The 114727-nt window shown below is 74.4% G+C and carries 99 protein-coding genes, 6 tRNA genes and 2 riboswitches (1 of these 107 cut by a window edge); of the genes, 20 read left to right on the top strand and 85 right to left on the bottom strand.

The genetic code is table 11. The features are described from left to right. The 12 genes from NR073_RS00005 to coaD form a co-directional block, all read right to left on the bottom strand. The coding region (locus NR073_RS00005; protein WP_256748517.1) for a glycosyltransferase at window positions 1–2180 on the bottom strand (2180 nt) is incomplete at its 3' end. After that, the gene (locus NR073_RS00010; RefSeq protein ID WP_144081946.1) at window positions 2173–2808 is read right to left on the bottom strand and encodes a hypothetical protein; all 636 of its coding nucleotides are present in this window, start codon (window positions 2806–2808) and stop codon (window positions 2173–2175) included. The genes NR073_RS00010 and NR073_RS00005, both read right to left, overlap by 8 nt. Window positions 2809–2983: 175 nt before the next feature. Next, window positions 2984–5317, bottom strand: coding sequence for a glycosyltransferase (locus NR073_RS00015; RefSeq protein WP_233569904.1), 2334 nt, complete (start codon window positions 5315–5317; stop codon window positions 2984–2986). Further along, window positions 5314–6084 carry a hypothetical protein gene (locus NR073_RS00020; protein WP_148042375.1) on the bottom strand — a complete coding sequence of 257 codons (771 nt, stop codon included), beginning with the start codon at window positions 6082–6084 and terminating at the stop codon, window positions 5314–5316. Before NR073_RS00020 ends, NR073_RS00015 begins: the two co-directional genes overlap by 4 nt. 82 nt (window positions 6085–6166) lie before the next feature. After that, a complete protein-coding gene (locus NR073_RS00025) occupies window positions 6167–7339 on the bottom strand; it encodes a glycosyltransferase family 4 protein (protein ID WP_123243955.1) in 1173 nt (390 codons plus the stop codon). Further along, window positions 7329–8474: an LCP family protein gene (locus NR073_RS00030; RefSeq protein ID WP_123243954.1), complete on the bottom strand. Its 1146-nt coding sequence runs from the start codon at window positions 8472–8474 to the stop codon at window positions 7329–7331. Before NR073_RS00030 ends, NR073_RS00025 begins: the two co-directional genes overlap by 11 nt. 50 nt (window positions 8475–8524) lie before the next feature. Continuing rightward, the gene (mutM, locus tag NR073_RS00035; RefSeq protein WP_036381198.1) at window positions 8525–9442 is read right to left on the bottom strand and encodes a bifunctional DNA-formamidopyrimidine glycosylase/DNA-(apurinic or apyrimidinic site) lyase; all 918 of its coding nucleotides are present in this window, start codon (window positions 9440–9442) and stop codon (window positions 8525–8527) included. Window positions 9443–9446: 4 nt separating this feature from the next. Next, window positions 9447–10109 (bottom strand): ribonuclease III, encoded by a 663-nt coding sequence (rnc, locus tag NR073_RS00040; RefSeq protein WP_012750822.1) that lies wholly within the window; start codon window positions 10107–10109, stop codon window positions 9447–9449. A gap of 73 nt (window positions 10110–10182) precedes the next feature. Beyond that, window positions 10183–10386: a 50S ribosomal protein L32 gene (gene rpmF / locus NR073_RS00045; RefSeq protein ID WP_002856390.1), complete on the bottom strand. Its 204-nt coding sequence runs from the start codon at window positions 10384–10386 to the stop codon at window positions 10183–10185. A 2-nt stretch (window positions 10387–10388) separates the two neighbouring features. Then, window positions 10389–10961: a DUF177 domain-containing protein gene (locus tag NR073_RS00050; RefSeq protein ID WP_002856392.1), complete on the bottom strand. Its 573-nt coding sequence runs from the start codon at window positions 10959–10961 to the stop codon at window positions 10389–10391. 174 nt (window positions 10962–11135) lie between these two features. After that, window positions 11136–12050: a UTP--glucose-1-phosphate uridylyltransferase GalU gene (gene galU / locus NR073_RS00055; protein WP_256748518.1), complete on the bottom strand. Its 915-nt coding sequence runs from the start codon at window positions 12048–12050 to the stop codon at window positions 11136–11138. A gap of 68 nt (window positions 12051–12118) precedes the next feature. Further along, on the bottom strand, window positions 12119–12592 hold the full coding sequence (gene coaD, locus NR073_RS00060; RefSeq protein WP_036338106.1) for a pantetheine-phosphate adenylyltransferase: 474 nt from the start codon (window positions 12590–12592) through the stop codon (window positions 12119–12121). Window positions 12593–12724: 132 nt separating this feature from the next. Here coaD and NR073_RS00065 point away from each other — a divergent pair, with 132 nt between their 5' ends. Next, window positions 12725–13978, top strand: coding sequence for an aminotransferase class I/II-fold pyridoxal phosphate-dependent enzyme (locus NR073_RS00065; protein WP_127445916.1), 1254 nt, complete (start codon window positions 12725–12727; stop codon window positions 13976–13978). A gap of 237 nt (window positions 13979–14215) precedes the next feature. Here the strand turns inward: NR073_RS00065 and rsmD are convergent, their stop codons facing one another. Genes rsmD through NR073_RS00085 form a run of 4 tightly spaced genes read right to left on the bottom strand, consistent with a single transcriptional unit; the run spans window position 14216 to window position 19126 of the window. Beyond that, window positions 14216–14779, bottom strand: coding sequence for a 16S rRNA (guanine(966)-N(2))-methyltransferase RsmD (gene rsmD / locus NR073_RS00070; RefSeq protein ID WP_002856399.1), 564 nt, complete (start codon window positions 14777–14779; stop codon window positions 14216–14218). Between the two features lie 3 nt (window positions 14780–14782). Next, a complete protein-coding gene (locus NR073_RS00075; RefSeq protein WP_123243951.1) occupies window positions 14783–16975 on the bottom strand; it encodes an ATP-dependent DNA helicase RecG in 2193 nt (730 codons plus the stop codon). Continuing rightward, window positions 16965–18005, bottom strand: a complete 1041-nt coding sequence (locus NR073_RS00080; protein WP_123243950.1) for a DAK2 domain-containing protein — start codon at window positions 18003–18005, stop codon at window positions 16965–16967. The genes NR073_RS00075 and NR073_RS00080 overlap by 11 nt, the downstream gene beginning before the upstream one ends. Beyond that, window positions 18002–19126 (bottom strand): LCP family protein, encoded by a 1125-nt coding sequence (locus tag NR073_RS00085; protein ID WP_095347298.1) that lies wholly within the window; start codon window positions 19124–19126, stop codon window positions 18002–18004. The genes NR073_RS00080 and NR073_RS00085 overlap by 4 nt, the downstream gene beginning before the upstream one ends. A gap of 89 nt (window positions 19127–19215) precedes the next feature. On the opposite strand from NR073_RS00085, the gene NR073_RS00090 reads away from it, so the two are divergent. Continuing rightward, window positions 19216–19695, top strand: a complete 480-nt coding sequence (locus NR073_RS00090; protein ID WP_036312910.1) for a DUF3515 family protein — start codon at window positions 19216–19218, stop codon at window positions 19693–19695. A gap of 17 nt (window positions 19696–19712) precedes the next feature. On the opposite strand, the gene NR073_RS00095 is transcribed toward NR073_RS00090, so the two are convergent. The 6 genes from NR073_RS00095 to leuC all read right to left on the bottom strand — a co-directional run bounded on the left by NR073_RS00095 (window position 19713) and on the right by leuC (window position 26202). Then, window positions 19713–20852 carry a D-alanine--D-alanine ligase family protein gene (locus tag NR073_RS00095; protein WP_252411475.1) on the bottom strand — a complete coding sequence of 380 codons (1140 nt, stop codon included), beginning with the start codon at window positions 20850–20852 and terminating at the stop codon, window positions 19713–19715. After that, entirely contained in the window at window positions 20849–21886 is a 1038-nt protein-coding gene (locus tag NR073_RS00100; RefSeq protein ID WP_095347299.1) for an NAD(P)H-dependent glycerol-3-phosphate dehydrogenase, read from the bottom strand. The genes NR073_RS00095 and NR073_RS00100 overlap by 4 nt, the downstream gene beginning before the upstream one ends. Further along, on the bottom strand, window positions 21883–22557 hold the full coding sequence (locus tag NR073_RS00105) for a 1-acyl-sn-glycerol-3-phosphate acyltransferase (RefSeq protein ID WP_036334718.1): 675 nt from the start codon (window positions 22555–22557) through the stop codon (window positions 21883–21885). The genes NR073_RS00100 and NR073_RS00105 overlap by 4 nt, the downstream gene beginning before the upstream one ends. A gap of 80 nt (window positions 22558–22637) precedes the next feature. Next, window positions 22638–23966 carry a UDP-N-acetylglucosamine 1-carboxyvinyltransferase gene (gene murA / locus NR073_RS00110; protein ID WP_002856412.1) on the bottom strand — a complete coding sequence of 443 codons (1329 nt, stop codon included), beginning with the start codon at window positions 23964–23966 and terminating at the stop codon, window positions 22638–22640. Window positions 23967–24138: 172 nt separating this feature from the next. After that, window positions 24139–24744 carry a 3-isopropylmalate dehydratase small subunit gene (gene leuD, locus NR073_RS00115; protein ID WP_144786190.1) on the bottom strand — a complete coding sequence of 202 codons (606 nt, stop codon included), beginning with the start codon at window positions 24742–24744 and terminating at the stop codon, window positions 24139–24141. A 3-nt stretch (window positions 24745–24747) separates the two neighbouring features. Next, complete coding sequence (leuC, locus tag NR073_RS00120; protein ID WP_144786189.1) at window positions 24748–26202, bottom strand: 3-isopropylmalate dehydratase large subunit; 1455 nt, start codon at window positions 26200–26202, stop codon at window positions 24748–24750. Window positions 26203–26431: 229 nt separating this feature from the next. Between leuC and NR073_RS00125 the strand changes: the two genes are divergently transcribed. After that, the gene (locus tag NR073_RS00125) at window positions 26432–27208 is read left to right on the top strand and encodes an IclR family transcriptional regulator (RefSeq protein WP_002856418.1); all 777 of its coding nucleotides are present in this window, start codon (window positions 26432–26434) and stop codon (window positions 27206–27208) included. A 123-nt stretch (window positions 27209–27331) separates the two neighbouring features. Further along, complete coding sequence (locus NR073_RS00130; protein ID WP_095353814.1) at window positions 27332–28798, top strand: UDP-glucose/GDP-mannose dehydrogenase family protein; 1467 nt, start codon at window positions 27332–27334, stop codon at window positions 28796–28798. Between the two features lie 27 nt (window positions 28799–28825). Here the strand turns inward: NR073_RS00130 and NR073_RS00135 are convergent, their stop codons facing one another. From NR073_RS00135 to ilvD, 22 genes are all read right to left on the bottom strand, one after another. After that, window positions 28826–29974 (bottom strand): thiamine-monophosphate kinase, encoded by a 1149-nt coding sequence (locus tag NR073_RS00135; RefSeq protein WP_144786188.1) that lies wholly within the window; start codon window positions 29972–29974, stop codon window positions 28826–28828. After that, the gene (locus NR073_RS00140; RefSeq protein ID WP_230259824.1) at window positions 29971–31731 is read right to left on the bottom strand and encodes a GTPase; all 1761 of its coding nucleotides are present in this window, start codon (window positions 31729–31731) and stop codon (window positions 29971–29973) included. The genes NR073_RS00135 and NR073_RS00140 overlap by 4 nt, the downstream gene beginning before the upstream one ends. Next, window positions 31728–33536 (bottom strand): dynamin family protein, encoded by a 1809-nt coding sequence (locus NR073_RS00145; RefSeq protein WP_060973410.1) that lies wholly within the window; start codon window positions 33534–33536, stop codon window positions 31728–31730. Before NR073_RS00145 ends, NR073_RS00140 begins: the two co-directional genes overlap by 4 nt. Before the next feature lie 106 nt (window positions 33537–33642). After that, window positions 33643–33715: transfer RNA gene (locus NR073_RS00150), tRNA-Glu, on the bottom strand. A 129-nt stretch (window positions 33716–33844) separates the two neighbouring features. Further along, window positions 33845–33917: transfer RNA gene (locus NR073_RS00155), tRNA-Glu, on the bottom strand. A gap of 55 nt (window positions 33918–33972) precedes the next feature. Continuing rightward, window positions 33973–34044, bottom strand: a tRNA-Gln gene (locus NR073_RS00160). Between the two features lie 119 nt (window positions 34045–34163). Further along, window positions 34164–34961, bottom strand: coding sequence for an HAD family hydrolase (locus NR073_RS00165; protein WP_060974012.1), 798 nt, complete (start codon window positions 34959–34961; stop codon window positions 34164–34166). Next, window positions 34958–36535 carry a glutamate--tRNA ligase gene (gene gltX / locus NR073_RS00170; protein WP_036382085.1) on the bottom strand — a complete coding sequence of 526 codons (1578 nt, stop codon included), beginning with the start codon at window positions 36533–36535 and terminating at the stop codon, window positions 34958–34960. Before gltX ends, NR073_RS00165 begins: the two co-directional genes overlap by 4 nt. 50 nt (window positions 36536–36585) lie before the next feature. After that, window positions 36586–37380 carry a fumarylacetoacetate hydrolase family protein gene (locus NR073_RS00175; protein WP_044659174.1) on the bottom strand — a complete coding sequence of 265 codons (795 nt, stop codon included), beginning with the start codon at window positions 37378–37380 and terminating at the stop codon, window positions 36586–36588. Between the two features lie 189 nt (window positions 37381–37569). Continuing rightward, window positions 37570–37815: a YbdD/YjiX family protein gene (locus NR073_RS00180; protein ID WP_049145181.1), complete on the bottom strand. Its 246-nt coding sequence runs from the start codon at window positions 37813–37815 to the stop codon at window positions 37570–37572. Between the two features lies 1 nt (window position 37816). Then, on the bottom strand, window positions 37817–40078 hold the full coding sequence (locus tag NR073_RS00185) for a carbon starvation CstA family protein (protein WP_144786186.1): 2262 nt from the start codon (window positions 40076–40078) through the stop codon (window positions 37817–37819). Between the two features lie 25 nt (window positions 40079–40103). Further along, window positions 40104–41195, bottom strand: a complete 1092-nt coding sequence (locus NR073_RS00190; RefSeq protein WP_256748519.1) for a branched-chain amino acid aminotransferase — start codon at window positions 41193–41195, stop codon at window positions 40104–40106. A 144-nt stretch (window positions 41196–41339) separates the two neighbouring features. Next, window positions 41340–42416, bottom strand: coding sequence for a 3-isopropylmalate dehydrogenase (locus NR073_RS00195; protein WP_256748520.1), 1077 nt, complete (start codon window positions 42414–42416; stop codon window positions 41340–41342). Window positions 42417–42487: 71 nt separating this feature from the next. Further along, complete coding sequence (gene metG, locus NR073_RS00200; protein ID WP_036382100.1) at window positions 42488–44113, bottom strand: methionine--tRNA ligase; 1626 nt, start codon at window positions 44111–44113, stop codon at window positions 42488–42490. Then, on the bottom strand, window positions 44106–44795 hold the full coding sequence (locus NR073_RS00205; protein ID WP_230594450.1) for a hypothetical protein: 690 nt from the start codon (window positions 44793–44795) through the stop codon (window positions 44106–44108). The genes metG and NR073_RS00205 overlap by 8 nt, the downstream gene beginning before the upstream one ends. Before the next feature lie 100 nt (window positions 44796–44895). Further along, window positions 44896–46491 (bottom strand): phosphoglycerate dehydrogenase, encoded by a 1596-nt coding sequence (serA, locus tag NR073_RS00210; RefSeq protein ID WP_044659180.1) that lies wholly within the window; start codon window positions 46489–46491, stop codon window positions 44896–44898. Between the two features lie 149 nt (window positions 46492–46640). Next, the gene (gene ilvC, locus NR073_RS00215; RefSeq protein ID WP_144825309.1) at window positions 46641–47672 is read right to left on the bottom strand and encodes a ketol-acid reductoisomerase; all 1032 of its coding nucleotides are present in this window, start codon (window positions 47670–47672) and stop codon (window positions 46641–46643) included. Window positions 47673–47708: 36 nt separating this feature from the next. Continuing rightward, a complete protein-coding gene (gene ilvN, locus NR073_RS00220; protein ID WP_010078980.1) occupies window positions 47709–48218 on the bottom strand; it encodes an acetolactate synthase small subunit in 510 nt (169 codons plus the stop codon). Between the two features lie 12 nt (window positions 48219–48230). Then, entirely contained in the window at window positions 48231–50132 is a 1902-nt protein-coding gene (locus NR073_RS00225) for an acetolactate synthase large subunit (RefSeq protein ID WP_250203127.1), read from the bottom strand. Between the two features lie 291 nt (window positions 50133–50423). Then, the gene (locus NR073_RS00230) at window positions 50424–51644 is read right to left on the bottom strand and encodes an N-acetylglucosamine-6-phosphate deacetylase (protein ID WP_081097741.1); all 1221 of its coding nucleotides are present in this window, start codon (window positions 51642–51644) and stop codon (window positions 50424–50426) included. A gap of 43 nt (window positions 51645–51687) precedes the next feature. After that, a complete protein-coding gene (gene nagB, locus NR073_RS00235; RefSeq protein WP_060973921.1) occupies window positions 51688–52473 on the bottom strand; it encodes a glucosamine-6-phosphate deaminase in 786 nt (261 codons plus the stop codon). Between the two features lie 103 nt (window positions 52474–52576). Further along, on the bottom strand, window positions 52577–54304 hold the full coding sequence (ilvD, locus tag NR073_RS00240) for a dihydroxy-acid dehydratase (RefSeq protein ID WP_060973922.1): 1728 nt from the start codon (window positions 54302–54304) through the stop codon (window positions 52577–52579). A 104-nt stretch (window positions 54305–54408) separates the two neighbouring features. Here ilvD and NR073_RS00245 point away from each other — a divergent pair, with 104 nt between their 5' ends. The 7 genes from NR073_RS00245 to NR073_RS00275 all read left to right on the top strand — a co-directional run bounded on the left by NR073_RS00245 (window position 54409) and on the right by NR073_RS00275 (window position 62373). Then, window positions 54409–54957, top strand: a complete 549-nt coding sequence (locus NR073_RS00245; protein WP_135019509.1) for a hypothetical protein — start codon at window positions 54409–54411, stop codon at window positions 54955–54957. Between the two features lie 67 nt (window positions 54958–55024). Continuing rightward, window positions 55025–55097 (top strand) — tRNA-Lys (locus NR073_RS00250). Between the two features lie 86 nt (window positions 55098–55183). Next, on the top strand, window positions 55184–55672 hold the full coding sequence (bcp, locus tag NR073_RS00255; protein WP_036382122.1) for a thioredoxin-dependent thiol peroxidase: 489 nt from the start codon (window positions 55184–55186) through the stop codon (window positions 55670–55672). Between the two features lie 58 nt (window positions 55673–55730). Beyond that, a tRNA-Leu gene (locus NR073_RS00260) sits at window positions 55731–55811 on the top strand. 48 nt (window positions 55812–55859) lie between these two features. Then, complete coding sequence (locus tag NR073_RS00265) at window positions 55860–57524, top strand: ABC transporter substrate-binding protein (RefSeq protein ID WP_250203125.1); 1665 nt, start codon at window positions 55860–55862, stop codon at window positions 57522–57524. 99 nt (window positions 57525–57623) lie between these two features. Then, a complete protein-coding gene (locus NR073_RS00270) occupies window positions 57624–59114 on the top strand; it encodes a malate:quinone oxidoreductase (RefSeq protein WP_256748521.1) in 1491 nt (496 codons plus the stop codon). 7 nt (window positions 59115–59121) lie between these two features. Next, the gene (locus tag NR073_RS00275) at window positions 59122–62373 is read left to right on the top strand and encodes an efflux RND transporter permease subunit (RefSeq protein ID WP_256748522.1); all 3252 of its coding nucleotides are present in this window, start codon (window positions 59122–59124) and stop codon (window positions 62371–62373) included. A 46-nt stretch (window positions 62374–62419) separates the two neighbouring features. Here the strand turns inward: NR073_RS00275 and NR073_RS00280 are convergent, their stop codons facing one another. Together NR073_RS00280 and NR073_RS00285 are read right to left on the bottom strand one after the other, a co-directional pair. Continuing rightward, on the bottom strand, window positions 62420–65464 hold the full coding sequence (locus NR073_RS00280) for an AAA family ATPase (RefSeq protein WP_256748523.1): 3045 nt from the start codon (window positions 65462–65464) through the stop codon (window positions 62420–62422). After that, the gene (locus NR073_RS00285) at window positions 65461–66684 is read right to left on the bottom strand and encodes an exonuclease SbcCD subunit D (protein ID WP_069941941.1); all 1224 of its coding nucleotides are present in this window, start codon (window positions 66682–66684) and stop codon (window positions 65461–65463) included. Before NR073_RS00285 ends, NR073_RS00280 begins: the two co-directional genes overlap by 4 nt. A 66-nt stretch (window positions 66685–66750) precedes the next feature. Between NR073_RS00285 and NR073_RS00290 the strand changes: the two genes are divergently transcribed. Then, the gene (locus NR073_RS00290; RefSeq protein ID WP_036312992.1) at window positions 66751–67905 is read left to right on the top strand and encodes an ADP-ribosylglycohydrolase family protein; all 1155 of its coding nucleotides are present in this window, start codon (window positions 66751–66753) and stop codon (window positions 67903–67905) included. 5 nt (window positions 67906–67910) lie between these two features. On the opposite strand, the gene NR073_RS00295 is transcribed toward NR073_RS00290, so the two are convergent. The 7 genes from NR073_RS00295 to clpS are packed head-to-tail and all read right to left on the bottom strand — an operon-like array spanning window position 67911 to window position 73402. Beyond that, the gene (locus NR073_RS00295; RefSeq protein ID WP_036312995.1) at window positions 67911–69056 is read right to left on the bottom strand and encodes an exonuclease domain-containing protein; all 1146 of its coding nucleotides are present in this window, start codon (window positions 69054–69056) and stop codon (window positions 67911–67913) included. Further along, window positions 69053–69742: a non-canonical purine NTP pyrophosphatase gene (locus tag NR073_RS00300; RefSeq protein ID WP_036312997.1), complete on the bottom strand. Its 690-nt coding sequence runs from the start codon at window positions 69740–69742 to the stop codon at window positions 69053–69055. Before NR073_RS00300 ends, NR073_RS00295 begins: the two co-directional genes overlap by 4 nt. Next, window positions 69739–70503: a ribonuclease PH gene (gene rph / locus NR073_RS00305; RefSeq protein ID WP_256748524.1), complete on the bottom strand. Its 765-nt coding sequence runs from the start codon at window positions 70501–70503 to the stop codon at window positions 69739–69741. Before rph ends, NR073_RS00300 begins: the two co-directional genes overlap by 4 nt. Window positions 70504–70525: 22 nt before the next feature. Next, window positions 70526–71338, bottom strand: coding sequence for an MBL fold metallo-hydrolase (locus NR073_RS00310; RefSeq protein WP_256748525.1), 813 nt, complete (start codon window positions 71336–71338; stop codon window positions 70526–70528). Further along, entirely contained in the window at window positions 71335–72267 is a 933-nt protein-coding gene (gene murI / locus NR073_RS00315; RefSeq protein ID WP_206396132.1) for a glutamate racemase, read from the bottom strand. The genes NR073_RS00310 and murI overlap by 4 nt, the downstream gene beginning before the upstream one ends. Next, complete coding sequence (locus tag NR073_RS00320) at window positions 72264–73031, bottom strand: DUF2017 family protein (protein WP_256748526.1); 768 nt, start codon at window positions 73029–73031, stop codon at window positions 72264–72266. The genes murI and NR073_RS00320 overlap by 4 nt, the downstream gene beginning before the upstream one ends. A gap of 8 nt (window positions 73032–73039) precedes the next feature. After that, window positions 73040–73402: an ATP-dependent Clp protease adapter ClpS gene (gene clpS, locus NR073_RS00325; RefSeq protein WP_002857236.1), complete on the bottom strand. Its 363-nt coding sequence runs from the start codon at window positions 73400–73402 to the stop codon at window positions 73040–73042. Between the two features lie 64 nt (window positions 73403–73466). Between clpS and NR073_RS00330 the strand changes: the two genes are divergently transcribed. The 3 genes from NR073_RS00330 (at window position 73467) to NR073_RS00340 (ending at window position 76117) form a co-directional block, all read left to right on the top strand. Beyond that, window positions 73467–74819, top strand: a complete 1353-nt coding sequence (locus NR073_RS00330) for a nicotinate phosphoribosyltransferase (protein WP_095695556.1) — start codon at window positions 73467–73469, stop codon at window positions 74817–74819. A gap of 3 nt (window positions 74820–74822) precedes the next feature. Continuing rightward, complete coding sequence (locus tag NR073_RS00335) at window positions 74823–75506, top strand: isochorismatase family protein (RefSeq protein ID WP_049145233.1); 684 nt, start codon at window positions 74823–74825, stop codon at window positions 75504–75506. Between the two features lie 149 nt (window positions 75507–75655). After that, a complete protein-coding gene (locus NR073_RS00340) occupies window positions 75656–76117 on the top strand; it encodes a GNAT family N-acetyltransferase (protein ID WP_216886702.1) in 462 nt (153 codons plus the stop codon). Window positions 76118–76126: 9 nt separating this feature from the next. On the opposite strand, the gene NR073_RS00345 is transcribed toward NR073_RS00340, so the two are convergent. The 6 genes from NR073_RS00345 to NR073_RS00370 form a co-directional block, all read right to left on the bottom strand. Further along, window positions 76127–78070: a heavy metal translocating P-type ATPase gene (locus NR073_RS00345; protein WP_095695554.1), complete on the bottom strand. Its 1944-nt coding sequence runs from the start codon at window positions 78068–78070 to the stop codon at window positions 76127–76129. A 105-nt stretch (window positions 78071–78175) separates the two neighbouring features. After that, on the bottom strand, window positions 78176–79996 hold the full coding sequence (locus NR073_RS00350) for a DEAD/DEAH box helicase (protein WP_166437379.1): 1821 nt from the start codon (window positions 79994–79996) through the stop codon (window positions 78176–78178). Beyond that, window positions 79989–80327, bottom strand: a complete 339-nt coding sequence (locus NR073_RS00355) for a DUF3039 domain-containing protein (RefSeq protein ID WP_041103218.1) — start codon at window positions 80325–80327, stop codon at window positions 79989–79991. Before NR073_RS00355 ends, NR073_RS00350 begins: the two co-directional genes overlap by 8 nt. A gap of 23 nt (window positions 80328–80350) precedes the next feature. Beyond that, window positions 80351–81952 carry a Tat (twin-arginine translocation) pathway signal sequence gene (locus NR073_RS00360; RefSeq protein WP_256748527.1) on the bottom strand — a complete coding sequence of 534 codons (1602 nt, stop codon included), beginning with the start codon at window positions 81950–81952 and terminating at the stop codon, window positions 80351–80353. Further along, window positions 81943–82767, bottom strand: coding sequence for an ABC transporter ATP-binding protein (locus NR073_RS00365; RefSeq protein ID WP_256748528.1), 825 nt, complete (start codon window positions 82765–82767; stop codon window positions 81943–81945). The genes NR073_RS00360 and NR073_RS00365 overlap by 10 nt, the downstream gene beginning before the upstream one ends. Before the next feature lie 64 nt (window positions 82768–82831). After that, window positions 82832–83788, bottom strand: coding sequence for a tetratricopeptide repeat protein (locus NR073_RS00370; protein ID WP_256748529.1), 957 nt, complete (start codon window positions 83786–83788; stop codon window positions 82832–82834). Between the two features lie 125 nt (window positions 83789–83913). Here NR073_RS00370 and NR073_RS00375 point away from each other — a divergent pair, with 125 nt between their 5' ends. Further along, window positions 83914–85236, top strand: a complete 1323-nt coding sequence (locus tag NR073_RS00375; protein ID WP_256748530.1) for an AI-2E family transporter — start codon at window positions 83914–83916, stop codon at window positions 85234–85236. A gap of 34 nt (window positions 85237–85270) precedes the next feature. Here NR073_RS00375 and NR073_RS00380 read toward each other — a convergent pair whose 3' ends face one another. Beyond that, complete coding sequence (locus tag NR073_RS00380) at window positions 85271–85630, bottom strand: hypothetical protein (protein ID WP_221844893.1); 360 nt, start codon at window positions 85628–85630, stop codon at window positions 85271–85273. A 52-nt stretch (window positions 85631–85682) separates the two neighbouring features. On the opposite strand from NR073_RS00380, the gene nucS reads away from it, so the two are divergent. Further along, window positions 85683–86378, top strand: coding sequence for an endonuclease NucS (nucS, locus tag NR073_RS00385; RefSeq protein ID WP_061867881.1), 696 nt, complete (start codon window positions 85683–85685; stop codon window positions 86376–86378). Between the two features lie 14 nt (window positions 86379–86392). On the opposite strand, the gene NR073_RS00390 is transcribed toward nucS, so the two are convergent. The 24 genes from NR073_RS00390 to NR073_RS00505 form a co-directional block, all read right to left on the bottom strand. Beyond that, window positions 86393–86782, bottom strand: a complete 390-nt coding sequence (locus NR073_RS00390; RefSeq protein ID WP_256748531.1) for a DUF2550 family protein — start codon at window positions 86780–86782, stop codon at window positions 86393–86395. 34 nt (window positions 86783–86816) lie between these two features. After that, window positions 86817–87092, bottom strand: coding sequence for a F0F1 ATP synthase subunit epsilon (locus NR073_RS00395; RefSeq protein WP_036313044.1), 276 nt, complete (start codon window positions 87090–87092; stop codon window positions 86817–86819). Window positions 87093–87098: 6 nt separating this feature from the next. After that, on the bottom strand, window positions 87099–88556 hold the full coding sequence (atpD, locus tag NR073_RS00400; RefSeq protein WP_237069194.1) for a F0F1 ATP synthase subunit beta: 1458 nt from the start codon (window positions 88554–88556) through the stop codon (window positions 87099–87101). Window positions 88557–88609: 53 nt separating this feature from the next. After that, window positions 88610–89503: a F0F1 ATP synthase subunit gamma gene (locus tag NR073_RS00405; RefSeq protein ID WP_044659203.1), complete on the bottom strand. Its 894-nt coding sequence runs from the start codon at window positions 89501–89503 to the stop codon at window positions 88610–88612. 83 nt (window positions 89504–89586) lie between these two features. Then, the gene (gene atpA / locus NR073_RS00410) at window positions 89587–91221 is read right to left on the bottom strand and encodes a F0F1 ATP synthase subunit alpha (protein ID WP_036334989.1); all 1635 of its coding nucleotides are present in this window, start codon (window positions 91219–91221) and stop codon (window positions 89587–89589) included. Between the two features lie 90 nt (window positions 91222–91311). Then, entirely contained in the window at window positions 91312–92127 is an 816-nt protein-coding gene (locus tag NR073_RS00415; protein ID WP_052833434.1) for a F0F1 ATP synthase subunit delta, read from the bottom strand. Next, window positions 92124–92678 (bottom strand): F0F1 ATP synthase subunit B, encoded by a 555-nt coding sequence (locus NR073_RS00420; RefSeq protein ID WP_002857262.1) that lies wholly within the window; start codon window positions 92676–92678, stop codon window positions 92124–92126. Before NR073_RS00420 ends, NR073_RS00415 begins: the two co-directional genes overlap by 4 nt. Window positions 92679–92762: 84 nt before the next feature. Continuing rightward, on the bottom strand, window positions 92763–92978 hold the full coding sequence (locus NR073_RS00425) for an ATP synthase subunit C (protein ID WP_002857264.1): 216 nt from the start codon (window positions 92976–92978) through the stop codon (window positions 92763–92765). Between the two features lie 150 nt (window positions 92979–93128). After that, a complete protein-coding gene (gene atpB / locus NR073_RS00430) occupies window positions 93129–93929 on the bottom strand; it encodes a F0F1 ATP synthase subunit A (protein ID WP_256748532.1) in 801 nt (266 codons plus the stop codon). Between the two features lie 231 nt (window positions 93930–94160). Continuing rightward, window positions 94161–94595 carry a hypothetical protein gene (locus NR073_RS00435; RefSeq protein ID WP_256748533.1) on the bottom strand — a complete coding sequence of 145 codons (435 nt, stop codon included), beginning with the start codon at window positions 94593–94595 and terminating at the stop codon, window positions 94161–94163. Next, window positions 94592–95731 carry an MraY family glycosyltransferase gene (locus tag NR073_RS00440; protein ID WP_256748534.1) on the bottom strand — a complete coding sequence of 380 codons (1140 nt, stop codon included), beginning with the start codon at window positions 95729–95731 and terminating at the stop codon, window positions 94592–94594. Before NR073_RS00440 ends, NR073_RS00435 begins: the two co-directional genes overlap by 4 nt. 9 nt (window positions 95732–95740) lie before the next feature. Then, a complete protein-coding gene (locus tag NR073_RS00445; protein WP_135039730.1) occupies window positions 95741–96475 on the bottom strand; it encodes an L-threonylcarbamoyladenylate synthase in 735 nt (244 codons plus the stop codon). Beyond that, window positions 96472–97374: a peptide chain release factor N(5)-glutamine methyltransferase gene (prmC, locus tag NR073_RS00450; protein ID WP_256748535.1), complete on the bottom strand. Its 903-nt coding sequence runs from the start codon at window positions 97372–97374 to the stop codon at window positions 96472–96474. Before prmC ends, NR073_RS00445 begins: the two co-directional genes overlap by 4 nt. Then, a complete protein-coding gene (gene prfA / locus NR073_RS00455) occupies window positions 97371–98480 on the bottom strand; it encodes a peptide chain release factor 1 (protein WP_230282171.1) in 1110 nt (369 codons plus the stop codon). Before prfA ends, prmC begins: the two co-directional genes overlap by 4 nt. Window positions 98481–98595: 115 nt before the next feature. Next, on the bottom strand, window positions 98596–100674 hold the full coding sequence (gene rho, locus NR073_RS00460; RefSeq protein ID WP_256748536.1) for a transcription termination factor Rho: 2079 nt from the start codon (window positions 100672–100674) through the stop codon (window positions 98596–98598). Window positions 100675–100994: 320 nt separating this feature from the next. Continuing rightward, entirely contained in the window at window positions 100995–101948 is a 954-nt protein-coding gene (gene thrB / locus NR073_RS00465) for a homoserine kinase (RefSeq protein WP_256748537.1), read from the bottom strand. 3 nt (window positions 101949–101951) lie between these two features. Further along, window positions 101952–103064, bottom strand: a complete 1113-nt coding sequence (gene thrC, locus NR073_RS00470) for a threonine synthase (RefSeq protein WP_036313078.1) — start codon at window positions 103062–103064, stop codon at window positions 101952–101954. A gap of 3 nt (window positions 103065–103067) precedes the next feature. Beyond that, on the bottom strand, window positions 103068–104390 hold the full coding sequence (locus NR073_RS00475) for a homoserine dehydrogenase (RefSeq protein WP_049147165.1): 1323 nt from the start codon (window positions 104388–104390) through the stop codon (window positions 103068–103070). Between the two features lie 170 nt (window positions 104391–104560). Beyond that, window positions 104561–106033 carry a diaminopimelate decarboxylase gene (lysA, locus tag NR073_RS00480; protein WP_134416587.1) on the bottom strand — a complete coding sequence of 491 codons (1473 nt, stop codon included), beginning with the start codon at window positions 106031–106033 and terminating at the stop codon, window positions 104561–104563. Window positions 106034–106041: 8 nt separating this feature from the next. Beyond that, a complete protein-coding gene (argS, locus tag NR073_RS00485) occupies window positions 106042–107712 on the bottom strand; it encodes an arginine--tRNA ligase (protein ID WP_041103245.1) in 1671 nt (556 codons plus the stop codon). 116 nt (window positions 107713–107828) lie between these two features. Continuing rightward, the gene (gene moeB / locus NR073_RS00490; RefSeq protein ID WP_195081852.1) at window positions 107829–109025 is read right to left on the bottom strand and encodes a HesA/MoeB/ThiF family protein; all 1197 of its coding nucleotides are present in this window, start codon (window positions 109023–109025) and stop codon (window positions 107829–107831) included. Beyond that, window positions 109022–109840 carry a thiazole synthase gene (locus NR073_RS00495; RefSeq protein ID WP_036316581.1) on the bottom strand — a complete coding sequence of 273 codons (819 nt, stop codon included), beginning with the start codon at window positions 109838–109840 and terminating at the stop codon, window positions 109022–109024. The genes moeB and NR073_RS00495 overlap by 4 nt, the downstream gene beginning before the upstream one ends. 3 nt (window positions 109841–109843) lie before the next feature. Beyond that, entirely contained in the window at window positions 109844–110086 is a 243-nt protein-coding gene (gene thiS / locus NR073_RS00500; RefSeq protein WP_041105270.1) for a sulfur carrier protein ThiS, read from the bottom strand. Beyond that, window positions 110083–111252, bottom strand: coding sequence for an FAD-dependent oxidoreductase (locus NR073_RS00505; protein ID WP_036316589.1), 1170 nt, complete (start codon window positions 111250–111252; stop codon window positions 110083–110085). Before NR073_RS00505 ends, thiS begins: the two co-directional genes overlap by 4 nt. Next, window positions 111246–111376, bottom strand: a riboswitch (TPP riboswitch). It overlaps the preceding gene by 7 nt. Before the next feature lie 21 nt (window positions 111377–111397). Between NR073_RS00505 and thiE the strand changes: the two genes are divergently transcribed. Continuing rightward, window positions 111398–112141, top strand: a complete 744-nt coding sequence (thiE, locus tag NR073_RS00510) for a thiamine phosphate synthase (RefSeq protein ID WP_036316591.1) — start codon at window positions 111398–111400, stop codon at window positions 112139–112141. Window positions 112142–112227: 86 nt separating this feature from the next. Next, a tRNA-Arg gene (locus NR073_RS00515) sits at window positions 112228–112300 on the top strand. A 196-nt stretch (window positions 112301–112496) separates the two neighbouring features. On the opposite strand, the gene thiD is transcribed toward NR073_RS00515, so the two are convergent. After that, a complete protein-coding gene (gene thiD / locus NR073_RS00520) occupies window positions 112497–113351 on the bottom strand; it encodes a bifunctional hydroxymethylpyrimidine kinase/phosphomethylpyrimidine kinase (RefSeq protein WP_256748538.1) in 855 nt (284 codons plus the stop codon). A gap of 73 nt (window positions 113352–113424) precedes the next feature. Here thiD and NR073_RS00525 point away from each other — a divergent pair, with 73 nt between their 5' ends. Then, window positions 113425–114582 carry a hypothetical protein gene (locus tag NR073_RS00525; protein WP_144786182.1) on the top strand — a complete coding sequence of 386 codons (1158 nt, stop codon included), beginning with the start codon at window positions 113425–113427 and terminating at the stop codon, window positions 114580–114582. A gap of 62 nt (window positions 114583–114644) precedes the next feature. Then, a riboswitch (TPP riboswitch) is annotated at window positions 114645–114727 on the top strand (it continues 32 nt past the right edge of the window).

Raw genomic sequence — 114727 nt, forward strand, 5'->3', positions numbered from 1 at the left:
AGCGCCTCGCGCCACAGGCCGGCCACGACGCGCTCATCGTACGAGCGCACCCGGTCCCGCGCCAGGGCCGAGAGCGCGTCCCACCGCGCGTCGACGGCCGTCGCCTCCAGCACCCGCCGCGCCGCGGCGTCGGTGTCGTCGAGCACGAACTCCTCGCCGAACACGCCCCTTGCGCCGGGCCGGTCCCACACGATCGGAACTGCCCCGGAGGCCATCCCTTCCACCGGGGCCAGGTGGAAACTCTCCGTCGCACTCGGCGACAGCATCCAGCCGACCTTGGTGTACCAGGTCCCCATGTCCGCACCGAACGGTTCGAATGCGACAGCATCACGCAGATCCGAGGCTCCGAGTCGGGCCAGGAGGCCCGCGTATCCCTCACGCTCGTACATCTTGCGCCAGATGTGCGGGTACTCCCACGGCATGCGGCCACGGATATGGAGCGTGAAGCGGCCGTCCTCGGCGCGCAGGCGCCGGAGCAGGTCGATCGCGCGGTCCGGTCTTTTGAGCATGGGCACGATCCCTACCAGCCCCAGTCGGAATTGGCGGTTCGCCCGCCCAGGGCGCTCCAGGTCTGCAATGGACACGGCGTTCGGGACAACGCGTACCGCGTCCGGGCGGATGTCCATCGCGTCCAGGACGTGCCCACGGTTCAACTCTGAGACCACGACGAGAGTGTCGACCGTGGCTGTGTCGATGTCCGGAAGCCACGCGCCGCGCAGCTCGAACATGTGCAGCCGCACCACGAGCCGCTGGCCAGGCCGTTTGCGGTGGGAATACCAGACAGCGTTGGGGCCAGCCCATTCACAGATGACGACGTCGGCCCACTCAAGATGGGCTTCGGACGCGTCCTCGTCGTGAGCGTGCAACGACGTCCAGTGATCAATGCGCAACTCCACGTCCGGATCCGCGCGGAGCATGTCCACGAGTTCACCCGCGAATTTCAGGTCATGACCGGCAAGCACAATCCGCCGTCGCTGGTCACGAGGGGCGGCGAGAGCGCGAGGGCGTTCCAACGCGCCCACGCGTTCAATCACGGCCCGCAATGCGTCGGCGCGCGCGGACATGCGATACGGCGCGGCGGCCCGGAATACGTGCTCGGACAGGGCGTCGAGCCGCGGTGCAGCGGCGACAAGCCGATCCGCGATGTCTGCCGGCGTGTCGTCCAGCGCATCGACGAACAATGGATAGTCCGCGCCAAGCAGGTCTTCGTGGATGGTAGTCCGGTTAACCAGGGGCGGCACACCGAGAGCACAACTCTCGAGCACCTTCGTCGAGATCTCGAGAGACAGGTCGAGATCGGAGGCGCGCCACCCGAGGGATACGTCGGCGTCCCCCATGACCTCCATACTCTCTTCGCGGCTCAGAGCTCCCACCCAGGAGAATCCCGGCTCGTCGGACTCGAGCACGGCACGCATGCTCGATGCCCACCCCGGGTGGCGCGGTTCCCGGTGCACTTTGTCGCCCACCATGGTCAACGAGCTCTCGACTCCACGGTCGCGGAGCTCAGTGAGGATTTCGGGCATGCGGTCCGTCCGCCAGTCGTGGGCAAACTTCCCGGTGTACACAAGCCTCAAAGATCTGCGCTCCCGCGAGTCACTGCCGTGGGGACGGACAGAGTCGGGGATCATCGGGGACAGTAACTCGGTGCGACCCGCAGCTGCGGGCACGAGAGCCTCAAGGACCGCCCGCGCGTGCTCCGTCTGGGCCAGCATGAGCCGACTTCCCGCAGCCACCCGATTGAGCCGACGGATGAGATCATCAGGGAATCCTCCGCCGATATACCCGTACTCGGTGACGTACGACCACAGCCGGCCTTCGAAGGTGCCGCGCTCAACGATTTCGAGGCACATTTCACTACCACGGACAAGCAAGACATCGAAGTCCAACGCCGCGTCCAGCGCCTCCAAGGCTTCCGCCGCCTGTCCTCTCTCCATGGCATCCTCTGCCTCAGCCACCGGCGCGTCGTGGACGGTGACGCCAGACAGACGGCGGAGGGGGCCGCTCAAGAGATCCCGGGTCTCGACGGCCTTGAGCTGCACATGCACTTGGGCGCCTGTCAGGGACAGGGTCTCAGCGAGGGACGGTAACCAGATCGCCGACCCGTCCATGACATTGAGATTGACGTCGCCGTAGAGGAGGATGCGGACGTCCGCGATGTTGCTCGTGGGCGTGTCATGCACGGCTGGTCTCCTCCATGTCTCGCAGTAGGTCTGCGATCTCGGTGGGGGCGTCCCCCGCGTCTTCGGTGTGATGTCCGGCTGGCCGGGGAGTGCCCGGCTGCACGGGCATCAGTGTGGACTGCCGACGTAGCAGGAGCGCCCCGATCTCTGACCGGCGAGGGCCACGGTCGATAAGCCAGCAGGTGGCCCCAGCGCGATGGGCTGCATGCACAGCGGCGAGCACCTCGAGCAGCAACGCGACGCCCGAAGTGCTCAGCGCGCCATCCCACACGCCGGTGAACCCTTCCAGGTCGAGCACGAGCACGTCCGTGCGCTCCGCCACCGCCACGCTGGTCCCCGGCGTCATCGGCACGACGCGATGCCCTGCCCCTTCCAGCAGGCGGCGTGCGTCGGCGCTCAGGAGACCCACGACGGCCCGGTTCCCGGCCACGTCGCGTCCCAGGTCAGGACGCCCCAGCATCCGCTCCAGCCGTGCACTCCTCGCCGGGTCCGCTGCCGGAGTCGCGGCGGCTCGGCCCGGTGCGACACGGCCTGAGTCGCGGTCCTGCGCGCCACGGCCGGCCAGCTGGTCCGGTTTTGAGCTGACGGTCCAGCGCACCCCGAAGACTCCCCGGATCTCCTGCGCCACGGGCTTCGGCAATCTTCGTAGGAGCGCACCACCGCCGCGCCGCACGGTGCGTCGGGCCTGCGGTGGAAGGAATGCCGCCACGCGGCGAACCCCTCGTTGGAAATCAGAATTCGGCATTTTCAGCGTGTTGCCTTCTATGGTGATGAACAAAGAACAGCCCGTGGAGGCGAAACTCTCAGAGAGTACCAGGGCGTTTTGTGGTGGATCGGCCCCAGCCGCGGGGCAGCCGCCTCAGCCATTGTGGGAGGCCGCGTGCTTGGTCCTGGGCCGACGCGTCAACCCCGGCCAGGCGCCTGGCTCGTGGCCTTGCAGTGTCAGCCAGTCCGAGCGCCTCGCGCCACAGGCCGGCCACGACGCGCTCATCGTACGAGCGCACCCGGTCCCGCGCCAGGGCCGAGAGCGCGTCCCACCGCGCGTCGACGGCCGTCGCCTCCAGCACCCGCCGCGCCGCGGCGTCGGTGTCGTCGAGCACGAACTCCTCGCCGAACACGCCCCTTGCGCCGGGCCGGTCCCACACGAGCGGGACTGCGCCCGAGACCATGCCCTCGGCGGGCGCGAGGTGGAAGCTCTCGGTGGTGGACGGCGAGAGCACCCAGCCGATCTTCGTCAGCCACGAGCCCATGTCCGCCCCGAAGGGCTCGAAGGCGACGGCCTCGCGCAGCGGGCCGGCGCCGAGGCGGGCGAACAGGTCGAGGTAGCCCTCGCGCTGGAGGGGCTTGCGCCACTCGTGCGGGTACTCCCACGGCATGCGGCCACGCACGTGCAGGGTGAACCGTTCGTCATGGGCGCGCAGGACCTCCAACAGGTCCACGGCCCGGTCCAGGCGCTTGCGCAACGGCACCACGCCGACGAGGCCGAGCCGGAACCGGCGACCAGGCAGGCCGGGACGGTCCAGGTCGGCCACGGACACGGCGTTGGGGATCACCGAGACCCGCGCGGGGTCGATGGGCAGGTGCTCGCGGACCAGATCCCGGTACAGATCGGAGACGGTCACGAGGCGGTCCACGGCGTCGGTCTCGAGCGCGGAGAGCCAGCCGCCGCGCAGCTCGAACATGTGCAGGCGGACCACGAGCCGCTGGCCGGGGCGCTTGTGGCGGGCGTACCAGACGGCGTTGGGGCCCGCCCACTCGCACACCACGACGTCGGCCCACTCGACGAGGCGGCGTGAGGCGGCCTCGTCGTGGCGGTGCAGGCCCTGCCAGTGGTCGATGCGCAGCTCGACGCCCGGGTCGTCCCGCAGCAGGTCGACGAGCTCCCCCGCGAACTTCAGGTCGTGGCCGGCCAGGACCACGCGGGTGCGTGACCCGCCGCGGGCGGGCCGTCGGTCGAGCAGGCCGAGCCGGTCCATGACGCCCGTCAGGGCACGTGCGCGCGCGGCCACGCGGTAGGGGGCGGCGGCCTCGACGACGCGCCGCGAGAGGGCCGGCAGGTCGTGGCGGACGGCCGCGATGCGGGCGGCCACATCGCGGGCCGAGTCCCTCACCCCGTCCACGAACAGGGGGTAGTCGGCCCCCAGCAGCTCCTCATGCGCCACGGTCCGGTTCAGGAGCGGCGGCACTCCGACCGCGCAGCTCTCCAGCACCTTCGTGGAGATCTCGAGCGAGAGGTCCAGGGCGGGGGCGCGCCAGCCCAGAGAGACGTCCGCGGCCGCGGTGCGGGCCATGGACTCCTCGCGGGAGAGCGCTCCGGTCCACTCGAAGTCGGGCCGGTCCGCCTCGAGGCGGGAGCGCATCGCCGCCGCCCAGCCGGGCCGGTCCCGCTCGGGGTGGACCTTGTCCCCCACCATCGTGAGCGTGGCCGGGACACCGGCCTCATGGAGGGCGGTCAGCACGTCCGGCATGAGGTCGGTGCGCCAGTCGTGGGCGAACTTGCCCGTGTACACGAGACGCACCGGGCCGTCGGCGGGCACCTCGGCCCGTTCGGCCGGAGCGAGCGCGTCCGGCACCATCGGCGAGAGCAGCTCGGTGCGCCCGGCGGCGGCCGGGACCATCGCCTCGAGCACGGCGCGGGCCTGGGGCGTCTGGGCCAGCATCAGACGGCTCGCCGCGGCAATGCGGCCGAGCTCCTCGACGCGCCCGGCCGGGAAGCCGTCCTCCACGTAGCCGTACTCGGTCACGTAGGACCACAGCCGCCCCGGGAAGGCACCGCGGTCGGCGAGCTCGAGGCAGGCGTGGATGCCGCGCACGAGCACCACGTCGTACCGGGACTCGTCGTCCCGGCGGGCCAGCACATCCGCGGCACGGGAGGGGGTCATCCCCCCCTGCCCGGCCGCCGGCTCGGCGGGGAGCACGCGCACCCCCGTCAGGGCGCGCAGCGGAGCGGTGAGCAGGTCCCGGCGTTCGACGGCCTTGAGCTGGACGTCCACGCTCGCACCCGTGCGGGCGAGGGTCTCCGCCAACGAGGGCAGCCACGTGGCGGAGCCGTCGATGACGTTCAGGTCGACGTCGCCGTAGAGCAGGACGCGCACGCCGGCGGCGTCGGTCAGGCGGTCGGGGTGCTGCGTGTTCATGCGCTCTCCTCCGGGCAGGCGGCGAGGACATCGGCGATCCCCTGGGGTGCGTCGCCCGGGTCCTCGGTGAAGTGCAACGGCGTCCGGCCCGCGCCGGCCTCGACCACGATGACGTCCTCGGCGTGCAGCAGGGCGAGGGCCCCGAGCCGGTGCCGGTGACGGCCCCGGGAGAGCACCCAGACGGTGACCCCCCGCGCGGCGGCCGCACTCACGGCACCCCGCAGCTCGAGATAGAGGGCCGCGCCGGCGGCGTCGAGGGCCCCGGCCCACGGCCCGTCCACGCCGTCCACGTCCACGACGACGGCCTCCACGCGTTCGGCCACCGCACCCGCGGTGCCCGGCACGAGCGGCACGACGCGGTGCCCGGCGGCCGCGAGAGCCGCGCGCACGTCCGGGGCGGCGACGACGCCGACGGCGCGCCCGCCCTGCTCGGTGCGGGACGTGTCGGCCAGGCCCAGGGCCCGCTCGAGACGGGCCGCGGCCTCCGGATCGGCGCCGACGGCGGCGGCACCGCGGCCGGTGAGGGAGGCATTGCCGGGGCGGGTGCGGGCCGGCCCGCCCGCCAGGCCCAGGGCGTCGGCCGGGCGGGCGTGCGCCGGAGGGGCACCCCAGCGGATGCCGAACACACCGCGGACCTCCTCGGCCACCTGCGGCGGCAGCCTGCGCAGCAGCGCGCCTCCGGTGCGGCGCACCCGATGGCGCTGTTCGGGCGGCAGCAGGCGAGCGCCCGCGCGCGCGACCCGAAGGATGGACTTCCCAGCTGGCATCAGAACCGTTCCTCGGTGTCCCGGTGGAGTGCACCCGGCCGGGTGCGGCGGCGTCAACCCTAGCAAGGGGCCGACGTCGGGCTCAGCGACCGGCGACGCGGCGCAGCAGTCGCTCGTAGCGCCGGGCCACGGCCGGCAGGTCGGCGTGGCGGCGCACCCAGTCGCGTCCGCCCGCGCCGACGTCGGTGCGGTGCGGGTCGTCCGCGAGCGCCGTCAGGTGCCGCACCAGGTCGTCCACGTCCGGGCCGATGACGTCGGCGCCGCCGGCCGCCTCGAGGGTGCGGGCGGCCTCCCCCGTCACCAGGCCCGTGACGTGCCGGCCGACGGCGAGCACCTCGTAGGTCTTGGAGGGCACGGTGTGCCGGAAGCTCGGCCAGTCGGGACGCAGGGCCACCACCAGCGTGTCCGCCCACGCGTACTGCTGGGCCACGGCCGCGCCGTGGACGGGTCCGAGGATCTCGGCCGGCGAGCCGAGCTCGGCGTTGCGGGCCTCCAGCGCCGGACGCCGGGTCCCCTCCCCGACCAGCCGGACGCGCACCCCCGGCCGGGTGCGACGCAGCGTCGCCGCGGCGTCGACGAGTCGCTCGAGCCCCTGGCTCTCGCCCATGTTGCCCAGGTACAGCACGTGGAGCTCACCGGCGGCCCGCTCGCGCCGGGGCGCCACCGCCAGGCGGGCCAGGTCCACGCCGTTGCCCAGGGTGCGGACCACCCGCACGCCGCGCCCGCGCAGCGTCTCCGCGAAGCCGTTCGTGACGGTCACCACGAGTCGGGCCGCGCGTTGGCCGCCGGTCACGACGCGTTCCATCGCGGCGCCCAGCAGGCCCTGGTGGACCCCGGCCTCGTGGGCGAGGTCCGGCCAGGCGTCGCGCATCTCCAGCACGAGGGGGCGGCGCCAGAGGCGGGAGAGCACGACGCCGGGCACCACCACGGGCAGGGCGGGCACGGTGGCCACCACCACGTCCGGGCGTCGGGTGGCCATCCCGCGGGGGATGGCGAGCAGGGCGTGCACCACCGCTTCGGCGAAGCGGCCGTTGCGGCCGGCCTCCCCCAGGGGCAGGCGAGGCGTGGGCAGGACGCGTTCGCCGTCGGGGCCGGCGAAGGGGCGCACACCCCCGGGCGCGACGACGTCGACGTCCCAGCCCGCCGACCGCAGCGCCGCCACGACCGCGCCCCAGCGACGCGCGGGCGGGGTGCGCTCGGGCCGGTAGGAGTGGGAGACCAGCAGGAGGCGGGGGCGGCGCGGCTCAGTCGTCACAGGGGTTCTCCCCGAGGGCGGGTGCGGGCGTGGTGCCGGTCAGCAGGGTCAGCACGGGGGCGGGCCCGCCGGCGGCCTGGGCCTTCTTCTCCTTCTCGGGCTCGTGCTCGTCGACGTAGCGCTGGACGTCGTCGTCGGCGAGGGCGGAGCGCAGGTCCGCCAGCTTGTCCTCGTCGAGCTCGACGATGGCGTCGCCGTTCGGCCCCTCGGCGAAGCCCTTGCGGGGCACCGTGAACATCTCGACGTCCTCGCCGCGCACGTCGCGCAGCTGCCACGCGAGCGAGGCGATCACTCCGGACGTGAGCCCCTCGTCCACACCGAGGTGGTCGGAGAACGTGGCGACGACCTCGGTGGTGCGGGCGGGATTGCCCAGGATCTGCGGGCTGAGGAAGCGGTCCATCGCCCCGGCCAGGTAGCGCTGCTGGTTCTTCACGCGGGTGACGTCGCCGTCGTCGAAGGCGTGCCGTTCGCGCACGTAGCGCAGGGCGGCGGTGTCCTGCAGAAGGATGTGTCCGCGCGGGTAGTACGAGGGGTTGGCCTGACCGGAGGAGAAGGCCTGCGGGTTGCAGACCTCGACGCCGCCCAGCGCGTTCGTCACGCCCCGGAAGCCCTGGAAGTCGACCTCGAGGACGTGGTGGATCGGCACTCCCAGCAGCAGCTCCACCGTGTCCACGGCGAGCGCGTAGCCGCCCCTGTCGAAGGCCGAGTTGATCTTCGCCTCGCCGTGGCCGGGCACGGTGACCCACGAATCCCGCAGCACGGACATGACGTAGACCTGGCGACGGTCCGCGGGGATGTGCACGAGCATCATGGTGTCCGAGCGCTGGCCCATGTCCTGCTCGCCCTCGCCCTCGCGGGAGTCGGAGCCCAGGACGAGCACGTTCAGCGGGCCGTTGCCGGCCGCCTGCTCGAGCGCCCCCACGTCCACCGTCTGCCGGTGGTCGTCGAAGGTGCGCCCGAGCGAGCTCGTGTACCAGGCGCCCAGGCCGAGCAGCGCCGCGAGCAGGACGGCGAGCAGGCCGACGACCCACGGCCAGCGCCGGCGGCGCCGCGCGACCGGCGGGGCGTCGTCGCGCGGGGGCTCGGGGCGCGGCAGGGGCTCGGGCGTCCAGGACGCGGCCGGGGGATGGCTCACTCGGGTCTCCTGCTCGAGGTCGGGGGTCAGCCCAGTCTACGGACGCCCCGTCAGGCGTCGGCCGCCGCGGCCCGGCGACGGCGCGGCCTGGGCTGGCAGCGCGGGCACAGGTGGCTCGCACGGTTCATGAACGGCTCGCGGACGATGCGGGAGTCGACCCCCTCGGCGGCGCAGCGGCGACACGGCTGCCCGGTGCGCCCGTAGGCCGCCAGGGAGCGGGCGAAGTAGCCCGATCGCCCGTCCACGTTGACGTAGAGCGCGTCGAAGCTCGTGCCCCCCACCTCCAGGGCCCGGCGCATCACGTCCTGGACGGCCGCCAGGAGGCGCAGCGTGTCCGCCCGGCGCATGCGCTCGGTCGGGCGCTCGGGGTGCAGGCGGGCGCCCCAGAGGGCCTCGTCCGCGTAGATGTTGCCGATCCCGGAGACCAGCGACTGGTCCAGCAACGCGCGCTTGAGGGTGGAGCGGCGCCGTGCCAGGCGCGCGTGCACGGCCGCGGGGTCGAACAGCGGGTGCAGCGGGTCCAGGGCGATGTGGGCGGCCGTGGTGGGGATCCGCTCGCCGCCGGCGGCGTCGTCGGGCCGCAGCGCGTCGAGCCACCAGCCGCCGAAGATCCGCTGGTCCACGAACCGCAGCTCGCGGGCGGAGCCGTCCACGGCGGTGACGGGCAGGCGCAGGCGCAGGTGACGCTGGTCGGCGGCCCCCGGTTCGTCCACGAGGATCTGCCCGCTCATCCCCAGGTGCACGACGACGGCGTCGTCGCCCTCGGCCAGGGGCAGCCAGAGGAACTTGCCGCGGCGAGCCGGCTCGGCCAGCCGGGCGCCGCGCAGCCGCTCCCGGAGGGCGTCCGCACCGCCGGGGCTGCGACGCAGCGAGCGGGGGTCGAGGACCTCGAGCTCCGCGGCGACGGCGTCCGTGGCCCACCGGGCCAGGCCGCGCCGGACGACCTCGGCCTCGGGCAGCTCCGGCACGGGCTCAGCGCCCCGCGGCCGGCAGATCCGCCTCGAGGGCGGGCCAGGAGGCGGCCGCGGCGTCCCGCTCGGCCTGCTTCTTGGAGCTGGCGACGGCGGAGCCGTACTCGCGCTCGCCGACGACGAGGGTGGCCCGGTAGCGGGGGTCGTGCGCGGGGCCCTGACCCTCGATCGCGTAGCGGACGGCGCCGAGACCGTGGCGGCTGGCGGCCTCGGCCACGACCGTCTTCCAGTCGGTGCTCTCGCGCAGCAGGTCCGGCTCGTCCAGCAGCGGCACCACGTGGCGGTGCACGAGTGCGGCCGCGGCCACGGCCCCGTGGTCCACGTAGACGGCGCCGATGAGCGCCTCGAGGGTGTCGGCGAGGATCGAGTCCTTGTCCGCCCCGCCGGTGCGGCGCTCCCCCGTGCCCAGGCGCACGAAAGGGCCGATGCCGATCCGGCGCGCCACCTTCGCCAGGGCACGCGTGGACACGACGGCGGCCCGGCGGCGCGCGAGGTCGCCCTCGGCCAGGTCCGGGTACACCGTGAAGATGTGGTCGGTGACCACGTAGCCCAGCACCGAGTCCCCGAGGAACTCGAGGCGCTCGTTGGTGGGCAGCCCGCCCTGCTCGTAGGCGAACGAGCGGTGCGTCAGAGCACGTTCGAGCGTCCCGGCGGTGATGTGCACGCCGAGACGCTCGAACAGCTCTTCTGGCTCGGGCGCGGGCTCAGGCCCGCGACGAGCCGATGGGGACGCCATCTCAGGCGTCGGCGACCTTGCGGCCCTTGTACTCGAAGAACAGGGGGGTGCCGGCGGCGTCGGTCTTCAGCTCGGCCTGGTGGGGCAGGCGGTACGAGACGCGACCGTTCTCGACGGACTTCACCAGGGCGGGCGCGGTGGCCTTCCACTGCGACCGGCGGGCACGGGTGTTGGCACGGGACATCTTCCGCTTCGGGACTGCCACGACTATCTCTCTTCTGTCTCGGTGATGGAGGTCTCTGAGGTGCCCGCGAGGTGGGCCAGGGCGGCCCAGCGCGGGTCCACGCGCTCGTGGGCGTGCCCCTCGGGCGCGTCCTCGAGGCGGATGCCGCAGTCGGCGCACAGGCCCTCGCAGTCCGGCCGGCACAGCGGCTGGAACGGGAGGGCGATGACCACGGCGTCCCGGAACACGGGTTCCAGGTCCACGGTCTCGCGCACCACGAGCGGCTGCTCGCCGGCGTCGTCCTCGGACGTGCCGGTGAGGTACAGCTCCTGCAGGTCCACGGTGATCCCCTCGTGCAGCGGGCGCAGGCAACGGCCGCACTCGCCCTTCAGGGTCGCGTCCGCGGTGCCGGTGACGAGGACGCCCTCGTGCACCGACTCCAGACGCAGGTCCAGTTCGACGGGGTCCCCCTCGGGGATCCCCAGCAGCGGCGTGGAGACGCCCGCGGGGGCGGGCCACTCGGCCGTCAGCTCGCGCTGGACTCCGGCCCCGCGCGTCAGATCGCGCACGGGGATCACCCACGGCGAGTCGGCGCCGTGGTGCTGGATGCTGTCCATGGTCGCTCCTCTCGGCGGGTGGGACGGCGGGGGTACACGGCCCGTCCGCACGCCCTCAGCGGGGGTGCGATGCGGCCTGGACACGGGTCCAGCCACGACGGACCGACAGCCCATCCTACCGGGTGGGTCCGCCTCGGCCAAAGCCGGCGGCGTCCTGCGCGTCGCCGGCCCGGCTCAGAGCCCGGCGGTGAACTCCCGGAGCCAGGCCCGCAGGTCGGCCCCGAGGTCCTCGTGCCGGGTGCCGAACTCGATGACCGCCTGCAGGTAGCCGAGCTTGTCCCCCGTGTCGTAGCGGCGGCCGTCGAAGACGACGGCGTGCACGCCGCGGCCCTCGCCGTCCTCCGTGGCCAGCCTCTGCAGCGCATCGGTGAGCTGGATCTCCCCGCCGCGGCCGGGCGGGGTCTCGTCCAGCACGTCGAACACCTGCGGGGCCAGCACGTAGCGGCCGATGATCGCGAGGGTGGAGGGGGCGTCCTCGCGGGCCGGCTTCTCCACGAGGTCGGTGACGCGGACGACGTCGTCGCCCTCCCCCGGCACGGCCTGCACCGCGGCCACGCCGTAGGCCGAGACGGCCTCCTCCGGGACCTCCATGAGGGCGATCACGGAGCCGCCGAGGCGCTGCTGCACGTCGATCATGCGCTCGAGCAGCGCCTCGCCGTCGCCGATGATGTCATCGCCCAGCAGGACCGCGAACGGCTCCTCGCCGACGTGGCGGCGAGCGCAGTTCACCGCGTGGCCGAGCCCGAGAGCCTCGCCCTGGCGGACGTAGTGGATGTCCCCCACCAGGTCCGACTCGTGGATCTGCGCGAGCCGCGTGGCGTCGCCCTTGCGCTCCAGCGCGGCCTCCAGCGCGGGATGGCGGTCGAAGTGGTCCTCGAGGGCCCGCTTGTTCCGGCCCGTGATCATCAGCACGTCGGCGAGGCCCGCACGCCGGGCCTCCGTCACCACGTACTCGATGGCCGGCCGGTCCACCACCGGCAGCATCTCCTTCGGCATGGCCTTGGTGGCCGGCAGGAAGCGGGTGCCCAGGCCGGCGGCCGGGATGACGGCCTTGCGGGTGCGGGGGCGGGAGGGGGGCGGGACGGTCATCGGCGGTTCTCCTGCGGTTGATGCGGTGGGACGAGCGGAAGGGTGGCCCGCGGGTGGGCCGGGCGGGGTCAGGCCCCGCCGTCGAGGCCGCGCAGGACCGCGGCCGGGACGAACTCGGCGACGTCGCCGCCGAGTCCGTGGACCTCCTTGATGAGCGAGGAGGACACGTGGGTGTACCGGGCGTCGGCCGGGAGGTAGACCGTCTCGACCCCGGTGAGATGGCGGTTCATCGCGGCCATCGGGGCCTCGAACTCGAGGTCGGCGCCGCCGCGCAGCCCCTTGACGATCGCGTCCGCGCCGATCTGCCGGCAGAACTCGGCCAACAGGCCCGGGCCCATGGGCCGGACCGCGACACCGGCGAGGGAGGACACCGTCGCCTCGATCATGGCGATGCGCTCGTCCACGCTGAAGCGGTACGTCTTGGCCGGGTTGGAGGACACGGCGACCACCACCTCCTCGAAGAGGTTCGCGGCTCGCGCGATCACCTCGACGTGCCCCTTGTGGAGGGGATCGAACGAACCAGGGCAGACGGCACGACGCATGGGTGCCAGCCTAGCGGGGGCCGCGCCGAGCGGCGACGGACGCCCGTCCGGTCCGGCTCCGGCGCGTCGCGGTGGTGACGGACGCGGCATGCGCCGCCGTGTGCGGTCCGCGGCGATGGGTACAGTGCGGCCATGGACGGAACCCAGCCCACCCCCGGAGCAGCACGGCACGACGTCGACGTGGACGCGCCGTGGCGTCGCACGGCGGCGGCCGCGGGCCTGCTCGGTGACGCCGGCCCCGTGCCCACCGTGTTCGAGACGATGACGGGCCTCGCCGTCGAGCACGGGGCCGTGAACCTCGGCCAGGGCTTCCCCGACGCCGACGGCCCCGACGCGCTGCTGCGGCTGGCGGCCGACGCCGTGCTGGCGGGCCCCAACCAGTACGCCCCCGGCACGGGCGACCCCGCGCTGCGGCGGGCCGTCGCAGAGCACCGCCGGCGCCACTGGGGCGTGACGGAGGACCCCGCCACGCAGGTCATGATCACCACGGGTGCCACCGAGGGCATCGCCGCGACGGTCCTGGCGTTCGTGCGCCCGGGCGACGAGGTCGTCACGGTCGAGCCGTTCTACGACTCGCACGCCGCCACGATCGCCCTGGCCGGCGGCCGGCACGTGAGCGTGCCGGTGGAGGCGCCGGACTTCCTGCCGGACCCGGCACGGGTGGCCGCGGCGATGACCGACCGCACGCGCCTGCTCATCGTGAACACGCCGCACAACCCCACGGGCGCGGTCTATCCGCGGGAGCTGCTCGAGGAGCTCGTGGCCCTGTGCCGGTCCCGGGGCGTGCTGATCCTCGCGGACGAGGTCTACGACCACCTCGTCTACGAGGGCGAGCATGTCGGCCTGCGCTCGGTCGCGGGCGCCGAGGACATCGCCCTGACGGTCTCCAGCGCGGGCAAGGCGTTCGCGGTCACCGGCTGGAAGGTCGGCTGGCTGACCGGCCCGGCCGAGCTCGTCGGGGCCGCGCGCGCCGTCAAGCAGTTCCTCACCTACTCCTCCGGCCCCGCCTTCCAGCGCGCGCTGGGTGCCTATCTGCCCACCGACGACGCCGAACGGCACCTCGCCGGCCAGCGCGAGCGGTACCGCGACGCCCGGGATCGGCTCGTGGCGGGCCTGCGGGAGGCGGGCCTGGACCCGGTCGTCCCGGCGGCGGGCTACTTCGTCGTCGTGGACCTGGCCCCGTGGGGTGTGACGGACGCGGCCGAGGCCGCGGTGCGGTGGACGCGTGAGGCCGGCGTCACGGGCATCCCCGTGGGCGCGCTCTGCCGCCCGGACGGAGGCCACCTGCGGTCGTGGCTGCGGCTGGCGTTCTGCAAGTCCCCGGATGCGATCGACGAGGCGATGCGCCGCCTGGCCGAGGCGGCCCCGCGGCTGCGCGCGGCCTGACCCCCGACGCTTTCGTTGACGAAACGGCGGCCCCCGGAGCACTTTCGTTCGGGAAACGGCGGCCCCCGGAGCATTTTCGTTCGGGAAACGGCGGCCGCCGTGCTCGCGGTTCCGTGCTGAGCCCAGTCCGTTCCGCCCTCCCGTCTCCCCGGTGAGAACGGGCCGAGACGCCGCCGTTTCCCGAACGAAAACGGGCCGACACGCCGCCGTTTCCCGAACGAAAGCGGGTGGGCGGGGTCAGCGCTCGTCCTGCCAGAGGTACAGGGCGGTCTCGCCGTAGACGCGCACCTCGACCTCCTCGAGGCCGCGCGGCCGGCGCGGCGCCGCGTCCCGGGCCGCCCGCTCGAGCACGAGCAGCCCGCCCGGGGCGAGCCGCTCGGCCGCCGCCTCCACCACGGCCTCGAGCGGCGGGCCGGCCACCGGGTACGGCGGGTCGGCCAGGATCAGGTCCACGGGCGCGGCCTCCGCCGCGAGCGCCTGCTCCACGCTCCCGGCGCGCACGCGCACGACGTCGGCCCCGCGCGCCCGGTTGACCAGCGCGGCATTCGCGCGGCACGCGGTCACGGCCTTCCGGTCCCGCTCGACCAGCAGCACCGATGCCGCTCCGCGGCTGGCGGCCTCGCACCCCAGGGCGCCGGAGCCGGCGTAGAGGTCGAGCACGGCCGTCCCGTCCAGCCAGTCGCGGGCCTCGAGCCAGGAGAACAGGGCCTCCTTGGTGCGGTCCGTGGTGGGGCGCGTGCCGGTGCCGGGGACGGCGGTCAGGGGCCGCCCGGCGGCCGCGCCGGCGATGATGCGGGACATGGCTCAGCCCTTCTCGAGGTAGTCGGCGGCGGTGAGGTGCTCGGCCTCCCAGCGGGCCACCTCGGCGGCGAGCGCCGGGTGGGCGGAGAGCCCCGGGCCGGCCGCCATGACCTGCGCGACGGCGTCGGCGGCCACGGCGATCAGCGGGGCGTCGGCGATGACGTCCACGTGGTGCAGCCCCGAGGCCAGCCCGGACTGGGCGGCGCCGAGCACGTCGCCGACACCGCGCTGGGCGAGGTCCTCCTGCGCGATGCGCATGCCGTCCTGCTCCTGGGCCAGGACCTCGAGCCGGCGCAGCGACGGGTGCCCGTCCGGCAGGCGCGTGGCCAGCAGGCAGACCGCCGCCCCGGGCCCGCGGCCCACGCGGCCGCGCAGCTGGTGCAGGGTGGACAGGCCGAAGTCGTCGGCGTCGAGGATCGCCATGACCGTCGCGTTGGGCACGTCCACACCCACCTCCACGACGGTGGTCGCCACGAGCACGTCCGTCTCCCCGCGCGCGAAGGCCTGCATCGCCGCGTCCTGCTCGGCCTGGTCCATGCGCCCGTGCACGGCGTCGATCCGCAGCCCCGCCAGCGCCGGGAGACTCCGCAGCCGGGGTGTCATCTCCTCCACGTTGGCGTGACCCGGGTCGGCGTCGTCGGGGTCGATGCGCGGGCACACCACGAACGCCTGGTGGCCGGCCGCCACGTGCTCGGCGATCAGCTCCCACACGCGCCCGATCACGCGCGGGCCGTGGGCCATCCGCGCCACGTGCGTGGTGACCGGCTGTCGCCCCGAGGGCAGCCCCTCGAGCACCGAGAGGTCCAGGTCGCCGAACACCGTCATCGCCACGGAGCGCGGGATGGGCGTGGCGGACATGACGAGCAGGTGCGTGCCGGGGTTGGCCCGCCGCAGGGCCTCGCGCTGGTCCACGCCGAAGCGGTGCTGCTCGTCGACGACGGCCAGGGCCAGCTCGGCGAAGCCCACCTTCTCGGAGAGCAGGGCGTGCGTCCCGACGGCGATCCCGGCCTCGCCGGAGGCCAGGGCCAGCAGGGCCTCGCGGCGTGCGGCGGTCTTGAGCGAGCCGGTGACCAGCGCGACCCTCGTGGCCGGGCCGTCGCCGGCCCCGAGGGTGCCGGCCTCGGCGAGGGGGCCCATCAGGCGCAGCAGGGCACGGTGGTGCTGGGCGGCGAGCACCTCGGTGGGCGCCATCAGGGCGGCCTGGCCGCCGGCGTCCACGACCTGCAGCATCGCCCGGAGGGCCACGAGCGTCTTGCCCGCGCCCACGTCCCCCTGCAGCAGCCGGCTCATCGGGGCGTCCCGGGCCAGCTCGGCGGACAGCTGCTCCCCCACCGCCACCTGGCCGGGCGTGAGCGCGAACGGCAGGCGGGCGTCCAGGGCCTCGAGCAGGCCGCCGGGCCGCGGCGGGCGGGGCACGGCGGGCACCGCCCGCTCCCGGTCCCGGCGCCAGGCGAGCGCGGCCTGGACGAGCAGCGCCTCACGCAGGGCGAGCGCGGTCCGCGCCGGGCCGGTGGCGGCGACGTCGTGCGGGGCGTGCAGGTCCCGGTATGCCTGGGCGGTGCCCGGCAGCGGCGCGTCCAGGTCGAGCGCCGCGGCGGCCTCCGCGCGGAGCCGCTCGGTGAGCAGTTCCGGGATGCGGCCCAGGTCGACGGTCTCGAGCACCCGGGCGACGGCGGAGCGGACCGTCCACGACGGCAGCTTCCCCGTGGCCCGGTAGAGCGGGACCGGTCGCACGTCCACCTCCCCCGGGGCGACGTCGTCGTCCAGGAGGGCGAAGTCCGGGTTGTTCAGCGTGATCCGGCCGCGGTACTCGGTCGTGCGGCCCTGGAACATGGCGGTCATCCCGGGGGCGAGGCGGCGGCGGGCGTCGTGGCCGTTGAAGAAGGCCATGGACAGGCTCGCCCCCGGCACGCCGGCCACGGACGGGTCCGCGACGGTGACGTCCACGATGAACCCGGGCCGGCTGTGCATGCGCCGCGTGGTCACCGACTCCACGACGGCGACGACGGTCACCTCGGCGTCGTAGGGCAGCGCGGCGATGGGGGTGAGCTCGCCGCGCTCGATCCAGCGGCGCGGCACGTGGTCCAGCAGGTCCCCGACCGTGGTCAGCCCGAGCTCCTTCTCGAGGCGGGCGGGCAGCTTCCCGCCCAGCACCTCGGACAGGGGCAGGTCGGTGACGGGGGCCTCAGCGGCCATGGCACCCGTCCGGTGCGGCGTCGTCGCCGTGCGACGGCTCGGCCAGGTCGGTGACGGCCAGGCCCTCGACGTCGCCGGCGGCCCGCAGGGGGCCGATCGCGTCCTCGGCGCGGGGCACGTGCACGTGGACCCGCCACGGCACCCGGCCCTGCGCGTCACGGGCGGTCCCGACGGGGGCGAGGATCACGGCGTCCCCCACGTCGGTCAGCCGTCGGCGCAGCTCGGCCGCGGCGAGCGGGGTGAGGGCCAGGGTGCCCATCACCTCGACGGCCCCCGCGATCGGCGCCTCCGCCGCGGCGGCGGGCTCGCCCTCCGCGGCGTGGGCGCCCTCGACGTAGCCGGGGAGCGCGGTGGCCAGCTCCTCGTCCACGGGCGTGCCCGTGACGACGGAGCGCAGCGCCTCGAACACCCAGAGCAGCCCGACGGCGCCGGCGTCCACGACGTGCGCCCGGGTCAGCGGGGCGAGCAGCGACTCGGTCTCCTCCACGGCCTGCACGCAGTCGGCCAGCATGAGGGTCACGGCCGGGCCGAGCCGCACGGCCGGGTCCGCGTCCCCGGCCACCGCAGGCGTGTCGGGGGCCTGGGTGGACGAGCGCGCGAGGCTGCGGGCGGCCGCGGAGAGCACCGTGAGGATCGTCCCCTCGCGCGGATCCGACAGGGCCTGTCGGGCGGCCCGGTCGGCGGCCCCGAACGCCGCCGCCAGGGCGAACGCGTCGACGCGCGCCCGGCCGCGCAGGGGCTCGGCCATCCCCGCCAGGCTGACCGCGAGCAGCATGCCCGAGTTGCCCCGGGCGGAGTCCAGCGCGGCCGCGCCCGCGTGCGCGAGCACGGCGCCGGCGTCGTCCTGTGCGGGGCAGGCGTCGGCCGCGGTGCGGGCCGCCGTCAGCGTGGCCAGCATGTTCGTGCCCGTGTCCGCGTCCGGGACCGGGAAGAGGTTCAGGGCGTCGAGCCGCGGCGCGGCCCGGCCCACGAGCTCCTCCGCGAGCGCGAGCCAGTGCGGCACCAGCGACGGCCGGGACGGCGTGCTCACTGCGCGACGGCCTCCCCCAGGGTGCCGGTGCGGATGCCCTCGCCCAGGCGGGCGATCGCCGCCCAGTCCGGCCACACGACGTCCTCGCCGGTGTCCGTGTACCCCACGCCCACGGACGGCACCGTGCTGGTCACGATCGGAGCGTCGCGCGCATCGCGCAGGGACCACGCCAGGTTCGCGAGGGTGCTCGAGTCGAGCTCGTCGTCGAGGGTCAGGAAGGGGGCGAACTCCTCGACGGCGGCCTGCACGCGGCTCGGGTCCGAGAGGGTGTCGCGGGAGAGGAACGCGGCCACGATGGCCTTGACCAGGCGCTGCTGGTTCTCCACGCGGTCGAAGTCGCTGCGCGGCAGGTTGTACCGCTCCCGCGCGTAGGCCAGGGCCTTGTCCCCGTCCATCTGCACGGTGCCCGCGGGGAAGTCGATGCCGCCGGTCGAGACGAAGGCGCTGGGGTTGTCCACGCTGACGCCGCCCAGGGCGTCCACGAGGCCCTTGAAGCCGGCGAGGTCCACGGCGATCACGTGGTCCACGCGTGCCTGGAACATGTTCTCCGCGGTGGCCACCGTCAGCGGGATGCCGCCGTACTGGTAGGCGGCGTTGACCTTGTGGTCCCCGTGTCCCGGGATCGGCACCCACATGTCGCGCATGATGGACATGACCTGGATCTCGCTGCGGTCCCCGGGCACGTGGACCCACATGAGGGTGTCCGACCGGCCGGCGGAGTCACGGCCCTCCGCGCCCGCGTCCTCGCCGACGAGCAGCACGTCGAGGGCCTGCTCGTCCGCCTTCTCGTCCGCGTCCGGGGCGACGGGGCCCTGGGCGCCCTCGGCGGCCTGGTCCGCGTCCATGCCGGGCGGCGGCGCGGTGGGCTGCTGGGCGGACGCCCCCGCGGCGCCCGGGCGGCCCGACTCGGCGGGGAACGCGCCGCCGTCGAAGCGCTGGGTGTCCTGGTCGATGATCCGGGCGATCCCGCCGACGTACACCGCCGCCGCGATGCCCACGGCCAGCAGCGCCACGAGCACCACCGCCAGGGCGATCAGCCACGGGCGGCGACGACGACGGCGCCGCCCGACGGCGACGTCCTCCTGCGGGGGGCGGGGGCGGGGGTCCGCGGTGCTGCTCACGTGGGCTCCTGAGGCGGGGACGGGAACGGTCCCGCCCATGCTAGGGCACGGGCCCCCGCGGGTCCCGGCGCCGCACGTATCCTGGGCGGATGGAATCCCGCCGCCTGCGTCGTCTCGTGCCCCTCCTGACCGCGATCGCCCTCGGCGCCACGGCCTGCACCGGACGGGTGGCCACGGTGGAGGCCGCGCCCCACGCCGCTGACCCGGCGTGTGCCCCGGCCATGGTGGCCATGCCCGACGCCCTGGGCGACCTCGACCTGCGCCCCACCGACAGCCAGGCGACGGCCGTGTGGGGTGACCCGGCCGCCGTCGTCCTGCGCTGCGGCGCCGAGGTCCCCGGCCCCACCACGGACCGCTGCATCTCCGTGGACGGGATCGACTGGGTCATCCGGGACGAGGACGAGAACTGGCGGATCACCACCTACGGCCGTGACCCGGCCGTAGAGGTGCTGTTCGGCAAGGACCAGGCCAGCTCGGACACCGTGATGGTGGGCCTGTCCTCGGCGGTCGCGCAGATCGAGTCCAGCGGCGGCTGCGTCAGCGTGCAGGACGCCACACCCGTCGGCTGAGACCGGCGCGGGCCGCGTCAGTGCAGGCCGACGCCCCGCTCGAGGGCGAGGTCCAGCAGCTCCGAGATCAGATCGTCGTAGGACAGGCCCGTCCGCTCCCACATGGCCGGGTACATGCTGATGGGAGTGAAGCCCGGCATGGTGTTGATCTCGTTGACCACCCAGCGCCCATCCGGGGTGAAGAAGAAGTCGCAGCGACCCAGGCCGGATCCGTCCACGGCCTCGAAGGCGCGGATCGCCAGGGCGCGCAGCCGCTCGATCTCCTCCTCCGGCAGCTCGGCCGGGCAGGACAGCTGGGTGGTGCCGGTGTCCTGGTACTTCGACTCGAAGTCGTAGAACTGTGTCTCACCCTCGTCGTGGGCCACGAGGATCTCCCCCGGCAGCGAGGCGCGCGGGGCGGCGGAGCCGTGCCCGTCGAGGACGGCGCACTCGATCTCGCGGCCGACGATGCCCGCCTCCACCACGACCTTGGGGTCGAAGCGACGGGCCTCCTCGACGGCGGCGCGCAGACCCGCGGGCTCGGTGACGCGGGTGATGCCGAAGGACGAGCCGGCGCGGGCGGGCTTGACGAACAGCGGGTAGGCGAGCGCCCCGGCGCGGGCGAGGGCCGCCTCCGGATCGCGCGCCCAGTCGCGGGCGGTGATGGTCTCCCACGGGCCGACCTCGAGGCCGGCGGCCTGGAAGGCGACCTTCATGAAGTGCTTGTCCATGCCGACTGCGGAGGCGAGCACGCCGCAGCCCACGTAGGGCAGACCCAGCGACTCGAACATGCCCTGGAGGGTGCCGTCCTCGCCCCAGGGGCCGTGCAGCAGCGGGAACACCACGTCCACCGGGCCCAGCGAGGAGCCGTCGGCCGCGGTCAGCTCGACGGTGCCGTCCGGCAGGGCGCGCAGGCTCACCGGGGCCGCGGGCTCCGGCACCTCCGGCAGGGCGTCGCCGTCCAGGCGGAACGAGGCCACGTCCAGCTCGTCGTGCGACCACCGGCCGGAGCGGGCCACACCCACCGGCACGACGTCCCAGCGCTGACGGTCGGCCGCGTGCAGCACGCCCGCCGCGGTCACGCAGCTGATGGGGTGCTCGCTCGAGCGGCCGCCGAAGAGCAGGAGCACGCGGGGACGCGCGCCGGCGGCGGCCTTCGGGGCGGGGGTGGCGGTCATGCGGTGCGTCCTTCCGACTTCAGGTCACGGGCGAGCAGCAGCTCGGCGAGGCGGTCCACGGCCACGTCCCCGGCGACCACCCGGTCCATCAGCTCGCTGATGGGCATCTCCACACCGTGGGCGCGGGCGGCGTGCACGATGGCGGAGACGGACTTGATGCCCTCGGCCGTCTGGCTCATGGCGGCCACCGCCTCCTCCGCGCTGAGGCCGGTGCCGATGTGGCGGCCGGCCGTGCGGTTGCGGGAGAGGGGCGAGGCGCACGTGGCCACGAGGTCGCCCAGGCCGGCGAGCCCGGCCATGGTGGCCGGGTCGCCGCCGAGCGCGACGGCCAGCCGGGTGGTCTCGGCCAGGCCCCGGGTGATGACGGAGGCCTTGGAGTTGTCCCCCAGCCCCTGCCCGTCGCAGATGCCCACGGCGAGCGCGATGACGTTCTTCACCACGCCGCCGATCTCCACGCCCACGACGTCCGTGTTCGTGTAGGGCCGGAAGGTCCGGCCGGCCGTGAGGGCGGCGATGCGCTCCGCCGTCGCGCGCGAGGCCGAGGCGACCACCGTGGCGGTGGGCTCGCCGCGCGCGATCTCGAGGGCGAGGTTGGGTCCGGAGACCACCGCGAACCGGTCCGGGCTGAGGCCCAGCTCCTCCGCGCAGACCTGCGACATCCGCGCGTCGGTGCCGCGCTCGAGGCCCTTGACGAGGGAGACCACGACGGCGTCCGGGGCCAGGTCGGCGCGCACGGTGCGCAGCGTCTCGCGCACGTGCTGCGCGGGCACGGCCACCACTACGACGCCGGCGCCCCGGACCGCCTCGGCGGCGTCGGTGACGGCGCGCACGCAGGTGGGCAGGGTAATGCCGGGCAGGTACTCGGGGTTCTCGTGTCGCTCGGTGATGGCCTCGGCGACCTCGGCCCGCCGGGACCACATCACGATCTCGGACGCGCGGGCGGGCTCGGGGCTGGTGCTCAGGCCCAGGACGCGGGCGAAGGCCGACCCCCAGCTGCCGGCCCCGAGGACGGCGACGGTGCGCGGATCGCTCATGCCCCGGTCACCCGCGCTCCGGTCGTGGGATCCCAGCGGCCCTCCGGGGCCGGTTCTCCGCGCAGCTCGGCGACCAGGTCGGTGATCGCGGCCATCATGCGGCCGGTGCCCTCGCGCAGGGTCGCCGCCGTCACGGGGCGGTCCCGCAGGTCCGCGAGGTCGACGGGCGCGCCGACCCGGATCCGGGCGGTCTTGCGCGGGAGGACGCGGAGGGAGCGGCCGCCGTACGGCAGCAGCTCCTGGATGCCCCACTGGCCGACGGGGATGAGCGGGGCGCCGGTCTGCAGGGCGAGGCGCACGGCCCCGTTGCGCCCGGCCATGGGCCAGCCGTCGGGATCGCGGGTGACGGTGCCCTCCGGGTAGACGATGATCGCCCGGCCCGTGGCGACGGCCTCGCGGGCGGCGGCGAGCGAGCGGCCGCCGTCGCGGGTGCGCTCGACCGGGATCATGCGGGTGGCCTCGAGGACCTGCTTGAGCACGGGCACCTTCCAGAGCTCGGCCTTGGCGAGGAAGGTCGGCAGCAGGCCCTGGTTGTAGACCATGTGGGCCACGGAGAGCGGGTCCACCTCCGAGATGTGGTTGACGGCGAGGATCGCCCCGGTCTCGGGCAGGTGCTCGGTCCCCTCCCACACCTGGCGGACGAGGGCCCGCATCGCCGGTCGCACGATCACGCCCGGGATCACGTAGGGGGCCCGCGCGGCACGCGTCGGACGACCCCCCGCGGCGCCAGGGCTCTGCGCGTCCACGCCGCTCACCGGTCGCGTTCGGTCAGCTCGACGTCGGCGCCGAGGCCCTCGAGCTTCGCCATGAAGTGCTCGTAGCCGCGGTTGATGATCTCCAGGCCCGTCGCCGTGGAGGTGCCCTCGGCGGTGAGGGCGGCGATCAGGTGGGAGAAGCCGCCGCGCAGGTCCGGGATGTCGAACTCGACGCCGTGCAGCGGCGTCGGGCCGGAGATCACGGCCGAGTGCAGGAAGTTGCGCTGACCGAAGCGGCACGGCACGGAGCCGAGGCACTCGCGGTGCAGCTGGATGGAGGCGCCCATCCGCACGAGGGCGTCGGTGAAGCCGAAGCGGTTCTCGTACACGGTCTCGTGCACGATGGAGACCCCCTTGGCCTGGGTCAGCGCCACCACGAGGGGCTGCTGCCAGTCGGTCATGAAGCCGGGGTGCACATCCGTCTCGAGCACGAGCGGGTTGAGATCGCCGCCGGCGTGCCAGAACCGGATGCCGTCGTCGACGACGTCGAACTCGCCGCCGATCTTGCGGTAGGTGTTCAGGAACGCCGTCAGGTCGCGCTGCTCGGCGCCGCGGACGTAGATGTCCCCGCGGGTGGCCAGGGCGGCGGAGGCCCACGAGGCGGACTCGTTGCGGTCGGGCAGCGCGATGTGGTTGTAGCCGCGCATCTCGCTCACGCCCTCGATGCGGATGGTGCGGTCCGTCTGCACGGTGATGATGGCGCCCATCTTCTGCAGGACGGCGATGAGGTCGTGGATCTCCGGCTCGACGGCGGCGCCCTTGAGCTCGGTGATGCCCTCGGCCTTCACAGCGGTCAGCAGCACCTGCTCGGTGGCTCCGACGGAGGGGTACGGCAGCTCGAGCTTGGCGCCGTGCAGGCCCTTGGGGGCGGAGATGGAGATGCCGCCCGGGCGCTTGTCCACGACGGCGCCGAAGTTGCGCAGCACGGCCAGGTGGTAGTCGATCGGGCGGTCGCCGATCTTGCAGCCGCCGAGGTCGGGGATGAAGGCCTCCCCGATCGCGTGCATGAGCGGGCCGCAGAAGAGGATCGGGATGCGCGAGTCGCCGGCGTGGGCGTCGATCTCGGCGGTCAGGGCCGACTTCACCCCGGCCGGGTCCATCGTGATCCGCCCGGTCTCCTTGTCCCACTCCACGGACACGCCGTGGATCTCGAGGAGGGAGCTGACGACGTCCACGTCCTTGATCTCGGGGATGTTCCGGAGCACGGACGGCGAGTTGCCGAGCAGGGCGGCCACCATGGCCTTGGGCACCAGGTTCTTGGCGCCGCGCACGGTCACCTCACCGGTCAGCGGCTTGCCGCCATGGATGGTCAAGAGCTTCGCCATGCGCGTCCTTCCTCAGCGCGGCCGCAGGGCCACGGTCTCGGCCACTCCGCCGGAGCGGGGAGGTCTCTGAACGGGACCGCCCGCCGTGTGCGGCGGGCGGTCCCGGAATCGCCTCCCAGCATAGGGCGTCGCCGGGCACGCGCGGCAATGGTGCGCCCCCGGCGGCGGCCGGTCAGCCGACCGTGCGGGCCGGCAGGGTGGTGGGCTTGTACGCGGGGCGGTCCGCCTCGTAGGCGTCGATCTCGGCCTGGTGCCCCAGGGTGACGGCGATGTCGTCCAGGCCCTCGAGCAGCCGGCGACGGGTGTCGTCGTCGATCTGGAAGGGGGCGGTCACATCCCCGCACTCGACGGTGCGTGTGACGAGGTCCACGGTGACCGTGGTCCCGGGACGGTTCTCCAGCTCCTTCCAGATGCGCTCGACGTCCTCCTGCTCCACCTGAGCCGCGACGAGCCCCTGCTTGGCGGAGTTGCCGCGGAAGATGTCCGCGAAGCGCGGGGAGATCACGGCGCGGAAGCCGTAGTCCTTGAGCGCCCACACGGCATGTTCGCGCGAGGAGCCGGTGCCGAAGTCGGAGCCCGCCACGAGCACGGTGCCCCCGCTGAACGGCTCGGTGTTCAGGATGAAGTCGGGGTCCTGGCGCCAGCCGGCGAACAGGGCGTCCTCGAAGCCCGTGCGGGAGATCCGCTTGAGGTACACGGCCGGGATGATCTGGTCCGTGTCCACGTTCGAGGCGCGCAGCGGCACGCCGACGCCGGTGTGGGTGGTGAACTTCTCCATGGCTCAGGCCTCCTGGAGGGTGAGGGCGGGCAGGTCGGACGGGCTGGCGAGGCGGCCCAGCACGGCGGTGGCCGCGGCGACCACCGGGGACACCAGGTGGGTGCGCCCGCCCTTGCCCTGCCGGCCCTCGAAGTTGCGGTTGGAGGTAGACGCGCAGCGCTCCCCCGGGGAGAGCTGGTCCGGGTTCATCCCGAGGCACATGGAGCAGCCGGCGAAGCGCCACTCAGCCCCGAAGTCCTCGAACACCCTGTCCAGGCCCTCGTCCATGGCCTGCAGACGCACGCGCGCCGAGCCCGGCACGACCATGACGCGCAGCCCCTCGGCCTTGCGTCGGCCCCGGACGACCTCGGCGAACGCCCGCAGGTCCTCGATGCGGGAGTTGGTGCACGAGCCCATGAACACGGTGTCGACCTCGACCTGTTTCATCGGCGTGCCGGGGGCCAGGTCCATGTAGGACAGCGCCTTGCGGGCCGCCTCCTGGGCCACCGGGTCGGTGAAGTCCTCGGGCGCGGGGACGGTGTCGTTCAGGCTCACGCCCTGACCCGGGTTGGTGCCCCACGTGACGAACGGCTCCAGCGTGTCCGCGTCGATGACCACCTCGGCGTCGAACTCCGCGCCCTCATCCGTGGCGAGGGTGCGCCAGTGCTCGACGGCGGCGTCCCAGTCGGCGCCCTCGGGGGCATGGGGCCGCCCCTTCAGGTAGGCGAAGGTGGTCTCGTCCGGGGCGACCATGCCGGCGCGGGCGCCGGCCTCGATGGACATGTTGCAGATGGTCATCCGGCCCTCCATGGAGAGGTTCCGGATGGCCTCACCGCGGTACTCGAGCACGAAGCCCTGGCCCCCGCCCGTGCCGATCTTCGCGATGACCGCGAGGATGATGTCCTTGGCCGTCACACCCGGGCGCAGCGTGCCGTCCACGGTGACCGCCATGGTCTTGAAGGGCTTCAGCGGCAGGGTCTGGGTGGCCAGGACGTGCTCGACCTCGGAGGTGCCGATGCCGAACGCCAGGGCGCCGAACGCACCGTGGGTGGAGGTGTGGGAATCGCCGCAGACCACGGTGAGGCCGGGCTGGGTCAGACCCAGCTGGGGGCCGACGACGTGGACGATGCCCTGCTCGGCGTCGCCCAACGGGTGCAGGCGCACACCGAACTCGGCGCAGTTGGCCCGCAGGGTCTCGATCTGCGTGCGCGAGGTGGCATCCGCGATCGGCTGGTCGATGTCCAGCGTCGGGGTGTTGTGGTCCTCCGTGGCGATGGTCAGGTCGGGCCGACGCACCGGACGCCCGGCCAGACGCAGCCCCTCGAAGGCCTGCGGGCTCGTCACCTCGTGCACGAGGTGCAGGTCGATGTAGAGCAGGTCGGGGGTGCGGGAGGCGCCCTCGCCCTCGCCACGCACCACCACGTGTTCGTCCCAGACCTTCTCGGCCAGCGTCCTGGGCCGCGTCGTCGCCGTCGTCATGTGCCGCACCTTCCTGCTCACGCACCTGTCGGTCGTCGCCCGGCGCGGGGCGCCGGTGCTCACGGACCACTGTGGGGCGCGGCGGGGCCGTTCTCGACCACGCGGCGCGATATTCCATATCGTGAGATTTCGTCTCACATGCCGGACCTGGCGCCGGCCGGCCCGGTCACATGCGACGCACACCGACACCCCCGGTCCGTCCGAGCAGTGAGACGACTACGATCACCCCATGACCACCGAGCCCGTGCGCCCGCCCACCGAGGACGACCTCATCGGCCCCTCGCTCCACCGGCATCCCAGCGGCGTCGGCGTGGTGGACAAGTCGGTGGCGATCCTCGACGCGCTCGAGTCCGGCCCGGCCACGCTCGCCCAGCTCGTCACCGCCACCGGGATCGCGCGGCCCACGCTGCACCGGCTCGCGGCCGCCCTCACGCACCACCGCATGGTGGGCAAGGACCTGCAGGGCCGCTACGTGCTGGGCACCCGCCTGGCCGAGCTCGCCTCCGCCGCCGGCGAGGACCGGCTCACCACGGCCTCCGGCCCGGTGCTGCTGTGGCTGCGCGACGCCACGGGAGAGAGCGCCCAGGTGTTCCGTCGGCAGGCGGACTCCCGCGTGTGCGTGGCCAGCGCGGAACGGCCCTGGGGCCTGCGCGACACCATCCCCGTGGGCGCCCGCATGTCCATGAAGGCCGGCTCCGCCGCGCAGGTGCTCCTGGCCTGGGAGGACCACGAGCGGCTCGTCGAGGGGCTGGCCGGCGCCGTGTTCACACCCACCGTCCTCGCGGCGGTGCGGCGCCGCGGCTGGGCCCAGTCCCTGGCCGAGCGCGAGCCAGGGGTCGCCTCGGTGTCGGCGCCGGTGCGCGGTCCCAGCGGCCGCGTCATCGCGGCGGTCTCGATCTCCGGCCCCCTCGAGCGGCTCTCCCGCCAGCCGGGCCGGCTGCACGCGGACGCCGTCGTCTCCGCCGCGACGCGGCTCACCGAGCTCATCCGCGCCGGCGAGGCCTGAGGCCCGCCCGCGCCACCGACGGGATGCGCCGCAGAGACACCCCGTTCTTCCCGCGTTCACCCGCGGGGCCTAGCGTCGGCCAGGTCCCCGACCGCCGTCCCCCGCACCCTCGAGGAGTCCGCCGTGACCGAGACGACCGCGCCCGCCGCCCCCGCCGAGCAGGAGGCCGCGCCGCGGCTGTCCGTGATCGGCACGGGCTATCTGGGCGCCACGCACGCCGCCTGCATGGCCGAGCTGGGCTTCGAGGTGCTCGGCGTGGACGTGGACCCGGCCAAGATCGAGCGTCTGGCCCGCGGCGAGGTGCCCTTCCACGAACCCGGCCTGCCCGAGCTGCTGCGCACCCACGTCGCCTCCGGGCGGCTGCGCTTCACCACCGACGTCGCGGAGGCGGCCCGCTGGGCGGACGTCCACTTCATCGGCGTCGGCACCCCGCAGAAGGTGGGCGAGACCGCGGCGGACCTGAGCTACGTGGACGCCGCCGTCGCCTCCCTCGCCGCGGCGATCGACCGCGACGCGCTGATCGTCGGCAAGTCGACCGTGCCCGTGGGCACCGCGCGTCGCCTGGCCGAGCTCGTGCACACCGTGCGCGCCGAGGCCGGACTGCCGGGCGAGGTCGAGCTCGCCTGGAACCCCGAGTTCCTGCGGGAGGGCTTCGCCGTGAGGGACACGCTCACCCCGGACCGCCTCGTCATCGGCACGCACGGGCCCCGCGCCGAGGGCATCCTGCGCCGCGTCTACGCGCGGCAGCTCGCGGCCGACACCCCGTGGATCAGCACGGACCTCGAGACGGCCGAGCTGGTGAAGGTGGCCGCCAACGCCTTCCTGGCCACGAAGATCTCGTTCATCAACGCGTTCTCGGAGATCACCGAGAACGTGGGCGGGGACATCGGCACCCTCGCGGACGCGATCGGCCACGACGCGCGGATCGGACGCCGGTTCCTCAACGCGGGCGTGGGCTTCGGGGGCGGCTGCCTGCCCAAGGACATCCGCGCGCTCCAGGCCCGCGTCTCCGAGCTGGGCCTGGACCGGACCATGCGGTTCCTGGCGGAGGTGGACGACATCAACCTGCGCCGCCGTGACCGCGTGGTGGACCTGGCGGTGCAGGTGCTCTCCGCGGCTCGCGACGGCCGCGTCCGCCGGGCCGACGCTTCCGGGACCGCCCCCACCCCCGCGAGCGTGCAGGTGCTCAACGGCACGCGGATCGCCGTGCTGGGCGTCACGTTCAAGCCGGACTCCGACGACGTCCGGGACTCCCCCGCCCTCGACGTCGCCAACCGTCTCTACACGGCCGGCGCCGACGTCCGGGTGTACGACCCCGAGGGCAACGCCAACGCGGCCGCCCGCTTCCCGCGGCTCGACTACGTGGACTCTCTCGAGGCGGCCGTGGACGGCGCCGAGCTGACCCTGCTGCTGACCGAGTGGCGCCAGTTCCGCGAGATGGATCCGGACGCCGTGGGCGCACGCGTGGCCTCCCGCCTGCTGATCGACGGGCGCAACGTCCTGGACGCCGCCGCGTGGCGCGAGCACGGGTGGGACGTCATCGGCCTCGGCCACCGCTTCGACCCGGAGCGACTCCTCCGCGCGGCCTGACCCGCCCGCGGACCCCGGCCCGGGCGTTCAGCCGGCGAACGGGTCCCAGCCGGACTCGGACAGGGGCCGGTGCCCGGCCGGCGGCCGGGCCCCGGCCGGCACGAGCCGGCCGATCCGCGTGAACCCCCGGGGCAGCTCGGTCTCGGGCCACGCCAGCCCCAGGAGGCCGTAGTCCTCGCCCCCGCCGGTCACGAGCGCCTCCGGGCTCGTCCCGGCCAGGGCGGCCACGCGGCGCAGGGGTGCGGCGGCCTCCGCCAGCCAGGCCTCGTCCAGCCACGGTGCCGGCGCGGGGCCGGCCCCGCCGGTGGCGGCCGCCATGCGGTGCGCGTCCTTGCCCAGGCCGTCGGAGACGTCCATGAGGGTGAGCAGGCCGGCCGTCACCGCGGCGGGCCCGAGGGCCAGCGGCGGGCGGGGTCGCAGCTGGGCGCGGACGGCGCGGGCGAGCTCCCGCGGTGACGGCCGGTCGGCGGCGGGGAGGGCGTCCGCCCGTCGCTCCAGCTCCGCGCGGTCGGTAAGCAGCAGGGTGAGCCCGGCGGCGGCCCACCCCGGCCCCGAAGGCGCGGCGGCCCGGGGACCGTCCGGCACCGCCTGGGCATGGACGAGGTCGGCGCCCTCGGCGAGCACGCGGTCCCGGTCCGCCGCGGCCGGCGTGCGGCGCAGCACGCCGCCGGGGTGCGGGTCCCCGAGCACCGTCACTGCGGCGTGGACCCGTCCGCCGGTGCCCAGGTCGCCCCCGGCCACCCGGCAGTCCGGCGCGCCGAGGTGACGCACCGCGCCCACGATGCCCGCGGCGAACGACCGCACCCAGGCGACCGGCGTCGTCGGCGGCAGGGTGAGGGCGGTGACGAGCGCGGAGGCGGTCCCGCCCATCGCGTTGACGTCCGAGAGGTTCTGGGCGACGGCCTTCCAGCCGGCGTCGTGGCCGCGGGTGCGGGGACCGGCGGGCCAGCGGTGCAGGAAGTCCGTGCCCTCCCCCATCGCGTCCGTGGAGATGAGCGTCCCGCCGCGGGGCGCGGGCACGAGGGCGGCGTCGTCGCCCGGGGCGACGGTGCCGGCGGGCCAGTGGCCGTCCCGGACGGCGGGGGCGAGCCCGGTCAGGACGACCTCGAGCAGCTCGGCCTCCGTGAGGTCGCCGACGGTCGCCCCCGCCGCAGCCGCGGGGTCGCGCATCGTCATCGGCGGCCCCGCCGGACCGGGACGCCGGAGGCCCGGGCGAGGGCGTCGCGGAAGGCGTGGAAGCGGTCCACCTCGGCGCGCACCGGGTCGACGACGAGCCGCCGGCCGACGTCGGTGGTCGCCTCCTCGAGGCGGCGGCGCGCGCGGCGTCCCCGCGCCGCGGCGGTCCACCGGGTCAGGGGGATCGCCAGCAGGGCCAGCAGCACGCCGAGCGCGAGGCCGCCGACGAGCAGCAGGGTCGGGAGGGGGAAGCCCTCGACCGTGGGCGCGGGCGGCAGGGGGAACTGCAGGTATCCGGCCAGGGCGAGGACGCCCAGCCAGCCGGCGCCGACGACGGCGGTGAGGAGGGCGAGCCACTGCAGCATGTCGAGCACGGGGTGCCACCAGCTGCCCCGACCGGCCCCGAGGTCGGTGGCGGCGATCGCCTGGTCCACGGCGCCGGGGAGCTCCTCGGCGTGCTCCCGGCCCGCGTGGCGGATGGCGGCGGCCCACGGCTCGGAGGCCCCCGCGCCGGCCGCGGCGGCCAGCGTGCGGACCGCGCCGTCGACGACGGCCCGCTGGGTGCCCGAGCGCTCGGGCAGGGAGGTGCGGTGCAGCGCGGGGTCGCGGGCGACCTCGTCCCGGTCGCGGCGAGGCGCGGCGCTCTCAGGCATCAGGTGCAGGCGCCGCAGGGGGTCCGCGCGGAAGGAGTGCATCCAGCGCAGCACGGGCCAGCTGGTGCGCTTGGCCGAGCGCAGCCGGTACGAGCCCTCGACCGCCCGGACGACGGCCGGCACACCGCCGGCCACGGCCAGCTCGCGCCCGAGCCGCTGCTCGTCCCCGGGGCCGACACCGGCCGGCTCGCCCTCGCCCGAGGCGGCGGCGAGGTCCGCGGCACGGGCCGCGACGTCCGCGCCCAGGCGCTCGGCGGCCGCGCCGCGCTGGGCGACGATCGCCGCGACCTGCCGGCCGACCTCCTCCAGGCCCTCCCCCGTGCGCGCGGACACGGGCAGCACCCGGACGTCGCCGAGGCCGTGCCCCGAGAGCATCCGGCGCAGCGAGGCCAGCACGACGTCCCGGTCACGCACCGAGAGCCGGTCCACCTGGTTGAGCAGCACGAGGGTGACGGCCGCGTGCGAGCCCATGGTCGCCAGGAACTCGCGGTGCAGCACGGCGTCCGCGTACTTCTCCGGGTCCACGACCCACACCAGCACGTCCACGTGGCCGGCCAGCCGGGAGGTGATCTCGCGGTTGCCCCGCTCGACCGAGTCGATGTCCGGCAGGTCCAGCAGGATCAGGCCGGTGGCGTCGGCGCCGTCACGGCGGCCGACGCCGAGGAAGCCGGGGCGGCCGTCGTCGAGCACGGGCGCCTCGTCCAGCAGGTGGCGGCGGCGCACGCCGAGCCAGTCGAGCAGGGCGGCCGCGCCGCCGCCCTCGCCGGTGCCGTCGCCGTGCTCCGCGTCCGGGTCCAGCCCCTGTCCCCGGCCCACGCCCCAGACCGCGGCGAGCGGTTCGGACGTGGTGGGCCGGGTGGCGGCCACGCGGGCCAGGTCGCGGCCGGTGAGCGCGTTGAACAGGGAGGACTTGCCGGAGCCCGTTGCCCCGAAGAACCCGACCACGGTGTGCTCGGCGGAGAGTGCCTGGCGCTCCCCGGCCGCGCGCACGGCGGCGTCGGCCCCGGCCACGACGTCCTCGGGCAGGCGGCCCGCGGCCAGTTCGGCGGCCTCGCCGAGGGCGTCCAGGCGGGGGGCGAGGGCGGGGGTGTCGCGGCGGCTCATCGGGGCTCCTCCCCCGCCTCGGCGGCGGACGGGGCGTGCTCGGGCCCGGTCGGGCCGTCGACGCCGGCGGCCACCCCGCGGCGCAGCACCGGCACGAGGGCGCGCAGCTCCTCGGTGGCCTGCGGCTCGCGTTCGAGGTGGAGCAGCGGCAGGAAGCGGTCCGCGAGCACGGTCTCGAGGAAGGCCCGCACGCGGCGCTCGAGCAGCTCATCGGCCCGCCGGGCCATGCGGCGCACGGCGTCCTCGCCGAAGATCGACTCGAGCAGCTTCTGACCGACGACGGCGGCGCCGCCGGCGATGCCGACCTCGATGCCCGCGAGTCCGCCGGTGGAGGCGAACGAGATGATCATGAGGGCCACGGCCGCGCCGTTCACGCCGGTGGCCGCCAGGCGGGCGCGCGTGCGCTTGCCCGCGCCCTCCTCCTGGATCAGCGCCAGCACGTCCGTCTGCCAGTCCCGCACGACGTCGGCCGCCCGCGCCGACGCGTCCGGCGTCAGGGCGCCCAGGTCGCGCCCGGCCACGAGGGCCCGGCCCGCCGGCTCGGACGCCCAGCGTCGCTCGATCTGCTCGGCGGCCGCGGCGGCCGCCTCGACCATCACGGCGTGCAGGCCGGTCTCCAGTGCGGACTCGACCTCTTCGGGCGGGGCCGGGCGTCCGCGCACGAGGGCGCCGAGGCGGTCCCGCAGCCGGCCGATCGTGGTCTCGACGCCGCGGAAGAACTCCCCCGTGCCGACGAAGTCCTGCCAGCGGGAGAGCACCTCGCCGCGCAGCAGCGTGCCGTCCGAGGTGGCCTCGCGGACCCGGCCGACGGCCTGGTCCGTGGAGTCCCCCACGATCCGGGCGAGCAGGTCCGCGGCGTGCCGCTGCTCCTCCTCGGCGCGGGCCAGGTCGGCGACGCGGGCGGCCAGCTGGCCCAGCACGCCGTCCACGGTCCGGCGGGCGACGGCGCCGCGCGCCTGGGCGTCGGCGGCGAGGGTCTCGAGCCAGGCGCGCAGACCCGCGACGTGCTCCTGCGGGAGCAGGCCGCGCTCGTCGAAGCGGGTCTCGGGGATCACGTGGATCCGGGCGTCGGCGAGGCCGCGCTCGGTGAGCATGCGCCGCAGGTCCGGGGTGATGTCCTCCGCCGCGCCCTCGGGCACGCGGCCGAGCACGACGGCCACGGTGATGTCGCGGGCGGCGGCCTCGTCCAGCAGCTGCCAGGGCACGGCGTCGGCGTAGCGGTGCGCCGTCGTCGTGAAGATCCACAGGTCGGCGGCCTCGAGGAGCTGCCGGGCCAGCGCGCGGTTCTGGTCCGCCACGGAGTCGATGTCCGGGGCGTCCACGAGGGCGATGCCCGAGGGCAGTGCGGGCTCGGCCACGAGCGCGACCGTGTCCATCGCGGACTGGTCGGGTTCGACGGGGCCGGCGGCCGCGTCGCGGTGCACGCTGACACGGGCGAGGTCGGGCAGCACCCGCGGGCCCGTGAACCAGTGGGCGTCGGCGGGGTTGTGCAGCAGCAGCGGCTGGCGCGTGGTGGGCCGCAGGGCGGAGGAGCGGGAGACCTCGTGGCCGACGAGCGCGTTCACCAGCGTGGACTTGCCCGCACCGGTGGAGCCGCCGACGACGGCCAGCAGCGGCGCGTCGAGCGAGTCGAGGCGGGGCAGCACGTAGTCGTCGATCTGGTGCAGGGTGCGCTCGCGCTCGGCGCGGTCCTGCCCCGCAGTGACGGTCTCGAAGGGCAGCTCGAGCGCGGCGAGGTGCTCGCGCACGCGGCGGACGGCCGTGTCGACACCGAGGTCCGGGGCGTTCTGATCCGTGTGTGGCACGTGGGCCATCGTCTCACGGGCGCGCACCGGCCGCCCATCCCGCCGGCCCGGCGGACGGAAACGACGGAAGCCCGGTCCGCAGGGACCGGGCCTCCTGTCACTCGGGTGACCCCAGCGGGATTTGAACCCGCGTTACCGCCGTGAGAGGGCGGCGTACTAGGCCGCTATACGATGGGGCCGAGCGCGCTGTCCGCGTGTGCGGAAGCGATGCCGTGGAGACCTTCTTCTGCGCCTGCGTCTCCTGTTCAGGCGGCGGATGCGTTCATCCGCCCGTGCCGTTCCGGTCCGAGGACCGGGCGACGACTGCGTGACCCCAGCGGGATTTGAACCCGCGTTACCGCCGTGAGAGGGCGGCGTACTAGGCCGCTATACGATGGGGCCGTGCGCCACGTCCGAGCGTCTCCGCCCGTGCGCGTTCACTGAGTCCGAAGACTCGCTGGGGTACCAGGACTCGAACCTAGAATGACGGTACCAGAAACCGTTGTGTTGCCAATTACACCATACCCCACTGTCGGTCAAGCATGCCTGACCGATGTGCATCATATTCATGAGCTCGGTGTTCCCGGATCTCTCCGGCAACGAGTAAGAACTCTACACCCTCCGGGCGGCGCGTGCAAAATCGGCGGGTCAGGCCGCCAGCCAGGTCCACAGCCCGCCGATCGCCCGCATCCGCCAGCATGCGTGCTCCTCGTCCCAGAGCGGCTCCTCCGCCCCGCCGTGGGCGGGGGCGTCGGGGCTCATCCACACCGGGACGAGCCCCGCCGACCGGGCCCCCTCGACGTCGTGGTGCAGGCTGTCCCCCACCATGAGGGTGCGTCCCGGGTCCGTGCCCAGGCGGGAGCAGCCGGCGAGGAAGGGGGCCGGGTCCGGCTTCGGGGCCCCGGCCGTGTCCGAGCCGATCAGCACCTCGACCCACTCCAGACCGAGGGCGTCGGCCTTGCCGCGCTGGTAGGCCTCCACGTTGTTCGTGACGATCCCCACGCCACGGCCTGTTCCCCGCACCTCGGCGAGCACGTCGGCGGTCGCAGGGAACAGCGCCCAGTGCCCGCGCACGACCTCTTCGTAGTCGGTGGTCCACAGGCCGTCGAGCGGGGTCGCCGCGTCCTCGGGCACGCCGAGCGCGCGCAGGGCGTCGGCCACGCGGGCCAGCCGCTGCTCCTCGAACGTCAGCTCCCCGGCCACGTAGCGCCCGTAGTGGCCGCCGGCGTCGGACGCGAAGGCGTCGGTGGCCTCGGCCAGCACCGCCGGGTCGACGTCGGCGGCCCCGGCCCACTGCCGGCGCACCGTCGCGTCGAACGCGGCGTGCTGGGCGGAGCGCAGATCCAGCAGCGTGTCGTCCAGGTCGAAGAGGACGGCGTCCCAGGCCGGCGGCGCGGGCGCGCCCGCGGACCCGCCGGCCGGCGTCGTGCTGGCGTCCCGGCTCATGCGTCGGTGGGCCGGCCCTGGTCCAGGCCCTGCTCCGCGGCGAAGCGGTCCAGGCGGGCGAGCGCGGAGTCGCGGCCCAGGATCTCGAGCGACTCGAAGAGCGGCGGGGACACCTTGCGGCCGGTCACCGCGACGCGCACGGGGCCGAACGCCTGGCGCGGCTTGAGGCCGAGACCGTCGATGAGGGCGGCCCGCAGCGCCGCCTCGATGCGCTCGGTGGTGAACTCGTCCTCGGGCAGGGCGGCCAGCGCCTCCCGGGCCGCGGCGACGGCGGCCCCCAGGTCCGCCGGCATGCCCTTGAGGGCGCCCTCGGCCGTCCGGACGTCCCGGTCCGCCGTGAAGAGGAAGGCGAGCATCTCGACGGCCTCGCCGAGCAGCTGCACGCGCTCCTGCACGAGCGGGGCCGCGGCGGTGAGGATCTGCATCTCCCGCTCCGTCAGGTGCTCGCCCACGAGGCCGGCCGCGTGCAGGTAGGGCACGAGACGGTCGCGGAAGTCGGCCACGTCGAGCATGCGCACGTGCGTGCCGTTGATCGCGATCGCCTTCTTCTCGTCGAAGCGGGCGGGGTTGGCCAGCACCTTGTGCACGTCGAAGTGCTCCACGAACTGCTGCGGGGTGAAGATGTCCTCGTCCGCGGAGAGGGACCAGCCCAGCAGGCCGAGGTAGTTCAGCAGGCCCTCCGGGATGAAGCCGTTGTCCCGGTGCAGGAACAGGTTGGCCTGCGGGTCGCGCTTGGAGAGCTTCTTGTTGCCCTCGCCCATCACGTAGGGCAGGTGGCCGAACACCGGCATGTACCGGGCGACGCCGATCGCGTGCAGGGCGCGGTAGAGCGCGATCTGGCGCGGAGTCGAGGAGAGCAGGTCCTCACCGCGCAGCACGTGGGTGATGCCCATGAGCGCGTCGTCCACCGGGTTCACGAGGGTGTACAGCGGCGAGCCGTCCGCGCGCACCACCACGAAGTCCGGCACGGAGCCGGCCTTGAAGGTGATCTCCCCGCGCACCAGGTCGGTGAAGGTGATGTCCTCGTCCGGCATGCGCAGCCGCCAGACCGGCGCGCGGCCCTCGGCCTCGAAGGCGGCGATCTGCTCGTCCGTGAGGTCGCGGTCGTGGCCGTCGTAGCCGAGCTTGGGGTCGCGGCCGGCGGCCCGGTGACGGGCCTCGGTCTCCTCGGGGCTCGAGTAGGACGGGTAGATGTATCCGCCGGCCTTGAGCTTCTCGATCACGTCCGCGTAGATCTGCCCGCGCTGGGACTGACGGTACGGCTCGTGCGGGCCGCCGACCTCGACGCCCTCGTCCCAGTCGATCCCGAGCCAGCGCATCGCCTCGAGCAGCTGCTGGTAGGACTCCTCCGAGTCGCGCTTGGCGTCCGTGTCCTCGATGCGGAACACGAGGGTGCCGCCGGTGTGCCGCGCCCAGCCCCAGTTGAACAGGACGGTGCGGATCAGCCCCACGTGGGGGGTGCCGGTGGGCGAGGGGGCGAAGCGCACGCGCACGGGGGTCTCGGCGTCCACCTGGGGGACGTCGGCGAAGGGGGCGGGGGCGTTCTCGGACACGGGAGCGGTGGCGTCAGTCATGATGCCCCTGAGTCTACGCGGGGCCCGGGCGCCGTCGTCGGGCGCCCGCGTCAGCGGCGGAAGACGGTGGCGAGCACGCCGATGCCCTCGACCTCGGCCTCGACGCGCTGGCCCTCCTGGACCGTCCCGACCCCGCCCGGGGTGCCGGTCAGGATCACGTCGCCGGGCAGGAGGGTGAACATCTCCGAGGCCGCGGCCACGAGCTCGCGGACGCCGAAGACCATGTCCGTGGTCGTGCCGTCCTGGCGGGTCTCGCCGTCGAGCCGGGACGTGATGCGCAGGCCGCCGGCCGGCTCCACGTCCAGCTCGGTCTCGATCCACGGGCCCAGCGGGCAGGCGCCGTCGAAGCCCTTGGCGCGGGCCCACTGCAGGTCGGTGCGCTGGGCGTCGCGGGCGGTGAGGTCGTTGCCCACGGTGTAGCCGAAGACGACGTCGTCCACGCGGCTCACCGGCACGTCCTTGCAGATGGTGCCGATGACGACGGCGAGCTCGGCCTCGTAGGAGACCTCGTCCGACCAGCTCGGCAGGGTCACGGGCTCGTTCGGACCCACGACGGCGGTGTTCGGCTTGAGGAAGAACTGCGGCGAGGCGGGGACCTCGTTGCCGAGCTCCTTCGCGTGGTCGGCCCAGTTGCGGCCGACGCCCACGATCTTCGAGCGCGGGATGATCGGGGCCACGAGGCGCACGTCCTCGAGACGGTGTGTGGTGCCGGTGGGCTGGATCCCGTGGAAGAACGGGTCGCCCTGCAGGGCGGTGACGGTCAGCTCGGCGGGGTCGGCGTCGGCCGGGCCCTCCACGATGCCGTAGGTCGGTTCGGCCTGGTCCACGAAACGGGCGATGCGCATGGCCGCCAGCCTAGTGGGTGAGCGGCGGGCGCCGTCGCCGGACACCCCACCCGATGCCGACCCCGCTGACGCCGCGAGCCAGACGATTCGGCCGCGGCGGGCAGCCTGAGGCGACCGATTCGTCTGGCTCGCGGGCGGATTCGTCTGGCTCAGCGCGGTGGGGTGCGGTGCGGGGCGGGTCGAGACCGCTCAGCAGCAGCGGCTGCCCGGATTGGCCTCCTGGCGCGCGTACTCGGCCCGCCAGAACTCCCGCTCGGTCATCGGCGCGCGCTCCGGATGGTGGGCCCGGTGGTGGGCCACGTACGCGTCGTACTTCCCCTCTCCGGAGAGCTGGCGGACCCACCAGCGCACCCGGGCCCACACCCCGGGCCGAGACGGGCCGGCCGGGCCCTCCGCGGTGGAGGGCCCGGCCGGCGTCGCGCGCGGATCGGCCACGTCAGTGACCCCGCACCGGCTGCCGGTCCGCCGGCAGGGCGTCCCACTGCCGCTGCAGCTCCTTCTCCTCGGCCGTGGCGAACAGGCCGGCCGGGGCGAAGCGCCGCGAGGGCACGTACGGGTCCTGGTGGTCGACGACCTCCGTGGACCGGAACGCGCGCACCGTGGCGAGCACCGACGTCGTGATGACGATCAGCGCCAACACCAGGAAGACGACGGAGAGCGTGCCCTGGATGAAGGTGTTGCGGACCACGGCCTCCATGGCCGGCACGGACTTCGCGGCGCCGAAGCTCGTCTTCCCCGCCGCCAGCGCGTCCTGGAACGCGCGATGCTGCGCCCAGTAGCCCACCGCCGGGATGGAGGAGAAGATCTTCTGGAACGACGCCACGGTGGTGACCACCGTGATGAACGCCAGCGGCAGCGCCACGATCCACAGGCCCCGGAAGTCCCGGCGGCGCGCGACGATCGTCAGGACGACGGCGAGCGCGATCGCCGCGAGCAGCTGGTTGGCGATGCCGAACAGCGGGAACAGCGTGTTGATGCCGCCCAGCGGATCGGTGACGCCCATGATCAGCACGGCGCCCCACGCGGCCACCATGATAGCCGTGCAGACCCACGCGCCCACGCGCCACGAGGTGTCCTTGAAGCGCGGGACCACGTTGCCCAGGGAGTCCTGGAGCATGAACCGGGCCACGCGGGTGCCGGCGTCGACGGCGGTGAGGATGAACAGCGCCTCGAACATGATCGCGAAGTGGTACCAGAAGCCCATGAGCGCGTCGCCGCCCACGAGCTGGCCCATGATGTGCGCCAGGCCGACCGCGAGGGTGGGGGCGCCGCCGGTGCGGGAGACCACGGTCTCCTCGCCCACGAGGTCGGCCAGGTGGGTCAGGTCCCCGGGGGTGAGGTTCACGCCGGCCAGGCCGAGGCCCATGACGAAGTCGACGGCGGTCTCCGGGGTGCCGCCGGTGAGGGCGGCCGGGGAGTTCATGGCGAAGTAGATGCCGCGGTCGAGCGAGACGGCGGCCACGAGCGCCATGATGGCCACGAAGGCCTCCATGAGCATGCCGCCGTAGCCGATGAAGCGGGTCTGCCGCTCCTTCTCCACCATCTTGGGCGTCGTGCCCGAGGCGATCAGCGCGTGGAAGCCGGAGAGCGCACCGCACGCGATGGTGACGAACAGGAACGGGAACAGCGAACCGGGCCACACCGGGCCGGTCTGGCCCGAGGCGAACTCGGAGAACGCGGGGGTGCCGATGCGCGGCTGCACGACGACGATGGCCAGCGCGAGACCGGCGATCACGCCGATCTTCATGAAGGTGGACAGGTAGTCGCGCGGAGCGAGCAGCAGCCACACGGGCAGCACGGCCGCGACGAACCCGTAGATGATCACGGCCCAGGCGATGGTGGTGCGGTCCAGGGTGAACAGGGCCGCGCCCCACTCGGTCCCGGCCACCCAGCCGCCGCCGATGATGGCCGCCAGGAGCAGGACGAACCCGATCACGGAGATCTCGGTGATGCGGCCCGGGCGGATCCAGCGCAGGTACACGCCCATGAAGAGCGCGATCGGGATGGTCATGGCCACGGAGAACACGCCCCACGGGGACTCGCCCAGGGCGTTGACCACCACGAGGGCCAGGATGGCCGTGATGATCACCATGATCAGCAGGGTCGCGACGATCGCGGCGGTGCCCCCGACGCGGCCCAGCTCGTCCCGGGCCATCTGGCCGAGCGAGCGGCCGCCGCGGCGCATCGAGAAGAACAGGACGAGGTAGTCCTGGACCGCGCCGGCCAGGATCACGCCGACGATGATCCAGATGGTGCCGGGCAGGTAGCCCATCTGCGCGGCGAGCACGGGGCCCACGAGCGGACCGGCGCCGGCGATGGCCGCGAAGTGGTGGCCGTAGAGCACGCGGCGGTCGGTGGCCACGTAGTCCCGGCCGTCGGCCCGGTACTCGGCCGGGGTGGCGCGGGTGTCGTCCGGGTGGACGATCATGCGCTCGACGTACTTCGAGTAGAAGCGGTAGCCGATCGCGAACGTCGCCACGGCGGCGAACACGAACCAGATCGCGTTGATCGTCTCGCCGCGGTGCAGGGCGAGCATGGTCCAGGCGACGCCGCCGAGCAGGGCGACGGCCACCCAGACGGCGATCTTCGCGGGCGTCCAGCGGGGCCGGCCGGCGGCCTCGGTGGGCGGGAGGTCTTCCGGCGTCGTGGCCGGGAGTGGGGCGCCCTCGGCGGCCGCGGAGGAGCGGTGCGAGCTCACGGGGGTCTCCGTTCGTGGGGTGGGGTCAGACGAGGCGGTGCAGCCAGCCGTGGCGGTCCTCGACGCGCCCGGTCTGGATGCCCTCGAGCTCGGTGCGGATCTTCAGGGCCACGTCGGCCCCGCCGGCGGACTCGATCACGTCGTCGCCGTCGAGCAGACGGCCGATCGGGGTCACGACGGCGGCCGTGCCGCACGCGAAGACCTCGGTGATCTCGCCCGAGCGGACGCCCTCGGCCCACTCGGCGAGGGTGACGCGACGCTCCTCGACGGTCAGGCCCATGTCCCGGCCGAGCTGGAGGATCGAGGAGCGGGTGACGCCCTCGAGGATCGTGCCGGTGAGCGCCGGGGTGACGAGTCGGCCGTCGGCGTGCACGAAGAACACGTTCATGCCGCCGAGCTCCTCGATCGCGTCGTCGTTGTACTGGTCGAGGAACACGACCTGGTCGGCGCCCTGGGCCGCGGCCTGCAGCTGGGGCAGCAGCGAGGCGGCGTAGTTGCCGCCGGTCTTGGCCGCGCCCATGCCGCCCTTGCCGGCGCGGGCGTAGTCGCGCGAGACCCAGATGGTCACCGGCTTGAGCTCGCCGCCGAAGTAGTTGCCGGCCGGGGAGGCGATCACCATGTACCGCACCTGCCGGGCCGGGCGGACGCCGAGGAACGCCTCGGAGGCGAACATGAAGGGGCGCAGGTAGAGGGACTGGCCCGGGCCGGTGGGCACCCAGGCCCGGTCCGCCTCGAGCTGGGCCCGCAGCGAGCCGAGGAACAGCTCCTCGGGCAGCTCCGGCAGGGCCAGGCGGCGGGCGGAGCGGTTCAGGCGGGCCGCGTTGGCCTCGGGACGGAACGTCCACACCGACCCGTCCTCGTGCCGGTAGGCCTTCAGCCCCTCGAAGATCTCCTGGCCGTAGTGCAGCACCGCGGCCGCGGGGTCCAGGTACAGCGGTCCGTAGGGCTCCACGCGGGCGTCATGCCACGCGCCGCCGTCCTCGTCCCAGGTCCAGTCGATCGAGACCATGTGGTCCGTGAAGACGTTGCCGAAACCGGGGTCCTGGAGGATCTCGACGCGCTGCTGATCGGACATCGGGGACAGATGCGGTTGCCGCGTGAACACGGTCTCGGACACGGTGGGATCACTCCTCGTGACGGTGGCAGATGGGGACGGCTCCGGTGCCGGGCACGACGCGCGGGGGCCACGGCGCCGGGCGTGGCACACGCCACAGGCCGTCGCCCCATCCTAGACCCGGCGTCGACGCGCCGGGCCCGCGCGTCAGACCCGCGCGACGACGTCGGCGCCCACCTCGGCGGTGGTGCCCCGCGCGCCCTCCACCCGGTCCTTCAGGTGCGCCCACACCGCGGTGCGCACGCGCGCCGCGGCGCCGGTCTCGCCCACGTGCTCGAGCAGCAGGGCGGCGGAGAGGATGGCGGCCACGGGGTCGGCGATCCCCTGGCCCGCGATGTCCGGAGCGGAGCCGTGGACCGGCTCGAACATCGACGGCGCCGTGCCCTCGACGTTGATGTTGCCGGAGGCGGCGAGCCCGATGCCGCCGGTCACGGCCGCGGCGAGGTCCGTGATGATGTCCCCGAACAGGTTGTCCGTCACGATCACGTCGAAGCGGGCCGGGTCCGTCGCCAGGAAGATCATGGCGGCGTCGACGTGCATGTAGTCCCAGGTGACCGCGGGGAAGTCGGCCGCCACGGACTCCACGGTGCGGCGCCACAGGTGGCCGGCGTGGACCAGGACGTTGTGCTTGTGCACGAGCGTGAGGCGCTTGCGCTCGCCCGCGTCGGCGCGACGGAAGGCGTCCTCGACGACGCGGCGCACGCCGAACGCCGTGTTCACGGAGACCTCCGTGGCGATCTCGTGCGGGGTGTCCACGCGGATCGCACCGCCGTTGCCCACGTACGGCCCCTCCGTGCCCTCGCGCACCACGGTGAAGTCGATCTCGCCGGGCGCGGCCAGGGGGCTGACGGCGCCGGGCAGCAGGGTGGCCGGGCGCAGGTTCACGCCGTGGTCCAGCGCGAAGCGCAGCGTGAGCAGCATGCCGCGCTCGATCAGCCCGGACGGGATGCGCTCGTCCCCGGGCGCGGCGCCGACGGCCCCGAACAGGATCGCGTCGTGGCGGCGCAGGGACTGAAGGACCTCGTCCGTGAGCGCCTCGCCGGTCTCGAGCCAGTGCTCCGCACCCAGCGGATACGGGGTGAGCCGGGCCTCCGGACGCCCCTCGGCACGCAACGCCGCCTGCAGGACGGCGGCGGCCTGGTCGGTGACCTCGGGGCCGATGCCGTCGCCGCCGATGACGGCGATGTCCAAGGGGTCTGCGGAGCTGCGTGTGGTCTCGGTCATGGCCCTCAGGCTACGCGGGGCACGCGTGAGGACCACATCGTGTGACACCCGGTCTCACCCTCCGGACGGGCTCAGTCCTCGGCGGGCTCCTCGTGGCGCGGGAAGACCGGCTGCGGGGCGGGCAGCGGCGTGCCGGGGACCAGGTCCTCGTGGAACGCGGCGAAGGACCGCGGGCCGGTGCCGGACGCGCCGGTGCGGCCTGCGTCGCCCTCGGCGGGGACGCCGAGCAGGTCCAGCAGCCGCGAGGCCGAGTCGGGCATCACCGGCTGCGCGAGCAGGGCCACCCGGCGCACGGCCTGCAGCGTCACGTACAGCACCGTGCGCATGCGCGGCTCGTCCGTCTTGCGCAGCACCCACGGGGCCTGGTCCGCGAAGTAGGCGTTGACCTCGCCGAGCACGCGCCAGGTCTCCTCGAGCGCGTCGTGGAAGTCCTGCACCGCGTACGCGGACCGGGAGCGCTCCAGCAGGGCGTCGACCTGGGCCAGGACGGCGCGGTCCGCCTCGGTGAACTCGCCCGGCTCGGGCACGGCGGCGCCGCAGTTCTTGGCCACCATGGACAGCGAGCGCTGGGCGAGGTTGCCGAGGTTGTTGGCCAGGTCCGCGTTCTTGCGGCTCACCACGGCCTCGTGGCTGTAGGAGCCGTCCGCGCCGAACGGGAACTCGCGCAGCAGGAAGAAGCGGATGGCGTCCAGGCCGTAGCGGGCCACCCATTCCCGCGGGTGCACCACGTTGCCCAGGGACTTGGACATCTTGGCCCCGTTGTTGTTCAGGAAGCCGTGGATCATGACGCGGCGCGGCAGCTCGAGGCCGGCCGACATGAGGAACGCGGGCCAGAAGATGCAGTGGAACCGGGAGATGTCCTTGCCGATCACGTGCAGGTCCGCGGGCCAGTAGCGCGCGAACGCCTCCGGGTCCTCCGCCGGCCAGCCCGCGCCGGTGAGGTAGTTCGTCAACGCGTCGACCCAGACGTAGGTGACGTGGTCGGCGCGCCGGTCGGCGTCGGCGGCGTCGGGGTCTGCGGGCGCCGGCAGGTCGATGCCCCACTGGAAGGAGGTCCGGGAGATGGACAGGTCCTCGAGCCCGGCCTCCACGAAGCGGATGACCTCGTTGAAGCGGTACCGGGGGGCGGCGAAGTCCGGGTGCTCGCGGTAGTGGTCCAGCAGCGGCTGCTGGTACTTGGACAGGCGGAAGAAGTAGGACTCCTCCTCCGTCCACGTCACCTCGGTGCCGGTCTCGACGGCGCGGCGCACCCCGTCCTGACCCACCTCGGTCTCGTCCTCGCCGAAGTAGCGTTCGTCCCGCACGGAGTACCAGCCGGCGTAGGAGCCGAGGTAGATGTCCCCGTTGGCCTCCATCCGCCGCCAGATCTCGCGGACGGCCTCGGCGTGGTCCGTGTCCGTGGTGCGGATGAAGCGGTCGTAGGAGATGTCCAGGACGTCGTCGTCCATCTCCTTGAAGACGGCGGCGTTGCGCGTGGCCAGCTCGAGGGCGCTCACGCCCTGCTGCTGCGCCGTCTGCTCCATCTTCTGGCCGTGCTCGTCCGTGCCGGTCAGGAAGCGCACATCCCGCCCGTCGAGCCGCTGGAAGCGGGCCATCGCGTCCGAGGCGATGTACTCGTAGGCGTGGCCGATGTGCGGCTCGCCGTTCGGGTAGGAGATGGCCGTGGTCAGGTAGTACGGGGCGCGGGCGTCAGTCACAGTCGTCGAGTCTAGCCGCGGGGCCGGGGCCCGCGCCGAGGACGACGTCGTCCGCGCCGGCGTCCGGGACGCCGTCGGCGGTCACCTGCAGATGGCCCGGCGCAGGCCGCAGGTGGAGGTGGGCCCACGGGGCCACCACGAGCACGGACGCCCCGATCATCTCGGTCAGCTCCTCCGCGTGGGTCGCCACGTGGTAGGCCAGGGTGCTGCGCCCGATCCCGAAGACGAGCGGCACCGCCTCGAGGACGATCGCGCCGAAGAAGAACACCGCGCCGCCCGCCACCGTCAGCGCTCGGGTCCGGCGGGGCAGGGCGACGGTGCACAGCGCGAGCAGCCCGAGGACGACGATCGCGGCCGGCGCGCCGAGGATGAGCCACTGGAACGCGGGCAGCGGGTTCTCCCCCGCGAACGGCAGAACCTCCCACAGCTGGCCGGCCTGCTCGTGGATCTGCGTCGACTCGTCCAAGCTCATGGCCGCCAGCAGGGCCGCGGGGGTCAACCACGCGAGCAGGCTCCGCCGCCGATCCGCCCCCAGCGCGCGGCGCACGAGACCCACCGTGGTGAAGCCCGCGGCCCCCAGCAGGAGCAGGCCCGAGCTCCACCACGCCGTGAGGTTGGCCTCGTGGTTCACGTCGAAGACCTCGCGCCACCACGGCACCTGCCGCGGGCCCAGCCCGAACACGAAGGGGAGGGCGAACGACCAGGCGGCGAGCAGGACACTGACGCCGATCAGCCCGCCCGCCGCGCGCCGGCCCCGCGGTGCCCGCCCGGGCGTCGACGGGTCAGACGGAGAGGTCCACCTCGGCCGCACGGGCGGCGCCGATGGCCGCGGCCAGCGTGGCCGCGGTGTCTCCGGACAGCGCCCCGTCCAGGGTCAGCACGGCCAGGGCGGCGCCCTCGTCGTCGCGCGAGACGTCCATGCCGGCGATGTTCACGCCCTGCACCCCGAGGGCCTGGCCCAGGACGCCGATCACACCCGGGCGGTCCTGATAGGCGAACACGAGCAGGTGGTCGGCCAGCGGCACCTCGAGCTCGTGCCGGTCCACGCCCACGAGCTTCTGCACCTGGCGCGGGCCGGTGAGTGTGCCGGTGACGGCGGTCTGGGCGCCCTGCGCGGTCGCGGCGCGCACCGTGACGGTGTTGCGGTAGGACTCGGACACCGCGGTGGTGGTGAGGCGGCACTCGACGCCGCGCTGCTCGGCCAGCACGGGGGCGTTCACGTAGGAGACCTGGTCCGAGACGATGTCCGTGAACACGCCCTTCAGGGCGGCCAGGCGCATCGCGGAGACGTCGTGCTCGGCGATCTCACCGGCGATCTCCACCTCGACGGCCGTGATGGACTGCTCGCCCACCAGCGCGGTGAGCACGCGGCCCAGCTTCTCGGCCAGCGGCAGGCCGGGGCGCACGTCCTCGTGGATCGCGCCGCCGGCCACGTTCACGGCGTCCGGCACGAGCTCGCCGGAGAGGGCCAGGCGCACGGAGCCGGCGACGGCGACGCCCGCCTTCTCCTGGGCCTCGGCGGTCGAGGCGCCCAGGTGGGGGGTGACGACGGCGGAGTCGTGGGCGAAGAACGCCAGGTCCGTGGCCGGCTCGGAGCTGAAGACGTCGATGCCGGCACCCCCGATGGTCCCGGCCTCGAGCGCGCGGGCGAGGGCGTCCTCGTCCACGAGGCCGCCGCGGGCCACGTTCACGATGATCGCGGTGTCCTTCATGCGGGCGAACTGCTCATCGCCGATCATGCCGACCGTCTCGGGGGTCTTGGGCATGTGGATCGTGACCACGTCGGCGCGCTCGAGCAGCTCGTCCAGCTCGACGAGGCTCGCGCCGAGCTGCTGCGCGCGGGCGGTGGTCACGTAGGGGTCGTAGGCGAGGATCTCCATGCCGAACGCCTTCATGCGCTCGGCCACGAGCGCGCCGATGCGGCCCAGGCCGATCACGCCCAGCCGCTTGCCGTACAGCTCGACGCCCGTGTACTTCGAACGCTTCCACTCCCCCGCCTTCAGCGAGCCGTGGGCGGCCGCGATGTTGCGGGCGGCGGCCAGGATGTGGCCGCAGGTGAGCTCGGCGGCGGAGATGATGTTCGACGTCGGCGCGTTGACGACCATGACGCCGGCCTCGGTGGCGGCGGGCACGTCCACGTTGTCCAGTCCGACGCCGGCGCGCGCGATGACCTTCAGCTGCGGCGCGGCGGCGATCGCCTCGGCGTCCATCTGGGTGGCCGAGCGGATCAGCACCGCGTCGACGTCGCGCAGGTCCTCGAGGAGGCGGGCGCGGTCGGCGCCGTCCGTGCGGCGGATCTCGAAGTCGGGGCCGAGGGCCTCGACGGTGGCGGGCGAGAGTTCCTCGGCGATCAGGACGACGGGCTGGGCTGCGCTCACGGGTGCTCCTGGAGGTGTGGTGCGGTGGGATGGAAGGCGGGCCGGCCCGCGCTCCGGTCCGAGCCTAGACGCGTGACCGGACCGTGGCCGGAATGCGACGCCGGCCCCGAAGCGCGATGCCCGGGGCCGGCGTCGGGGGCTCAGGCGGCTCAGCGGGCCGCAGTGCCCTCGGTGTAGTCGTCGTCCGCGTCCTTGAGCCAGGAGAACATCTGGCGCAGTTCGCGGCCGGTCTTCTCGATCGGGTGGGCCTCGCCCCGGGCGCGCAGCTCCTTGAACTCGGGCGCACCGGCCCTCTGGTCGTCCATGAAGCGCTGCGCGAAGGCACCGGACTGGATGTCGGCGAGGACCGCCTTCATGTTCTCCTTCACGTCCGGGGTGATGACGCGGGGGCCGGAGACGTAGTCGCCGTACTCCGCGGTGTCGGAGATGGACCAGCGCTGCTTGGCGATGCCGCCCTCGACCATGAGGTCCACGATGAGCTTCAGCTCGTGCAGCACCTCGAAGTAGGCGATCTCGGGCTGGTAGCCGGCCTCGGTGAGGGTCTCGAAGCCGTACTGCACGAGCTGGGAGGCGCCGCCGCAGAGCACGGCCTGCTCGCCGAACAGGTCGGTCTCGGTCTCCTCGGTGAACGTCGTCTCGATGACGCCGGCGCGGGTGCCGCCCACGGCCTTGGCGTAGGACAGGGCGAGGGCGTGGGCCTGGCCGGAGGCGTCCTTCTCGACGGCGATCAGCGCGGGCACGCCGCGGCCGGCCTCGAACTCGCGGCGCACCACGTGGCCCGGGCCCTTGGGGGCGACCAGGGCGACGTCGACGCCCTCGGGGGCCTGGATGTAGCCGAAGCGCACGTTGAAGCCGTGCGCGAAGAACAGGGCGTCGCCCTCCTGCAGGTTGCCGGCGATGTGCTGGTCGTACACGTCGGCCTGGACCTGGTCCGGGGTGAGGATCATGATCAGGTCGGCCTCGGCGGCGGCGGTGGCGACGTCGACGACACGCAGGCCCTCGGCCTCGGCCTTGGCGCGGGACCTGGAGCCCTCGGCGAGGCCGATGCGCACGTCCACGCCGGAGTCGCGCAGCGACAGGGCGTGGGCGTGGCCCTGGGAGCCGTAGCCGATGACGGCCACGGTGCGGCCCTGGATGATCGACAGGTCGGCGTCGTCGTCGTAGAACTTCTTCACGGTCATGCTGTTCTCCTCACGGGATGGGTGGATCGGGACGGGTCAGCGGGCCACGGCGCGGTCGGTCATGGACCGCGGCCCCCGGGCGAGGGCGAGGGTGCCCGAGCGGACGAGCTCGCGCACACCGTAGGGCTCCATCATCTCGAGGAAGGCCTCGAGCTTGTCACGGGTGCCGGTGGCCTCGAGGGTCAGAGACTCCGGGGCCACGTCGACGACGTGGGCGCGGAACAGGTCGGCCGCCTGGACGACCTGACCGCGGGTGGCGGCATCGGCGCGCACCTTCACGAGCAGGTGGTCGCGCTGAACGGAGGAGTCGGGCGTGAGCTCGACGACCTTGATCACGTTGATCAGCTTGTTCAGCTGCTTGGTGACCTGCTCGAGCAGGTCCGTGTCGGCGTCGACGACCACGGTGATCCGGGACAGGCCCTCGACCTCCGTGACGCCCACGGCCAGCGAGTGGATGTTGAACGCGCGCCGGGCGAAGAGGCCGGCCACGCGGGTCAGGGTGCCGGGCACGTCCTCGACGAGCACGGACAGGGTGTGGCGTTCCATCGGTTGCCCTCCTCAGTCTTCCTGGTCCCAGTCGGGCGTCATGCCCCGGGCCACCTGGATCGCGTCGTTGCTGACCCCCGCGGGGACCATCGGCCAGACCATGGCGTCGCGGGAGACCACGAAGTCCACGATCACGGGGCGGTCGTCGATGGCCAGGGCCTGGCGGATGGTGTCGTCCAGGTCCTCCCGGCGGTCGCAGCGCAGGCCCGCGGCGCCGTAGGCGTCGGCGAGCTTGACGAAGTCCGGCACCCGGGCGGTGTCGTGGCCCGTGTTCAGGTCCGTGTTCGAGTAGCGCCCGTCGTAGAAGAGGGTCTGCCACTGGCGCACCATGCCCAGCGAGGAGTTGTTGATCACCGCGATCTTGATGGGGATGCGGTTGATCACGCACGTGGCGAGCTCCTGGTTGGTCATCTGGAAGCAGCCGTCGCCGTCGATGGCCCAGACCACGCGGTCGGGTTCGCCCACCTGCGCCCCCATCGCGGCGGGGACGGCGAAGCCCATCGTCCCGAGGCCGGCCGAGTTGAGCCACTGGCGCGGGCGCTCGTAGGCGACGAACTGGCTGGCCCACATCTGGTGCTGGCCGACGCCGGCCACGTAGGTGGCCTCGGGGCCGGACAGGGCCGACAGGCGCGAGATCACCTCCTGGGGCGCGAGGAGGCCGTCCTCGGTCTCGGTCCAGCCCATCGGGTAGGTCTCCTGCAGGCGCCGCAGCACCGCCCACCAGTCGGCGAGGTCGGGCAGCGCCTCGGTGTCCGTCGCGAGCTCGGCCACCAGGTCCGGGATGATCTCCTTGACGTGGCCGACGATCGGCACGTCCGCGGTGCGGTTCTTGGAGATCTCGGCCGGGTCGATGTCCGCGTGGATCACGCGGGCGCCGGGGGCGAACGAGGGCAGGTGACCGGTCACGCGGTCGTCGAAGCGGGCGCCGAGCGTGATCAGCAGGTCGGCCTGCTGGAGCGCGGCCACGGCGGGGACGCCGCCGTGCATGCCCGGCATGCCCAGGTGCTGGGGGTGCGAGTCGGGGAAGACGCCGCGGGCGGTGAGGGTGGTGACCACCGGGGCGCCCGTGAGCTCGGCGAGGGCGCGCAGCTCCTCGTGGGCCTCGCCGCGGGCCACGCCGCCGCCCACGTACAGCACGGGGCGCCGGGCCTCGCGGATCAGCCGGGCGGCCTCGCGGATCTGCCGGGGGTGGCCGCGCAGGACGGGGCGGTAGCCGGGCAGGTCGATCCGGGGCGGCCATGCGAACTCGAACTCGCCCTGCTGGGCGTCCTTGGTGACGTCCACGAGCACGGGCCCGGGCCGGCCCGTGGCGGCGATGTGGAACGCCTCGGCGAGGGCCTGGGGGACGTCCTCGGGCCGGGTCACGAGCCGGGAGTGCTTGGTGATGGGCATCGTGATGCCCACGATGTCCGCCTCCTGGAAGGCGTCCGTGCCGATCGCGGCGGAGGAGACCTGGCCGGTGATGAACACGACCGCCTGGGAGTCCATGTGGGCGTCCGCGATGGCGGTCACCAGGTTGGTGGCGCCGGGACCGGAGGTGGCGATGGCCACGCCGACCTTGCCGGTGGCCAGGTGGTAGCCCTGCGCCGCGTGACCGGCACCCTGCTCGTGGCGCACCAGGATGTGGCGGATCCGATCGGAGTCCATGAGCGGGTCGTAGGTCGGCAGGATGGCGCCGCCGGGAAGCCCGAACACGTCCGTGACCCCCAGCTCCTCCAGGGAGCGGATGATGCCCTCGGAGCCGGTCATCCGGGTCGGCTCGACGCGGGAGCCCTCGCCGGGCACCCGCGGCTCGACGATCTCGGGACGGGGGGCCGGACGGCGCTCCTGGGCCCGGGCCGTCTCCGTCGGGCGGGAGGCCGGCGTCGGGACCTGCGGGACCGCCGCGCGGGCGTCGCGGGGGGTCGTGCTCATGGGGTCACCTCACTGCGTTCGTCGCTGCGTGTCCGTCGCGGGGGCGTCGGACGGTCGTCGTTCGGATCCGTCGGGCGTCGGGAACCGTGGCCGCGTCGATGACGGATCGGGCCGGCGTGGCGGAGTCTGAGGTGGGGACACGGGCCGCCGGGTCCTTCGGGGGTGGTCTCAGTATCGACAGCCATGCGCCCCGTCCGCCATCGACCACCCGCCTGTCTCGCAATGTGAGATAAAGCGTCACATCGTGAGACGACCGGGCGGTCGGGGTCGGATCCCGGGCCTGAGCCCACCCTAGTCAGCCACCGCGGGGGCGGCCGCCTTCACCCACGTTCCGTGACGGAGCACCCCGCGCACCTCGAGCTCCGGGCCGAAGACGACGGCGTCCGCTCGGCTCCCGACTCGGAGCCGGCCGACGTCGGGGAGCCCCAGGGCGTCCGCGGGCGCGGCCGTGGCCGCCCGCAGCGCGGCGTCGAGGTCGACCCCGGCGGCGACGGCGGAGCGCACCGAGCCGGCGACCGTGGCCGTGGACCCGGCGATGGCCCCGGCTGCGCCATCCGCGCCGACCACCCGCGCGACGCCGTCGTGGACCTGGACCCGCAGCGGCCCGAGGGGGAACTCGCCGTCGCCGCAGCCGGCGGCGGCCATCGCGTCCGAGACGAGGATCCACCGCTCCCCGGCTTCCCGGGCGACCCGCCGCACCGTGGCCGGATGCAGGTGGACGCCGTCCACGATGGTCTCGATCCCCACGCGCGGGTCCTCCAGCAGGGCGACGGCCGGCCCGGGCTCGCGATGGTGGGTGGGCCGGCACGCGTTGTGCAGGTGCGTGGCCATCCGCGCCCCCGCATCGATCGCCGCGCGCGTGGTCTCGTAGGAGGCGTCCGTGTGGCCGATCGCGACGACGACGCCCGCCTCCGCCAGCCGGCCCACCGCGTCGAGGGCCCCGGGCAGCTCGGGGGCCAGCGTGACCATCGCCAGGTGGCCCGCGCCGACCTCGACGAGGCGAGCGACGTCCTCGGGCTCCGGAGCCCGCAGCGACGCGGCCCGGTGCGCGCCGCGGTGCCGGGGCGAGAGCCAGGGACCCTCGAGGTGCACGCCGGCCAGCACCCCCTCTGCGCACAGGGGCGTCAGGGCCGTCAGCTGCGCCGCGAGCGCGTCGACCTCGTCCGTGACGAGGGAGGCCACGACCGTGGTCGTGCCCGCGCGGGCGTGGGCCGCGGCCGCCGCGCGTGCCGCGGCCGCGCCGGACTCGACGGCGTGTCCGCCGCCGCCGTGGCAGTGCACGTCCACGCAGCCGGGAGCGAGGAGGGCGTCGCCGAGGTCGTGGACGGGGCCGTGGGTGCGCGGCGGGTCCCCGGTCCCGACGGCCACCACCCGGCCCTCGGCCAGGGCGATCCAGCCGGGGCCGCCGAGGCGCTCGCCGTCATGGACGCGGTCCGCGCGCAGCACCGACGGGGACGCGGCGGCCTGCGGCGCCTGCTCGGCGCGCGGCCGGTGAGGGACCGAGGCGGGCACGGATGCACCTTCCGGGGTGGGCGGGTCGATGGACGAGGGGCGCTCAGAGGCCCTGCCAGGACGGCTTGGCCTCCCACATGTGGCGGTACTCCCCCGCGAGCTCGAGTCGCCCGGCGGCGGCCTCGTCCACGAGGACGGTCACATGCGGGTGCAGCTGCAGGGCCGTGACCGGCCAGCGCGCGCTCACGGGGCCCTCCACGAGCTGCCGCACCGCCTCGGCCTTGCCCTCGCCCCGGGCCAGCAGGACCAGGTGTCGGGCGTCGAGGATCGTGCCCACGCCCTGGGTGAGGCAGTGGGTCGGGACCTGGTCGAGGTCGCCGTCGAAGAAGCGGGCGTTGTCCCGCCGGGTCTGCTCGGCGAGCACCTTGATGCGCGTGCGGGAGGCGAGGGAGGAGCCGGGCTCGTTGAACGCGATGTGCCCGTCCGTGCCCACGCCGAGCAGCTGCACGTCCACGCCGCCGGCCTCGCGCAGCGCCTCCTCGTAGGCGGCGCAGGCGCCCGGGACGTCCGCCGCCCCGCCGTCCGGACCGTGCACGGCCTCCGGGGCGATGTCCGTGCGCGCGACGAACTCCCGCTCGATCACGGTGCGGTAGGACTCGAGGTGTCCCGCGGGCAGGCCGACGTACTCGTCCAGCAGGAACGCGCGGCAGGAGCGCAGGGACAGCTCCCCGTCCCGGACCCGGCGGGCGAGCTCGTCGTAGACGGGCAGGGGCGAGGAACCGGTGGCCAGCCCCAGGACGGCCTCGGGACGGGCCGCCACGTGGGCGGCCACCGCGTCCGCGCCGTGCCGGCCCAGGGCGGCGGCGTCGGGCAGGATGACGACCTCCATCAGCGCGCCTCCCGCCCGGGACGCGGCGGGGTTCCCCCGGCCCGGGCGTCGGTCTCGTGCATGCTCATCCTCTGCTCGTCTCGGCGTGCGGGCCGACCGGCCCTCAGCCCAGGTAGGCGCCCTCGGCGGCCGAGTGCACCAGCTTGGCGTACTTGCCCAGCACGCCCGTGGTGAACTTCGGCTCCACCGGCTTCCAGGACTCGCGGCGGGCGGCGAGCTCGGCCTCGTCCACGAGCAGGTCCATGGTGCGTCCGGCGATGTCCACGCGGATGCGGTCGCCGTCCTGCACCAGGCCGATCGGCCCTCCCTCGGCGGCCTCGGGAGCGATGTGGCCGATGCACAGGCCGGTGGTGCCGCCGGAGAAGCGCCCGTCGGTGATCAACAGGACGTCCTTGCCCAGGCCCGCCCCCTTGATGGCGCCGGTGATCGCGAGCATCTCGCGCATGCCCGGGCCGCCCTTCGGGCCCTCATAGCGGATGACCACGACGTCGCCGGCGGCGATGGTCCCGTCCTCGAGGGCGTCCATGGCGGCGCGCTCACGGTCGAAGACGCGCGCGGTGCCCTCGAAGACGTCCGCATCGAAGCCGGCGGACTTCACGACGGCGCCCTCCGGGGCCAGCGAGCCGTGGAGGATCGCGATGCCGCCGTTGGGGTGCATCGCGTCGTCCATGGTGCGGATGACCTTGCCGTCCACCGGGTCCGGATCGAGCGCGGCCAGGTTCTCGGCGAGCGTCTTGCCGGTGACGGTGAGGGTGTCCCCGTGCAGCAGGCCCTCGTCCAGCAGGGCCTTCATGACCACCGGGACGCCGCCGATGCGGTCCACGTCCGTCATGACGTACTGGCCGAACGGCTTGAGGTCGGCGATGTGCGGAGTGCGGTCGGCGATGCGGTTGAAGTCGGACAGCTGCAGGTCCACGCCCGCCTCCCGGGCGATGGCGAGCAGGTGCAGCACGGCGTTGGTGGAGCCGCCGAACGCCATGGTCACGGCGATCGCGTTCTCGAACGCGGGCTTGGTCATGATGTCCCGGGCCGTGATGCCCTGGCGGATCATCTTCACCACGGCCTCGCCGGAGCGGCGCGCGAAGGCGTCGCGGCGGCGGTCCGCGGAGGGGGCGGCGGCGGAACCGGGCAGGGACATGCCGAGGGCCTCACCGATGGAGGCCATGGTGTTGGCGGTGTACATGCCGCCGCAGGCGCCCTCGCCCGGGGCGATGGACTTCTCGATGCGGAGCAGGTCCTCCTCGGACATGAGACCGCGGGCGCAGGCGCCGACCGCCTCGAAGGCGTCGATGATGGTCACCTGCCTCTCGGTGCCGTCGGTCAGGCGGGCCACGCCCGGCATGATCGAGCCGGCGTAGACGAACACGGAGGCCAGGTCCAGGCGGGCGGCGGCCATGAGCATGCCCGGCAGCGACTTGTCGCAGCCGGCGAGCAGGACGGAGCCGTCCAGGCGCTCGGCCATCATCACGGTCTCCACCGAGTCCGCGATCACCTCGCGGGAGACGAGGGAGAAGTGCATGCCCTCGTGGCCCATGGAGATGCCGTCCGAGACGGAGACCGTGCCGAACTCCAGCGGATATCCGCCGGCGGCGTGGACGCCGTCCTTCGAGGCCTGGGCGAGGCGGTCCAGGGAGAGGTTGCAGGGGGTGATCTCGTTCCAGGACGACGCGATGCCGATCTGCGGCTTGCCGAAGTCCTCGTCCCCCATGCCGACCGCGCGGAGCATGCCGCGGGCGGCGGTGCGCTCCATGCCGTCGGTGACGTCGCGCGAGCGCGGCTTGATGTCGGGGGCGGCGGACGGGGTGCTGGGAGTCGACGCGGCGGAGTCCATGCCGCGGAGTCTAGTGAGCACGGCGCCACCGGGCCGGAGCGACGTCCCCGTGTGACGGGCGCCGCGGCATGACACGTGCGGACGGGTCCGCGTACGTTGGGCCCATGGACACGCCCACCCTGCACAGACGGCTGCGCCGCGTCTTCGATGCGCGCGTGTTCAACCACGGCGACTACAACGTCGTCTACGGCCAGCCCTCGGGCTCCTCCTCCCCCCTCGTGATCGGCTATCGCCACCAGCCGCTCGAGATGCTGCTGTGCCCGTTCGACCCCACCTCCACCCCGGACGACCACGACCGCCGCGCGCCGGGCGTGGCCGAGGACGATCCGCACGGCCCGGTGACCGAGGCCTCCGCGGACCGCGCCGACGTCGTCGAGGTGGGCCTGGCCAACGTGGCCACCGTGGCGGACACGGGCAGCGGCTATCAGGTGGAGACCGTCACGGGCTTCCGGACGTGGTTCGACGTCCCGGAGCACACGCGGGTGCCGGTGGGCGACCTCACGGAGGACGGCACCGCGGAGCTCGACCAGGCCGAGGACGCCACCGACTTCCACGCCTTCATGACCGCCTTCATGGACGAGCTGGACCGCCTCTACGCGACCCCGGAGACGGACGCGACGGACGTCACGCCACCCGATTTGCGCGGCGTCTGAAACCCCTGCTAGGGTTTCACCTCGTTGCACGGCGCACCGGAGAGATCCGAGAGGCGGTGCGGCACCTGCACCTCTAGCTCAACCGGTAGAGCATCTGACTCTTAATCAGCAGGTTCCGGGTTCGAGTCCCGGGGGGTGCACCCACCGAAGCGAAGGCCCCGTCTCCACGGAGACGGGGCCTTCGTCGTCCCCGCTCCCCGACCGGGCCCACCGTAGGCTGGGGCCCATGACCGACACGACCCAGCACCGCCTCCAGCCCGGCGACACGGCGCCCGCGTTCACCCTCCAGGACCAGGAGGGCCGGCCCGTCTCGCTGCGCGACAGCGCGGGCAAGCACACGATCGTCTACTTCTACCCGGCCGCGTCCACGCCCGGCTGCACCACGCAGGCCTGCGACTTCCGGGACAGCCTCGCCTCCCTGACCGCGGCCGGCTACGTCGTCCTGGGGATCTCCCCCGACCCGATCGGCAGGATCATCCGGTTCGCCGAGCAGGAGGGCCTGACGTTCCCCCTGCTCTCGGACGAGGACCACGCGGTGGCCGAGGCCTACGGCGCCTGGGGCGAGAAGAAGAACTACGGGCGGACCTTCGAGGGTCTGATCCGCTCCACGATCGTCGTCGGCCCGGACGGGAAGGTCACCCACGCGCAGTACAACGTGAAGGCGACCGGCCACGTGGCGCGACTGCGCCGCACCCTCGGCCTCGACGAGGCCTGATCCGCGCCCGGGCACCGCACGGTAGGATCGGGCCTCGCCCCGCCCGCGCGGGGTGTGCGCGGGCGTGGCGGAACTGGTAGACGCGCTGGATTTAGGTTCCAGTGTCCTGGACGTGGGGGTTCGAGTCCCCCCGCCCGCACTCCCCGGGCCCGCCCGACCCCGACGTCACCTGCCAGAGGAGGTCGCCATGCAGCCCACTCGCCGCGCCTTCCTCGGCGGGGGCCTGGGCCTGCTCGGCCTGGGCGTGGCCGGCTGCACGACGTCGCCCGCGGTGCCGTCCTCGGCCGCCCCGAGCTCCTCGGGCCCGGGCCGGCTGCTCGTGGTCGGCGCCCCGGCACGGGCGCTGACGCGGGACCCGGCCCGCGCGCTGGACGTCGAGTCCTTCCGTCTGATCCGCCAGGTCTTCGAGACGCTGCTCGGCGTGGACGCGGACACCGGCGCCCCCACGCCCCGCCTCGCCGAGCGGCACGAGGAGTCCGACGGCGGCCGCCTCCACACGTTCCACCTGGTCTCCGGGGTGGTGTTCGACGACGGCGAGCCGTGCGACGCCGCCGCCGTGGTCGCGAACATCGAGCGGTGGGCCTCCGCCCCTGCGCCCGTGGACGGGACCGTCGCCCCGCCCTCCTCGTTCGTTTCGGCCTTCGGCGGATACGCCGGGGACGCGGACTCCGCCTTCGCCGGCGTCGAGGCCCGCGGCGAGCTCGAGGTGCGGCTGCGCCTGCACTCCCCCCGCCGTCACCTCGCGGCCGCGCTGGCCTCGCCGGCCTTCGCGATCTCCTCGCCGGCCTCGTGGGACCGCACGGTCGACGTGGACGGCTCCGAGGTCACCACCCCCGCCGGCACCGGCCCCTACCGCTGGGCCGACGCCGCGGAGACCGCCGAGCTCACGCGCGCCCACCCGGGCGCCTCGGGCGCGACGATCCTGGTCCCCAGCGCCCGCCACCGCGGCTCCGATCCGGCGGCGTACCCGGTGGCCGTGCAGGCGTGGGGTCGGGCCTCCGTGCGCCTGCGGGAGCTGCGGCGCGGCTCGGCGGACGTGATCGACGTCGTCGCCCCCGGCCAGCTGCGCCCCCTCGTCGAGGCCGGCACCCAGGTGCTGCCCCGGGACCCCCTGGGCGTGCTCTACGTGGGCATGAACCTGGACCACCCGCGCGTGCGCTCGCAGTACCTGCGCCAGGCGATCGCGTACGCGGTGGACCGCCCGCGCATCGCCGGCAGCGACGTCTTCCTCGAGGGCACCCGCCTGGCCCACGACCTCGTCCCCCCGTCCCTCGGCGTCGGCGACGAGGAGGCGCGGCGCTACGACGTCAACCCGGGCCGGGCCCGCGAGTTCCTCCACCTGGCGGGATACGACGGGGAGCCGTTGGAGTTCCTCTACCCGGCCGGCACGGCCCGCCCCTCCCTGCCCGAGCCGGAGCGGGTCTACGCGATGGTCGCCCGCGACCTCGGCGCGGTGGGGATGCACATCGTGCCCGTGCCCGTGCCGGAGGACCAGGACTACCTGCACGCCGTCGTCTCCCGGCCCACCCGAGCCCTGCACCTGATGGGCCGCACCGGCGACTATCGCGACCCGCACGCGTTCCTCGAGCCCTTCGCGCGCTCGGGCCGCGCCGAGACCGGCTACCGCAACCCGCGCGTCGTCGAGGACGTGGACGCGGCGGCGGCCGAGACCGACGACGACGCGCGCCGCGCCCTGTTCCGCCGCGTCGTCCGGGCCATGGCCCTCGACCTGCCGGCGCTGCCGCTGGTCTACCCGATCTCGGCCCTGGCCACCGGCCCGCGCGTGGCCTCCTACCCGACGTCGCCGCAGCTGGACGAGCCCTTCTCGCGCGTCAGGCTGACCGAAGGCTGAACGCACCGGTAGTACAGTGGGGGATCACGGCGCCCGGCCCGACCGCCTCTGCTCGGCCTGGTCGCACTGCGCCCACCCGCCGTCGTTCTGCTTCAGGAGTTGACCGTGCCCACCACCTCGTCCACCGCCACCCACGACGTCGTCCTGATCGGCGGCGGCATCATGAGCGCCACCCTGGGCGTGCTGCTGCAGAAGCTCGAGCCCACCTGGTCCATCGCCCTGTACGAGAGCCTCGACCAGGCCGGCCTGGAGTCCTCCGACCCGTGGAACAACGCGGGCACCGGCCACGCCGCCCTGTGCGAGCTGAACTACTCGCCCATGGACAAGAACGGACGGGTGGACGTCACCAAGGCGCTGGGCATCAACGAGCAGTTCTGGACCACCCGCCAGTTCTGGTCCTCCCTGGTGGCGGACGGCACGCTCAAGGACCCCAAGTCCTTCATCAACCCGCTGCCGCACATGTCCTTCGTGTGGGGTGACGACCACGCGGACTACCTCCGCACCCGCTACGAGACCATGTCCGCCCAGCCGCTGTTCGCCGGCATGGAGCACAGCGAGGACCCGGAGCAGATCCGTGCCTGGGCCCCGCTGCTGATCGAGGGCCGCGCGTCGGGCCAGCGCCTGGCGGCGTCCCGCAACACCGGCGGCACCGACGTTGACTTCGGCTCCCTCACCCGCCAGCTCATCACGGCCATGGCCGGCGCCGGCGCCGAGGTGCGCTTCGGTCACAAGGTCACCGGCCTCACCCGCGGCACGGACGGCCGCTGGGAGGTCAAGGTCAAGAACAAGGCCGCCGGCTCCGAGCTCGTGGACCGCGCCCGCTTCGTCTTCGTCGGTGCCGGCGGCGGCGCCCTGCCCCTGCTGCAGAAGTCCGGCATCCCCGAGGCCAAGGGCTTCGGCGGCTTCCCGGTCTCCGGCCAGTTCCTGCGCTGCACGGACGAGTCCGTGGTCAACCAGCACATGGCCAAGGTGTACGGCCAGGCCGCCGTCGGCGCCCCGCCGATGTCCGTGCCCCACCTGGACACCCGCTTCGTCAACGGCAAGCGCTCCCTGCTGTTCGGCCCCTACGCCGGGTTCTCCACGAACTTCCTCAAGACCGGCTCCTACCTGGACCTGCCGCTGTCCGTGCGCCCGCACAACCTCAGCACGATGCTGGACGTGGCCAAGGACAACATGGACCTGACCAAGTACCTCGTGACCGAGGTGCTGAAGTCCCGGGACAAGAAGATCGACGCGCTGCACGAGTTCTACCCGGAGGCCGACGGCGCCGAGTGGGAGCTGATCACCGCGGGCCAGCGCGTGCAGGTGATGAAGCGCAAGGGCCGCTTCGGCGGCGTCCTGCAGTTCGGCACCGAGGTCGTCACCCACGCGGACGGCTCGCTCGGCGGCCTGCTCGGCGCCTCGCCGGGCGCCTCCACCGCGGCCCCCATCATGGTGAAGCTGCTCGAGCGCTGCTTCCCCGCGAAGATGGCCGGCTGGGACGGCACGCTCAAGGAGCTCATCCCGTCGCTGGGCCACACGCTCAACGACGACCCGGCGCTGCTGGACGAGGTCCGCACCGTCACGGACGCCGCACTGAAGCTGGCCTGACGCCCCGATGGGAGCGCTCGCACGGTTCTCACTCGGTCGGCGGGCGCTCGTGGCGCTCGTCACCGTGTTCATCGCGGTGTTCGGTGTCCTCTCCGCCGGGCAGCTCAAGCGGGAGCTCATCCCCCCGCTCGAGCTGCCCGTCATCTCCGTCTCGACGCTCTACCCGGGGGCGTCCCCCGAGGTCGTGGACGCGCAGGTGGGCGAGCCCCTCGAGACGGCCCTGCAGGCCGTGGAGGGGCTCGAATCCTCGCGGTCCACGTCGCAGTCCGGCTTCAACGCGGTCCAGCTGGAGTTCGCCTACGGCACAGACCTGAACCGGGCCCGGTCCCAGGTAGACCGGGTGGTCGCCAACCTCGGGCCCCAGCTGCCGGAGGAGGCGGAGACCTCGTCCTTCGCGGGCTCCGTCTCCGACTTCCCGGTGGTCTTCCTCGCCCTGTCCGGGGACGAGGACCTCAACACCCTGCGCCGCCGCGCCGAGGACGTCCTGGCCCCGCGGCTGCAGAAGATCGACGGCGTCCGGGGCGCCGACGTCCTCGGCGGCACGGACGAGAACGTCTCCGTGGTCCCGGACCCGGCCGCGCTCGCCGCCGCCGGGCTGACCACCTCCGACATCACCGACGCACTCGAGGAGAACGCCGGCCTCTTCCCCGTCGGCCAGGTCACCGAGGACGCGACCACCTATCCCGTCCAGGCGGGCGCCGCCGTCGAGGACCTCGAGGGCCTGCGCGGGATCGTCGTCGCTCCCTCCGGCGACGGCGAACCGCGCACCCTGGACGAGGTCGCCGACGTCACCCTCGTGGCCGCGGCCCCCACCTCCCTGACCCGCACCGACGGGGTGCCGACGCTGTCCGTCTCCGTGACCGCGACCCCGGACGCCGACCTCGTGGCGGTCTCTCAGGCCGTGCGCGACGCCCTGCCGGAGCTGGCGTCCCTGGTCGGCGGCGGCGCGGACCTGACCGTGGTGTTCGACCAGGCCCCGTTCATCCAGCAGTCCATCGACACGCTGTTCCAGGAGGGTCTGCTGGGCCTGGCGTTCGCCGTACTGGTGATCGCCGTGTTCCTGCTCTCGGTGCGCTCCACCCTCGTCACCGCCGTGTCCATTCCGCTGTCCCTGCTGGCCGCCCTCATCGGGGTGGCGGCCTTCGGCTACTCCCTCAACACGCTGACGCTCGGGGCGCTGACGATCTCGATCGGCCGGGTCGTGGACGACGCGATCGTGGTGGTGGAGAACATCCGCCGGCACCTCGGCCTGGGCGCCGACCGACGCTCCGCGATCCTGGACGGCACGCGCGAGGTCGCCACCGCGATCACCGCCTCCACCCTGGTCTCCGTGGCCGTGTTCCTGCCCATCGCCTTCGTGGGCGGCCTGGCCGGCGAGCTGTTCCGGCCCTTCGCCGTGACCGCCACGGTCGCCCTGCTGGCCTCCCTCGTCGTCGCCCTGACGATCGTGCCGGTGCTGTGCTGGTGGTTCCTGCGCGCCCCACGGCGCGGGGCCGAGACCACGGCCGCGCCCGCCGTCCCCGGCGACCGGCCCGTGGCGGCCGGCGGGTGGCTCACGCGGGCCTACCGCCCGGTGCTGCGCTGGACACAGCGGCACACCGTGGTCACCCTCGCCGCCGCCCTGGCGCTGCTGGCCGGCACGGCCGCGCTGGTCCCGCTGATCCCCACGAACCTCCTGGGCGACTCGGGACAGAACTCGTTCGTCGTCACGGCGGAGCAGGAGCCGGGGGCGTCGCTGGAGACCACGGCCGCCGCCGCCGAGCGCATCGAGCGGGTGCTGCTGGACACCGACGGCGTCGAGACGGTCCAGTGGACGGCCGGCACCGCCGCCGGTCCGATGGGGGCCTTCGGCGGCTCCTCGGCGGACCGGGCGCGGTTCACGGTGGTGACCGACCCGGATGCGGACCAGGTGGCCCTTCAGGACGGGGTGCGCGCCGAGCTCACCGGTCTCGACGGCGTGGGCGACGTGTCCGTCTCCACGCAGCAGGGGCCGAGCGGCGGCCAGGACATCGAGGTGGCCGTCTCCGCCCCCGACCCGCAGGCCCTCACCGCGGCCGCCGATCAGGTCGCCGAGGCGCTGCGGCCCGTCGAGGGTGCCCGCGAGGTGACGACGCCGGCTTCGGACCTGCGCCCGACGTTCCAGGTGGACGTGGACACCGTCGCCGCCGCCCGGCTCGGCCTGACCGAGGAGGCGGTGGCCGGCCAGGCCGCCGCCGCCCTGCAGGCCGTGCCCGTGGGCGACGTCCGCTTCGGGTTCGAGAGCTTCGCGGTGCAGCTGGGTGACCCGGAGCCGGTCGAGTCCCTCGAGGCCCTGCGCCAGGTGCCCGTGGAGACGGCGGAGGGGCCCGTGCCGCTGGGGGACCTCGCCGAGGTCTCGCGGATGTCCGTACCTGCCCGGGTGACGTCCTCGAACGGCGAGCGGACCGCCGTCGTCACGGTGACCCCGGACGACGAGGACCTCGGGGCCGTCTCGCGCCGGGTCACGCAGGCCGTGGCGGAGCTGGACCTGCCCGAGGGCGTCACCGCGGCCGTGGGCGGCGCGGCGGAGCAGCAGGCGCAGACGTTCCGGGACCTCGGACTGGCGCTGCTGGCCGCCGTGGCGACCGTGTACGTCGTGATGGTGGCGACGTTCAACTCGCTGCGCCAGCCGCTCGTGCTGCTCGTGTCGATCCCCTTCGCCGCCACGGGCGTGTTCCTGGCGCTGCTGGCCACCGGCACGCCGCTGGGACTGTCCACGATGATCGGGCTGCTCATGCTGGTGGGCATCGTGGTGACGAACGCGATCGTGCTGATCGACCTGATCAACCAGTACCGCCGCGACCGCGGGATGACCTTGGACGAGGCGATCGAGGTGGGCGCGCTCAACCGTGTGCGCCCGGTGGTGATGACGGCCCTGGCCACCGTCCTGGCCATGACCCCGATGGCCCTGGGCGTCACGGGGCACGCGGGGTTCATCTCCCAGCCCCTCGCGGTGGCCGTGGTGGGCGGCCTGGTGTCCTCCACCCTGCTCACGCTCGTGCTCGTGCCCGTGCTGTACCGGCTCACCGAGGTCCGCGGGGAGCGCCGCCTGCAGGAGGAGCGTCGTGTCGCGGCCGAGCGGGAGGCGCAGCGCGTCGCGGCCGAGCGCGCGGCCGAGCAGGCGCGCCGGGCGGAGCAGGAGCGCCGGGCGGAGGACCGTTGGGCGGCCCCGTCCGAGCTCGACGCCGGACGCCTCGGCCGACTCCGGCAGCGCCTCCGCCGGCGGTGGCGCCGGGCCTGACCTCACGCGTGGCTCGTGCCGGGGCGGCGGGGCGCACCCCCGTCGCTCAGGCGCCGTCGTGCACCGCGAGGCTCGAGCCGCGCCGGTCCTTGCGCACCTCGAGGCGCACGCCGATCTCCTGCCTCATCCGTTCGACGTGGGAGACGAGGCCCACGGTCCGGCCACCGGTCCGCAGGGTGTCCACGACGTCCAGGACGTCGTCGAGGGTGTCCGCGTCGAGCGAGCCGAAGCCCTCGTCCACGAAGAGCGTGTCCAGTTCGATGCCGCCGGCTTCGGCCTGCACGGTGTCCGCGAGCCCCAGGGCGAGGGCGAGGGAGGCCATGAAGGTCTCGCCGCCCGAGAGCGTGGCCGGGTGGCGCGTCTCGTCCACGTAGTGGTCCCGGATGACGAGTTCGAGGCCCTTGTTCCCGCGCCCGCCCACGGCGTCGGAGTACTCGATCGAATACCGCTGGTCCGTCATGGCGAGCAGACGCTCGGTGGCCGCGGCGGCGACCTCCTCGAGCCGCCCGGCGAGGACGTAGCTCGTCAGGGGCATCTTGAGCAGGTTCTCCCCGCCGCCGCGGACGAGGTCGAGCAGCCCCCGCACCCGCGTGTGCTCGGCGATGAGCCCGGCGGACTGCTCCAGGACCTCGGTCAGGGCGGCTGACTGGCGGCGCACCGTGGCGACGAGTGAATCGAGTCGCCCGACCGCCGTCGCCCGGGACGAGCTCGTGGCCTCGGCCGCGGCGAGCGCCTCGGCGGCGGCGCGGGTCTGCTCCTCGGTCGGCGGCTCGACGCCGGCCTCGGAGAGGGCGCGGCCCCGGCGGACGGGCTCGCTCGCCTCGAGCTCGGCGAGGCGGGCCCGTTCGGCGTCCCACTCCTGCACGGCGGCCGTGCGGGCGGCGGCCTCCGTCTCCTCGAGGCGGGCCGCGCGCGCCGCGTCGACGTCGTCGAAGTGCTGTTCGGCCAGCGCGGCGGTGAGCGCCTGGCCGGTCTCGTCGGCGACCGCCCGGGCGCGCGCGTCCTCGTCCTGCGCCGCAGCGAGGGCGGCCAGGACCCGGCGTGCGGCGGTGACCTGGTCGCGGCGGGCGTCGAGGGTCTCGGCGTCACCGCGGGCGGCCTCGACGGCGTCCCGCAGCTCGGTCAGCCGGGCGGCACGGTGGGCGGCGGCCTCGGCGAGCCGACCGTCCTCGGCCGCGAGCGCGGCGGCGGTCTCGTCGGCCCCGGCGAGCGTCTTCTCGGCGGCGGTCAGCCGCCGGCGGTCCGCGGCGAGGTCCTTCGCCGCCTGGTCCAGCGCGGCCCGTTCGGCCTCGGCGCGCTCGAGCGCCTCTCGCGCGGCCTCGGGTGCGAGCCCGGCGGCGGCCTCGCGCGCCGTGCGGAGGGTCTGCTCGGCGGCGCGCAGGGCGGTCTCGGCGTCGGTCGCGGCCCGGTCGGCCGCGGTCCGGGCCTGCTCGGCGTCCCGCACGTCCGCCTCGGTCACCGTGGTGTCCGCGGTGGCGGCCGGGGCCGGGTGCTCGGGCGAGCCGCACACGGCGCACGGCTCGCCGGGCACGAGCCGCTCCGCCAGTTCGGAGGCGGCCTGCTCGTACCGGGCACGCAGCAGACCGACGTGCCGTTCGGCGGCCTCGCGTCGCCGCTCCTGTGCCTCCCGGTGGGCCCGGGCCGCGGTCTCTGCCTCGACGGCGCGGGCGGCCGCGGCCTCGGCGGCCGTGCGGCGAGCGGCGGCCTCGGACACGGCGCGGTCCACGGCCTCCCGGGCGCCGAGACGCTCGGTGCCGCGTTCGACGGCCGCGCGGTGTGCCGCGACGGCCGCCTCACGCTCGGGGCGGGACTCGACCAGGGCGGCGCGGTCGCGGCCGATCTCGGCCCGACGCTCCGCCGCGGCGGCCGCCTCCTGCTCCAGCTCGCCCATCCGGGCACGGTCCTGGACGGCGCGTGCCACCGACTCCGCGGCGCGCTCGGCCTCCCCCAGCGCCTGGCGGGAGGCGGGCGCGTCGGCGGCCCCGTCCGCCCGGGCGGCGGCGAGCCACGCCGCCGCGGTCGGCTCGTCCTCGACGTGCGCCAGGGCCTCCGTCACCGTCTCCGACGCGGTGCCGGCGGCGTCCGCCGCCGCGGTGGCCCGCTGGGCGGCCGCGAGCACCCGCCCGGCGCGCTCATGGGCGTCGACGGCGCGGCGCCGCGCCGCGGCGGTCTCGGCCTCGGCGTCGTGGTCGCGTCGACGGCTCGCCCACGCCTCGGCCGCGGCCAGGTCCCGCCCGCGGGTCTCCAGCTCACGCGCCGTCACCCGGGCCCGCTGCTCCGCGGCGCGGGCCGTGGCGAGGTCGGCCCGCGCGTCCTCGTGGGCGCGACCTGCGCGCTCGGCGGCGAGGGCGAGCAGCCGGTCGTCCGTGTCCGGTGACGGCTCCGGCGCATGCCAGTCCGGGCCGAGCGCCTCGTGGAGCGCCTCGGCCAGCTGTGCCCGCGCGGTCCGGGCCACGTCCGCGTCCACGGCCACCGCGGTGTCCAGCCGGGCCGTCTCGACGCGCAGGTGCTCCTCGACGCCGTCGAAGCGCTGCGTGCCGAAGAGCCGCCGCAGCAGGACGCGGCGCTCATCCGACTTCGCGGTGAGGAACTGGGCGAACTGTCCCTGAGGCAGCAGGACCACCTGCATGAACTGCTCGGCGTCCAGGTGCAGGACGGCCGCGACCTGCTGGCCGACCTCGTCCGCCCGGGTGAGCGGCGCCGTCCATTCCCCGTCCACGCGTTCCCGCAGGGAGACCGTGGCCTGCGTGGTGACGGTGGCGCCGCCCGCCGCGCTGCGTCTCCGGCGGGGCCGCTCGTGCTTGGGCGAGCGGACCACCTCGAAGCGCCGGCCCTGCACGGTGAACTCGACCTGCACCTCGGGGATCACCGCGCCGGGCTCGCGCAGCGTGGTCACGAGCGACTCGGCCGACCGTCCGCCCGGCACGGTCCCGTAGAGGGCGAAGCACAGCGCGGCCAGCACCGTGGACTTGCCCGCGCCGGTGGGCCCGTCCAGCAGGAACAGGCCGCCCGCGTTGAGCCGGTCGAAGTCGACGTCCTGCGCCTGGGCGTAGGGCCCGAGCCCCTCCAGGCGCATCCGATGGATCCTCATGCGCGCACCTCCCCCGCGCGAGCGGCCTCGAGGGCGTCCCGCAGCAGGTCCTGCTCGGCCCCGCTGGCCGGCCGCTGCCGGACGTGGTCCACGAAACCGACCGCGAGCGCGTGGTCCGAGGGTGCCTGCCGCAGGACCTGGGCGTAGGTCCGCTCCCGGGCCCGCCTCCCGCCGGCCGGTTCGTGGCGGAAGACGAGCACGGAGGGGAACCGGGTCTTCAGGCGCTCCAGGGCCCGCTCGGGGCGTTCGTCGTCGGTGACGGTGACCTGCACCCAGCACTGCTCCGCCCACGCGAACTCCGGGGACTCCAGCAGGTCCTCGATCGGCCCGGACAGCACCGCCAGGCGCCGTCCGGCGTCCCAGTCCACGGCCTCGACGTCGGTGACGGCCCCGCCCGTGACGTGGACGAGCCAGCCGCCCTTGCGGTGGCCCGCCTCGGAGAAGGAGTACGGCAGCGGTGAGCCGGAGTACCGCACGTGCTCTGCCAGCCGCTGGCGGCCGTGCAGGTGGCCCAGGGCCGCGTAGTCGAGCCCGTCGAACACGGAGACCGGCACCTGCCCCAGCGTGCCCACCAGCATCTCGGGCGGGGCGTCCGGCTCGACGTGCTCGCCCTCGCCGATGTCCCGTTCGGACTCGGAGCCGTGGCCCCCGGCCGCGAACAGGTGGGCCAGCACGACGGCGGCCACCGGCTCCGGCGTCTCGGCGCGGCGGGCGGCCAGATCGGCGTGGACGCGGCGGACCGCCTCCGTCAGCACGGCCGTGTGGTGGGGCTCCACGCCCCAGGCCGGTCCCTGGTGGCGCGGTTCGAGGTAGGGGATGCCGTAGACGGCCACGGTCTGGCCCGCGCCGCCGTCGACCCCGGGCTCGGTGAGCAGCACGGGGCGGTCCAGCTCCGCCGCGTCCGCGCGCACGTGCACGCCCGCGGCCGCCAGGAGTCCGCCGCCGAAGCCGAGGCGCACCGCCGAGTCGTGGTTGCCGCTCGTGAGCACCACCTGGGCGCCGGCCGCGTGCAGCCGGGTGAGCGTCCGGTCCAGCAGCCGGACGGCGTCCGCCGGCGGCAGCGCGCGGTCGTACACGTCCCCGGCCAGCAGGACGGCGTCCACGCCGCGCTCCGTCACGGTCGCGACGAGGGCGTCCAGGACCTCCTCCTGGGCCTCGAGCAGCCCGGTGCCGTGGAACGACCGGCCCAGATGCCAGTCCGAGGTGTGCAGCAGGATCATGCGGCCCACTCTAGGGAGGGTGTGGACGGGATAAGCACGACGCGGTGCAGCTCGTACGATGGCGGCATGTCCGCCACCGCGCCCGAGCCCACCGCCTCCTCGTCCACGCCCCTGCCCGGCCCCGAGCACGCCGACCGGGTCCTGGCCCTCCTCGCGGCCGGTGCCGCCGGGGACGCGCTGGGCGGCGTCGTCGAGTTCACCCCCGCGTCGGGGATCGCGGCGGTGCACGGCCCCGCCGGCGTCACCGACGCCGCGGACCTGCTCGCCCAGCAGGGCGCCCACGCCCTGCCGATCACCGACGACACGCAGCTGACGCTGTACGTGCTCGACGGCCTGCTCGAGTGGATCGAGTGGCAGAACGACGGCGTCCCGGCCGATCCTGCGGCGTGCGTGTGGCTCGCGTGCCTGCGCTGGTTCGCCACGCAGGACGGCGCGCTGCCCGAGGGCGCTCCCCCGGCCCCGCCCCGCTGGATCGACGCGCACGCGGAGCTGAAGGTGCGCCGCGCGCCGGGCACCGCGTGCCTGAGCGGGCTCGCCGAACCGGGGATGGGCCTGCCGGGCGACCCGCACAACCCGGGTTCGAAGGGCTGCGGGACGGTCATGCGCTCGGCCCCGTACGGAATGGTGCCGGGGCTCGAGGACCCGCACGTCGTGTCCCTTGCCCGCCAGGGGGCCGTCCTCACGCACGGCCACCCCACCGCGTGGGTCGCGGCGGCCGCGTACGCCCTCGTCATCGCGGCCCTGCTGCGCGGCCTGGACCTGGCCGCCGCGGTCGCGCACGCCCGCGCGTGGCTCGACACCCTGGGCGAGGAGGCCGAGGAGACCCGCGCCGCCGTCACCGCGGCGGTCGACCTGGCCGGCACCGTCGACGCCGACCCCGGCGCCCCCGGCGCCCTCCCCACCGCGCTCGGCGAGGGCTGGGTCGCGGAGGAGGCCCTGGCCATCGCGCTGTATGCCGCGCTCACCGCGCAGGCGGCGCACCCGGCCGATCCGGCGGCGGCGCTCGCCCTGGCGCTGCGGATCGGCGTGAACCACGACGGCGACTCCGACTCCACGGCCTCGCTGGCCGGGCAGGTGCTCGGCGCGGCGCACGGCACCGCCGTGTTCGGCGCGCACGACCCCGCGGACCGCGCCGCGGCCGAGGCCTCCGTCCCGGGGTGGATCGCCGAGCGCGAGGTCGTCCTGGAGGCCGCCCGGCGCTGGAGCGCCGCGACCACCTGAGTGGTTCAGCGCGCGGCGTCCGGCCAGTTCCCGTCGAGCATCTGCAGGAACTCCCCCTCGGAGACCAGGGCGATGGCCTGCCCACGGTCCCGCCGGCGCAGGGCGTCCCGCGTCTTGCGGTGCGCCAGCGCCGTGGTCACGGCCTGCGGTGCCCCGTCCTCGGCGCGCGGGCGGTGCAGGTCCGCGGCCTCGAAGCCGTCCCCCACGACGAGCATCGTGGTGGCCGCGCCCACCCGGTTCGCGGTCTGCGCGCCGTGCGCGGCCGCGCGCGTCTTGGCACTCTGACGCGACATGCCGATGCCGCCCGTGAACACCACGGTCTGGCCGAACAGGGGGTGACCCGGGTCGGCGGTCGGGTTCGGGGGCGGATTGACGCCCTCGTCCGGCCAGCGCATGAAGTCGGGCATGGCGCGTTCGTCCCGCAGCGGGACCCGCGCGTCGAAGACGCCCTCAGTGCGCCGGGCCTGGCGGGTGGCCTTCGACTCGGCGCCCGATCCCGCCGCCCGGGGGGCGAGGACGCTGACGCCCAGCCCCTGGGCCCGCATCAGGCGGTCGACGCCGCGGCCGGCCGGCGCGTCGGTCAGCCCGGGCAGAATCTCCGCGTCGGCCGGCGGCGCCCCCAGCACGCGCCGGCCGATGTCCACGAGGATGGCCGCGCAGGCCTCGGCGTCGGCCAGTGCGTCGTGGTGGCGTCCCGGGGTGAACCCGGCCTCGCGCGCCGCGGAGGGCAGGGCGTACGAGGGCAGGTCGTAGACGCGGCGCGCCAGCACCAGGGTGCACACGAACTCCAGGCCCGGCACGTCCCGGCCGGAGACCTCGAGGCCGGACTCGATGACGCCGACGTCGAAGCCCGCGTTGTGCGCCGCGAGCACGTCCGTCCCCACGAAGTCCGCGAGCTCGTCGTACACCTGCGCGAACCGGGGGGCGTCCAGGACGCGGTCCTCGGTGATGCCGTGGATGCGCACGTTGCGGGGATCGAACCGGTCGAAGCCGACGGGCGGACGGATCAGCCACTCCGCACGGTCCACCATGACCCCGTCCCGCACCCGGACGGCGCCCACGGCACACGGGGAGCCGCGGAAGCCGTTGGCGGTCTCGAAGTCGATCGCGGTGAAGTCCAGCCCCGGCACGGGGGCGCGCCCGCCGCTCACGGGCGCGCGTCGAGCGCGTCCACCAGGTAGGGCAGCAGGGCGCGGAAGGCGTGCCCCCGGTGGCTGATCGCGTTCTTGTCCTCGGGGCTCAGCTGCGCGGTGGACACGTCCCGGCCCTCGGGGCGCAGGATCGGGTCGTAGCCGAAGCCGCCGTCCCCCACGGGCTCGCGCAGCAGGGTGCCGGGCAGGCGGCCGTGCTCGACGTGCTCGACGTGGATGGCCCGGGCGCCCGCGGCGTCCGGGCCGCTGGGGACCGCGAGCGCGGCGGCGCACACGAACTGGGCACCCCGATGCTCGTCCGGCACGTCGGCCAGCTGGGCCAGCAGCAGCTCGAGGTTGGCACGGTCGTCCCCGTGGCGCCCGGCCCAGCGGGCCGAGAAGATCCCGGGGGCGCCGTGCAGCACGTCCACGGCCAGACCGGAGTCGTCCGCGACGGCGATCAGCCCCGTGTGCGCGGCCACGGCGCGGGCCTTCTTCAGCGCGTTCTGGGCGAACGTGACGCCGTCCTCGACGACGTCCGGGGCGCCCACGGCGCCCGCGTCCACCACCGCGGCCTCCACGTCGAGGCCGGGCACGGCGCCGGCGAGCAGCTGCCGCAGCTCGCGCACCTTGCCCGCGTTGTGCGTGGCGAGCACGACGCGGGCGCCCTCCGGCAGGCCTGCCGACGAGGAGGCGGGCGCGCTCACGCCCGGTCCTCCGTGGCGGCGGCCAGGGTCTCGGCCTGGACGCGGGCCAGCTCACCCGTGCCGATCAGGGCCAGGTCCAGCAGGGTGTCCAGCTCGGCGCGGGTGAACGGCGCGCCCTCGGCGGTGCCCTGCACCTCCACGAACTCCCCGGCCCCGGTGACGACCACGTTCATGTCCGTCTCCGCCTTCACGTCCTCCACGTACGGCAGGTCGAGGACGGGCACCCCGTCCACGATGCCCACGGACACCGCGGCGACGGAGTCCTTGAGGACGGCGGCGCCCTTGGCGAGGATCCCCTCGCGCCGCGCCCAGGCCACCGCCTCGGCGAGGGCGACGTAGGCGCCCGTGATGGCGGCGGTGCGGGTGCCGCCGTCGGCGTCGAGGACGTCGCAGTCCAGGACGATGGTGTTCTCCCCCAGGGCGGACAGGTCGATGACGGCGCGCAGGGACCGGCCGATCAGGCGGGAGATCTCGTGGGTGCGCCCGCCGATCCGGCCCTTGACGGACTCGCGCTGGTTGCGCTCGTTGGTGGCCCGCGGGAGCATCGCGTACTCGGCGGTGACCCAGCCGGTCCCCTCGCCCTTGAGCCAGCGCGGCACGCCCTCGGTGAAGGAGGCGGTGCACAGCACGCGGGTGTTCCCGAACTCGATCAGGGCCGAGCCCTCCGCCTGCCGGGACCAGCCCCGGGTGATGGTGATGGGGCGCAGCTCGTCGACGGCGCGGCCGTCCGGGCGGGGGGCGGTGGTGGCGGGAGAGCTCATGGTCTCCAGTCTAGGCACGCCCTCAGACGCCGTAGCTCAGCCCGGAGACGGCGACGGCCAGCGGGCCGTCGTACACCGCGCGGGCCTCCTGGACGGCGCGCTGCGGATCGTTCCACACCGGCAGGTGCGTGAGCAGCAGCTTCCGGGCCCCGGCCTGCGCGGCCGTCTCGCCGGCCCGTCGGCCGGTCAGGTGGACGCCGTCGATGCCGTCGTCCCGGCCCTCGTGGAAGGCGGCCTCGCACAGGAACATGTCCGCGTCCCGTGCGGCCTCGACGAGCCCCTCGCACGCGTCGGTGTCCCCGGAGTAGGTGAGCACGCGGGTGGTGAGGCCGCCGTCGTCGATGCGGTCCACCTCGACCCGGATCGCGTAGGCCTCGTCGATGGGGTGGCGCACGGGGACCGGGGTGAACCGGAACGGACCCAGCCGCTCGGTGCGGCCGGCAGTCCAGCACCGGAACTCGAAGTCCTGGTGCATCCCCGGCTCGGGGTCCATCCCGTACGCCTCGGCGATGCGGTCGGCGGTGCCGGCGGGTCCGTAGACGGGCAGCCGGCCGCGGCCCCAGCCGGCCGGGTTCCAGCGGATGGCCACGTGCATCCCGCACAGGTCCATGAAGTGGTCCGGGTGCAGGTGGGAGAGCAGGATGCCGTCCAGGTCCTCGAGATCGACGTAGCGCTGCAGCACGCCGAGGGCGCCGTTGCCGAGGTCCAGCAGGATCCGCCACGTGCGCGGGGTGACGCCGTCCTCGGCCACGCCCTCGGCGGTCAGGAGGTAGCACGAGGCGGGCGAGCCCGGGCCGGGGAAGGACCCGGAGGCCCCGATGATGGTCAGCTTCACGTCACACCCTCCTGCTCGGCACCCGGCCGCACGGAGGCCGTCGAGCGCGTCGGGACCGGCGCGGCCGCGGGGCGGGGCGCGCCGATCGTCTCCAGGCGTCGCACGGACTCGACCTCGGGTCCGAGGAAGCGGCGCGCGAGGGCCTGGAAGTGGTCGGGGTCGCCGGTGGCGGCGAAGCGGTGGCGGGTGGCCTGGCCGGAGCCCGCCGCCGAGTGGGGGTGCTCGAGGCCGAGGCGGACCAGTTCCCGGTAGAGGTCCTTGGCGGTCTCCTCCGCGGAGGAGACGAGCGTGACGTCCTCCCCCATCACGAGCGAGAGCGCGCCGGTCAGCAGCGGGTAGTGGGTGCATCCCAGCACGAGGGTGTCCACGCCCGCCGCACGCAGCGGGGCCGTGTACTCCCGGGCGGTCTCCAGCAGTTCGGGGCCGGTGGTGATGCCGGCCTCCACGAACTCCACGAACCGCGGGCACGCGACCGAGGTGATCTCGAGGTGCGGGGCGGCCGAGAACGAGTCCTCGTAGGCGCGGGACCCGACGGTCGCCTCGGTGCCGATCACGCCGATCCGGCCCGTGCGGGTGGCGGCCACGGCGCGGCGCACGGCGGGCTGGATCACCTCGATCACGGGGATGCCGTGGCCTCCCGTGTAGCGCTCGCGGGCGTCGCGCAGCACGGCGGCCGACGCGGAGTTGCACGCGATCACGAGCGCCTTGACGCCGCGCGCGACGAGCTCGTCCATGATCGCCAGGGCCAGGGCCCGCACCTCGGCGATGGGCCGCGGGCCGTACGGCGAGTGCTCCGTGTCGCCCACGTAGAGGATGGACTCGTGGGGCAGCTGGTCCATGATCGCCCGGGCCACGGTCAGCCCGCCCACGCCCGAGTCGAACACGCCGATCGGCGCGGCGGCGTCCACGACGGTGCGCCGGCCGATCACTGCTCGTCCTCCGCGTCCCCGGCGCCCGGCGCGGACTCGTCCGAGCCCTCGGGCAGCTCGCTGAGCATCTCCGTCATGAGCGTCTCCAGCAGCCACGAGGTGAAGTTGTAGAGCAGGGCCATGGTGGACTCGACGTCCTCCGCGCTGCGCCAGTCGTCCACGGCGTGCACGCGAGCGGCGTCCTCCTCGGTCTCGACGCCCAGGCGGGCGGCAAGGACGAGGCGCACGTCGTTGAGCGCGCGGCCGAAGGCCGGCGCCTGGTCGTGCGGCACCTCCACGCGCGTCGAGCGCAGCAGCTCGAGGGCCAGGCGCGCGTCCGCGAGCTTCCCCTCGGACAGGGCGTCCTCGGTCAGGGCCCGGTGGGCGCCCTGTTCGGCGGCGCCGGCCTGGGGCATCGCATCCGGCAGGAGGCGTGCGACGGCCGGGTCGGTGGGGGCCGAACGCTGCGGCTCCGGGTCCTGGCTCAGGTGCAGCCCGGAGACCAGCCCCCAGAACGCGGCGTCGGACGCGTCCAGCCCGGCCACGGGGCCCGCGTCCTGCGCGGCGGACACGGACGGCGGCGCCGCCGGGGGATCTTCGGGCGTGTCGACGCCGTCCTCGGCGGCCGGGGCCTCGGCGGGGTCCGCCTCGGCGGGGCGCACGTCCGCGCGTCGGCCCTCGAGCAGGGCGACGACGTCCCTGACCAGCCCGCGCAGCAGGCGCACCTCCGGCAGCTCCAGCTGCGCCGTGTACCCCCGCCGCGTCCAGCGGAACCGTTCTGCCATGCCCCTCCTCAGTCCTCCGCCTGCTCCAGCGTGGCCCACAGCCCGTAGCCGTGCATCGCGCCCACGTGCAGCTCGGCCTTCTCCTTGGTGCCCGTCGCCACCACGGACCGGCCCCGCTCGTGGACCTCGAGCATGAGCCGCTGCGCCTTGGCCGCGGAGTAGCCGAAGTGGGTGCGGAACACGTAGGCGACGTAGCTCATCAGGTTCACCGGGTCGTTCCACACCACCACGTTCCACGGCCGGTCCCGGGCTGTGTCCTCGTGAGGCCGCTCCAGCAGGGCGGTGTCGGTGGCGCCGGCGGGGACGGACTCGCCCGGCGCCGGACGCACGGCGCGCGGCGCGGACGGATCGTGGCGGGTCAGCACGGACATGCGCCCCAGTGTACGAGGCGGGCGGGCCAGGACCGGCCCCGCCACGGTCCACTAGGGTGGGCGCGTGAGCCAGAACCCCGTGCCCAGCGCCCCGCGGACCGCCGACGACTGGCAGATCCCCACGGCGCTGATGACCGACCACTACGAGCTGACCATGCTCCAGGCCGCGCTGAAGGCCGGCACCGCGCACCGCCGCTCCCGCTTCGAGCTGTTCACCCGACGCCTGCCCAGCGGCCGCCGCTACGGCGTGGTGGCCGGCGTGGGCCGCGCGCTGGAGGGCCTGTCCCGCTTCCGGTTCGACACGCCCGAGCTCGACTTCCTCGCGGACACCACCGCCCTCGACGACGCCACGCTGGCCTGGCTCGCCGACTACGAGTTCAGGGGTGACATCGTGGGCTACGCCGAGGGCGAGGCCTACTTCCCGCACTCCCCCCTCCTGCAGGTGGAGTCGACGTTCGCCGAGGCGTGCATCCTGGAGACCTACCTGCTCTCCATCTACAACTACGACTCCGCCGTGGCCTCCGCAGCCTCCCGCATGACGGCCGTCGCGGACGGCCGCCCGTGCGCCGAGATGGGCTCGCGCCGCACGCACGAGGAGTCCGCCGTGGCCGCCGCCCGCGCCGCGGCCATCGCGGGCTTCACCGCCACCTCGAACCTCGAGGCGGGCCGCCGGTACGGCATCCCGACCGTCGGCACCGCCGCCCACTCCTTCACCCTGCTGCACGACTCGGAGCGCGCCGCCTTCGAGGCCCAGGTCGCCGCGCTCGGGGCGGACACCACCCTCCTCGTGGACACGTATGACGTGGAGCAGGGCGTGCGCACCGCGGTCGAGGTGGCCGGCCCGGCCCTGCGGAACGTCCGGGTCGACTCCGGCGACCTCGTGATCCAGGCCCACCGCGTGCGCGAGCTGCTCGACAAGCTGGGCAACACCGAGACCGGGATCATGGTCACCTCGGACCTGGACGAGTACGCGATCGCCGCCCTGCGCTCCGCCCCCGTCAGCTCGTACGGCGTGGGCACGCGCCTGGTCACCGGGTCCGGCGCGCCCACCGCCTCCATGGTCTACAAGCTCGTGGCCCGCCAGGACGACGACGGCACGTGGGTGGACGTGGCCAAGGCCAGTTCCGGCAAGGCCAGCCGGGGCGGCCGCAAGGAGGCCGCGCGCCGCCGCGACCCGCGGGGCCGGGCCACCGCCGAGGTGATCGGCGTCAACCGCAGCGCCGCGCCCGACGCCGACGACCGTCCCCTGCTGCACCGTTTCGTGCACGCCGGCGAGCTGGCCGAGGGCTGGACCGGCCCCGAGGCCGTCACCCGCGCCGCCGAGCGGCACGCCGCCTCCCTGCGCGAGCTGCCCGCCTCGGTGGGCCGCCTGCAGCCGGGCGACCCCGCCATCCCGACCATCTTCCTGGAGGACTGACCCATGGAGAACCTGAACCGCGCCCTGGTGATCGTGGACGTGCAGAACGACTTCTGCGAGGGCGGCGCCCTCGGCGTGGCCGGCGGCGCCGCCGTCGCGGCCGGGGTCAGCGAGCACCTGGCCGAGCACGCGGACGCCTACGCGGCCGTGGCCGCCACGCGCGACTGGCACGTCGACCCGGGCACGCACTTCGCCGCGGCCACCGGCGCCGAGCCGGACTTCCGCACCACCTGGCCGGTGCACTGTGTGGCCGGCACCGCCGGCGCCGAGCTGCATCCCGACCTGGACGCCGAGCACCTCGACGCCGAGTTCCTCAAGGGCCTGCACACGGACGCCTACTCCGGCTTCGACGGCGCCCTCGGTGAGCCCGACGCCGTCCCGACCGGGGCCGCGGGCGAGCGCCCCTCCGGGACCGTCGGCCCGTACGGGGCCACCGCCGTGGCCGCGGCCGCCGTCGAGTCCGGCGCCCCCGGCCTCGACGAGTGGCTCCGTGAGCAGGGCGTGGACGCGATCACCGTGGTGGGCATCGCCACGGACCACTGCGTGCGCGCCACCGTGCTCGACGCCCTCGACGCCGGCTACGAGGTCACCGTGCTGACCGACCTGGTGGCCGGCGTCGACGAGGCGGCCGCCCAGGCCGCGCTCCACGAGATGGAGGCCGCCGGGGCCATCCTGGCGACCTCGTGAGCGGGTTCGGCCCCGAGCGGCGCCCGCGTCGCCTCTGAGGCGCCGCACGTCGGGACAGTGACGAATGTCACTCGATGCGGCATGATGGAGGCACGCGGCCCCGGCGGGCGTGCCGGAGCCGGTGCCCGACGCAGACGAGGAGAGCAGCCATGACCGACTCCCCCATCGCCGCAGACCGGGACGGCATCCGCTACCTCTCCGGGGCGATCCCGGCCGCCGACGACGTCCGCGCCCTCTACGACGCCGTGGGCTGGTCCGCCTCCACGGCGGACATGGACACGCTCATGGGCGGGCTGCAGGGCTCGGCCACCGTGGTGACCGCCTTCGACGGCGGCCGTCTGGTTGGCCTGGCCCGCGTGGTCTCCGACGGACACACCATCGCCTACCTGCAGGACATCCTCGTGGATCCGGGGCACCAGCGCCGCGGCATCGCCTCCGAGCTGCTGCGCCGCGTCTTCGCCCGGTTCGGCCAGGTGCGTCAGCACGTGCTGCTCACGGACACCGAGGAGCGTCAGCGCGCCTTCTACGAGACCCATGGATTCCGCGAGTCCCGTGACGTGGAGGGCGACGAGCTGCGCGCCTTCGTGCGCTTCCAGTCCCGGGACGGCTGAGCCCGGCGCTCAGGCCGACACGGCCTGCCGCTCCCCCCGGGCGGGGGCGGCGGCGAGATCGCCGAGCCGCTCGGCCTCGTGCGGGCCGGGCTTCATGGCGCGCAGGGCGTTGACGATGGCCACGACGTCCACGAGCTCCTGGAACAGCGCGCCGACCAGAGCCGGGATGGCGCCCGTGGCGGCGATGACCATCAGGACCAGGGAGAGCGCGATGCCGACCCAGATCGACTGCGTGGCCACCTGCAGGGTGCGCTGGCCGGCGGCCACGGCGACGGCGACCTTGGAGACGTCGTCGGCGAGCACCACCACGTCGGCGGACTCGGAGGCGGCGGTCGAGCCGCGGGCGCCCATGGCCACGCCCACGTCCGCGGCGGCGAGCACGGGGACGTCGTTGACGCCGTCGCCGACCATCATCACCGGGCGCTCCGGGCGCTCGGAGAGCAGGCGGACCTTGTCCGCGGGCAGCAGGTCCGCGTGGACCTCGTCGATGCCCGCCTCCCCGGCGATGTGCCGTCCGGTGGCCTCGGCGTCGCCGGTGAGCATGAGGACCTGGCGTGCGCCGAGGCGGTGGAGCGCCTGCACGGTGGCGGCGGACTCGGGGCGGATGCGGTCGGCCAGCAGCAGGACGCCGGCGAAGGCGCCGTCCACGGCCACGTAGACGGCGGACTGGCCGGGGGCGAGGTCGGCGGTGGCGGTGTCCGGGGCAGCCTGCGTGACGTAGGCGCGCTTGCCGACGACGACGCGGCGACCCTCCAGCACCGCGACGACGCCGTGGGTGGCCTCCTCCGTGGCATCCTGCGCGGTCGCCAGGGACAGCCCGCGCTCCTCGGCCGCCGCGCGGATGGCGTCGGCGAGCACGTGCACGGAGTACTGCTCGGCGGAGGCGGCCAGGCGCAGCAGCTCGTCCTGGGCGAAGCCGGCGGCCGGGCGCACGCCGACCAGCTCGGGGCGGCCGGCGGTGAGGGTGCCGGTCTTGTCGAAGCCCACGGTCTGCACGGAGCCGAGGGCCTCGATGGTCCCGCCGGACTTCACGATCACCCCGGACGTGGCGGCGCGGGACATGCCGCCGAGGAAGGCCACCGGAGCGGCGATGAGCAGCGGGCATGGCGTGGCCACCACGAGCACCTCGGCGAAGCGGACCGGGTCCTGGGACAGCCACCAGGCCAGGCCGGCGATCAGGTAGGCGACGGCGGTGAACGGCACGGCGTAGCGGTCGGCCAGGCGCACCATGGGGGCGCGGGACTCGGCCGCCTGCTGCACGAGGGAGACGATGGCCGCGTACTGCGAGTCGGCCGCGGAGGCGGTCGCCTCGAGCACGAAGGCGCGGGTGCCGTTGAGCGCGCCGGACATCACGGCCGAGCCGGTGCGGTGCGTGACGGGCAGGGACTCGCCGGTCAGGGAGGACTCGTCCAGGTCCACGGCGACCTCCCCGCCGTCCTCGGCGGAGGCCACGGTGCCGTCCACGGGAAGCACCTCGGCGGGACGCACCAGGAGCCGGTCGCCGGCACGCACCTCCTCCACCGGCACGTCCTCCACGGAGCCGTCCGGACGCAGGCGATGCGCGCGCTGCGGGGCGCGGTCCAGCAGGGCGGACAGATCCCGCCGAGCGCGGCCGGCCGCGTAGTCCTCGAGGGCCTCCCCGCCGGTGAGCATCAGGCAGACGAGCACGGCGGCGAGGTACTCCCCCACCAGCACGGTGGCGACGATCGCGGTGACGGCGAGGATGTCCACACCCCAGTGCCCGCGCATCAGGTCCCTGACCATGCCCACCGAGGTCCACGCGGCCACCACCAGGGCATACGCCGAGGCGATCCAGCGCGCCGGATCCTCCGCCCCCGCCAGGTGCAGGCCGAGGGTGAGGGCGACGACGACCAGCGTCGCGAGCACCCACGGGTACCGCGCGGCGAAGCCGAGGACGGCGGGACGTGACGGGGACGGGGCGGACACGGGCATGACGACTCCTGACATCGTGCCCCCATTCCAGCCCGTCCCCGTGCCGGGTGCCAGCCAGGGGAGGCGATCCTCAGCCCGCGGGCGCCCCCGCGCTCCCGGCGGACCTCAGGTCCGGCCGACGAACCACCCGCGCAGGGTGCTCAGCCGTTTCTCCAGCTGCTCGCGGGAGGCCTGGGCCACGGCGGGGCCGCCGGAGATCTCCCGCAGGCGGTTGTGGATCACCCCGTGCGGCTGGCCGGAACGGGCCGCCCAGGCGGACACCGTCTTGGACAGCTCGGAGCGCAGCTCCTTCATCCGCCGGTGGTCCACGACGTCGGCGGGCTCGGCCGCCTGCGCACGCGGCCGGCGCTGGATCTGCTCGGCCTGCCGCTGCCGTAGCAGGGCGGAGACCTGCTCGGCGTCCAGCAGGCCCGGGATGCCGAGGAAGTCCTGCTCCTCCTCCGAGCCGACGGCGCCGCCGAGGCCGAACTCGCCGCCGTCGAAGAGCACCTTGTCGAAGCTCGCCCGGGACTCGAGGGCCTCGAACTTCTCCCGCGTCAGCGCGTCCGAGCCGCTCTCGGCCCGGTTGGCCTCCGCGATGAGGTCCTCCTCGGGGGCGTCCTCGAGGTCCTCGACGTCGACGGCGCCCTCCTTGCGGTCCAGCGCGTGGTCCCGCTCGAGCTCCATCTCGTTGGCCAGCAGCATGAGCGCGGGCACGGACGGCAGGAACACCGAGGCGGTCTCCCCACGCCGGCGGGAGCGCACGAAGCGGCCCACGGCCTGGGCGAAGAACAGGGGCGTGGATGTGGACGTGGCGTACACGCCCACGCACAGGCGGGGCACGTCCACGCCCTCGGACACCATGCGCACCGCCACCATCCACCGCTCGTCCGACGCGGCGAACTCCTCGATGCGATCCGAGGCGCCCTTGTCGTCCGAGAGGATCACGGCCGGCCGCTGGCCGGTCAGCACCTCGAGCTGCGCGGCGTACGCGCGCGCGTCCTGGTGGTCCGAGGCGATCACGAGGCCGCCGGCGTCGGGCACGTTGCGGCGCACCTCGCTGAGCCGCCGGTCGGCCGCGCGCAGCACGGACGGGATCCACTCGCCCGCCGGGTCCAGCGCGGTGCGCCAGGCGGAGGCGGTGATGTCCTTCGTGGCGGCCTCGCCGAGCTGAGCCTCCATGACCTCGCCGGTGGAGGTCTTCCAGCGCATCTGCCCGGAGTAGGCCATGAAGATCACCGGGCGCACCACGTGGTCCCGCAGCGCCGGGCCGTAGCCGTACGTGTAGTCCGCCTTCGACCGTTCGATGCCGTCCACGCCGAGTTCGTAGCGGACGAAGGGGATGGAGGCGGTGTCGGAGCGGAACGGGGTGCCGGTCAGGGACAGACGCCGCGTGGCCGGCTCGAACGCCTCGCGGATGCCCTCGCCCCAGCTCAGGGCGTCGCCGCCGTGGTGGATCTCGTCCAGGATCACCAGGGTCTTGGCGGCCTCCGTGCGGTTCCGGTGCAGGACGGGCTTGTTCGCCACCTGGGCGTACGTCAGCGCCACCCCGCGGTACTCGGCGCCGTGCCGCCCGTCCGCGTTCTTGAAGTTCGGGTCGATCGCGATGCCCACGCGCGCGGCGTTGTCCGCCCACTGGCGCTTGAGGTGGTCCGTGGGCGCCACGACGGTCAGCCGCTGCACCACGCCGGAGTCCATCAGGATCTTGGCCACGCGCAACGCGAACGTGGTCTTGCCCGCGCCGGGGGTCGCGACCGTCAGGAAGTCCTGCGGCGCGGTCTCGAGATAGCGCTCCAGCGCCTCCTGCTGCCACTGGCGCAGCTTGGGGGCCGTCCCCCACGCCGCGCGCTCGGGCATGGCGGGGGGAAGGTCCTCGCCGATGTGGAACAGATCGTGCTGGACGCTGCCGTCCGGGGTGCCGCTCGTCAGGGAGCGGCCGTCAGCCACGGCCGCGGCCTCCGAACCAGCCACCGCGCTTGCCGCCGCCGTCGCCGCCGTCCTGCGGCTCACGCAGGCCCTCGTAGATCTCCTTGCACGTGGGGCACACGGGGAACTTGTTCGGGTCCCGGCCCGGCACCCACACCTTGCCGCACAGGGCGATCACGGGGGCACCGGTGACAGCGGACTCCGTGATCTTCTCCTTGCGGACGTAGTGGGCGAAGCGCTCGTGGTCGCCCGGCTCGATCTTCTGCCGCAGCTCCTCGCGCTCGAGGACGGACGTGCCGCCGCCGGCGGGCGCGAAGGGGTCGTTCAGGTCGGGTTCGCCGGTCACACTCATGCGGGCCAGTCTAGCCGCGCCCCTCAGAAGGCGGCCACGGCCTGGTAGGTCTCGGCCTGCGCGCGGTCGTACCAGCGCGCCCCCAGGCGCACGCCCAGCCACAGCGCGACGGCGCCCCACGCGAACCCGAGCGCCACCGTCACCCAGCCCCACACGGCGGCCCCGGTGACGAGCCGGACGACGAAGGGCACCAGGAACGGCACCGCGAGCGCCAGGCTGACCAGCATCGCGGCGCCCTGGACGAGCATCGTGCGCATGGCCGCGCCCTGCGGCGTCGCGAACGGGCTGTCCCCCGGCTTCGGAACCGGGTAGACGAAGCGGGCGGAGACGAACGCGGACAGCCCGGCGGTCGTCCCGAACAGGCCGAGGGCCAGGCCCAGCATCGGCGCCAGCAGGGACCAGTCCCCCGCCGCCGCCACCGTCGCCGTCGTCACGAGCAGGATCATCGGCACGCCCCAGCCCGCCAGGCCCAGGACCCGGCCCCAGCGGTCGTCCACGCCCCGCACGCCCGAGACGACGTGCAGGTGGAACGCCGTGTGGTCGTAGGCGATGTCCGCGGAGATCGAGTAGGCCAGGGACCAGGCGGTGATCGGCCCGAGGACCAGCAGCAGGCCCAGTCCGGGACCCTCCTCCCCGGCCATGCCCCCGGTGAACCACAGCAGGACGGCCATGAGCGGGATGATGACGAGCCCGGCCGCGTACCGCGGATCGGCCAGCCAGTAGCGCTGGGCGCGGGCCGCGATCGCGGTGCGCGGGCCCGTGGCCGGTCGGCCCAGCCAGCGCAGCGGCGTCGGGTCCGCGCCCGCGGCGACGCGACGGGACCGACCGCCGCCCACGGCCACCGGCTCCACGGTGCGGCGCACGGCCAGGTGCCACAGGGCCAGGGCGGCCAGGCACCAGGCGGCCGCCACCGCGAGGTGGAGCGCGACGGCGGCGCCGCGGCCCTCGGCGGCCGCCCACGCCGCGGCGGGGCCCGCCCCGAACGGGGTCCACGCCGCGCCGCGGGCGATCTGGGGCGCGATCGCCAGGAAGTCCTCGAACGACGCGATGGCCTGCGAGAGGGCGACGCCGCCGAGCATGAGCGGGATGAACAGCAGGACGGAGACGACGTCCCGCACCCGACGCCGGCTCGCGTAGGCGGCCAGGAGGCCGGCGAGGCCGGAGCCGATCGCCACGGCGGTCACCGCGGTCAGCGCGCCCCCGGCCAGGCCTGCCGCCAGCGCGGCCGGCCGGTCCCACCAGCTGGCCCCCAGGCCCACCAGCACGGCCAGCGTGGCGAGCCCGACCGGCGTCGTGAAGGCGCTCAGGACCAGCCCGGCGATGAGGGTGCGGGCCGGGACGGGGAAGAGCACGAAGCTGTGCGGGTCGAGGGTGGCGTCCACGCCCGTGACGAACGGCGGGATGACGAGCCAGGCGAGCACCACGACGGCGGCGGCCAGCACGGTCGTGGCGCCGCGGGCCTCGTCCGGCAGGGCGGGCAGGCCCGTGACGAGCAGCGTCACCGCCACGGCGGCCATGCCGAGCACGTACAGCGCGCCGAGCACGCTCATCACCAGGGTGAACGGGGACCGCCGCCACTGGTTCAGGGTCAGCGTCCAGCGCAGTCGGACGAGCGTCAGAGCCATGCCAGCCCCTCCGAGCCGTGGCGGCCGCCGACGAGGTCCACGAAGCGGTCCTCGAGGTCGCGCCCGTCCCGGACCTCCTCGAGCGTGCCGGCGGCCCGCAGCGTCCCGGCCGCGATCACGGCGACGTGGGTGCACATGCGCTGGACGAGGTCCATCACGTGGCTCGAGACGATCACCGTGCCGCCCCGCTCCACGTACGAGTGCAGGATGTCCCGGATGTTCGCGGCGGAGACCGGGTCCACGGCCTCGAACGGCTCGTCCAGGACGAGCAGGTCCGGGGCGTGGACCATGGCGGCCGCCAGGAACACCTTCTTGGTCATGCCGGCGGAGTAGTCGGCCACGAGCTTGCGGCCGGCGTCCTCCAGGTCCATCACCCGCAGCAGGTCCGCGGTCCGCTCGGCCACGGTGTCCGCGTCGAGCCCGTGCAGCAGCCCGGCATAGGTCACGAGCTGCGCGCCCGTGAGTCGGTCGAAGGTCCGCACGCCGTCGGCGAGCACGCCGACCCGTCGCTTGGCCTCGAGGGGCTGCTCCCACACGTCGACACCGTGGATCCAGGCGCGGCCGTGGTCCGGGCGCAGCAGCCCGGTGGCCATGGACAGGGCGGTGGTCTTGCGCGCCCCGTTGGGCCCGACCACCCCGAAGAACGATCCGGCCGGGACGTCCAGGTCCAGCGCGTCGAGCGCCAGCTTGTCCCCGAACCGCTGGGTCAGCCCGCGCGTGACGAGGGCGAGGCCCGGATCGGGGGCGTCCACCGCGCGACGACGGGCGGCGGCCGCCAGGTGGGCGGGGGCAGGCTCGGGCGCATGCGGAGTCATGCCTGGGACGTTACCCACCGTCAGGCGGACACGGCGTCCTCCTCAGGGATGAACTGTGGGTCCCTCAGAACAGCGCTGCGGCCAGCCGACGCCGCGAGGCCTGCACACGGGGATCGTCCGTGCCCACCACGGTGTAGAGGTCCACGAGGTGGGCGCGCGCCGTCTCCCGGTCGTCGCCGGGGTGGAGGGCGATGAACCGCACGAGCCGGGCGAAGGCGTCCTCCACGTGGCCACCGAGCACGTCCAGGTCGGCGACGGCGAGCTGGGCGGCGACGTCGTCCGGGCCGTCCGCGGCGGCCGTGCGCACCGCCGCGGCGTCGGCGTCGCGGGTGCGCAGCATGAGGCGGGCCGCGGACAGGCCCTGCTGGGCCACGGCGTCCGCGGGGCTGTCGGCCAGCGCCGCCTCCCACGCCGAGACGGCCCCGGGCAGGTCGTCGGCGGCGAGGGCCTCATGGGCGGCCCGGTGCAGCGGCGGCACGGGCGGAGCGTCCGCGGCCGCGGCGCCGGCGTCCTGGCGCGCCGGAGCGACGGGGGGCACGGTGCCGGCGACGCCGTTCTGACGGGCCACCTCGAGGATCTCCCCCATGAGCTGGCGCAGCGTCTCCTCCGGCACCTCCTGATTGACCAGCGGCACCGGCTGCCCCGCCACCACGGCCATGACCGCGGGGCCGGCCCCCAGGCCCAGCGCCTGCAGCACGGCGGGCTCCTTCGCCACGTCCAGACGCGCGAGCACGAGCCGTCCCGCCTGGGCGTCGACCGCGTCCGCGAACTGCCGGTAGAGCGCCTCGCTCGCCGCGTCCCCGGGCACGTGCAGGTGCAGCAGCACCGGCACCTGGGCGGAGAGCTGGACCAGCTGCTGCAGCAGACCCTGGTCGGCGTCCGCGATCACCCACGAGCCGCCGCCGGCGCCGGCGTCGGCCCCCGGCGCGGTCCGCCCGGCCGGGGCCGGGGTGCCGAGCGAGGACAGGTCGACGGCGCCGCGCAGGTGGGACGGGGCGTCAGAGGGGGGCTGGGCGGTCACGTCGGTCACGATCCTTCCGGTCCGGGTCCGCCCCGTCGCCGGGGCGAGGGGCGTTGTCACTGCGCCCCACGGTAGCCTCCCGGGCGCGGCGCGGTCAGGCCGGGGCCCTGACGTACGCTGAGCGCGTGGAGGAGAAGGAGACCGCATCCGGCCCGGACGTCGCCGGCGTCGCCGACGTCCGTGGCCCGGCCGAGCCCGAGGGCGCGGAGCAGCCGTCCCTGGCCGGCATGCCCGTGGAGCCGGTCGGGGTGGCCGCCGCGCCGCCGTCGCACGGGCCGACGCCCGCCGGGCGTCGTCGACTGCCCCGCCTGGGCTCCGTCCTGCGGCGGCGCCGACCCTTCCTCGAGGAGGACCGGGTGGACCCCGAGTCGGTCCCCGTCGACGGCGCCGAGGATCCGGCGGTCGCGGCCGTGGCCGTCGAGTCCCCCGTGCTGACCGGCTTCCTGCTCGCGGTCGGCGTGGCCCTGGCCATCGGCGTCGTCTCGGTGCTGCGCACGAACGGGCAGCTCATCGTGTGGATCGCCGCGGCCCTGTTCATCGCCCTGGGCCTGGATCCGCTGGTGCGCCGGGTCGAGTCCTGGGGCGCGCCCCGCTGGGTCGGCGTGCTCACGGCCGCGCTCGGCCTGGCCGCCGTGGCCGGGGCGTTCGTCGCGCTCCTCGTCCCCACGGTGATCGAGCAGTCCACGCAGCTGGTCCAGGACCTGCCGGCCATCATCGACGGGGTGATGAGCGCCGAGTGGTTCGTGCGACTCGACGAGGAGTTCCACCTCCAGGAGGCCGTCCGCGCCCAGACCGAGCGCCTCGCCGCCGACGGCGTCGCCGTCACCGACCTGTTCGGCGGGCTCCTCGGCTTCGGCCAGACCGTGCTGAACGCCATCTTCTCGGTGCTCGTGGTGGTCGTGCTGACGCTGTACTTCCTCTCCTCCCTGCCGCACATGAAGTACTGGGCCTACCGGCTCGCACCGTGCTCGCGCCGGCCCCGGATCGAGGCGCTGTCCGAGCAGATCACCTCCTCGGTCGGCCACTACGTGATGGGCCAGTCCTTCGTGGCCGCCCTCAACGGCGCGGTGGCGTTCACGGCGCTGGCCATCGCCGGCGCCCCCTTCGCCGTCCTGCTCGCCGCGATCGCCGCCTTCATGGCGTTCATCCCGCTGGTGGGCGCCGCGATCGGCGGCACGCTGCTGACCCTCGTGAGCCTGCTGACCTCGTGGCAGACCGCCGCCGTGTTCGCGGCCGTCTACTTCGTCTACCTGCAGATCGAGGCCTACGTCATCTCGCCGCGCGTCATGGCACGCGCGGTGTCCGTGCCGGCGGCCGTGGCCGTGATCGCGGTGATCGCCGGAGGCGCGCTGCTCGGCGTCCTCGGCGCCCTCATGGCGATCCCGCTCGCCGCCGCGCTGCTGCTGCTGGTCCGCGAGGTCTTCATCCCCCGCCAGGACGCCCGGTAGGCCCACGACGGCGGCGCGGCCCGGACCGTCGCGGTCAGCGGCCCGGGCGGGTGCGCCAGCACACCGGGTGCCAGTGCCGCCGGTCCGCCCCCGCGTCCTCGTCCCCCATGATCCAGTCCGCGCGCCAGGCCACGAGGTGCGCCTGGCCCTGCCGGATCACCCGACCGCAGCCGGGGCACGTGTAGTCCTTCACCGCGCGCCACGCGGGGATCTGCCGGACGTGCCAGCCGCCGTCGGACCCGGACTGGCGCGAGTAGCCCGCGTCCAGGCCGAGGAGCTCCTCGAGCGGGTCGGACCGCCCCGGCGACGGCCGGGACCGCCGGGAGACGCCGGAGGCCCCGCGCTCACTCCGCCGAGGCGCGGACGAGCGGCGGGGGCGGTTCGAACGGGGCATGCCCCCATGCTGACACACGAGCCGGTGGGCACGGTCCGCCTAGGATGGACCGGTGCGACTCGTCATTGCCCGCTGCTCCGTGACCTATGAGGGCCGCCTGAACGCCCACCTGCCCACCGCCACCCGCCTGCTCATGGTGAAGGCGGACGGCTCGGTGCTGGTGCACTCCGACGGCGGCTCCTACAAGCCCCTCAACTGGATGTCTCCGCCCGCGACCCTGCACGTGGAGGAGCCCTCCCCCGATCAGGCCGACCAGGGGGTGACGCAGGTCTGGCGCGTTCAGGCCAAGAAGTCCGACGACCGGCTCGTCGTGCTCATCGAGGAAGTACTGGCGGACGACTCCCACGAGCTCGGCGTGGACCCCGGCCTCGTCAAGGACGGCGTGGAGGCGGATCTGCAGCGTCTGCTGGCCGAGCAGATCAGCCTGCTCGGCGACGGCCACACCCTCGTGCGCCGCGAGTACATGACGGCGATCGGCCCCGTCGACATCCTGGCCCGCGACGCCGACGGCGGCACCGTGGCGGTCGAGCTCAAGCGCCGCGGGGACATCGACGGGGTCGAGCAGCTCACCCGCTACCTCGAGCTGATGAACCGGGACCCGCTCCTGGCGCCCGTGCGCGGCGTGTTCGCGGCCCAGCAGATCAAGCCCCAGGCCCGCACCCTCGCCGAGGACCGCGGCATCCGCTGCGTCACCCTCGACTACGACGCGATGCGCGGCGTGGACGACGCCGAGTCCCGCCTGTTCTGAGGCGCCGGGCGGGCTCAGCGGCGCCAGAAGGACGACGCCGCGGACGGCCCCGCCTCGCTCCAGGCGCGCAGGGCGCCGGCGTCGTCGGGGTCGACGACGACGCGCACCGGACGTGTGCCGGCGCTCAGCTCCAGGACGGCCCGGCCGGCCTCGTCCGCCGGGAGGCGGTCGATCTGCAGGCGGCTCCGGTCCGCGCTCCAGCGCTCTCGCGAGAGGCGCCAGCCCCCGGTGAGGCGCAGGCGGGACTCGTCGTACACGCCGATCACACGCTCACGCCCCGGGCCCTCCCGCTCCAGGACCGCAGGGAAGGCGGCCGTGACACGGGCGAGGGGCCGGCACCGCATCACCAGGGCGAGTGCCGACAGCACGATGACTGCCACCACGGTCGCCGAGGCGATGAGCACCGGGCCCTCCACCGTCAGGTCCTGCCGCGCCGCGTCAGGCCGCCGCGGCGTCGCCCAGCCGGGCGGACGTCGCGGCGATCACGACACGGTCGTGGTCCACGGAGAAGAAGCCGCCGCGGGCCTGCGCGGTGACGGTGCCGCCGTCCGTGGTCCGCACCACGACCTCGCCGTCGCCGAGGACGGCCAGCATCGGGGTGTGGCCCGGGAGGATGCCGATCTCACCGTTGACGGTGCGCGCCGACACGGCCGACGCGGCGCCCGACCAGATGGACCGCTCCTCGGAGACGATCTCGACGTTGAGCTCAGCCATGATCGATCAGCCCTCGGCCTGGATCTTGGCCCACTCGCGCTCGACGTCGTCCAGGCCGCCCACGTTGTAGAAGGCCTGCTCCGCGACGTGGTCCAGGTCGCCGTCGGCGATGGCCTTGAAGCCCTCGACGGTGTCCTTGACCGGCACGGTGGAGCCCTCGACGCCGGTGAACTGCTTGGCGGTGTAGGTGTTCTGCGAGAGGAACTGCTCGATCTTGCGGGCGCGGCCCACGGTGATCTTGTCCTCCTCGGAGAGCTCGTCCACACCGAGGATCGCGATGATGTCCTGCAGCTCCTTGTTCTTCTGCAGGATCTGCTTCACGCGGATGGCCACGTCGTAGTGGTCCTGGCCCACATACTGCGGGTCGAGGATGCGCGAGGTCGAGGCCAGCGGGTCCACGGCCGGGTACAGGCCACGGGACGCGAGGTCACGGGTCAGGTTGGTGGTCGCGTCCAGGTGCGCGAACACGTTGGCCGGGGCCGGGTCGGTGTAGTCGTCCGCGGGGACGTACACGGCCTGCATCGAGGTGATGGAGTGGCCGCGGGTCGAGGTGATGCGCTCCTGGAGCACACCCATCTCGTCCGCCAGGTTCGGCTGGTAGCCCACGGCGGAGGGCATGCGGCCCAGCAGCGTGGAGACCTCGGAGCCGGCCTGCGAGAAGCGGAAGATGTTGTCGATGAACAGCAGCACGTCCTGGTTCTGCACATCGCGGAAGTACTCCGCCATGGTCAGCGCGGACAGGGCCACACGCAGACGCGTGCCCGGCGGCTCGTCCATCTGGCCGAACACGAGGGCGGTGTCCTTCAGGACGTCCGCCTCGTCCATCTCGATCCAGAGGTCGTTGCCCTCACGGGTGCGCTCGCCGACGCCGGCGAACACGGAGGTGCCGCCGAAGTTGCGGGCCACACGGGTGATCATCTCCTGGATGAGCACGGTCTTGCCCACGCCGGCGCCGCCGAACAGGCCGATCTTGCCGCCCTTGATGTAGGGGGTCAGCAGGTCGATGACCTTGATGCCGGTCTCCAGCATCTCGGTGGAGCCCTCGAGGGAGGCGAAGTTCGGCGCCGGGCGGTGGATCGGCCAGCGGTCCTCGGCCTGCAGCTGCGAGGCGGGCATGTCCAGGGTCTCGCCGAGCACGTTGAAGATGTGGCCCTTCACGGCGTCGCCGACCGGCACCGAGATGGGGGCGCCGGTGTCCACGACGTCGGTGCCGCGCACCAGGCCGTCGGTGGACTGCAGGGAGATGGCGCGGACCATGTTGTCGCCGAGGTGCTGGGCGACCTCGAAGGTGACCGTGCGGCGCTGGCCGTTGAGGTCGATCTCGGTGGTCAGCGCGTTGTAGATCTCCGGCATCGCGTTGGCCGGGAACTCGGCGTCGATCACGGGGCCGATGACGCGGGACACGCGTCCGGTGGCACCGCCGGTGGGGGTCCCGGTGCCCTGGTCAGTGATGGTGGCAGTCATCTCTCTCACTTCTATCGTGTGTGGATGGCGAGTCTGGTGAGTCCCGAACGGGCTCAGGAGTTGTTGAGCGCGTCCGCGCCCGCGATGAGCTCGGTGAGCTCCTGGGTGATCTCGGCCTGACGGGCGTTGTTCATCAGGAGGGTGTAGTCCTTGATGAGGCTCGTGGCGTTGTCGCCCGCCGACTTCATGGCGCGCTGACGGTTGGCGAGCTCCGAGGCCGCCGACTGCAGCATCGCGTTGAAGATGCGCGACTCGATGTACTTGGGCAGCAGCGCGTCGAGGACCTCCTCCGCGTCCGGCTCGTACTCGTAGAGCGGCAGCACGTCCTCGGCGGTGGCGGCCTCCTCCTCGACGACCTCGAGGGGCAGCAGGCGCACCACGTGGGGGTTCTGCTTCACGAGCGAGACGAACTCGGTGAACACGACGTGGATCTCGTCCACGCCGCCGTCCGCCGTGTCCGTGAGGAACGCGTCCACGAGCACCTCGCCGATCTCGGCGGCGCGCTCGGCGACGGGGGCGTCCGTCTGACCGGTCCACAGCTTCTTGTAGCCGCGGCCGCGGAAGTCGAAGTACGTCTGCGCCTTGCGGCCGACGACGTACACGTCCACGTCCTTGCCCTCCTCGCCGAGGCGGGAGAGGAGCTGCTCGGCCTTGCGCAGCACGTTCGCGGAGTACGCGCCGGCGAGGCCGCGGTCCGAGGACATGATGAGCACGGCCGCCCGGGTCGGGTTCTCGGGCTCCGTGGTGAGGACATGATCGATGTCGTGCTGGCTCGACACGGCCGAGACGGCGCGGGTGATCGCGTTCGCGTAGGGCAGCGACGCGCTGACGCGCTCACGTGCCTTGGTGATGCGAGACGTGGCGATCAGCTCCATCGCCTTGAAGATCTTCTTCATCGACGACGTCGACGCGATCTTCTGACGGTAGACCCGGATCTGGGCTCCCATGGTGGTCCTTTCCCTGGCCGGAGGGCGGCCCGGCGTCGTCCCCGTGGGGTCCGACGCCGGACCGCTCCCTCACCGACCGGCGGTCAGCGCTTCTGCTTGGTGATCTGCTCCTGCGCGACCTGGTCCTGCTCGATCGCGCGGTGCTCCTCGTGGCCGGCCTGCACGCCGCCGTCCTCGGAGGACTGGAAGCCCTTGGAGAACTCGGCGACGGCCGACTCGAGCGCGGACACGGTGCCGTCCTCGAGCTTGCCGGTGGAGGCGATGTCGGTCAGGACGGAGGTGTGGCGACGCAGGTGGTCGATGAACTCGCGCTCGAAGCGCAGCACGTCCTGCACCGGCACCTCGTCGAGGTGGCCCTTGGAGCCGGCCCAGATGGACACGACCTGCTCCTCGACCGGGTAGGGCGAGTACTGCGGCTGCTTGAGCAGCTCCATGAGGCGCTCACCGCGGGCGAGCTGGCGGCGGGTGGCCGGGTCCAGGTCGGAGGCGAACATGGAGAACGCCTGCTGGTCGCGGTACTGCGCCAGGTCCAGCTTCAGCGTGCCGGAGACCTTCTTCATGGCCTTGACCTGGGCGGCGCCGCCCACGCGGGACACCGAGATGCCCACGTCCACGGCGGGACGCTGGTTGGCGTTGAACAGGTCCGACTGCAGGAAGATCTGGCCGTCGGTGATGGAGATGACGTTGGTCGGGATGTAGGCCGACACGTCGTTCGCCTTGGTCTCGATGATCGGCAGACCGGTCATCGAGCCCGCGCCCATCTCGTCCGAGAGCTTGGCGCAGCGCTCGAGCAGACGGGAGTGCAGGTAGAAGACGTCGCCCGGGTAGGCCTCGCGGCCCGGCGGGCGGCGCAGCAGCAGGGAGACGGCGCGGTAGGCCTCGGCCTGCTTCGACAGGTCGTCGAAGATGATCAGCACGTGCTTGCCGCCGTACATCCAGTGCTGGCCGATGGCCGAGCCGGCGTAGGGGGCGAGGTACTTGAAGCCGGCCGGGTCGGACGCCGGGGAGGCCACGATGGTGGTGTACTCCAGGGCGCCGTGCTCCTCCAGCGTGGCGCGGACGCCGGCGATGGTGGAGGCCTTCTGGCCCACGGCCACGTAGACGCAGCGGACCTGCTTCTCGACGTCGCCCGACTCCCAGTTGGCCTTCTGGTTGAGGATCGTGTCGACGGCGATCGCGGTCTTGCCGGTCTGGCGGTCACCGATGATCAGCTGACGCTGGCCACGGCCGATCGGGATCATGGCGTCGATGGCCTTCATGCCGGTCTGCAGCGGCTCGTGGACCGACTTGCGCTCGGTCACGGTCGGCGCCTGCAGCTCGAGGGCACGGCGGCCCTCGGCCTCGATCGGGCCCAGGTCGTCGATGGGCTGGCCCAGCGGGTCCACCACGCGGCCCAGGAAGGCGTCGCCCACCGGAACGGAGAGGATCTCGCCGGTGCGCTGCACCTCCATGCCCTCGCGGATCTCCTGGAACTCGCCGAGGACGACGACACCGATCTCGCGGGTGTCGAGGTTCTGGGCCAGGCCCTGGATGCCGTTCTCGAAGCGCAGCAGCTCGTTCGCCATGACGGAGGGCAGACCCTCCACACGAGCGATGCCGTCCGCCGCGGAGATGACACGGCCGACCTCGGTGCGATCGGTGCCCGACGGTTCGTACGATGCCGCGAAATCGTTCAAGGCATTGCGGACATCGTCAGCGTTGATGGTCAATTCGGCCATCTGCAGTCCCTGCTCTCTGTGCTTGGTGATCATCGACGTGACGATGATGCTTACGTTCGTGGGTGTTCCGGATGCGGGCGGGAGCCGGCGTCAGCCGGCCATCCGCCGCTGGAGGTCGTGGAGGCGCGAGGCCATGGACCCGTCGACGACGTCGTCGCCGACCTGGACGCGGATGCCGCCCACCACGTGGGGGTCCACCGTCACGTCCATGACGAGATCGCGGCCGAAGGCGCGGCGCAGGCCCAGGGCCAGCCGCTCCTGCTGCTCGGCCTCGAGCGGCCGGGCCACGGTCACCTCGGCGATCCACTGGCGCTGCCGCTCGGCGACGACGTCCGCGGCCTTGCGGACGGCGGCGGACGGCTTCAGGCCGCGCGGGGCCGAGACGGCGCGTTCGACCAGCAGTCGGCCGGCCGGGCTGGCCGACTCACCCAGGAGACGACCGGCCAGGGCGGCCCGTGCCTCGAGGGGTGCGTGCTGATCGGTGAGCGCCCGCTGCACCTCGTGCGAGTCCTCCACCGTGCGGTTGAAGGCCAGCAGCTCGCCCGAGAGGGCGGCCAGGCCCGCGTGTCCGCCGCGTGCGGCCTCCGCGGCGGCCGCGTGGGCGGCCACCGTCTCGAGGGCGTCCCCGAGATCGCGCTCCGCCGACCAGCGGCGGCCGGCCAGGTCCTTGAGGACCTGCAGTGCACCGGGGGTCACCCGGGCGCCGAACAGCGAGTCGACGAGGCCGTGACGGCGCTCGGTGGTCCAGGCGGGGTCGGTCAGGGCGCGGCGCAGGGCGCCGTGCTCGTCCACCACGTCCAGCGCGCCGAACAGCTCGCGTGCCAGGGCCACGCCGCCCTCGTCCAGCACCGGACCGACGGCCTCCAGGGAGGCGGCCAGGGAGTCCCTCGATGCGCCCGTCATCATTCGGCGACACCTGCGCTCTGGTGACGGTCCAGGTCAGCCAGGAAGCGGTCGACCACGCGCTGCGAGCGGGCGTCGTCCTCGAGGGACTCGCCCACGATCTTGCCGGCCAGGGTCGTGGCCAGCGAGCCGACCTCGCCCTTGAGCTGCGCGGCGGCCTGCTGACGCTCGGCGGCGATCTGCGCCTGCGCCTGCTCGGAGATGCGCGTCGCCTCGGCGGTCGCGCGCTCGCGCGCCTCGGCCACGATCTCGGCGGCCTCGGTGCGGGCATCCTCGCGGATGCGGTTCGCCTCGGTGCGGGCGTCCGCCAGCTGCGACTCGTAGTCCGCCATCATCGCGTTCGCCTCGGCCTGGGCCTTCTCAGCCTTGGCCAGACCGCCCTCGATCGCCTCGACACGGTCCTGGTAGGACTTCTCGAGGGTCGGGACGATGAACTTGATGACGATGAACATGAGCAGGGCGAAGCCCACCACGACGACTAGGATCTCCCACGGGTTGGGGATCAGGGGGTTAGCCCCCTCAGCCGCCGCGAGGATCAGTCCGTTGCTGATCATGTTTCAACCATCCTTCGGTCAAGAGTCCTGTGGAGAGGGAGTACCGACGGTCTCACCGTGCGGGCGCTCCGTGGACGCGGCGCGTCAGGCGCCGATGACGAAGGCGAAGACGAGGCCCAGGATGGCGAGGGCCTCGGCGAGCGCGAAGCCCAGGAGGGCGATCGGCTGCAGGATGCGCTGGGCCTCCGGCTGACGGGCGACGCCGTTGATGTAGGCGGCGAAGATCAGGCCCACGCCGATGGCGGAGCCGATGGCGGCGAGGCCGTAGCCGATCATGTTGAGCGAACCGTGCAGTTCCATGGTGTTCCTTTCACGAGGCCGAGGTGTCCGGCCGGGTTGTGGAGGGTCGGCCTCCCGGGTGGTCCTCCTGCGGAGGGCCGGGAAGACTGGTGGCGGGCTCTCCCGCCGTACCGCGGCCGCCTGGGTCGTGCCCGAGGCGGCCCCGGAAGATCAGTGGTCGTTCGCGTCGATCGCGCCCTGGATGTAGATCGCGGTCAGCAGCGTGAAGACGAAGGCCTGCAGGTACATGATCAGCAGCTCGAGGAAGTACAGGGCCACCGAGCCGAGGATGACCAGGATGCCGGTGCCCTGCAGGGCCAGGCTGCCGGTCTGCGTGATCAGGTAGGCGGCACCGGCGCCGGCGAGCATCACGATCATGTGGCCGGAGAGCATGGTGGCCATCAGACGCAGGGAGTGGGTCAGCGGGCGCACGATGAAGTTGGAGATGATCTCCAGCGGCACGAGCAGCGGCAGGATCCAGCCGGGCACACCCGAGGGCACGACGGCCAGCTTCAGGTAGCGCACGCCGTGGCGCTTGATGCCGACGCCGATCCGGATCGCGTAGACGATGAGGGCCAGGCCGTAGGCGGCGCCCGCGTGGGAGAAGGTCGGCAGCTGCAGCACCGGGATAGCGCCGAACAGGTTGTTCAGCAGCACGAAGAAGAAGATGGAGAAGAGCAGCGGGACCCACTGCTTGAAGTTCTTCTCGCCCAGGATGTCCTTCGCGATGTCGTTCCGGACGAAGGAGTAGCCGGACTCGGCGAGCCACTGGGCCTTGCCGGGCACGAGCCGGGGACGGCGCATGGCCCACGCGAAGAAGGCGGTGATGAGCACCACGGAGAGCAGGACGAGCAGCATCTGCTTGCCGAAGCCGGTGCCGTACTCCGCACCCCAGGGGAAGATCTCCGGGAGGTGACCATCAGAGATGGTGGGGGGCACGAATGATGCGTTGGCCAGCACGAGGGTCAGCACGCGGTTCCTCTCCGAAGTGATGCAGTCGACGGGACCGCAGCCTCGTCCCCGGACCACAGGCGGGCGCCGCGACATTGCGGGGGTACCGGTGCGATGCGAGACACGGATGGCGGCAGGTGGGCGCCGTCGAAGTGTTCGCCGCCAACGATACCAAACGGTGACCCGTGCTCCGTACCGCAGAAGGGGCCCACGACATGGCCCCCGGCTCGGTGTCTTCGCCCCTCGGGCGGGTCAGTCGGTGTAGATCCCGCGGCGGGTCCGCGCGAAGACGAGGACCTCCGCGGCCTGCCAGACGAGGATCGTCACGAGGGCGGCAATCGCCGCCGCGTCCGCCCGGACCCAGCCGGGGCGGGGCAGGACCCCCAGCAGCACCGCGAACACCGCGATCTTGAGCACGAACAGCCCCACGCTGACCGGCAGCGCCGCCTCGCGCGCCCGGTCCCACACGAGTGCCGTCGTCGCCCCGGTGAGCGCCGAGAGCGCGAGCACCGCGCCGCCGCCCAGCAGGGCGCTCCCGGCCGCCTCCCCGCCGACGGAGAGCAGCCACGCGGCGCACGTGATCGCCAGGGCAGCCCCCGCCGCGGCCAGGGACCACCCGAGGATCCCCCACCAGCCGCGGCGGTTCTCCCAGCGGCGCCGGCGTCGGCGACCGCCCGCCCCGGTCACGCGTCCCCCCGCTCGTCCGGGTGGGCCGCGGCGTCGTGCCGGTCCGCGCGACGGCGCTCCACGATCGGATGCAGGGTGAGGTAGCCGGCTCCGGCCAGGGCCACGGCGAGCACGGGCAGGACGATCATGGGGTCCACGAAGTTCAGGGACACCGCACCCCAGGCCACGAGGAACGCCCAGAGCCAGAGCAGCGCGACGGCCTGCGCCTGGGTGTAGCCGCCGTCCACGAGCTTGTGGTGCAGGTGCCCGCGGTCCGCCGAGAAGGGGCTGGTGCCCCTGGCCGTCCGGCGCAGCACGGCCAGGGCCAGGTCCGCGAGCGGCAGGGCGAGGACGGCGACGGGCAGCAGGATGGGCATGTAGGCGGGGACGTTGCGGAAGCGCATCCCGTCCAGGGCGTTGACGTCGGCGGTCACGGCGACCGCGGCCGCCGCCATCAGCAGGCCGATGAGCATGGCCCCCACCTCGCCCATGAAGATGCGGGCCGGGGCCAGGTTCCACGGCAGGAAGCCCACGCACGCGCCGACGAGCAGGGCCATGAGCAGGGTGGCGAGGTTGGCGTAGTCGAACTGGTTGATGGTCCGCGTCAGCAGATATGAGTAGACGAAGAAGGCCGAGCCGCCGATCAGCGCGACGCCCGCCGCCAGGCCGTCCAGACCGTCCACGAAGTTGATCGCGTTCATCGTCAGCACCACGGCGAACACCGTGAGGATGACCTGCGTGGTCTCGTTCCCCACCGGGATCCAGCCCACCGGCATCGCCTCGATGCGGATCCCGCCCAGGGCCACCGCGAGTCCGGCAAGCACCTGGCCGGCCATCTTCACCCACCAGCGCAGGTCCCACATGTCGTCGGCGATGCCCACGACGAGCACGACGGCGACGGCGACCAGGAGCCCGCGCATCGCGGCGTCGTCCGCGTAGATCCCCTGGAGGAACGGCACGACTCCCCCGACGGCGAATCCCACCAGCACGGCCGCGGCCATGGCCACGCCGCCCAGCTTCGGCACGGGATGCCGGTGCACGTCCCGCTGGCGCAGCGGGGTGAACACGCGCGCGCGGAGCCCCAGCCGGCGTATGAGGGGCGTCAGGGCCCCGCAGGCGACGGCCGTGACCACGACCAGGACGAGATACGCGCGCATGGGGGCCGGTCAGGCCTCCCGGTCGACGGGGCGCGCCGCGGCGGTGTCGTCGGCGGCCGCGATCCGCTCGGCGGCGACCGGCGGCTCCTCGCCCTCGGCGAGCAGGTCCGGCACCACCGCGCGCAGCTCCTCCAGGGGCACGGAGCCCTGCCGGGCCACGCGGAACGGGGTGACGGTGCAGTCCACGATCGTCGAGGGATTCCGGCTCTCGCGGGGGCCGGCATCGAGGTAGAGGGCCACGGACTCCCCCAGCATCGAGCGGGCGGCGTCGGCGGTGGTGGCGGCGTCCATGCCGGTGCGGTTCGCGCTGGAGACGGCCATGGGGCCGACGGCGTAGAGCAGCTCGCGGGCCACCGCGTCGTCGGGCACGCGCAGGGCGACGGTGCCGCGGGTCTCGCCGAGGTCCCAGGTCAGCGTGGGCTGGGACTTGAGGATGAGCGTGAGGGCGCCGGGCCAGAAGCGCTCGGCGAGGGCCTCGGCCTCCTCCGGCACGTCGTACGCGAGGCCCGCCATGACGCGGCGGTCCGCGATGAGCACGGGCGGCGGCATGGTGCGGCCACGGCCCTTGGCGGCCAGCAGCACGGCCACGGCCAGGGGGGAGAACGCGTCCGCTCCGATGCCGTAGACGGTGTCCGTGGGCAGGACCACGCAGCCGCGGTCCGCGAGGACCTCGCGGGCGCGGGCCACGGCATCCTCGAGGGCGGCCGGATCCGAGACGTCGATGAAGTCACTCACGTCGGTCATTCTTCCACCTCCGCGCCCGCCGCGGCTTCGCCGGACCGGCGCGCCGTCAGGAACCGGTCCCGTCCGGTGAGGTCCTGGTGGACTCGTTCGCCCGTGAACCGGGGGTCCGCACCGAGGGCGGACAGGAGGGCCGGGCCCTGCGTCTCGTGGTGCTCCATGGCGAACAGGCCGCCCGGGGCGAGCAGGTCCGCCGCCCGGTGCGCGATGGCCCGCGGGATCCGCAGCCCGGGCGTGTCCCCGCCGTAGAGCGCCCGCGCCGGGTCCAGTCGGGCCTCGGGCTGGGCGGGCACCTCGGCCTCGGGCACATAGGGCGGGTTGCTCACGACGACGTCCACGCGGCCCTCGAGGTCGGGGTATGCGACAAGGGCATCACCTTGTCGCAGGTCGACCCCGCGCGGGGCGAGGTTCCGCCGGGCCCAGTCGGCCGCCGTCGGGTCGAGCTCGACGGCGGTGACGGCGAGCGCGCGGCCCCGCGCCTCGCCCCACGCCGCGACGGCCGCGGCGATCGCGCCGGAGCCGGTGCACAGGTCCACCACGACGCCCGCCGCCGGCCGCGCGGCCAGGTCGGCCACAACGGTCTCCACGAGCAGCTCGGTCTCCGGCCGCGGGATGAAGACGCCCGGGCCGACCGCCAGGTCGAGCCCGTGGAAGTGCGCGACGCCGGTCAGGTGCTGGACGGGCTCGCGGGCGGCGCGGCGCCCGACGAGCGCCTCGAACGCCGCCGCCTGCGCGGGCTCGGCCACGGCCCCGGCGAACACCCGGGCCAGCAGCGCGCCGCCGTCGAGTCCGAGCACGTGGGCCAGCAGCAGCTCGGCGTCCACGCGCGGCGAGTCGATGCCCGCCGCGGTCAGGCGGGCGGCGGCGTCGCGCAGCAGCGCGGACCAGGCCGGTGCGCTCACGCGTCCCCGCCCAGCGCGGCGAGCCGCCGCTGCTCGTCGAGGGCGAGGCAGGAGGCGATCACGGCCTCGAGGTCGCCGTCGAGGACCGCGTCGAGGTTGTGCGCCTTGTAGCCGGTGCGGTGGTCCGCGATCCGGTTCTCCGGGAAGTTGTAGGTGCGGATGCGTTCCGAGCGGTCCATGGTGCGCACCTGCGCGGCGCGCGCCGCGGAGTCCTCGGCGTCCTGCTCCGCCCGCTGCCGCTCGAGCAGCCGCGACCGCAGCACGCGCAGCGCGGCCTCGCGGTTCTGGATCTGGGACTTCTCGTTCTGCATGGAGACGACGATCCCCGTGGGCAGGTGCGTCAGGCGCACCGCGGAGTCGGTCGTGTTGACGGACTGGCCGCCCGGCCCGGAGGAGCGGAAGACGTCCACCTTGAGGTCGTTCGGATCGAGGTGGACCTCGTCCGGGGCGTCCACCTCGGGCAGCACGAGCACGCCGGCGGCGGAGGTGTGGATGCGGCCCTGGGACTCGGTGACGGGCACGCGCTGCACGCGGTGCACGCCGCCCTCGAACTTGAGCCGGGCATAGACGCCGTCGGCCGGGTCGGCCGCGCTCCCCCGCACCGCCACGTGGACGTCCTTGTAGCCGCCCAGGTCGGAGTGCGTGGCGGAGAGGACCTCCGTCTTCCAGCCCCGGGACTCGGCATAGCGCAGGTACATGCGCAGCAGGTCGCCGGCGAACAGGGCCGCCTCCTCGCCGCCCTCGCCGCCCTTGATCTCGAGGATCACGTCGCGGGCGTCGTCGGGGTCGCGCGGGATCAGCAGCCGGCGCAGCCGTTCGGCGGCCTCCGCCTCGGCCGCCTCCAGACCGGGCACCTCGGCCGCGAAGGCCACCGCGTCGTCGTCGCCGGCCGCGGCCAGCTCCCGCGCGTCGGCCAGCTCCTCCGCGGCCGCCGACCAGGCGCGGTGCGCCGTCACCACGGCGCCGAGCTCGGCGAACCGCCGGTTCAGCCGCCGGGCGAGTGCCGGGTCCTGGTGCACCGCCGGGTCGGACAGGCGCGCCGTCAGCTCGCGATGCTCCGCCAGGAGCCGATCCACGGCCTCGCGCCGCTGGTCCGAATCGAACACGTGCGTGCCTCTCCTCCTCCGGCCTCAGCGGGCCGGGCTGTCCGACGTGGACGGCCCCGCCCCGTCCGGCGGAGACGAGCTCCCCCGGGCGGGACGGGGCCGTGCGACGGGACGGTCAGTCGTCGCCCTTGGACCCCAGCGTGGTCTTGGAGACCAGCATGAGGAACTCGGCGTTGGACGCGGTGTCCTTGATCTTGTTGGTGAGCAGGTCGAGGGCCTGCTGCTGCTCGAGGCCGGAGAGCACCCGGCGCAGCTTCCACATGATCTTGACCTCCTCCTGCGAGAGCAGGGCCTCCTCGCGGCGGGTGCCGGACGCGTTGACGTCCACCGCCGGGAAGATGCGGCGCTCCGCGAGGTGACGGGACAGGCGCAGCTCCATGTTGCCGGTGCCCTTGAACTCCTCGAAGATCACCTCGTCCATGCGCGAGCCGGTCTCGACCAGCGCGGTGGCCAGGATGGTCAGCGAGCCGCCGTTCTCGATGTTGCGGGCGGCGCCGAAGAACTTCTTCGGCGGGTACAGCGCCGAGGAGTCCACACCGCCGGAGAGGATGCGGCCCGAGGCCGGGGCGGCCAGGTTGTAGGCGCGGCCCAGGCGGGTCATGGAGTCGAGCAGCACGACGACGTCGCGACCCATCTCCACGAGGCGCTTGGCGCGCTCGATGGCCAGCTCGGCGAGGGTGGTGTGGTCGTCCGCCGGGCGGTCGAACGTGGAGGCGATGACCTCGCCGTCCACCGACCGCTGCATGTCGGTGACCTCCTCGGGGCGCTCGTCGACGAGCACCATCATGAGGTGGACCTCGGGGTTGTTCGTCTTGATCGCGTTGGCGATCGACTGCAGGATCATCGTCTTGCCGGCCTTGGGCGGGGAGACGATGAGGCCACGCTGGCCCTTGCCGATGGGGCTGACCAGATCGATCACGCGGGGGCCGATCAGCTTGGGATCGGTCTCCAGGCGCAGGCGCTCCTGCGGGTACAGGGGCACGAGCTTGCCGAACTCCACGCGCTGCGGGTGCTCGACGGCGGGCTGACCGTTGACCGAGGAGATCTTCACCAGGGCGTTGAACTTCTGACGGTTGGAGCCGCCGCCGTGGTGCTGCTGCTTCTCACCGTCGCGCGGGGCGCGGATCGCGCCGACGACGGCGTCGCCCTTGCGCAGACCGTACTTCTTCACCATGGCCAGGGAGACGTAGACGTCGTTCGGGCCCGGCAGGTAGCCGGAGGTGCGGACGAACGCGTAGTTGTCCAGCACGTCGAGGATGCCGGCCACGGGCTGCAGGACGTCGTCCTCGGTCAGCTCGGTCTCGTCGACCTCGGGGCCGCCGCGGCCACGGCGGTTGCGGCCGCGCTCGTTGCGATTGCGGCGGTTGCGACGGTTGCGGCCGCCCTCGTCGTCGCGGTCGTCGCGGCGGCTGCGGTCCCCGCGTCCGCCGTCGCCCCGGCCGCCGTCCTCGGACTTGTCGCCGCGCTGCTCGCGCGAGCCGTCGCGGCCGTTCTCACGGTCCCGGTTGTTCTCGCGGCCGTTCTCGCGGTCGCGGCCGTTGTCGCGGTCCCGCCCGTTGCGGCCGTTGCGGCCGCGGCCGTTCTCGCGCCCGTTGTCGTCACGGTCCTCCCGGTCGCCGCGGCGGTCCGCGTCGGCGCCGTCCTCGCCCTGGGCGCCGTCGGAGCGACGGTCCTGACCCTGCTGGGCGTCGTCGTCGCCGGCGCGGCGGCGGCCGCGGGAGCGACGCTCGGACTGCGGGCGGTCCTCGCCCTCGTCGCGGGCCTCGGACCCCCCGGACCGGTCCTGGTCCGAGGCGGTCTCACGGGGGGCCTGCTCGGTCTGGGCCTCGCGGGCCTCGGCCTGGGGCTGCCCGTCCTGGGCGGCGGCCGGAGCGGAGGTGTCGGCGTCGGCGCGGCGCGAGCGGCGTCGGGCCGGGCGCTCGGCGGCCGGGGCGGCGTCCTCAGAGGACGCGGCCGCCGGGACGGCCTCGGCGGCGGGGGCCGCGGGGGCCTGGGCCGCGCGCTCGGCGGCGTCGCGGTCCGCCACGGAGCCGCCGCGCTGGTGGTCGGAGATCGCGGTCACCAGGTCGGCCTTGCGCATGCGCGAGCCGCCGGCGATGCCGAGCTGGGAGGCCAGGGCCTGGAGCTGGGCGAGCTTGAGCGAGGCCAGGCCACCGCCGTTCGTCGGCGTGGTCTGTTCCGTGGATTCGGTCACGAAGGTTCCTTCTCCCTCGAATGCGGCCCGGCGGCGCGTGGCGCGTCGGGCTGCGGTGTGCATCCGGTCGGGCCGCGCAGCGGCGCCCCAGAAAACCGGGTTTCATGGTGTGAACTCAGCAGTGGCGCCTCCCCTGATCGTGCGCAGTCGCTGCGTGACGGGGCGGAGGCGTCCGGACTCGACCGAGCCGGAGCGGATCCCGCACGCCGGCCGTGCGCAGCACGGGATGGATCGCGGCGGGGTTCCGGCCGACGGCGCACGGTGCGTCCGGCCGTCACAGGCCCGGGCACCGGAGACCCGGGCCGCGCGAGGCGGTGGGGTCAGCCGTGGTGGAGTGATTCCACCCTAACACCGTCCACGGCCACGCACGGCACCAGCACGCGCCAGGCGGCCGCCCCGTCCGCCGTCAGAGCACGCGCCGCCTCCGTGGCGTGCTCGGCCGCCTGGACGCCGTCGCACAGCGCGAGCACCGTGGGACCCGCGCCGGAGACGACGGCGGCGTGGCCGCGCTCGCGCAGCCCCGCGACCAGTGCGGCGCTGGCCGGCATGGCCACGGCGCGCGGCTCCTGGTGCAGCCAGTCCCGCGTGGCGGCCGGCAGCAGCACGGGGTCCTCCGCCAGCGCGTGGACGAGCAGCGCGGCACGGCCGGCCTGGGCCGCCGCCACGGCGTGGGGCACCTCGGCGGGCAGCACGCCCCGGGCGACGTGGGTGGACAGCTCGGTGTCCGGGATCGCGACCACCGGCACCACGCGCTCGTGCAGCCGCAGCCGCGCCGTGGCCGGGCCGGGGACGTCGTCACGGGTCCAGGAGACGGTGGCCCCGCCCACGAGCGCGGGGGCGACGTTGTCCGGGTGCCCCTCGAAGCGGGTGGCCGCCTCGAGCAGGTCCGCGGGTGCCCGGCGCAGCGCGGCCGGCAGCAGGGCCTCGGCCGCGGCGTAGGCCGCGACGACGGCGGCCGCGGACGAGCCGAGCCCGCGGGCGTGCGGGATCCGGTTCACGGCGCGCAGGTGCAGCCCCGGCGCGGTGAACCCGCGGTCCCGCAGGTGCTCGTGCGCCAGGCGCAGGATCAGGTGCGCGCCGTCCCGCGGCAGGGTGGCCTCCCCCTCCCCCACGACCTCCGCGACGTCGGGGCCCGCCACGACCGTGAGCGTCACCTCGTCGCGCAGCTCCAGGGCCAGGCCCATCGAGTCGAAGCCGGGGCCGAGGTTGGCGGAGGTGGCGGGGACGGAGACGGACGCGGCGGTCCCGGGCGCCAGCGGCTGCGGTGCGGCCATGGCTCAGCTCAGGCCGAGGGCCTGGGCGACGGTGACCACGTCGAACGGCACCGAGCGCGGGGTCACGTCGGCGCCGTCGGCGCCGCGCAGGGCCCACTGCGGGTCCTTGAGGCCGTGGCCGGTGACGGTGATGACCCAGCTCTTGCCGGCCGGCACGTTCCCGGCGGCGTGGTGCTTGAGCAGCCCGGCGACGCCGGCGGCGGAGGCGGGCTCGACGAACACGCCCTCCTTCGCGGAGAGCCAGCGATGGGCCTCGAGGATCTCCTCGTCCGTGACGGAGTCGATCATCCCGCCGGACTCGTCGCGGGCGGCCTCGGCCTGCTCCCACGAGGCCGGGTTGCCGATCCGGATGGCGGTGGCGATCGTGTCCGGGTCGGTCACGGGGTGGCCCTGGACGATCGGGGCGGCGCCCGCGGCCTGGAAGCCCCACATCACGGGGGTCTTCGTGGCCACCGCGGGCAGCTCGGCGTCCGAGGCGCCCTCGTGCGGGTTCACGTAGGGGGCGGCGTACTCGCGGTAGCCCTTCCAGTACGCGGTGATGTTGCCCGCGTTGCCCACGGGCAGCAGGTGGTAGTCCGGGGCGTCGCCGAGGGTGTCCACGACCTCGAACGCGCCGGTCTTCTGCCCCTCGATGCGGGCCGGGTTGACGGAGTTCACGAGGAACACGGGGTAGTTCTCGGCCAGCTTGCGGGCCACCTCGAGGCAGTCGTCGAAGTTGCCCTGCACCTGGAGGATCTCCGCGCCGTGGGCCACGGCCTGGGACATCTTGCCCATCGAGATCTTCCCCTCGGGCACGAGCACGGCGCACGTGATCCCGGCCTGCGCGGCGTAGGCCGCCGCCGAGGCGGACGTGTTGCCGGTGGACGCGCAGACGACGGCCTTCGCGCCGTCAGCGACGGCGGCGGTGATCGCCATGGTCATGCCGCGGTCCTTGAAGGAGCCGGTCGGGTTCATGCCCTCGAACTTCACGTGCACGGTGCCCTGCACCAGCTCGGAGAGGTGGGGGGCGTGGATGAGCGGGGTGCCGCCCTCGCCGAGGGTGATCACGCGCGTGTCCTCGGTGACGGGCAGGCGGTCGGCGTACTCGCGGACGACGCCGCGCCACTGGTGGGCCATGGGTCAGTTCCCTTCGACTCGGAGGACGGACGCCACCTCGTGGACGACGTCCAGGGCGGCGAGCGCCCCGACGGTGGCGTCGAGGTCGCGCTGCCGCGCACGGTGGGTGATCAGCCGCAGGGACGCGCCGGGGGCGTCCTCGCGCTCAGATGGGACCTGACGCAACGTCTCGATGGAGACGCCGTGCTCCTCGAACACCCCGGCGACGCGGCGCAGCACACCGGGCTGGTCCGCCGCGCGCAGCACGACCATGAAGGAGGTGTGGGCCTCGGCCGGGTCCAGGGCGGGCAGGGCGGTGACGGGGGTGCGCAGGCGCGCCGGGCCGCCGCGCACGATGCGCTGGGCGATCGAGACGACGTCGCCCATCACCGCGGAGGCGGTGGGGGCGCCGCCGGCGCCGGGACCGTAGAACATGAGCTCGCCGGCGTTGTCGGCCTCCACGAAGACGGCGTTGAACGCCCCGCGCACGGAGGCCAGCGGGTGCTCCCGCGGCAGCAGGGTGGGGTGCACGCGCAGGACCGCGCCCTCGGCGCCGTCGGCGGCGCGGCCGCGCTCGGCGATCGCCAGCAGCTTGATGACGTAGCCCGCCTCCGCGGCGGCGGCGTTGTCCTCGGCCGTGATCGCGGTGATGCCCGCGACGGCCACCTGGTCCAGTGTGTACGGCGCCCCGAACGCGATGGTCGCCAGGATCGCGGCCTTCGCGGCGGCGTCGTGGCCCTCGACGTCGGCGGTCGGGTCGGCCTCGGCGTAGCCGAGCCGCTGGGCCTCGGCGAGGGCGTCGTCGAAGTCCGCCCCCTCGGAGTCCATCCGGTCGAGGATGAAGTTGGTGGTGCCGTTGGCGATGCCCATCACGCGGGTGACGCGGTCGCCGCCCAGGGAGTCGCGCAGCGGGCGCAGGATCGGGATGGCGCCGGCGACGGCGGCCTCGAAGCTGAGCTGCGCGCCGGTGGCGGCGGCCGCGGCGTACAGCTCCTCGCCGTGCTGGGCCAGCAGTGCCTTGTTGCCGGTCACCACGGACGTGCCGGCGGCCAGGGCGCGCAGGATCAGGGTGCGGGCCGGCTCGATGCCGCCCATCAGCTCGATGACGACGTCCGCGCCGTCCACGAGCGCCTCGGCGTCGGTCGTGTAGAGCGCCGGGTCCGCCTGCCAGTCGCGCGTCGCGCCCGTGTCCCGCACCGCGATGCCCGTGAGCTCGAGGTCGGCGCCCACGCGGTCCCGCAGGATGTCGGCGTCCTCGGTGAGGATCCGGGCGGTCTGGGACCCCACGGTCCCGCCGCCCAGCAGGGCGACCTTGAGTGCGGTGGGGGCGTCGGTGTGCTGGGGCATGGTCCTCCGTGATCCAGGGTGGGTCGGGCCCGCGCGACCGCGCGGCCCGGCTGGCCTCGAATCTAGCGCGGCGCCCCGGCCCGTCCCACCGCGCGACACTCGGTGTCCGCAGAGCGGGACGGACCCACCCGGGCTCGAGGCCGGCGGCCGGGTGCGCCGCGCCCGCGTCCTCAGCGGGCGAGGCGCGGATCGGCCTCGCGGGCGAACAGGTCCTCCTGCGTCTCGCGACGGATGATCACCCGCGCCTGCCCGCCGGAGACCGCGACGACGGCCGGGCGGGCCAGCGCGTTGTAGTTCGAGGACATCACGTGCGTGTACGCGCCCGTGGCCGGCACGGCCAGCAGGTCGCCGCGGCCCAGGTCGGCCGGCAGGTACACGTCGCGGACCAGGATGTCGCCGGACTCACAGTGCTTGCCCACCACACGGGAGAGCGCCGGCTCGGCCTCCGAGGTGCGGCGCGCGGAGACGGCGGTGTAGTCGGCGTCGTAGAGCACGGGACGCGGGTTGTCGGACATGCCGCCGTCCACGGCGACGTAGCGGCGGGCCGCGGTGCCGCCGTCGGGGGCGTCCGCGTCCACGGTCTTGGTCACCCCGACCGTGTAGAGGGTCAGCCCCGCGGGGCCCGAGATGGCCCGCCCCGGCTCGAGCGAGACCCGCGGGCACCTCAGGCCGAGGCGCTCGACGGTCTTCTGGACGTCGTCGGCGAGGGCGTCGGCGATCTCCGCGGCCGGGCGCGGCTCGTCCACGGCCGTGTAGGCGATGCCGTGGCCGCCGCCGAGGTCGAGCTCGGCCAGCTCCACCCCGTGCTCGGCCTTGATCTCGGCGAGGAACTCGAGCACGCGTCCGGCCGCCAGCCCGAAGCCCTCGGCCTCGAAGATCTGGGACCCGATGTGGCAGTGCACGCCCAGCAGGTCGATCGACTCGGCCGCCAGGGCCGCGGCCACGGCGACGGCGGCCGGCGAGCGGCCGGCCACGTTGCCGTCCCGGTCGGTGGACGCCGGGGCCAGGGAGAGCCCGAACTTCTGGTCCTCGTGCGCGGTGGCGATGAAGTCGTGGGTGTGCGCGTGCACGCCCGGGGTCAGCCGGAGCATCACGGGGGCGCGGCGGCCGGCCTCGGCCGCGAGCGCGGCCAGGTGGGTGAGCTCGTCGAGCGAGTCCACGATGATCCGGCCCACGCCCGCCTCGAGGGCGGTGCGCAGCTCGGCGTCCGACTTGTTGTTGCCGTGCAGGCCGATGTGGGCCGGGTCGACGCCGGCGGCCAGCGCGATCGCCAGCTCGCCGCCGGATGCGGTGTCCACGCGCAGGCCCTCCTCGGCCGCCCAGCGGGCGGTGGAGAGGGTGAGCATGGACTTGCCGGCGTAGTAGACGTCCGCTCCCCCGCACAGGTCGGCGAACGCGGTGTCGAAGCCCTCGCGGAACGCGCGGGCGCGGGCGCGGAAGTCGTCCTCGTCCACCACGAGCAGCGGCGTGCCGAACTCCGCGGCGAGCGCGCTCGCGCGCAGGCCCTGGACGGTGAGCTCGCCGTCGGCGGCGCGGTCCACGCCGGCGGCCCACAGGCCGGGCACGAGCGCGTCCGGGTCCCCCGGCGCGGGGAGCCAGGCGGGGGCGAGCGGGGAGGCGGGGGCGGGCTGCGGCGTCGTCATCCGGGCGCTCACATCTTCTCCGGGGCGGTCACGCCGAGCAGGCCGAGACCGTTGGCCAGCACCTGGGCGGTGGCGTCGTTGAGCCACAGGCGGGTGCGGTTGAGGGTCTCCACGGGACGCGGCGTCCCGTCGTCGGTGGGCATGGGCACGATGCGGCAGGCGGCGTACCACGAGTGGTAGGCCCCGGCGATCACCTCGAGGTGGCGGGCCACGCGGTGGGGCTCGCGCAGGCGCGCCGCCGCGCCGACGACGGCCGGGAACTCCGCCAGCTGGGCCAGCAGCTCCGACTCGGTGGCGTGGGTGAGCAGGGCGGCGTCGAACTCGGAGCGGTCCACGCCGTGGGCCTGCGCGGTGCGCGCCGCGCCCGAGGCGCGGGCGTGGGCGTACTGCACGTAGTAGACGGGGTTGTCGTTCGTGGCGGAGCGCAGCAGCTCGGGGTCGATCGTCAGGGGCGAGTCCGCGGGGTAGCGGGCCAGGTCGTAGCGCAGGGCGTCGCGGCCGAGCCACTCCACGAGGTCCTTGAGCTCGATGATGTTGCCGGCGCGCTTGGAGAGCTTCGCGCCGTTGACCGAGATGAGCTGGCCGATGAGGATCTCGATGTTCGTCGCCGGGTCGTCGCCGGCGGCGGCGGCGATCGCCTTGAGGCGGTTCACGTAGCCGTGGTGGTCGGCGCCGAGCAGGTACACCTTCTCCTCGAAGCCGCGGTCGCGCTTGTGGAGGTAGTAGGCGGCGTCGGCGGCGAAGTAGGTGGGCTCCCCGTTGGCGCGGATGAGCACGCGGTCCTTGTCGTCGCCGAAGTCGGTGGTCTTGAGCCACACGGCGCCCTCGCGGTCCTCGATGTGGCCCTGCTCGCGCAGCCGCTGCACGGCCTGGTCGATCGCGCCGGAGTCGTGGAGCGTCTGCTCCGAGGTGAACACGTCGAAGTGCACGTCGAAGGCGGCGAGCGTGTCCTTGATGTCCTGCATCTGGAGCCGGTACGCGGCCTCGCGGACCACCGGGCGGGCGGCCTCGTCCGTCAGCTCGCGCACGTCCGGGTGCTCGAGGGCGACGGCGTCGGCCAGCTCCTGCACGTACGCGCCCGGGTAGCCGCCCGCGGGGACGTCGCGGCCGTGCAGGCGGGCGAGGACCGAGTCGGCGAACACGTTCATCTGGTTGCCGGCGTCGTTGACGTAGTACTCGGCGGTGACGTCCGCCCCCGAGGCGCGCAGCAGGCGGGCGATCGCATCGCCCAGCGCGGCCCAGCGGGTGTGGCCGATGTGCAGCGGGCCGGTGGGGTTGGCGGAGACGAACTCCATGTTCACGGTGTGCCCGGCCAGGGCGTCGTTGCGGCCGTACTCCGGGCCGGCCTCGACGATCTCGCGGGCCAGGGCGCCGGCCGAGGCCGCGTCCAGGGTGACGTTGAGGAAGCCGGGGCCGGCGACGTCGACGGCGGCGATGCCCGGCTTGTCGGTCAGGCGCTCGGCCACGAGCCCGGCGAGGTCGCGCGGGGCCATCCCGGCCTTCTTGCCCAGCTGGAGGGCGACGTTGGTGGCCCAGTCGCCGTGCTCGCGGCTGCGGGGTCGCTCCACCTTCACGCGCGCGGGGGTGATCTCCTCCCGCAGCGCGGCGGGGAGGTCACCGGCATCGACGGCGTCGGTGAGGACAGCGGACAGCAGGGCGGAGAGGTCTTCGGGCTTCACCCGCGCAAGTCTACGGAAGGGCCGCCGCGCCCGTGCGCGTGCGAACGAACCCTGCGAGATGGCCCCCTCCGGCCCGCGGTGGGGGCCATCTCGCAGGGTTCGTCGGGGTGGGGGGGTCAGGCGGGCCAGGCGGCGAGGCCGCCGGCGAGGGACAGGACGCGCCCGCCGGCGCCCGGGTCGGCCCCGACGACGGCGTCCCGCGCCCGGGCCGACCGGGCTCCGGCGGCGCAGTAGACCACCAGGACGCGGTCCTGCCCGGGCGCGTGGGCCGCCGGCTCCGCGAGGACGGCCTCGAGCGGGACGTGTCGATCGGCCACCGCCGCGGGGGCCTCGACGCGGCGCAGGCGGCGCTCCCAGTCCTCGCGGACGTCGAGCAGGGTGAGGGACGCGGCCCGGGCGGGGTCGGCGAGCAGGGCGGCCAGCGCGGCGGGGGCGATCTCCCCGCCCGCGGCGCCGCACGCCTCCGCCGAGTCGGGGGCGTCGGCGTCGTCCGGGCGGGGGGCCTGGGCCGCGTGGGCGGACAGGTCCGTCACGGGGGTCCGCTCGGGGTCGGCCACGAGCCGCAGCTCACGGAAGCGCATCGTCAGGGCGTCCACGGAGAGCAGCCGCCCGACCAGGGGCTCGCCCACCCCGGTGAGCAGCTTGATCGCCTCGGCCGCCATGAGGGAGCCGATGATCCCGGGCAGCACCCCGAGCACCCCGGCCTGCGCGCACGAGGGCACCTCGCCGGGTTCGGGCCGCTCCGGGAACACGTCCCGGTACAGCGGCCCGCCCGGGGCGAACACGCTCACCTGCCCCGCGAACCGCAGGATCGCGCCCCACACCACGGGCACGCCCGCGATCTCGCACGCGTCGGCCACGAGGTAGCGGGTCGCGTAGTTGTCCGTGCCGTCGAGCACGAGGTCCACGGCGCCGACCCGTTCGAGCGCGTTGGCCGCGGTCAGGCGTTCGCGGTGCTCGACCACGCGCACCTCGGGGTGCAGGCCGCGCATCGTCGCGGCGGCGGAGGCGGTCTTGGGGCGGCCGAGGTCCGCCTCGGCGTGGATCACCTGGCGGTGCAGGTTGGAGCGGTCCACCATGTCGTCGTCGATCACGTGGACCTCCCCCACGCCCGCGGCGGCGAGGTAGGTCAGCACGGGCGCCCCGAGGCCGCCGGCGCCGACCACGAGGACGCGGGAGCGCAGCAGCGCCAGCTGGGCCTCGGGGCCGAAGCCGTCCAGGCTCAGGTGGCGGGCGAAGCGCTCCAGCTGGGTGTCGGACAGCGCGGTGAGGTCGCGGGGCTCGCGGGCGGCGGGGTCCAGGGCGGCGGTCACCGCTCGTCCTCCTCGGCCGTGACCCGCCCGGCCATCGGCGAGGAGGCCAGGGCGTGCTCGCGGCGCGGGATGCGCCCGGCACGGCGGGCGTGGAAGCCCGCCTCGAGCGCGAGCCGGCACGCGTGGGCCATGCGGGCGGGCTCGGCGGCGCGCGTGATCGCCGAGGCGGCGAGCACGGCGTCGCAGCCGGCCTCCATCGCCAGGGCGACGTCCGAGGCGGTGCCCACGCCGGCGTCGAGCACGATCGGCACGGAGGCGCGGGAGACGATCAGCTCCAGGTGTGCGCGGTTGAGGATGCCCAGCCCCGAGCCGATCGGCGAGCCCAGCGGCATGACGGCGGCGGCGCCGGCCTGCTCGAGGCGCAGCGCCATGGCGGGGTCGTCCGAGGTGTAGGCCAGGACGGTGAAGCCGTCGGCGGCGAGCCGCTCGGTGGCCTCGAGGGTCTCGACGACGTCGGGCAGCAGGGTGCGCTCATCGGCGATGACCTCGACCTTCACGAGGTCGGTCTCGAGCGCCTCCCGGCCGAGCCGGGCGGTGAGCACGGCGTCCCGGGCGGTGTAGCAGCCGGCGGTGTTGGGCAGCACGTCGATGCCGAGGCGGTCCAGCAGCGCGACCAGGCCGTCACGGGTGTCCGCGGACCAGCGGCGCAGCGCCACGGTGGTGAGCGTGGTGCCGGAGGCGACGAGGGCGCCCTCGAGGGCGGTCAGGTCGGTGATGCCGCCCGTGCCCATGATGAGCCGGGAGGCCAGGTCGTAGCCGCCGATCCGCAGCGGCGGGATCGCGGGGGCGGCGGGCGGGGTGCGGTGCTCGGCCATCGCTCAGCCCCCCTGCACCGCGGTGACGACGTCGACCTCGTCCCCGGCGGCCAGCTCCCGGGTGGCCCAGGCCGACCGGGGCACGACCTCGCCGCCGACCGCCACGGCCACGCCGAGCCGCCGCCCATCCGCGGCGGCGCCGTCCTCGCCGATCGCGCGCCCGGTGACGTGCGCGACGACGTCGCGGACGGTGGCCACGGCCAGCTCGGCGGGCTCTCCGTTGAGGGTCAGGGGGAGGGTGCTCATGCGATCTCCTTCAGGCGGGCGTGCAGCAGCTCGAGGATCCGCCCGGCCGCCCAGGGGGCGAGCAGGATCCCGTGACGGTGGAAGCCGGTGGCGACGACGGCGCCCGGAGCCTCGGGCACGGCGAGCACGCGCGGGGCGTCGTCGGGGGTGCCGGGGCGGGCGGCGGTGGTGATCTCGACCAGCTCGCACTCGCGGACGGCGGGCAGGATCGCGGCGGCGTCGGCGAGCAGGTCCAGCACGGCCCCGGCGGAGGTGCCGGCCAGGCCGTCCTCGCGGGCCGAGGCGCCGACCACGAGGGTGCCGTCCGCGCGGGGCACGAGGTAGACCTGGCGCCCGTGGACGAGGCCGCGGACGGTGCGGGTGATCAGGTGCGACTCCCCCGGCAGCAGCTGCTCGGGGCGCACCCGCAGACGCAGCACGTCGCCGTGGACGGGGCGCAGCGGGACCTCGACGGCGGTGGCCGCGCCGCCGATCCCGCGGTGGCCCAGGCCCGCGGCGAGGACCGCGCCGTCGGCGGTGAGGACGCCCCCGTCGGCCAGCGTGAGGCGCACCCCCTCGCCCTCCGGGCCGGCGGCGGTGACGCGTCCGGCCACGAACCGGGCGGCGGGTCCGGCGCCGACCGGGAGCGGGCCGCCGTCGGGTCCGGTCTCGGCGCGCAGGGCGGCGACGCAGGCGGCGGCGAGCCGTCGCGGGTCCACCTGATGGTCGTCCGGGGCGTCGAAGCCGGCGGCCAGGCCCGGGGCCAGGGCGGGCTCGGCGCGGCGCAGCGCGCGGACGGAGACGGGCTCGACCCGGCGACCGAGGATCGAGGCGTGCTCGAGCACGTGGTCCCAGGCGCGGGCGTCCGAGGGGTCCGCGGCCACGATCCAGGCGCCCTGTGCGAGGAAGCCCGTCTCCACATCGGTGAAGGCGGCGAGCAGGTCCACGAGGGCCGGGTAGGCCTCCCAGCCGGCCTGCAGCAGCGGGGCGAGGTCGTCCTGGCTGAACTGGGTCTCGGCGAGCGGCGCGAGCATCCCCGCCGCGGCGTGGGTGGCCCCGGCCACGGCGTGCGGGCGCCCGGCGGCGTCCAGCTCGGGGGCGATCAGGGTGACGGCGTGGCCTGCGGCACGCAGACGCACGGCGGCGGTGAGGCCGATGATCCCGGCCCCGACGACGGCCACGTGCACGGACCGGTCCTCCTCACGGCGGCATGACCCGCATCGAGTGGTGATGGTCGGCCGCGCCGGCGCGGTGCGCCCCTGCGGCCCTCTCAGCCCGGCGTGTGCGGCCCGGGCTCCCATGGAACAGCGGCCAGTCTGCCACAGTGGGCGCATGCACTCCCCCGATCCGCTCCTGATGACCGCGGCCGGCCGCGACGACGGCGGCACCGGCCCCGGCGCGCGCCGCCGCGCCCGCCTCGCCGCCTCCCGGCTGTACGTCTGCACCGACCTGCAGCGGTTCCTGCGCCCGGACGGCACGCTCGACACGGCCGCGTTCGCCGACTTCTGCGCGGCGGCGTTCCGCGGCGGAGTAGACGTGATCCAGGTGCGGGACAAGGCCGTGGACGTGGCGGTCGAGCTGGCCGCGTTCGCCACGCTCGTCCCGCTGGCCCGGGAGCACGGGGCGCTCTCGGCCGCCAACGACCGCGCCGACGTCGCCGCCCTGGCCGGGGTGGACGTGTTCCACACGGGCCAGACCGACCTGACCACCGCGCAGTGCCGCGCCCTGCTGGGCCCGGACGTGGTGCTCGGCCGCTCGTGCCACACCGAGGCGCAGGTGCGCGGCGCCCGCGCGGAGGACGGCCTGGACTACTTCTGCACGGGGCCGGTGTGGGCGACGCCCACGAAGCCGGGCCGGGCCGCCGTCGGACTGGAACTGCCGACCCTCGCCGCACGCCTGGACGCGGAGGACCCGGCGGGGGCGCGGCCGTGGTTCGCCATCGGCGGCGTCGACGCGGACCGGCTGCCCGAGGTCCGCGCGGCCGGGGCGGAACGGATCGTGGTGGTCCGCGCCGTGACGCAGGCCGAGGACCCCGAGGCCGCGGCCCGGACCCTGCGCGCGGGCCTGCCCGGCTGACGCGCCCCGCGGGGAGGTCACGGACGGGCCGTCCTGATGGTGTAGAGTCGACGAGTCCGCAACGCGCTCGACGCGTCGCGACCCCCGCCTCCGTAGCTCAGGGGATAGAGCGTCTGCCTCCGGAGCAGAAGGCCGCAGGTTCGAATCCTGCCGGGGGCACGAGCGAACAGAGCCGGACCCCCGTGGCGACACGGTGGTCCGGCTCTTCTGCGTTCTGCGGACCCGGACGCTCGAGCGGAGCGGGAGGTCCGGGTCACCGGCATTCGAGGCGGGAAATCGACCTCATGGGACGTCCCGAGGTGCGTATTCGCCGGATTTCCCGCCTCGAACGTGTCGAAGCCCGGAGGTCCCGCCCTCAGCCCCGCTGCGCATGACCGTGGTCGACGGGCCCGTGCCACGTCGGCCGCGAGGCGTCCCCGACCGCGAGCGCCTCCCCCGCCCGCATCGCGTCGGCCAGCCACGGCTTGGCCCGCTCGAGTGCGTCCTCCCAGCTCAGGCCCGCCCCGGCCAGCGTGGCCAGGGCCGAGGAGAGGGTGCAGCCGGTGCCGTGCGAGGCGCGGGTCGTCACGCGCGGGCCGCGCACCTCGTGCACAGCCCCGTCCACGCGCACGACGGCGTCCGGCACCTCCGCCGCTGCGGCCTCGGGCGCCTCGGTCTCGTCCAGGTGCCCGCCCTTGAGCAGCACCGTCACCCCGTGCTCGGCGGCCAGGCCCCGCGCCGCGTCGAGGGCGGCGTCCCAGTCCGTCGCGTCCCGCCCGGTCAGCCGGGCCAGCTCGGGCAGGTTGGGTGTCACCAGGTGCGCCACCCGCAGCAGCCGGGCCCACGCGGCGCGCCCGTCGTCGTCGCCCACCGCGGTGAGGGCGTCACCGCTCGAGGCCACCATGACCGGGTCCAGCACGACGACGGCGGGTCGGGTCTCCTCGAGCCAGCCGGCGACAGCCCGCATGAGCTCCACCGTGCCGAGCATGCCGATCTTCACGGCGTCCACGGCGATGTCGGCGGCGACCGAGTCGAGCTGGGCGCGCACCACGTCCACCGGCAGCGGGTGGACGGCCTGCACGCCCTGCGTGTTCTGGGCGGTGATCGCGGTGATCGCGGTCATCCCGTAGCCGCCCCACGCGGCGATGGTCTTCAAGTCGGCCTGGACACCGGCGCCGCCGCCGGAGTCGGAGCCGGCGATGCTGAGCACGCGGGGGACGGCGGGGGTCATGCGGGGGCTCCTTCGGGTCGGGGCGGATCGGCCGTCCGGGCCGGGCCGATCCCGCCCATGAGAATGTAGTCGCATGTCCCACGTCACAGAGAGCTCTCCCGCGCACCCCGGCCAAGCCGAGGAGTCGGCGCCGCTGCGGCCGACCTCCCCGCTCGGGATCGCCGCCACGTTCATCGGCACCACCATCGGCGCCGGGTACGCCTCGGGCAACGAGATCCTGCAGTACTTCGTGAGCTTCGGCCTCTGGGGCGGCACGGGGGCGCTCGTGATCGCCGGCGCGCTGTTCTTCCTGCTCGCGGTGATCGTGCTGCGGCTGGCGCAGAAGCTGCGGACCACGGACATCCACCGGATCGTGAACCCCACGACGTCGCGCGTGCCCACCTGGTTCGCGGACCTGTGCATCACCACGTCCCTGCTGGGGACGCTGGTGATCATGCTGGCCGGGGCCGGGGCGGCGGTGCACACCGCGTTCGGGCTGCCCTCGCTCGTGGGCTCGCTGGTGATGGCCGCCGTCTGCGTGGTCTCGGTGCTGGCCGGCATCACGGGCCTCGTGCGCGTCCAGGCCGTGGTGGTCCCCCTGATCATCGTGGTCGCCGTCGGCGTCGCGGTGTGGGGGTTGGCGAACCCGGGGGCCGCGGTGGACGACGTCGCCGCGCTCGTGACCTCGTCCCCGCTGATCAACCAGTGGTGGCTCTCGGGCGTGCTGTACGTGGCCTTCAACATCCAGCTGGCCTACGCGGTGCTCGCCCCGATCGGCGAGGAGAGCTCCTCGTCGGGCCGCTCCCTCGTCGCCGGGGCCGGGCTCGGGGCACTGGGCCTCGTGGTGATGGCCGGCGCGGTGATGGCCGCGCTGACCGTCCACGCCCAGCTCATCGGCCGTGCCGAGCTGCCCATGGTCGAGCTGGCCGCGATGATCGGCGGCTGGGCCGCCCTGCTGTACACGGTCGTCCTGCTGCTGGCGCAGTTCACGACGGCGGTCTCGTGCCTGTACGGCGGGGTGGAGCGCATCGCCCTGCTGTCCTCGATGCGCCGCGTGCCGGGCTGGGTCATCGCCGTCGTCACGGCCCTGGCCGCCACCCTGCTCTCGAGCGTCGGCTTCTCCGACCTCGTGGGCACCGTCTACCCCGTCCTCGGCTACGCCGGCATCGTCATCATCGTGATGCTGGTCGTGACGTGGATCGTCGAGCGCACCACGGTACGCCGGCGGGCGGCCCGCGCGGCGCGCGCCTGAGCGGCCCGCCGCATGGCCGCTGCCGACGGCGGTGAGGCCCCGCAGGGGACGTGCTAGGGTCGTTCGCATCCCACGGGAGCCCCACGGCACGGGGCTGAGACCGGGCTGACGCCGCCCGGAGACCGTCTGAACCTGTCCGGGTCAT

The sequence above is a fragment of the Micrococcus sp. Mcc28 genome (assembly GCF_024519775.1).
Taxonomy (GTDB): Bacteria; Actinomycetota; Actinomycetes; order Actinomycetales; family Micrococcaceae; genus Micrococcus; species Micrococcus luteus.

What these genes read in the sequence shown, in the direction of transcription:
- thiS (WP_041105270.1), bottom strand. Translation starts at nt 110,086, where the DNA reads ATGAGCACCCTCCCCCTGACCCTCAACGGAGAGCCCGCCGAGCTGGCC.
- atpA (WP_036334989.1), bottom strand. Translation starts at nt 91,221, where the DNA reads ATGGCCGAATTGACCATCAACGCTGACGATGTCCGCAATGCCTTGAAC.
- NR073_RS00495 (WP_036316581.1), bottom strand. Translation starts at nt 109,840, where the DNA reads ATGGCCGAGCACCGCACCCCGCCCGCCGCCCCCGCGATCCCGCCGCTG.
- leuD (WP_144786190.1), bottom strand. Translation starts at nt 24,744, where the DNA reads ATGGAGAAGTTCACCACCCACACCGGCGTCGGCGTGCCGCTGCGCGCC.
- NR073_RS00360 (WP_256748527.1), bottom strand. Translation starts at nt 81,952, where the DNA reads ATGGCTCTGACGCTCGTCCGACTGCGCTGGACGCTGACCCTGAACCAG.
- ilvC (WP_144825309.1), bottom strand. Translation starts at nt 47,672, where the DNA reads ATGACCGTGAAGAAGTTCTACGACGACGACGCCGACCTGTCGATCATC.
- NR073_RS00335 (WP_049145233.1), top strand. Translation starts at nt 74,823, where the DNA reads ATGGAGAACCTGAACCGCGCCCTGGTGATCGTGGACGTGCAGAACGAC.
- leuC (WP_144786189.1), bottom strand. Translation starts at nt 26,202, where the DNA reads ATGACGACGGCGACGACGCGGCCCAGGACGCTGGCCGAGAAGGTCTGG.
- bcp (WP_036382122.1), top strand. Translation starts at nt 55,184, where the DNA reads ATGACCGACACGACCCAGCACCGCCTCCAGCCCGGCGACACGGCGCCC.
- NR073_RS00020 (WP_148042375.1), bottom strand. Translation starts at nt 6,084, where the DNA reads ATGCCAGCTGGGAAGTCCATCCTTCGGGTCGCGCGCGCGGGCGCTCGC.
- NR073_RS00195 (WP_256748520.1), bottom strand. Translation starts at nt 42,416, where the DNA reads ATGACCGAGACCACACGCAGCTCCGCAGACCCCTTGGACATCGCCGTC.
- NR073_RS00475 (WP_049147165.1), bottom strand. Translation starts at nt 104,390, where the DNA reads ATGCCCCAGCACACCGACGCCCCCACCGCACTCAAGGTCGCCCTGCTG.
- NR073_RS00175 (WP_044659174.1), bottom strand. Translation starts at nt 37,380, where the DNA reads ATGCGCATCGCCCGTTTCGTGGACCAGGCCGAACCGACCTACGGCATC.
- NR073_RS00415 (WP_052833434.1), bottom strand. Translation starts at nt 92,127, where the DNA reads ATGATGACGGGCGCATCGAGGGACTCCCTGGCCGCCTCCCTGGAGGCC.
- lysA (WP_134416587.1), bottom strand. Translation starts at nt 106,033, where the DNA reads ATGACGACGCCGCAGCCCGCCCCCGCCTCCCCGCTCGCCCCCGCCTGG.
- NR073_RS00015 (WP_233569904.1), bottom strand. Translation starts at nt 5,317, where the DNA reads ATGAACACGCAGCACCCCGACCGCCTGACCGACGCCGCCGGCGTGCGC.
- NR073_RS00525 (WP_144786182.1), top strand. Translation starts at nt 113,425, where the DNA reads ATGTCCCACGTCACAGAGAGCTCTCCCGCGCACCCCGGCCAAGCCGAG.
- NR073_RS00140 (WP_230259824.1), bottom strand. Translation starts at nt 31,731, where the DNA reads ATGAGCCGCCGCGACACCCCCGCCCTCGCCCCCCGCCTGGACGCCCTC.
- NR073_RS00100 (WP_095347299.1), bottom strand. Translation starts at nt 21,886, where the DNA reads ATGAGCGATCCGCGCACCGTCGCCGTCCTCGGGGCCGGCAGCTGGGGG.
- NR073_RS00355 (WP_041103218.1), bottom strand. Translation starts at nt 80,327, where the DNA reads ATGAGTGTGACCGGCGAACCCGACCTGAACGACCCCTTCGCGCCCGCC.
- NR073_RS00225 (WP_250203127.1), bottom strand. Translation starts at nt 50,132, where the DNA reads ATGAGCACGACCCCCCGCGACGCCCGCGCGGCGGTCCCGCAGGTCCCG.
- NR073_RS00165 (WP_060974012.1), bottom strand. Translation starts at nt 34,961, where the DNA reads ATGAGCCGGGACGCCAGCACGACGCCGGCCGGCGGGTCCGCGGGCGCG.
- thiD (WP_256748538.1), bottom strand. Translation starts at nt 113,351, where the DNA reads ATGACCCCCGCCGTCCCCCGCGTGCTCAGCATCGCCGGCTCCGACTCC.
- NR073_RS00395 (WP_036313044.1), bottom strand. Translation starts at nt 87,092, where the DNA reads ATGGCTGAGCTCAACGTCGAGATCGTCTCCGAGGAGCGGTCCATCTGG.
- clpS (WP_002857236.1), bottom strand. Translation starts at nt 73,402, where the DNA reads ATGTCCGTGCTGACCCGCCACGATCCGTCCGCGCCGCGCGCCGTGCGT.
- gltX (WP_036382085.1), bottom strand. Translation starts at nt 36,535, where the DNA reads ATGACTGACGCCACCGCTCCCGTGTCCGAGAACGCCCCCGCCCCCTTC.
- coaD (WP_036338106.1), bottom strand. Translation starts at nt 12,592, where the DNA reads ATGCGTCGTGCCGTCTGCCCTGGTTCGTTCGATCCCCTCCACAAGGGG.
- NR073_RS00285 (WP_069941941.1), bottom strand. Translation starts at nt 66,684, where the DNA reads ATGATCCTGCTGCACACCTCGGACTGGCATCTGGGCCGGTCGTTCCAC.
- NR073_RS00280 (WP_256748523.1), bottom strand. Translation starts at nt 65,464, where the DNA reads ATGAGGATCCATCGGATGCGCCTGGAGGGGCTCGGGCCCTACGCCCAG.
- nagB (WP_060973921.1), bottom strand. Translation starts at nt 52,473, where the DNA reads ATGGAGGTCGTCATCCTGCCCGACGCCGCCGCCCTGGGCCGGCACGGC.
- NR073_RS00075 (WP_123243951.1), bottom strand. Translation starts at nt 16,975, where the DNA reads ATGGCCGCTGAGGCCCCCGTCACCGACCTGCCCCTGTCCGAGGTGCTG.
- NR073_RS00065 (WP_127445916.1), top strand. Translation starts at nt 12,725, where the DNA reads ATGGACGGAACCCAGCCCACCCCCGGAGCAGCACGGCACGACGTCGAC.
- NR073_RS00405 (WP_044659203.1), bottom strand. Translation starts at nt 89,503, where the DNA reads ATGGGAGCCCAGATCCGGGTCTACCGTCAGAAGATCGCGTCGACGTCG.
- NR073_RS00440 (WP_256748534.1), bottom strand. Translation starts at nt 95,731, where the DNA reads ATGCGCGCGTATCTCGTCCTGGTCGTGGTCACGGCCGTCGCCTGCGGG.
- NR073_RS00090 (WP_036312910.1), top strand. Translation starts at nt 19,216, where the DNA reads ATGGAATCCCGCCGCCTGCGTCGTCTCGTGCCCCTCCTGACCGCGATC.
- NR073_RS00320 (WP_256748526.1), bottom strand. Translation starts at nt 73,031, where the DNA reads ATGGCAGAACGGTTCCGCTGGACGCGGCGGGGGTACACGGCGCAGCTG.
- NR073_RS00340 (WP_216886702.1), top strand. Translation starts at nt 75,656, where the DNA reads ATGACCGACTCCCCCATCGCCGCAGACCGGGACGGCATCCGCTACCTC.
- NR073_RS00135 (WP_144786188.1), bottom strand. Translation starts at nt 29,974, where the DNA reads ATGACGATGCGCGACCCCGCGGCTGCGGCGGGGGCGACCGTCGGCGAC.
- NR073_RS00265 (WP_250203125.1), top strand. Translation starts at nt 55,860, where the DNA reads ATGCAGCCCACTCGCCGCGCCTTCCTCGGCGGGGGCCTGGGCCTGCTC.
- atpD (WP_237069194.1), bottom strand. Translation starts at nt 88,556, where the DNA reads ATGACTGCCACCATCACTGACCAGGGCACCGGGACCCCCACCGGCGGT.
- thrC (WP_036313078.1), bottom strand. Translation starts at nt 103,064, where the DNA reads ATGGCCCACCAGTGGCGCGGCGTCGTCCGCGAGTACGCCGACCGCCTG.
- NR073_RS00345 (WP_095695554.1), bottom strand. Translation starts at nt 78,070, where the DNA reads ATGCCCGTGTCCGCCCCGTCCCCGTCACGTCCCGCCGTCCTCGGCTTC.
- NR073_RS00445 (WP_135039730.1), bottom strand. Translation starts at nt 96,475, where the DNA reads ATGACCGACGTGAGTGACTTCATCGACGTCTCGGATCCGGCCGCCCTC.
- thiE (WP_036316591.1), top strand. Translation starts at nt 111,398, where the DNA reads ATGCACTCCCCCGATCCGCTCCTGATGACCGCGGCCGGCCGCGACGAC.
- rsmD (WP_002856399.1), bottom strand. Translation starts at nt 14,779, where the DNA reads ATGTCCCGCATCATCGCCGGCGCGGCCGCCGGGCGGCCCCTGACCGCC.
- NR073_RS00050 (WP_002856392.1), bottom strand. Translation starts at nt 10,961, where the DNA reads ATGGACAGCATCCAGCACCACGGCGCCGACTCGCCGTGGGTGATCCCC.
- NR073_RS00095 (WP_252411475.1), bottom strand. Translation starts at nt 20,852, where the DNA reads ATGACCGCCACCCCCGCCCCGAAGGCCGCCGCCGGCGCGCGTCCCCGC.
- murA (WP_002856412.1), bottom strand. Translation starts at nt 23,966, where the DNA reads ATGGCGAAGCTCTTGACCATCCATGGCGGCAAGCCGCTGACCGGTGAG.
- thrB (WP_256748537.1), bottom strand. Translation starts at nt 101,948, where the DNA reads ATGGCCGCACCGCAGCCGCTGGCGCCCGGGACCGCCGCGTCCGTCTCC.
- NR073_RS00380 (WP_221844893.1), bottom strand. Translation starts at nt 85,630, where the DNA reads ATGCCCCGTTCGAACCGCCCCCGCCGCTCGTCCGCGCCTCGGCGGAGT.
- NR073_RS00245 (WP_135019509.1), top strand. Translation starts at nt 54,409, where the DNA reads ATGGACACGCCCACCCTGCACAGACGGCTGCGCCGCGTCTTCGATGCG.
- NR073_RS00420 (WP_002857262.1), bottom strand. Translation starts at nt 92,678, where the DNA reads ATGATCAGCAACGGACTGATCCTCGCGGCGGCTGAGGGGGCTAACCCC.
- rph (WP_256748524.1), bottom strand. Translation starts at nt 70,503, where the DNA reads ATGAGCTCTCCCGCCACCACCGCCCCCCGCCCGGACGGCCGCGCCGTC.
- ilvN (WP_010078980.1), bottom strand. Translation starts at nt 48,218, where the DNA reads ATGGAACGCCACACCCTGTCCGTGCTCGTCGAGGACGTGCCCGGCACC.
- NR073_RS00125 (WP_002856418.1), top strand. Translation starts at nt 26,432, where the DNA reads ATGACCACCGAGCCCGTGCGCCCGCCCACCGAGGACGACCTCATCGGC.
- NR073_RS00365 (WP_256748528.1), bottom strand. Translation starts at nt 82,767, where the DNA reads ATGACTCCGCATGCGCCCGAGCCTGCCCCCGCCCACCTGGCGGCCGCC.
- NR073_RS00290 (WP_036312992.1), top strand. Translation starts at nt 66,751, where the DNA reads ATGTCCGCCACCGCGCCCGAGCCCACCGCCTCCTCGTCCACGCCCCTG.
- galU (WP_256748518.1), bottom strand. Translation starts at nt 12,050, where the DNA reads ATGACCGTCCCGCCCCCCTCCCGCCCCCGCACCCGCAAGGCCGTCATC.
- NR073_RS00275 (WP_256748522.1), top strand. Translation starts at nt 59,122, where the DNA reads ATGGGAGCGCTCGCACGGTTCTCACTCGGTCGGCGGGCGCTCGTGGCG.
- NR073_RS00425 (WP_002857264.1), bottom strand. Translation starts at nt 92,978, where the DNA reads ATGGAACTGCACGGTTCGCTCAACATGATCGGCTACGGCCTCGCCGCC.
- ilvD (WP_060973922.1), bottom strand. Translation starts at nt 54,304, where the DNA reads ATGGACTCCGCCGCGTCGACTCCCAGCACCCCGTCCGCCGCCCCCGAC.